Below are 110,927 nucleotides of genomic sequence, written 5' to 3'. Positions count from 1 at the left end.
CCCGCGCCGAGTTCGCCAAGCGCTTTCATCACAGATCAGAAGAATTGCGGTTCTTCCTCATGCTGGTACATCGGAGGTTCGAGGAACTGTCTGGCGGCGGTCCCGTTAAAATTGCATTCGATTTGAATGAGAAGAAGTTCGCATCACTGTCCCCGCGCGAGGCGGAGGTGCTGTCGATCGTCACGAGCGGCGTGACACAGAAGGAGTGCGCGCGCATCTGCGGGATTTCCCACTACACGGTCGCCGAATACCTCAAAAGCGCCTATCGCAAACTGGGGGTCCGCAACCGCGTGGAGGCGACCCACATGATAGCTAATCACAAACGCTAGGCCGTCGGCACCTTACGTCCAAGCTGCTTGTGGAACTCCTCGATCACCTGCTGGTCGTCGTAGAGGCGCGCAAGCTGGCGCAGGGCAAAGTGCACATGCGCCAGTTCGGTGTAGTAGCTGACGAACGCAAGGTTGGTGCCCGCACCTGCTGCGGCGCCGATGACAGGCACGGCTTGCGAGGCGAGTTTCTGGGTAATGACGGCACCGAACTTGGGCGCAACCTTGTTGATGAGGCCGTGCACCGCGGGGCCTGAAATGCTGAGGCGCGCGCCGAAGAACGCGGTATCCAATCCGTCGTCGTCCGCGCCGATATTACCCGCACCGAACACACGCAGGCACTCCATTCGGGTGACTTCGCTTTCGGGATCTTCGCCGTATTCAGCGGCGATGGACAAGACAGAGCGGAAGATGACCGTGGTCGTCACAGGGATCTCTGCCAGCGCGGTGGGCAATCCGCCGAAGCCGCCGACAGCACCCGAAACGGCAGCGGCCAGCTTGTGACTGCGGCTGGAGGAGACCTTGCCCAGCGGTCCACCACGCGACGCCTTTGCGACGTTGAAGCTCTGCTCCAGCGCGGCTTTGGCGATGTTGTCGACCTGCTTGCGGAAACCTTCGGGGAGCAGCTTCATGCCGTCCTCGACCTGATTGCCGACGAAGTTGATGGCTTTCATCAAAACGCCGCCCGCCTTGCGTTGACGCACGGCGAGGGCCGCGATCTCTGCGCGGGCCTGATCGGTCAGCGGTTGGTCAGGGTTAACGACTTTGAGCGTCGGCGTGTTCTGGTCCATGATCGTTAAGATGGGGCCGCCCGCCCGGATTGCAATCCGGCGCTTGCGTCACATCACCATGAACGCCCACCCACGCACCCGGCGCGAGGTCGTACCCCAGCACGCGGTCGGGGTTGGTCGGCGGCGGCATCAGCACCCCTTTGAGCGGGAAAAACCCGAACCGTTTGTAGTAGGGATAATCGCCCACGAGCATCACGCGGCTCCAACCCAGATCATGCGCGCGGTTCAGAACCTTGCGCATCAGGATGCCGCCCACGCCTTCGCCCTGACGGGTCGGGTGGACGGCAACAGGGCCGAGGAGGATCGCCAGACGGTCGCCGACATGCACAGGCCAGTTGCGGATCACGCCCGCCAGAATGCCGTCGTTATCACGTGCCGTGAAGCAGAGCTTTGCCACAGGATCGACACCGTCACGCAGACGGTAGGACGACAGCGCCGTCCGGCCCGGAGCAAAGCAGAGGTCGTAAAGCGCCTCGACTTCCCACCAATCGTGAGCCGTTTCCTCTGCCAATTCGATCATTAGGACAGGATTCTCCCCTTCTCTCTGGATTGCGCCGTAACATGACGCTACCTCTGCCGCAAACGACAAGAGGGCGACCGATGTTCTATAAACCGACCGAAGGCCACGGCCTGCCGCACAATCCCTTCAGTGCGATCGTATCCCCGCGCCCGATCGGGTGGATCTCGACCCGCGGGAATAACGGGCTTGATAACCTCGCGCCGTATTCCTTTTTCAACGCAGTCGCTTACGAGCCGCCGCAGGTCATGTTCGCCGCCAACGGCTCCAAGGCAGACCGTGATTTCGGCAAGGACACCCTTTCCAACATCCGCGAAACGGGCGTGTTCTGCATCAACATCGTGGATTACGCCTCGCGCGATCTGATGAACGCGACCTCCGCCAGCCACCCCGCTCATGTGAACGAATTCGAAGCGGCAGGCATCGACCATATGGAGTGCGAAACCATTCCTTGCGGCCGTGTCGCCAAGGCTCCTGCATCGCTCGAATGCCGGATGACGCAGATCGTGCAGCTCGAAGGCAAAAGCAGCCACGCTGTCTTTGGCGAAGTCATCGGCATCCACATGCGCGACGACTGCGTGATCGACGGCGTGTTCGACGTGACGACGTTCCAGCCGCTGTCCCGTCTTGGCTACCGCGATTACGCCGTGGTCAAAGAGGTGTTCTCGCTCACCCGTCCCGACGACAAAAAGTAATCTTTGCCTTGCACGGTGTCCGCGCCGTGGGCAACGTAGGTGCGGAACACAACCATAGGGTGCATCATGCAGACAAAGATCGGGATCATCGGCGGATCGGGCGTTTACGACATCGCGGGGCTTGAGAGCCGCGAATGGGTGAGCGTCGAAACTCCGTGGGGGATGCCGTCCGACGATCTACTGACCGGCACCTACAACGGCACCCCGATGGTGTTCCTGCCCCGCCACGGGCGCGGACACGTCCAGACGCCGAGCACGGTGAACTACCGCGCCAACATCGCCGCGCTCAAGATGATGGGCGTGACGGATGTGTTCAGCGTTTCCGCCTGCGGGTCGTTCCGCGAGGAAATGGCCCCCGGTGATTTCGTGATCGTCGACCAGTTCATCGACCGCACCTTCGCGCGGGAGAAAACGTTCTTCGGCCCCGGCCTTGTCGCCCACGTCTCCGTCGCCCATCCGACCTGCGCGCGCCTGATGGACGCCGCCGTAGCCGCTGCTGAAAGCGCGGGCGTGACGGTCCACAAGGGCGGCACCTACCTCGCGATGGAAGGGCCGCAGTTCAGCTCTGCCGCCGAAAGCCACATGTACCGCGAGTGGGGCTGCGCCGTGATCGGCATGACCAACATGCCTGAGGCGAAACTCGCCCGCGAAGCAGAGCTTTGCTACGCCTCGATCGCCATGGTCACCGACTACGACAGCTGGCACCCCGACCACGGCGCGGTCGATGTGTCCGACGTGATCGCCACGCTCAAAGGCAACTCGACCAAAGCCGTCGACACCGTCGCCGCCCTCCCCGCGCAGCTGCCCGCCGACCGTACGCCCTGCCCCTGCGGCTGCGACACCGCGCTCGAATACGCGATCATGACCGCGCCGGATAAGCGTGAGCCCGAGATGATCGACAAACTGCGGGTGATTGCGGGGCGGGTTCTGGGCTGATACCTCGCCTCTGTAAGGACCAAAGGATCTGGCCATGAAAAACGTCAAAGATTACATCCGCACCATTCCCGACTTCCCCCACGAAGGCATTATGTTCCGCGACGTGACCACGCTGTTCAGCGATCCGCGCGGGTTTCGCATGGCCGTGGACCAGCTTGTCTATCCCTACATGGACGTACAGATCGACAAGGTGATCGGCCTTGAGGCGCGTGGCTTCATCCTCGGCGGCGCGGTGGCGCACCAACTAGCCGTGGGGTTCGTGCCCGTTCGCAAAAAGGGCAAATTGCCGGGCAAAGTGATCTCGCAGGACTACACGCTGGAATACGGTGAAGCGACGGTCGAGATGCACGACGACGCCCTCAAAGCTGGCGAGCGCGTCCTGATCGTAGACGACCTTTTGGCCACAGGCGGCACCGCTGCGGCGGGGATCAAGCTGGTCGAACGCCTTGGCGCAGAAGTCGTCGCCTGCGCATTCGTCGTGGACCTGCCAGAGCTTGGCGGGCGCAAGGCGCTGGCTAGCATGAATATCGACGTACATACGATCTGCGAATTCGAAGGCGCCTGATCCGGAAAACAGGGTGGCTGCCAAATCTTGAGGAGACTTGATGACCACCCTGCACCGTCCCGAAGAACTTGACGCCGCGACGGCTCGCCTCGCCCGCAAGCTGGCGCCTGTTCTGATGTTGGACAGTGGCGAGCCCTTTGCCCCTGATACTGTCGGCGTGACACGGCTCTCGGTCGGGGAGCCGTCGCCCAGTTGCCCCCACATTCCCACAGCGCCGAACAGCACCACCTGCGTGCTGGAGTTCGCGATCTGGTGGGCTGGGGCTGGGAACACCCCACACAACTACAATCTTGAACACATCTGGATCGCAGTCGATGCGGACGGCAATGGCCTTTCCGTTTCGGCAAGCGCCCGCGGCGGGGTTGTCGACCTTCCTGATGCCGAATGGACCGACGGTCGGCCTGTGATCTACTGCGTACCGAGCAAGCGCATGTTTGCCTCAACGCCTGACGCCATCAAGGCCCTCAGGAGTACCAGTGCTTCGGGCGAAGGCATCTTGATGAACGACATGTTCGCCGCGCAGCTCAGCTTCGTGACGCCGTACGATCAATTTCTCGTTCGCGAAGACCTTCGCTCGCTCCGCCCTACACCAACGTTCAAATTGACCCTCGCCGCTCCCCTCAATGAGGCCCGCTTTGTGAGCTGGGACGAACTCGCGCTGGAAATCCCACACATCATCCGCGACCAATGCGAAGATCTCCGCCGCCGCAGGCGAGGTCTCAAAGCCGTCTTCCTCGACAGTGGCGATACCCTCATCAAAGAGATGACAGAAGTTTTCGACGCTCAGCTTGAGGGCCTCGTCCTCAGCGCCGAGCCGATCGACGGCACGCTCGACCTCATGGATGCTCTGAGAGGCCGCCAACGGCGCTCGTAGCCGATGGTCGGGTGCAGAGCTTCCGGAACGTCCACGGCGCGCTAGGTTTCTTCGATCACTTCGACGCTCGCGCGATTTCTGAAACGGTCGGAGTAACCAAACCCCACCCGCTCATGTTCATTGATGCCATGCGCAAACTCGGCCTCCGCGCGAGGACGCGAGCGGCATCCTGATGGTCGGCAACAACCTCCACCGCGATATTCGCGGCGCGCGGCGGCTCGGCATCGGCACGATCTGGCTGAACTGGAACGACCGCTACGACCGCACGCCGCTGGACCCGATGGATCAAGCCGACCACGAGGTCAGAACCCCGCGCGACGTGCTCGCGCTGATCGAAAACGAACTCGCCGCATCCGGTTTCAGCGACTAAAGGGGCCGCAGCACCGCACCAGGGTTCATGATGCCCTTCGGGTCAAGCGCCTGCTTGATCGCCCTCATCATCGCCAGCTTTTGCGGGTCCGCATATTTCTCAAGGTCCGCGACCTTGAAACGCCCCACGCCATGCTCTGCGCTGAACGAGCCTTCGTACTTCGCGACCAGATCGTGGATCGTGTCTTTCACGGCGGTCTTCAGATGATCGTATTCGTCACGCGTCCGCCCCTCGGCAGGGAAGACGTTGTAATGCAGATTGCCGTCGCCCAAGTGGCCGAAACAGTTGATGCTGAAATCGCCGACCTTGGCCAGAACACCCGGCGCTTCAGCGATATAATCGGGGATCAGCGACAACGGGATCGAGATGTCGTGCGACGAAATCGAGCCGATGCGGCGATTGCCCTCGGGAATGTTCTCGCGAATGCTCCAGAAGGCCGCGCGCTGCGCCTCGCTTTGGGCCACGGCACCATCGGACACCAGCCCCTGCTCCATCGCAGCCACAAACAGCCCTTCAAGTGCATCCTGCGGAGACTGCCCTTCGGCCAGCCCAAGGTCGATCAGCACCGACCACTCGGGCAGTTCCTCGAACGGTTTCGCGAATTCAACGCCAGTCTCTTCCATGAACCGCAGACCCTGACGGTTCATCAGCTCGAAGCCCGAAATCCCCTCACCAATCCGCGCCTGCGCGAGCGCGAGCAAATCCAGCGCAGCTTTCGGCGAGGGCACAACCATCACCGCCGTCCCGTTCGACACAGGTTGCGGCACCAGCTTCAGCGCAGCCGCTGTGATAATCCCAAGCGTCCCTTCCGCGCCGATCAGCAGATCGCGCAGATCATAACCGGTATTGTCCTTGCGCAGCCGCGTCAGCCCGTTCCAGATCTCGCCTGCAGCCGTCACGACCTCAAGCCCCAGAACCTGCGCCCGTGCATTGCCGTAACGCAGAACGTTCAACCCGCCCGCATTGGTGCCAAGCAGCCCGCCAATCCGTGCAGTGCCTTCCGACGCGAGCGACAGCGGAAACAGACGCCCGACATCCGCCGCAGCCGCCTGCACGTCCGCCAGAATACAGCCCGCGTCACAGACCAACACGTTCTCGGTCGGGAAAACCTCGCGGATGGAGTTCATCCGCTCTAGGCTTAGCACCACAGGCACCGCGCCCTCGCCGGAAACCTGACCGCCGACAACGCCCGTGCCGCCGCCATAGGGCACAATCCCCACGCCTGCCTCGGAACACGCCTTCACGATAGCAGCAACGGCCTCGGTGTTTCGCGGCGCCAGCACGGTTCCGCGACCCGTCCACCGACCGCGCGGCTCTTTCAGGTACTTCTCGCTATCGGCAATCACGAGGTCCTGCCCAAGTGCCTCCACCAGTCCTGCAATGAATTCAGGGGTCGCGTCGTTCAGCATCGGGGCCTCCTGCCTTTGTGCTCCAAATATCCCGGGGGTGAGGCCGCAAGGCCGAGGGGGCAGCACCCCCTTAACCGACGTCGGTGCGTCCCCGACGGTCGGCACGCAAATTGGCGTAGAGCACGTGGTTCCGCCAACGTCCGTTGATCTGCAAATAACTCTGGGCCACGCCTTCGTACTTGTACCCGCAGCTTTCCAGCAGACGGCGCGACGGCGCGTTTTCGGGCAGACATCCTGCCTCGATCCGGCTCAGGTCCAGATCGACGAAGGCGTAGTGCACGACAGCGAGGATTGCCTCGCGCATATAGCCCATCCGCGCAAACTTCTCGCCAGTCCAATAGCCGGTGGTGCCCGATTGCGCAGGTCCACGGCGAATATTGTCGAGCGTGATCGCGCCTACAAGCTGCTGGTCTTCGCGGCGGATCAGGAACAGCGGCAGCGCCGTCTGGTTAGCGATGGACCGCTGGGACCAGTAGACGCGGTTGGTGAAGGCCTTGCGCGACAGGTGATCGTCAGCCCAGGTCGGCTCCCAAGGCGTCAGGAACTCGCGGCTCTGGTGGCGCAGTTCCGACCACCCACGCCAGTCGCCATGCTCCGGCGGGCGGAGTGTCAGGCGCTCTGTTTCGAGCCGGACTTTCCGCTTGCGTGCGAGCATCAGGCAGCGAGCCTCGCGCGTAATTCTTCGAGCGTCGGAGCCTTCTGGCCCGGACCGTAGATCGCCATCGCGGTCGCGGCCTCGCTCGCCATCTGCTCTGCGAAGGCGTTGACCTTTTCGACCGTGACGTTGTCGACATGCTCGACAACTTCATCGAGCCCGATAATGCGGTTCTTGGAATGCAGCATGTGCGCAAGACGCTCGGCACGGCTCGACGGGCTTTCCAGCCCCATCAGCAGGCTCGCCTTCATCTGCGCACGCGCGCGCGCGACCTCGGTCTCGGTCAACGAGCCGACGGCGCGCTTCATCTCGTCGATGGTCAGTTCGGCAAGGTTGCCGATCTGATCCCCCGAGGTCCCCGCATAGAGCGTCATCATACCGGTGTCGGCATAGGCTCCCATCTGCGCGAAGATCGAATAGCACAGTCCGCGGTTCTCGCGGATTTCCTGGAACAGGCGGCTGGAAATGCCCCCGCCCATCGCCGACGAATAGATCTGCGCGGTGTAGATCTCGTCATCAAGGTAGTTCGGCGCTTCGAAGCCCAGCGTGAAGTGGACCTGCTCCAGCGCTTTCAACTCACGGCGCTCGCCGCCGCTGAATGCAGCGGGCGTGTAGGCCAGACGCGAGCCTTTGGGTTTCAAATCGCCGAAGATCTCTTCGGCCTGCGCGACGATCTCGTCGTGATCGACGGCACCGGCGGCGGCGAGGATCATGTTCTCTGGCAGGTACTGCTCGGACATGAAGCCCGACAGATCGACCGACTGGAACGCCGATACACGCTCGGACGGGCCGAGGATCGTGCGGCCCAGCGGCTGATCGGGATAGGCAGCCTCTTGCAGCCAATCGAACACGATGTCGTCGGGCGTGTCGTAGGACAGACCGATTTCCTGAAGGATCACCGACCGTTCGACGTCGACGTCATGCGGGTTGAACACCGGATTGATGAGGATGTCGCCGATGATATCCAGCCCCAGCCGCACGTCCTCTTCGAGCACGCGGGCATAGTAGGCCGTCATCTCGCGGCTGGTGTAGGCGTTGATATAGCCGCCTACATCCTCGATCGCCTCGGCGATTTGCAACGCAGTGCGCTTCTTGGTGCCCTTGAACGCCATGTGCTCAAGGAAGTGCGCAATACCGTTCTGCTCGATCCGCTCGTTGCGAGCGCCCGCCATGACCCATACGCCAATCGAGGCCGACTTCAGCCCCGGCATAGTTTCAGTTGCGATACGGAACCCGTTCTTCAGGGTGTGGGTGCGGATAGTCAACGCGCGCGACGCTCCCGGATGATTGCCTGTAGGGCCGCAAGGTCGTTTGGCACCTGCGTTACCCGTTCCGAACGTTCATACAGGTCGGCCATGCGCGGGGGAAGAGGCGGACGGATACCCGACGCATTTTCAACGGCATCGGGGAACTTGGCCGGATGCGCGGTGGCGAGGGTGATCATCGGCACTTCGGGGTTATGACGCTGGTGCGCATAGCCCACGTGGACGCCAACGGCGGAGTGCGGGCAGAGCAGTTCGCCGGACTCGGTCAGGGTCGATGCGATGGTGATCGAGGTGGTTTCTTCGTCAGCCTTACCGCTGTCGTAGTTCTCGCAGAGCGCAGCCATCGCGTTATCCGAGATACGGAACGAACCCGAATTTTTCAGCTCGTCCATCAGCGAAGAAACCGCCGCGCCATCCTTGTCGTGCGCCCAGAACAGGGCACGTTCGAAGTTCGACGACACTTCGATGTCCATCGAGGGAGAGATCGACGGCTTCACGCCTTTCTTGGCGTAGTCGTTCGATTCCATGCAGCGGTGCAGGATGTCGTTCTGGTTGGTCGCGATCACGAGGCGGTCGATCGGTAGGCCCATCTGCTTTGCGATGAAGCCCGCGAAAATGTCGCCGAAGTTGCCGGTCGGCACGGTGAAGGACACTTTGCGGTGCGGTGCGCCAACGCTGACAGCCGACGAGAAGTAGTAAACGACCTGCGCCAGAACGCGGCCCCAGTTGATCGAGTTCACGCCAGCGAGGTGCACTTCGTCGCGGAAATCGAAGTCGTTGAACATGTCCTTGAGCTTGCTCTGACAATCGTCAAAGTCGCCTTCGACGGCGAGCGCGTGGACGTTGTCCTCGACCGAAGTGGTCATCTGGCGGCGCTGCACTTCCGACACGCGGCCGTGCGGGTACATGATGAAGACATCGACGTTGTCGAGGCCGCGGAACGCTTCGATCGCTGCCGAGCCCGTGTCGCCCGAGGTCGCACCGACGATGGTGATGCGCTTGCCCGAACGTGCGAGGGCGGCCTGCATCATCTGACCGATGATCTGCATGGCGAAGTCTTTGAACGCCAGCGTCGGGCCGTGGAACAGCTCCAGCAGGAAATGGTTCGGGGCGAGCTGCACCAGCGGCGCGCGGGCGATATGACCGAAGCTGCCGTAGGCTTTGGCGATCAGCTCGCGGAATTCTTCGTCGGTAAAGGTGTCCGCAATGAACGGCTTCATCACCGCGAATGCGATCTCTTCATACGATTTGCCAGCCAGCGCCGCGATCTCGTCCGCCGTCATGGTCGGGACGGTCTCAGGCACATAGAGGCCGCCGTCACGGGCAAGGCCGGTCATCATGGCTTCTTCAAAGCTCAGCGAGGGGGCCTGTCCACGGGTCGAGATATAGCGCATTGGTTAAACCTTCTTGGATTCTTTGCCGGAGCGAATGAAGAAATAAACGGACATGACCGCCCAGACCAAGGCCAGACTGAACCATGTGATGACATATTCGAGGTGGTTGTTGCGGATATTCACCGTATCGACCGGCACGGGGATGACACGCGGGTCCGGTGCGCTCGATGCGCGAAGGGCCACCATCAACGGTTCGGCGTCCAGCGTGTCGCTCATACGGGTCACATCGCGGGCGAACCAGATGTTCTTTTCCAGATCGGGCGCAGGCGAGCTATCCGCCGCATCGTCAGGCCAGATCAGGTTGCCGATGATCCGCTGCTCACTCAATGCAGGCGCGGTGTCTTTGGCTTCGAGCGACAGGATCCCCTCGTCCACCATAATATTCCGCCCGTCCACATCCCAGAGCGAGATGACGCGGTAGCCGGTGCCCGCCTTGGTGCCGGATGACAGGACGTGCAGTTCCTGCCCCGTCGGCGTGCCGGTCAGCTCCACCGGTTTGTAATCGTCAGCCGCCGGATCGGGATTTTCGGGCAGCGCGACAGGTTCGGCGACCAGACGCGATTCCATCTCTTCGATGATGCCGAGCTTCCTTTCGAGCCGCTGCATCTGCCACATGCCGAGCGAAATCAGGATCACCACACCGCCGATCCCGAGGGTCAGTAGAAACAGTAAACGACGGCTCATATCCGGTCTCCTCATGCAAAACCGCGCGGAGTTGGCTCCGCGCGGTTCATTGTCCTTTCAGAGCGGAGGGTCAAGACCCGCCGGCAATGATTAGCCTGCCATGCCCCAGATGTAGACGGCGGCGAAAAGGAAGAGCCAGACAACGTCAACGAAGTGCCAGTACCAAGCAGCAGCTTCGAAACCGACGTGCTGGGTCGGCGTGAAGTGACCCTTCATCGCGCGCAGGAGGCAGACGAAGAGGAAGATGGTACCGATGATGACGTGGAAGCCGTGGAAGCCGGTTGCCATGAAGAAGGTGCCGAAGAACACGTCACCGCTGAGGGTGTAGCCTTCGTGGGCAACCAGTTCATAGTATTCGTAAGCCTGAAGAACCGAGAACAGCAGACCGAGGACGATGCCGAGGGTCAGACCGTTGACGAGGTCCTTGCGGTTGTTCTCGTGAACCAGCGCGTGGTGGGCCCAGGTGACGGCAGCGCCCGAGCACAGCAGGATCAGGGTGTTGATCAGCGGCAGGTGGAACGCGTCGACGGCCAGAATGTCTGGACGTTCGTAGCTCGTGCCCATGTAGGTCCACATCGGGTACATCTGGGTTTTGAAGAACGCCCAGAACCATGCAACGAAGAACATGATCTCCGACATGATGAACAGGATCACGCCGTAGCGCAGGCCGATGCGAACAACCGGAGTGTGGTCGCCGGTCTGGCCTTCTTTAACCACGTCAGCCCACCAGCCTGCTGCGGCGTAGACGGTCGCGATCAGACCGATGAAGAAGAGGTACGGCATGTCGTTGGCCATCCACATGACAGCGCCGAACAGCATGACGAACGCGCCGACCGACGAGATGAAGGGCCAGATCGACGGCGGAAGGATATGAAAATCGTGGTTCTTAGCGTGAGCCATTTCGGTTTTCCCTGCGGCTGGTCTTTAGTTATTTGCGGTGGCGACAGGCGCCGTGACTTCGAGAGCTGCATGAGCATCAGGCAGCGGCATCTCATAGAACGTGTAGCTGAGCGTGATCGTGTTCACGTATTTCGCGTCACGATCCTCAACCATCGCCGGATCAACGTAGAAGCTGACAGGCATCATAACCGTTTCACCAGGCTGAAGCACCTGTTCAGTAAAACAGAAACATTCGATTTTGTCGAAAAAGTTGCCGGCCTCGTAGGGCACGACATTATAGGTCGCCTGACCACCGATCGGACGGTCGGTCGGGTTATGCGCCTCGTAGTAGGCCAGAGCGTTCTGGCCGATCTTCACGGTCATCTCGCGCTGCGCGGGCTTGAAATCCCACGGCATGGCCGGATCGGTCGAGGCGTCAAAGCGGATCGTGACCTCGCGATCCAGCACGACATCGCTGCCTACTTCGGCAGTATTGGTTACGCCGCCGAAACCGGTGACGGCACAGAACCAGCTATAGAACGGAACCGACGCCCACGACAGGCCGCCCATCAGGACGACGACGCCGAGCAGCATCACGACGGTGCGCTGCGGACCTTGCAGGTTAGGAAAAAGCTTCACTGAGTACCCTCCCCTTCGGTTTCATCAGGCAGAAGCGCCGGACGCAGAACGTGGTCATTCGACTCGAACTGGCGCGCATCGCCAAGCTGCTGGACCTTGACCACGGTGAGGCCCAGAACCATCGCGGCAAACGCCAGCAGAAGGATCAGGACGCCGTAGTTACGGCCTTTGCGGCGCTGGTGGAGTTCGTGTTCGACTTTGATCATGGCTTATCCCCACAGTCCTGCGGATTGCAGCGTCGCGTCGATCATCAGCGCAGCGAAGTGCAGGAAGAGATAGGCGAGCGACACTTTGAAGGCGCGCTTCTCGGCGGCGAAGTTGTCGGCCTCCGCCTGCTCCTCATCGCGGCGCCATACTTTGTAGCACGCCTGGAGGAACCACAGGTTCAGGACGACAGCCGTCACAGCGTAGACCGGACCACCGATCTGGGTGAAACAGATCGCGAGCGAAACCGGCACCAGCGCGACCATGTAACCCATGATGTGGTTACGGGTGACGCGGCGGCCATGCGTTTCGGTGAGCATCGGCACACCGGCGCGGCCGTAGTCGGACTTCACGAAGATCGCCAGCGACCAGAAGTGCGGCGGGGTCCACATGAAGATCAGCGCGGTCATCAGAACCGATTCAATGCTGACAGTGCCGGTCACGCAGGCCCAACCGATCATCGGAGGCAGTGCGCCGGACAGACCGCCGATCACGATGTTCTGCGGCGTCGAGCGCTTCAGCCACATCGAGTAAACGACAGCGTAGAAGAAAATCGTGAAAGCGAGCAGCGCGGCAGCGAGGAAATTCGTCGCGAGGCCGAGCAGGATAACCGAGAAACCGGACAGGGCCAGACCGATCGCCAGCGCCTCTTCGGGCTGGACGCGGCCCGACGGGATCGGACGGTTCGAGGTGCGCTTCATGATGCGGTCGATGTCGGCATCCCACCACATGTTCAGCGCGCCCGATGCACCGCCGCCGACGGCGATGCAGAGGATGCTGACGAACGCGATGAAGGGATGGACATGACCCGGAGCGGTCACAAGACCGACGAGCGCAGTGAACACGACCAGCGACATCACGCGCGGCTTCAGAAGGGCGAAGTAATCACCCATACCTGCTTCGCGTGTAGCCGTATCCTGCATGCTGACGTCAGTCATTGCTTTTCCTTATCGAGTATGGGGCGGATGCGTGTCCCGCCCCAGATGCTTGAGGGAAGAGACGATTACCAAGCGACGTAGTCGCCGTCGTTCTTCACGCGGTCGAGCCACGCTGCGTATTCTTCTTCGCTAACCACTTTAAGGGTGATCGGCATGAAGGCGTGGTCCTTGCCGCACAGTTCCGAACACTGGCCGAAGTAGATGCCTTCCTGCTCGGGTGCAAACCACAGCTGCGCGAGGCGGCCCGGAACGGCGTCCTGCTTCACGCCCATGGCCGGCATGGCCCAGGAGTGGATGACGTCTGCGCCGGTAACCTGCATGACGATGGTCTTGCCAACCGGAACGACGACCGAGGTGTCGGTTGCCAGAAGGAAGTCCTTACCTTCGTAGCCGTAGCGCTCCATGACGGTGTCCATGTTCGCGCTGCGAACGAACGGGATCACGCCAGCGTCTTCGTCTTCCGAAGTCAGGGTGTTGCCGTGGCCGACCATGTAGCTGTCGAACGATACGTCTTCGTCAACGTATTCGTAGTTCCAAGCCCACTGGAAGCCGGTGACCTTGATGACGATATCGCCTTCGGGGAATTCCTGCTGCTTGAAAAGGGTCGGAAGCGAGAACGCACCGATGAAGACGAGGACGACGATCGGAACGATGGTCCACGCGATTTCCAGCGGCGAGTTGTGAGTGAAGGTAGCCGGGGTCGGGTTCGCACGCTTGTTGTAGCGAACGATAACCCAGAGCAGCAGACCAACCACGAAGATCGTGATGGCGGTGATGATCCAGAGGATCATGCCGTCCAGCCACTGCAGGTCGCGGGCCAGCTCGGACGATGCCGGCTGGAAGCCGATACCGTTGTCGTGCGGCGCACCGACGATCGGCAGATCGGCGAGAACGTCTTGTGCCTTGGCAGCTACGCCGGCGAGGGTCAGGCCGGCAGCGGCCATCAGCTTGGTGACGAGATTGGTCAGTCGCATGTCATACCCTGTCTTAGTCGGGGCCCGATATTTGCCCCGGTGCTCGGATTCCGTCAAAACACTGTGAGAACGGTTGCGGACGGAATCCCGTTGTCTCCGCCGATGCATGTCACATATCCTGCGTCACAACTCAAGAACTGCAATTGCGGCAAACGGACGCTTTTTGACCTAAATCAATGTCGCAAGGAGAAAAAACATAAATGTTGGATGACCGCTTCCGCCCCTTCGAGACCTATCTGGATCAGGATTCGGCCCAGCAGTTGCTGAATCAGGCCACAGAGGGTGCTGACGACGGCGAACTGTTCCTCGAACGTCGCCGCTCGGAAATGCTGGTGCTGGACGACGGCAATATCAAAACCGCGAGCTACGACTCTTCCGAAGGTTTCGGCTTGCGTTCGGTCCGCGGAGAGACCTGCGGCTACGCCCACTCATCTAATATAGACGAACATTCGCTGCGCCGCGCCGTGGAGACAGCCCGCCTTGCCGTGGGCGAGGGCGGCGGCACGATCGCCCTGCCCCCGCAGGCCACTAACAAGAAACTCTACAGCGACATCGACCCGATTTCCGAAGCGACTTTCCCGTCCAAGATCGACCTGCTGCGCGAGATCGACACCTTCGCCCGTGAGCTCGACAGCCGCGTGGTTCAGGTCTCCGCCGCGCTCGGTGCGTCGCTTCAGGAGGTCGTCATTCTGCGCCCCGAAGGCACGCTCGTGACCGATGTCCGCCCGATGAGCCGTTTGAACGTTTCTGTCATCATCGAAGACGCCAACGGTCGCCGCGAGTCGGGCAGCCACGGCGGCGGCGGGCGTGAAAGCCTGCTCGGCGTGATCTCCCGCGACAACTGGGAGCCCGCCGTCCGCGAGGCTCTGCGGATTGCGCTCGTGAACCTCGAAGCCGAGTCTGCACCCGCTGGCGTGATGGACGTTGTTGTCGGCCCCGGCTGGCCCGGCGTTCTGCTGCACGAAGCGGTTGGGCACGGTCTTGAGGGCGACTTCAACCGCAAAGGCACCAGCGCTTTCGCGGGCCGCATTGGTGAACAGGTCGCGGCCAAGGGCGTCACGGTGCTGGACGACGGCACGATCCCCGGTCGTCGCGGTTCGATCACCGTCGATGACGAAGGCACCCCGTCGAACGCCACCACGCTCATCGAGGACGGCATCCTCGTCGGCTACATGCAGGACCGCCAGAACGCCCGCCTTATGGGCGTGCAGTCCACCGGCAACGGTCGCCGCGAAAGCTACGCCCACCTGCCGATGCCGCGCATGACCAACACCTATATGACCAGCGGCAATGCCGACCCCAAAGACATCCTCGCGGATCTCGCTGACGGCATCTACGCCGTGGGCTTCAGCGGCGGTCAGGTCGACATCACCAACGGCAAGTTCGTTTTCTCCTGCACCGAAGCCTACCGCGTGAAAAACGGTGTCGTCGGTGCACCCGTCAAAGGCGCGACACTGATCGGCGACGGCCCCAGCGCGATGGGCAAGATCCGCGCGATCGGCAACGACATGGCGCTTGATCCGGGCGTTGGAAACTGCGGCAAGGCGGGCCAGTGGGTGCCAGTTGGCGTCGGCCAGCCGACCCTGCTGATCGGCGGCCTGACCGTCGGCGGCTCGGCCTGATTTTACGAATACCGTTTACCGCCGGTTAACCAGTCCGGCGGTAAACCCGTCCTGCAACAAACGGATCGCAGGATGACCGGAGAGTTATTTTCTTCCACTCCCCCCACACTCCCACCCACCTCGGAAGACGACAGGATCGCCGCGCTCCGTTTGTTGCGCTCGCGCCGCGTGGGCGTGTCGACCTATTACCGCTTGCTCGAAGAATACCGAACGCCGCAGGCCGCTCTTGAGGCTCTGCCCGAAATCGCCGCGACCGCTGGCGTGCGTGGCTACGAGGTTTGCCCCAATGGCGTCATCCACGCAGAGCTGAAAGCCGCCCGCGCGGCAAAGGCGCGTCTGTTAGTACGCGGTACGCCTGAATATCCTATAGCGCTCGACGACGTGGCCGATGCGCCACCGCTTCTCTGGGCGGTTGGCGACACATCTATATTACAGCGTCCGATTGTTGCGTTGGTCGGCGCGCGCAACGCTTCATCGTTAGGCACGCGCACTGCCCGCAAATTCGCGGGGGAGCTGGGGGAAGCGGGCTATGTCACCGTTTCTGGCCTCGCTCGCGGGATTGATGCTGTGGTGCATGGCGCTTCGATCGCGACCGGCACGATTGGCGTGCTGGGCGGCGGAGTGGACGTGATCTATCCGCGCGAAAACACCGATCTGTTCCATGATGTCGGCGCCAAAGGGCTGCGTCTGTCGGAGCAACCGATGGGCCTCCAGCCGCAAGCGCGACACTTCCCTGCGCGCAACCGCATCATCTCCGGCATGGCCCGCGCTGTGATCGTGATCGAAGCGGCGGTGAAGTCCGGCAGCCTGATCACAGCCGATACCGCGCTGTCACAAGGCCGCGACGTGATGGCCGTGCCGGGGCATCCGTTCGACGGGCGTGCGGGCGGCTGCAATGCACTCATCCGCGACGGCGCAGCACTGGTCAGATCGACCGACGATATCCTCGCGATCCTCGGAGAAATCGAACCGCCGAAATTGGCCGAGACCGCGCCCGCTCCCCAGCCTGTGCGGAATATCGCGGCGCTTCATTCAGAAATCCTCTCCCGCCTCGGCCCCTCTCCCGTGGCCGAAGACCAGCTGATCCGCGACCTTGGCGTGACGGCCGGACGGGTTGCTCCTGCGCTGATGGACCTCGAACTCGACGGGCGGATTTTGCGCCAGCCGGGCGGTCTGGTGTGCTTGTCGATGTGACACCAAGCCCCTAAATCAGGTCCGGTTTTCCGGTTCCTCGGAAAGGCGCATTGACAATCACCCCACACCGCACACATGTTCCGCGGCCATAGAGCCGTCGCATGTCCAAGGAGTTTTCATGCCAGTTGTTGTTGTCGAATCCCCGGCCAAAGCCAAGACAATCAACAAATATCTGGGCTCGGATTACACCGTTCTGGCCTCGTTCGGACACGTCCGCGACCTGCCTCCGAAGGACGGCTCGGTCGATCCCGACAACGAATTCGAAATGACCTGGGAGATCGCTGCGGACAGCCGCAAGCACGTCAAGGCCATCGCCGATGCGCTCAAAGACGACCCCGAACTCATTCTCGCAACTGACCCTGATCGCGAAGGCGAAGCCATCAGCTGGCACCTGCAAGAGGCGCTCACGAAGCGCCGCGCGATCAAGAAGGACACGAAGGTCAGCCGCGTGACCTTCAACGCGATCACCAAGAACGCCGTCACCGAGGCCATGCAATCGCCGCGTCAGGTCGACACCCCGCTGGTCGAAGCCTATCTGGCCCGCCGCGCGCTCGACTACCTTGTGGGCTTCAACCTTTCGCCGGTTTTGTGGCGCAAGCTGCCGGGTGCGAAATCCGCCGGCCGCGTTCAGTCGGTCTGCCTTCGCCTCATCGTCGAGCGCGAGATGGAGATCGAAGCGTTCAAGCCGCAGGAATACTGGACCATCAAGGCCCTGCTGGAGACCCCGCGCGGTCAGCAGTTCGAAGCCCGCCTGACCCATTTCGCAGGCAGCAAGCTGGACCGTTTCGACCTCGGCAATGCAACGCAGGCCGAGCTGGCCGCATCCGCCGTCAGCAAGCGTGACCTCAAGGTCGCCTCGGTCGAAGCGAAGCCCGCCAGCCGCAACCCTGCCCCGCCGTTCATGACCTCAACGCTCCAGCAGGAAGCCAGCCGCAAATTCGGCATGGGCGCCCGCCAGACAATGAGCGCGGCGCAGCGTCTCTATGAAGCAGGCCTCATCACCTACATGCGTACCGACGGTATCGACATGGCACCTGAAGCCGTCATGTCCGCCCGCGATGCGATCAAGGACAAGTTCGGCGAGGAATACCTGCCGAGCAGCCCGCGGATGTACAAGAACAAGGCCAAGAACGCGCAGGAAGCCCACGAATGTATCCGCCCGACCGATATGTTCGTGTCGACGGAAAAGGCCCGCATCGCGGATGCCGACCAGCGCAAGCTTTATGACCTGATCTACAAGCGCACCCTCGCCAGCCAGATGGCTGCCGCGAAGATGGAGCGCACCACCGTCGACATCAAATCCGATGACGGCGAGGTTGTGCTGCGCGCCACCGGTCAGGTCGTTCTGTTCGAAGGTTTCATCGCGATCTACGAAGAAGGCCGCGACGATACGGTTGTGGATGACGACGACAAGCGCCTGCCGGTGCTACACGTCGGCGACAAGACCGACAAGAAAGACATCACTCCCGAACAGCACTTCACCCAGCCGCCGCCCCGCTACACCGAAGCGACGCTGGTCAAGCGCATGGAAGAGCTCGGGATTGGCCGCCCGTCGACCTACGCGTCGATCGTGACGACCATTCAGGACCGCGATTACGTCAAGAAAGACAAAAACCGCCTGATCCCGCAGGACAAAGGCCGCCTCGTGACGGCTTTCCTGTCGAACTACTTCCACCGCTATGTGGAGTACGACTTCACGGCCAGCCTCGAAAACGAGCTGGACGAGGTGTCGGCTGGCGAAGCGGACTACAAGGAACTTCTGGCCGCGTTCTGGCGCGATTTCTCGGCTGCGGTCGCGGAAACGTCCGAACTGCGCATCACCGAGGTTCTCGACAAGATCAACGAAGTGCTGGAGCCGCACCTCTTCCCGCCGACGGAAGACGGAAGCGATCCGCGTGCTTGTCCGAACTGCGGCAACGGTCGCCTTTCGATGCGTACGGCCCGTTCGGGCGGTGCGTTCATCGGATGCTCGAACTACCCCGAGTGCCGCTTTACCCGTCCCTTCGGCCCTCCGGGAACCGAAGATTCCGGCATCGGTCCGGACGGCAAGCTGCTCGGCTACGACGGCGAGGACAAGATCACTCTGCGTGACGGTCGCTTTGGCCCCTACGTCCAGCGCGGCGACGCTACCGAGGAAAACCCGAAGCCGCCGCGTTCGAGCCTGCCCAAAGGCTGGTCGCCCGAGGCGATCGACCTCGAGAAGGCGCTGATGCTGCTGAACCTGCCGCGCGAAGTGGGTCCGCACCCCGAAGACGGCGTGATGATCGAAGCCGGTATTGGCCGCTTTGGTCCGTTCGTGAAGCACGGCACCGTCTACGCCAACATCAAGGACGTCGACGAGGTGTTCGAGATCGGCATGAACCGTGCTGTCGAAGTGCTCGCCCAGAAAGCCGCCGGTCGCGGTGGTCGTGCGACGGCCAAGGCGCTCAAGGAGCTTGGCGATCACCCCGATGGTGGCAAGATGTCGATCATGGAAGGCCGCTATGGCCCCTATGTGAAGTGGGAGAAGGTTAACGCAACGATCCCCAAGGACACCGATCCCGACAGCCTGACGGTCGAGGCAGCCATCGAACTGGTCAACGCCAAAGCGGGCGCGAAGGGCAAGAAGAAGACTGCCAAGAAGCCCGCGGCCAAGAAAACGACCGCGAAGAAGCCTGCGGCCAAGAAACCCGCCGCGAAAAAAACGACGACGGCCAAAAAGGCCGACGACGAATAAGCTCCTTACAGCGCCCCGCCAACCAGCGGGGCGTTTGCTTATGCGGCGCGCGTAATAGCGATAACATCGCAAATGCTGCTGTGCAGCGATTGACAGCTTCGCAGCGCGGGGTGACAACTATGCGCGTACGCACCCAAGGGGGACCACGATGAAAAAAGTATACGGCTCGGCGCAGGAGGCGCTGGACGGACTGCTGTTTGACGGCATGCAAATCGCGGCAGGGGGATTCGGGCTTTGCGGCATTCCGGAACTTCTGCTCGAAGCCATCAAGGAAGCAGGCACCAAAGAGCTGACCTTCGCGTCGAACAACGCGGGCGTCGATGACTTCGGCATCGGCATTTTGCTGCAAACGCGTCAGGTCAAGAAAATGATCTCGTCCTACGTGGGCGAAAACGCCGAATTCATGCGCCAGTACCTGTCGGGCGAGCTGGAGCTCGAATTCAACCCGCAAGGCACGCTCGCCGAGCGTATGCGCTCGGGCGGCTGCGGCATTCCGGGTTTCTACACCAAGACCGGTGTGGGCACCGTGATCGCCGAGGGCAAAGAGCACAAAGAATTTAACGGCGAGACCTATATCCTCGAAGAAGGCATCTTTGCCGATCTGTCGATCATCAAGGCATGGAAGGCCGACACCACCGGCAACCTGATCTTCCGCAAGACCGCGCGTAACTTCAACGTGCCCGCAGGTATGTGCGGCAAGGTCTGCGTGGCCGAGGTCGAAGAGATCGTCGAAGCCGGCTCGCTGGACCCCGACACCATTCACCTGCCCGGCATCTATGTGCACCGCATCATCGAAGGCCACCACGAGAAGCGTATCGAACAGCGCACCACCCGCGCCCGTGCAGAAAACGGTGCTGCCGCTGGGGAGGAAGTCTAATGCCTTGGGATCGTAACCAGATGGCCGCGCGCGCGGCTCAGGAACTGCAAGACGGTTGGTATGTGAACCTCGGCATCGGTATTCCGACGCTGGTGGCCAACTACATTCCCGAGGGCGTGACCGTCACGCTCCAGTCGGAAAACGGTATGCTCGGCATGGGCCCCTTCCCCTATGAGGGTGAAGAGGACGCCGACCTGATCAACGCAGGCAAGCAGACCATCACCGAACTGCCGCACACCGCCTATTTCGATAGCGCGACGTCCTTCGGCATGATCCGTGGCGGCAAAATCGCGATGGCGATCCTCGGCGCGATGGAAGTGGCCGAGAACGGCGACCTCGCCAACTGGATGATTCCGGGCAAGCTGGTCAAAGGCATGGGCGGCGCGATGGACCTCGTTGCCGGTGTAGGCCGCGTCGTCGTCGTCATGGACCACACCAACAAGCACGGCGAGTCCAAGGTTCTGAAGGCCTGCACCCTGCCGCTGACCGGTCAGGCCGTTGTCGACCGCATCATCACCAACCTCGGTGTGCTCGATGTCGTCGAAGGTGGTCTGAAGATCGTCGAATGCGCTGACGGCGTGAGCGAGGACGATATCCGCGCCGCGACCGAAGCAACCATTATCTGACGCTGAACACGCACCCGTCCGACATCAGTTCGGGCGGCGTCACGCATAGGGCCCGCGCCACGTTCCACGCTGCAAGCACCTTGGGGACATAGGCGCGGGTTTCCGCATAGTCCGGCACGCCGCCGGCATCACGGATCGACCCCGCCCCTGCGTTATAAGCCGCGAGGAACAGCACAGGGTCATCCTCGAACCGCTCCATCAGCCAATTTAGGTAAGCCACCCCGCCGCGGATATTATCCGCAGGGTCGAGGCTATCGCGCACACCGAACCGCGCTGCGGTCTCGGGCATAAGCTGCATGAGGCCCACGGCACCCACACGGCTGATGGCTTCGTGATCGCCGCTGCTCTCTACCGCGATGACAGAGAGGACCAGAGCGGGCGACACGCGCGTGCCGACGGTCTGCCGCAGGATTTCGGTGCCGTAGGTGCTGGCGATCTTCTGGAGCGCATCCAGACGCGGCTCGCGCACGCCTTTACCTTCGGGTGCCTTACGCATGGCCTCTAGGGCGAGGATCAGCCGTCCGGGCTGCGAGGCTGCGGTTTCGGGCGGGATCATCTCCCAGAACCAGTCGAGCTCACTTGCGCGCGGCGTTGCGCCCGCCACAGGGCCTGTTCCGGTCGTCGTTCCCGCCTCGGAAGGCGCATACGGCTCTGCCGGACCACGCGGCGCAATCTGCACATTGATGCGATTTGTACTGCCCGCTTGAGGAACCGTGATTCTTTTAAAGGTAAAATCGGACTGCAAACGGCTTTCCTGCGCCGGAATCGCCCCCGGAATCAGAACCGTGATTCCCAGAATCGAGAAAAATTGCCGCCACATCGGATTCTTACCTGCTCTTTAGGCTCCATTATTAACGCCAAATACAGGTTTTGCCTCCCTCAATAGGTAAACAATTCGGTCGAAACAGCCATTTTGTGCCCCGCTTCGCCGCATTAATCTCCCATTCGTATAGGGTCTGTTAATTTTTTATCCTTAAGCATCAGACGTTTAATGCCGAATTCCGCAATTTATCCGGTCGAACCAAAATTGCACGAGTCCCGTCAAAGTCTCGCCCGAATCCGACGGCTATATGTCCTCATCCAAAGCGGAACTGGACGATTGAGAGGCCGGACAGGGAAACGCCGCAAGGACCTAACAGAGTGATCCAAATACCCCTAGGAGGGACTGAAATGATTAACTTTATCAATAACTTCCGCCGCGACGAAGACGGTGCTGTGACTGTTGACTGGGTTGTCCTGACCGCCGCTATGGTCGGCATCGCAATCGCCATCATCTCCTCGGTCAACACCTCGGCTGGCACCATGAAGACCGGCCTGGTTGCCGACATGACCACCGCTTCGACCGTCGACGCTTCCGGCTCGTAATTCTGGCTGAACGCCAAACCCACTTAGATTGGATAGGATAAAGAAATGCTGAACTACATCAAAAACTTCCGCCGCGACGAAGACGGTGCTGTGACCGTTGACTGGGTTGTTCTGACCGCCGCTATGGTTGGCATCGCAATCGCCATCATCTCGTCGGTCAACACCTCGGCTGGCACCTTGAAGACCGGCCTGACCGCAGACATGACCACCGCTTCGACCGTCGACGCTTCCGGCAGCTAACGCGCCGAGAAGTTTCTGTTGAGGCAAATCATAATTGCTGAACTTCATCAAAAACTTCCGCAGCGACGAAGGCGGTGCCGTGACCGTCGACTGGGTTGTCCTGACCGCCGCCATGGTCGGTATCGCGGTCACCCTCGTCACCTCGGTCAGCTCGTCGTCGGCCACCCTGAAAACCGGCATCGTTGCCGACATGGGGACCGCATCTGCTATCAGCCCGTCTTCGGGCGGCTGATAACACGGGCCACCGTCACAAACTCATGGCTGCCTACCCAGGCGGCCATTTGTTTTTAAGGGTAACGGAATATCAACGCGTACGCCTTAGCATGAACGAGCAGAGGCCAGCAAAATGCCGCAATTGATGTCCACCTTGGAAACAATGAACAGAAAACTCACACTTTTATCGGGGGCAAGATAATGCGTGCAGTATTCGGACTGGTGCTCGTCATCGGTGTCGCACTGGCAGGCTTCGCAGCCTATCAAGTCAAACTATTCATGGATGCGCAGGAAGTGCAGCAGATGGCAGATCGCCAGGCCGCCGCCGCCGCCATCCCCACGATCACGGTAATCGCCGCAAAAGAAGACATCGCTTACGGCGATGAGCTGACGGCGGAGAAACTCCACACCATCGCCTACGCGGAACCCAACCAGCCGGAGGGCCTGTTCCTCACGATGGAAGACGTATTTCCCGAGGGCGAGGACGGCACCCGCGTTGCGTTGCGCCAGATGGTTGCGAACGAGCCGCTGCTCGCCAGCCGGGTGACGGAACCGGGCGGAGACGCAGGAATCGCATCGATCCTCTCGCCGGGCATGAGCGCCTTTGCGATCAAGGTCGACGTCGCCTCTGGCGTCTCCGGCCTTCTGCGTCCCGGCAACTTCGTCGACGTATACTGGACCGGCCAGATGGCGACCTCGCAAAGCCAATACGGCACCCGCGAAGTTACCCAGCGCATTATCTCGGGCATCAAGATCATCGCGATCGACCAGAGCACGGACGTCAATCTGTCCGAAGGCATCGTCGCCCGCACGGTCACTGTCGAAGGCACTCCGCAGCGCATCGCGTCGCTTGCTCAGGCCCAGTCGACCGGCGATCTGATGCTGTCGCTGAACGGTCTGAACGATCCGTCGAGCAACGATCCGGTCCTGATCGATCAGAACGCCCTGCTCGGCATCGTCGCAGAACCCGAGCCTGTCGCGGCAACGCCCGAACCTACACCCGTCGCGGAAAAGGTCTGCACCATCCGCCAGCGCCGTGGCTCGGATGTCGTCGAAGTACCTATTCCTTGTACGAACTAACGTGCTATCAACGCAGCCGAGAACTCGGCTGCGTTGATTTATTGCCAGTTATCCACACAAGTTATGCGCGACAATGCATTGATTATTGCAAAGAATACGAATTCCGCGCACTGTAATGTCAAAACGGGCGATAGACCCGTTATTGTGCGTGATCGAAGAGGCAGGAGCACAATGATACGCAAAGGTATGCTAGCGGCCGCCTTCATAGGTGCCGCAATCGCGATTTCCTCCATCCCGTCCACGGGCATGGCAGAAACCCTGCGTGTGATGCGCGGCTCCCCTTCCACTGCACTTCAGGTTCCGATGAACCGCGCTGTGGTCGTGGAAAGCGACACGTCATTCACTGAACTTTCGATCGCCAACCCCGGCATTGCAGACATCTCGTCTCTGTCGGATCGCACGATCTATGTTCTGGGCAAAGAGCCCGGCCGCACCACGTTGACGCTGCTCGGCGCCGATGGTCGCCTGATCACCAACGTCGAAGTGCAAGTCACTCCCGACATCGCCGAATTCAAGGAACGCCTTCAGCAGATCCTGCCGGGCGAGCCGATCGAAGTGCGTACCGCCAACGACGGTATCGTTCTGTCCGGCACCGTGTCTTCGGCTGCGCGCCTCGACCGTGCGCTGGAACTCGCACAGCGTTATGCGCCCGAACGTGTTTCGAACCTCATGAGCGTCGGCGGCACCCAGCAGGTGATGCTGCGCGTGCGCTTTGCTGAAATGCAGCGCTCTGTATCCAAATCGCTCTCGTCGTCAATTGGCGTGCAAGGCACGACCCTAAACGGCAACCTCGGCCTTCTGGGCGGCAACGGCAGCCTGAATAGCGCGAGCGCCGTTTCGAGCGCACTTGGCGCGGAATATGCCGGCAACGGCACCAGCAGCGGCGCGATGCTGTTCGGCTTTAACGCTGGCGGCCTCGAAGTCGGACTGCTGCTCGAAGCGCTGGAACAGCGCGGCGTCGTTCGTACGCTGGCCGAACCGAACCTCACGGCTCTTTCCGGTCAGGAAGCCCGCTTCCTCGCGGGCGGCGAATATCCGGTTCCGGTGAGCCAGGACAACGGCGGCGTGACGGTTGAATACAAGCCGTTTGGTGTCGAACTTAACTTTATCCCGCGCGTGGTCGATGGCGACATCATCAACCTCGAACTCGAAGCTTCTGTGTCGTCCATTGACTCCACCAACGGCTTCACCAGCGGCGGCTTCACCATTGATGCGTTCCGCAAGCGCGAAACCTCGACTACCGTGGAAATGCGCGACGGCGAGAGCTTTGCCATTGCAGGCCTTCTGTCGGACGATTTCCGCGATCTGAACAGTCAGGTGCCGTGGCTGGGCGATATTCCTGTGCTCGGCGCGCTGTTCCGCAGTGCCGAATATGAGCGCGCGCAGACCGAACTCGTGATAATCGTGACCCCGCACCTCGTAACGCCCACCCGCGGCGAAGCGCTGGCGATGCCGACCGACCGCGTGACACTGCCGACCGAACGCCAGCTGTTCCTGAACGGTCAGGTCACCGGCAATACACCGACCAGCGGCGCGGCAGGCGAAGTGGCCCGGCAGGACTTCTCGGGCTCCTACGGTTACGTCCTCGACTAAGATTTCAGGGAAACGCAGCATGACCAAATTTGTCACAGCAAGCATCATCGGCTGCGCCATCCTCGCAGGTTGCACTGACGCCCAGCGCGGCCCCGACATGTTCGATCTCGAAGCAGGTGCAATGGTCGACGGCGGCTCGTTCGGCGGCGCCACAATGCACAACGCGCTGGTCCAGACGGGCCAGCAGGACTTCGTGGTCAGCCTGAACCGCCGGTTCGAGGCCGAAGTGCCCACTACGATCAACTTCGACTTCAACTCCGCCCGCCTCGGCGCAGAAGCCCAGCGCATCCTGACCGAGCAGGCTTATTTCATCCAGCAGTTCCCGGAAGTGCATTTCCGCGTTTACGGGCACACCGACCTCGTCGGTTCGGATTCGTACAACAAGGAGCTCGGCCTCGCCCGCGCGAACGCCGCTGTTGCCTACCTCATCTCGCTTGGCGTTGACCGTTCGCGCCTCGAGGCTGTCGTGTCCTTCGGCGAAGAGCAGCCGCTGATCGTGACCGAAGGCCGCGAACGTGCGAACCGCCGCACTGTCACCGAAGTCTCGGGATTCGTTTCGGGTAACGGTATGGTTCTGAACGGAAAATATGCGCAGATCGTCTTCCGCGAATACGTGGAAAGTGCTGTTCCCCGCACCGGTCTGGTGGGAATCAGCGGCTCCGAAGTGAGCACGACGAACTAATCCCGCTTAGCGCGCAACAAAGCCGCGTCATTCACTTTATCGTTTGCGATTACCGCACAATTGCGGATTTTCGGCCCAAATCTCGTCATGTTTGACGACGAAATTCTCTCTTATGGGGCAAAACGGGATCGATTCCCGCTTTCTCCCTATCCTTCCGGATTGGCCGGTCGGTAGTTTGAGGGAAAAGGCATGGTTAGTCAGGCCGCAATTCAACCAGAACCACAGCCTATTTTGGCGTGTACCGTCAGTCGTGACGTTCAGGTTTTCGATCTACTCATCGAAGACATGGAGCACGCGATGGGGGAAGGCTGGGGCGATCTCGGATTTGAAGATGCGCTCGCCTTTCTCGGGCAGGCGGAGGCGGACTCATTACAGTTCATCGCCGTCGCACTCGATCATGAAGACGAAAGCGATCTGGGCCGTGTGACGGATGTCATCTCGGCGGCCAAGTCGCGCGGTATCAAAGTTATTCTTATCACGGAGGACCTGAGCCCCTCCGCGATCCACACACTTCTGCGGCAGGGTGGCGACGAGTTCCTCCCCTACCCGCTTCCCGAAGGCGAGCTCGGCCAGGCGATCGAGCGGGTGATGAGAGTCCCCGAGCCGGTTGCCCTCGTCGAAGAAAAGAAGCCCACGCTGGCGCCCACCAACGACCGCTCGGGCGTGGTGATCGGCGTTCAAGGCATGTCCGGCGGCGTTGGCGCGACTACGCTCGCAGTGAACCTCGCTTGGGAGCTTGCGAACGTTGATAAAAAGAGCCCGCACCGCGTGTGCCTCATCGATCTCGATCTGCAATACGGCAGCACGTCGACCTACCTCGACCTCCCCCGCCGCGATGCGGTGCTGGAGATGCTGACCGATACCGAAAACATGGACTCAGAGGTGTTCCTTCAGGCGCTCCAGCCGTTCAAGGACCAGCTTTATGTGCTGACGTCCCCGCCCGAACTGATCCCCGTCGACCTGATCGGTCCGGACGATGTGGCGCGCATTCTGGAAATGGCGCAGGCGAACTTCGACTATGTCGTCGTGGATATGCCGTCGGTGATGGTGGAATGGAGCCAGACCGTTCTGGAAGCCTCTGCCGTGTACTTTGGCGTGACCGAAATGGACATGCGCTGCGCCCAGAACATCGTGCGGCTCAAGCGCGCGCTGAGCGCCGAGGACCTGCCCGTTGAAAAGATGCGCTACGTGCTCAATCGCGCACCGAAGTTCACCGACTTGAATGGCAAGGGACGCGTAAAGCGCCTCGGTGAAAGCCTCGGCATTTCGGTCGAAGTGCAGCTGCCCGATGGCGGCAAGCAGGTCACTCAAGCGAACGACCACGGCACCCCGCTGGCCGATACGGCTGGCCGCAACCCGCTTCGCAAGGAAATTGCGAAGCTAGCGAAATCGGTTCACGACGTGAACGTCGCGGACGCCGCCGAAAGCAAAGGCTGAGGTAACTAATGTTCTCCAAGTACAAGAAGCCGGCAGCGGCTCAACCCGTTCAGGCAGCACCCATCCAGCAGGTCGCAAAGGCAGTCGCCGCTCCGGCAGCAACGCCCGCACCAAAACCCGAAGCGCCGAAAGCGTCGCTGCTTAAATCGCGCCCTGCGAAGGCCGCCGAGCCGACCCCGATCGACAAGGCCCGCCAGCGCAAGGAGCGCCTCTCCGAGATCAAGCTCGAGATGCACCGCGCATTGCTCGAGAACCTGAATCTCGCTGCGCTTGATAAAGCGACCGAAGCGGACCTTCGCGCCGAAATCACCGCCATCGTCTCCGAAACGCTCGAAGACAAGGGCATCGTGCTGAATCGCGACGAACGCCTGCAACTGAACCAGGACCTTTATGACGAGGTCACCGGCCTTGGTCCGCTCGAAGCGCTGCTCAAAGATCCGAGCGTCAACGATATTCTGGTCAACGGCCCGCAGCAGATCTTTGTCGAACGGGCCGGTAAGCTCCAGCTCACCGACATTACCTTCAAGGACGAAAAGCACCTCCTGCGGATCATCGACAAGATCGTTTCCGCCGTGGGCCGCCGCGTCGACGAATCCAACCCTTACGTTGACGCCCGTCTGTCCGATGGTTCGCGTTTCAACGCGATGGTCAGCCCGATTGCGGTAGACGGCTCGCTCGTCTCCATCCGTAAATTCAAAAAGGACAAGCTCGGGATCAGCGACCTCGTTAAATTCGGTGCCTTTACCGAAGAGATGGCCGCCTACCTCGAAGCTGCGGTTGCGACCCGCCTCAACGTGATCGTCTCCGGCGGTACGGGTTCGGGTAAAACCACGACGCTCAACGCGCTGTCGTCCTTCATCGACAACTCCGAACGCATCCTGACGATCGAGGATACGGCGGAACTCCAGCTACAGCAGACCCACGTCGGCCGCATGGAATCCCGCCCCGCCAACGTCGAAGGCAAAGGCGCCGTCACCCAGCGTGACTGTCTGCGAAACGCGCTTCGTATGCGTCCCGACCGCATCATCGTCGGCGAAACGCGCGGCGAAGAAGTGATCGACATGCTTCAGGCGATGAACACGGGCCACGACGGATCAATGACCACGATCCACGCGAACTCCGCCCGTGACGGCGTGTCCCGTCTGGAAAACATGATCGCGATGGCCGGTATCGAAATGCCGATCAAGGCCGTGCGGAGCCAGATTTCGTCGGCTGTGAACCTCATCGTGCAGGCGTCGCGTCTTCAGGACGGTTCGCGCCGCATGGTGTCGATCACCGAAATCACCGGCATGGAAGGCGACGTCATCTCCATGCAGGAGGTGTTCCGCTACCAGCGAACGGGCCTGACGCCCGACAACAAAATCATCGGTCACTTCACAGCGTCCGGCGTGCGTTCCCACTTCTCCGAACGTTTCCGCCTGTGGGGTTACGACCTTCCGCCGTCCATCTTCGAGCCATCAAACGGGTAACGCACCATGGTTATTTCCGCCGAACCACTGATCTATCTTCTGGTTTTCGTCGCCGTTCTGGTGCTCGTCGAGGGCATCTATCTGACCGTTTTCGGCAAATCGATCAGCCTCAACAGCCGCGTGAACCGTCGTCTCGACCTGCTTGATCGCGGCGGCAACCGCGAACAGGTGCTCGAACAGCTCCGCAAGGAGATGACGCAGCATCTCAAGTCGCAGCAGATTCCGATTTACTCGCTGCTCGCATCCAAGGCGCAGAAGGCGAACATCGCGTTCACCCCGTCGCAGCTCATCATGATTATGGGCCTGCTGGCGATGGGCGCGTTCGGTGCGCTGACCGTCGGCACCAGCGCGAGCGTTCCGGTGCGTGCAGCGGCGTCTGTCGTGATCGGCATCGGCGGCGTCTACATGTGGATCAACGGCAAGGCCAACAAGCGTATCGCGCTGCTTGAAGAGCAACTCCCGGACGCTGTGGAGCTGATGGTGCGAAGCCTCCGCGTGGGTCACCCGTTCAGCTCTGCCGTACAGATCGTTGCCAAAGAAGTCGCCGACCCGCTCGGCACCGAAATGGGCGTGATCTCGGACGAAACCGCATATGGCCGCGATATGGGCGAAGCGCTCAAGGCGATGGCCGAACGCATCGGCATGCAGGATTTGCGCTTCCTTGCGGTCGCCGTGACCATCCAGCAGCAGTCTGGTGGTAACCTCTCGGAAATCCTCGAGGGTCTGTCCAAGGTGATCCGTGCCCGCTTCAAGCTGTTCCGCCGCGTGAAAGCGATCACCGCAGAAGCCAAATGGTCGGGCATGTTCCTGTCCGGTTTCCCGCTGGCCGCGCTCGCCTTCATCCAGATTTCCAAGCCCGACTACTACGACACCGTGAAAGAGACGTCCGCGTTCATTCCCGCCTGTCTTGTTGTCGCGGGCTTCCTTGGCGCAAACATCTTCGTCATGCGCAACCTCACCAACATCAAGCCGTAAGCCATGATCCAAGCCATCTACGATAAATTCGGTGACGCCACGCCTCTGGTCCTGCTTTGCGGCCTCGGAGTTCTGCTGATCATCGGCGTCCTGCCCTTCCTCTTGGGCGGTAAGCCCGATCCGCTGGACAAGCTCAAAGCCAGCCAGAACGCACAGGCGACAACGTCGAAAACCGCTCGCCTGCGGACCGAGACCAAGAAGGACAAGCTGGAGAAATACTCCAACTTCCTCGAACCGCAGAACGCCGAAGAATTCTCGGCCGTCAAACTTAAGCTGGTTCAGGCGGGCTATCGTTCGCGCAACTCGGTGCGTTGGTACCACTTCTCGCAGATGGCGCTGGGTCTGATCGGCCTCGTGGTCGGCATCGCGTTCATGCTCTACAAAGGTCAGGGAGCCGAGGTTGCGCCTGAACTTAAAGACCAGCTGATGTACATCCTGATCCCCGCAGTGGCCGGCTACATGGGTCCGAAGTACTGGGTCACGAAGCGTCAGGGCGAACGTAAGCAACTGATCGAAAACGCATTCCCTGACAGCCTCGACATGATGCTCGTCTGTATCGAAGCAGGTCAGTCGCTCGATCAGGCTATTTTGCGTATTTCGAAAGAACTGCGCTCGGGTTTTCCCGAAATGGCCGAAGAATACGAAATCGTCAGTTACGAGCTCAAAGCGGGTAAGGACAAGACGCAGGTTCTGCGCGATATGGCCGAACGTTGCGGCGTGCCTGACCTGACCTCGTTCGTCACCGTGCTGATCCAGTCGCAGCAATTCGGTACGTCGATCGCCGAAGCGCTCCGCGTGTATGCCGACGAAATGCGAGACAAGCGCGTGATGCGTGCGGAAGAGCGCGCCAACAAGCTGCCGACGAAAATGACACTGGCCACGATGGGGCTTACGGTCCCTCCGCTACTAATCATTTTGATCGGACCCTCGGTCTACGGTATCGTCAACATGATGAGTGCCACCGGGAACTAACCGAATTGATTTTCAGAGTATTTGCCGCGATCGCGATCGCTATGCTGGCCGCCTGTTCATCGGGCGGCCTTAGCCGTGGTGACGGGGTCTATGCGCCTGGTCCTGCGGGCGAGCTTGATGTGGACGGATTGATCGTCGGGCATCGCCTGATGGCCGCTGGCGAATACGAACTGGCCCTGCGCGCCTATACCCGCGCGGCGGGGCAACAGGGTCTGAACGTCGACACGCTGTCGGCCATCGGATCGGCCAACCTGCACCTCGGGCGCCTCAACCAAGCCGAAGAGATCCTGCGCCGTGCCACCGAAGAAGATCCGGAATTCGTGCCTGCGTGGAACAACCTCGGCGTGGTTCTCATGGAGCGCGGCAAAGTCGGCGAGGCCGCTCAGGTATTCCGTCACGCTTATGCCACGGACAACGGCAATTCCGATCAAATCCGCGACAACCTGCGCTTGGCTCTCGCAAAGCTGGACAATCGCCAGTACGCTACACCGCAAGAGAACGAAGAATTCCGTCTGGTGAGGCGCGGAACGGGTGACTACCTGATCCTCTCCTCGATCTAGAGCAAGAGCAGTAAAGGACGCAGAATATGCGCCACCCTCTTTTCCTCTGCCTCGCAGGTGCCGTTGCGCTTGCGGGATGCCAGAAAAGCGGCGACGCCGAAGTGGCCGCCGCTCTGCGCGACGTCAATGTCGTGGACGAAACCAACCTCAACGACGTGATGCTGACGGTCGCCGACCCGAACGAAGCCGTCGCCTATTTCACCCGCGCCAATGCCAACGATCCGGGCCGTATAGATCTGATGCGCGGCCTCGCGAAATCGCTGGTCCGCGCCACCCGCCCGACCGAGGCTGTGGCCGCGTGGAAAACCGTCGTCGCCCACGAGAATGCGACTTACGATGACAGCGTGGACCTCGCGTCCGCCTACATCCGCAACAACCAGTGGGAAAACGCCGAAGCCGCGCTCGACGCCATTCCGCCAACGCACGAGACGTTCGAGCGCTACCGGCTTGAGGCGATGGTTGCCGACTCGAACGAAGAATGGGCGAACGCTGACAGCTTCTACGAGACCGCCATCGGCCTCACGACGCGCCCTGCCGGTGTTCTGAACAACTGGGGTTTCTCGAAACTGACCCGCGGCGATTACGTCGGTGCGGAGCGTCTGTTCCTCGACGCCCTGCGCAACGATCCGACGCTGTTCACGGCTAAAAACAACCTCGTTCTAGCGCGCGGCGCACAGCGGAACTACGATCTGCCTGTCGTCGACATGACCCAGATCGAACGCGCGCAGCTGCTGCACACGATGGCGCTGTCAGCGGTCAAGCAAGGTGATGTCACCATCGCCAAGGGCCTCCTGCGCGAAGCGATCGACACCCACCCGCAACACTTCGAAGCAGCGGTGCGTTCGCTGCGGGCGCTTGAAAACAACGTAACGAATTGACGATGGAACTGACCGCTGCCCAAGCCATCTGGCTTCTGCCTCCGGTATTGCCGATCTGCGTCATCGTGGCGTGGAACGACATGCGCGCGATGAAAATCCCGAACTGGACGGTCGGCGCACTGCTCGTCATCTTCGCCGTCTTCGGCCTCATCGCTTTCGGACCGCAGATCTGGGCGTGGCGCTGGCTGCATGTGGTCGTCATGCTGATCATCGGCATGGCGCTGAACGCAGGCGGCGCGATGGGCGCAGGCGATGCAAAGTTCATCATGGCCGCAGCGCCGTTCGTGGCTTTCGCTGACCTGACGAACATCCTGCTGATCCTAGCGGTCACGCTGCTGCTCGGCTGGGCGATCCACCGGATCGTCAAACACTCCCCTGCCCGCCGCCTCGTTCCCGAATGGGAAAGCTGGAAAACGGGTAAGCGTTATCCCATGGGCTTCCCGCTCGCATCTGCGCTGGTCTTCTACCTCGCGTGGCCTTTCCTGTTCTGAGGGCAAAGAGCCACCGAACGACAACCATTTGTCCATTGTTTCGCCATAATGCTTGGTCACCTTTGGTCCAACGACCATCCGGCCGTGGGGGCCGATTGACCGGATTATGACTATGAACATGCAGACCATGGCGGTGATGGCACCGCCCGCACCGCGCTCCCTTGCAGAGATGCAGCTCCCGCTGCCGATGATGCGCGACATCCTGATCAAGTCGATGTTCCGCAGCAACGTCTCCATCCCGTCAGAGATTGCGCGCCTTATTTGCCTGCCACTGAACGTCACGAACGAACTGATCGAACTTGCCCGTGGTCAGCGCCTGCTAGAGGCGATGGGTACACTCGGGCCGAACGGCTCGAACGAGATGCCGTACCAGCTGACCGAAAGCGGCCGCGCCCGTGCGCTCGATGCGCTGGCGCAGTCTGAATATTACGGCGCGGTTCCTGTGCCGATGGCCGTCTATCAGGAACAGGTCAAACGCCAGTCGATCAAGAATTTGCAGATGACCCGCGACCGCCTCACGGGCGCGATGGGCCATCTGATCCTGCCACCGAACCTGATCGGCCAGCTTGGACCTGCGATCTCAGCCGGGCGCTCCATGCTGATGTACGGCCCTCCGGGTAACGGTAAATCCTCGATTTCCAACGGCATCCGCGACGCGCTGGGTGACAAGATCTATATCCCCCGCGCCATCGAATATTCGGGCCAGATCATCTCCGTCTACGACCCCATCGTACATAGCGCTGCAGAGTCGGACAGCGACAACCCCAACAGCCTGCGACGTTCGTCGACACGATTCGACACCCGCTACGTCCGCTGCGCCCGCCCGACAGTGATCACCGGCGGCGAGCTGTCGCTCGACATGCTGGACCTGATGTACAACCCCGTCGCGCGCACCTATCAGGCCCCGCTTCAGCTCAAATCCACGGGCGGCGTATTCATCGTCGACGACCTTGGCCGTCAGGCCGATCCGCCGCAGGCGCTGGTCAACCGCTGGATCGTTCCGCTCGAAGAAGGCCGCGACATCCTTGCCCTGCAATCGGGCGAGAAGTTCGAGGTGCCCTTTGACACGCTAGTCATTTTCTCGACCAACTATCACCCGAACGAGATTTTCGACCAAGCCGCGCTGCGCCGCATCTTCTACAAGATCAAGATCGACGGCCCGAACAAAGAGGACTTCCTCAAGATCTTCGCGCTTATCGCGCGCAAGAAAGGAATGCCGCTCGATCAGGCCTCGCTCATTCACTTGCTGAAGAACAAGTACCCGACGATCGGCAACAAATACGCGAACTACCAGCCGGTGTTCCTGATCGACCAGATGATGTCGATCTGTGACTTCGAAGGTATCCCCTACCAGATGACGCCGGACCTCGTGGACCGCGCGTGGGCGAACATGTTCGTGAAGGACGAAGTCATCGTCAAATGACGCGGCCCCTTGCGCGGTGATCGGGTGAACACCTAAACACCGCGCATGACGCTGCCTATCGAAGACGCCCTCCCCGACCTGATTGACGCCCTTCGCGCCGAAGGCCGCGCCGTGCTGCAAGCTCCTCCGGGTGCGGGCAAGACCACGCGCGTGCCGCTCGCGCTGCTGGATGCAGGGCTGACGGACGGCAAGATCATCATGCTCGAACCCCGCCGCCTCGCAGCGCGGGCCGCAGCCGAACGGCTGGCAGAGCAGATCGGCGAAAAACCGGGGCAGATGGTTGGCTACCGCATGCGCGGCGATAGCAAGGCTGGCAGCCGGATCGAGGTCGTCACCGAAGGCATCCTGACCCGCATGATCCAGTCCGATCCAGAACTGACTGGCATCGGCGCGATCCTCTTCGACGAATTCCACGAACGCAGCCTGAACGCCGACCTTGGCCTCGCGCTGACGTGGGAAATCCGTCAGGCACTGCGCGATGACCTGCTGCTGGTCGTCATGTCCGCAACGCTGGACGCCGCGCCCGTGGCCGCGCTGCTGGACGATGCGCCGGTCATCACCTCCGAAGGTCGCGCCTATCCGGTGGAGGTCAAACACCTCGCCCGCCCGCTGGATCGCAAGGTTCGGATCGAGCCCGCGATTGCCGACGAAATTGTCCACTCGGTCAAGGAAACCGAAGGCGGCGTTCTGGTTTTCCTCCCCGGCGAAGGCGAAATCCGTAGGGTGGAGGCCGCGCTCGCGGGCCGCCTGCCCAAGAATGTCGAGGTCCGCCCCCTCTACGGCGCCCTCCCCTTTGCCAAGCAGCGCGCAGCCATTGCGCCGGTGGAAAGCGGACGCAAGGTCGTGCTGTCGACCTCCATCGCGGAAACTTCGCTTACCATTGAAGACATCCGCGTGGTGATCGACGGCGGCCTTGCCCGCCGTTCGCGATATGACCCGTCGTCGGGCATGGCTCGACTGGTGACCGAACGCGTAACCAAGGCCGAGATGACCCAGCGCGCAGGTCGCGCGGGCCGTGTCGCGGCTGGCGTCTGCTACCGCATGTGGACCAAGGGCGAAGAGGGCGGCCTGCAAGCCTTCCCGCCCGCTGAAATCGAAGCCGCCGACCTCGCGGGGCTCGCGCTGGAAATGGCGCTCTGGGGATCGACCGACCTGCCGTTCCTGACCCCGCCGCCCGAAGGCACACTGGCCGAAGCACAGGACCTCCTTCGCAGCCTCGGCGCGCTGGACGATAGCAACGCGATCACCGCACACGGGCGGGCCGTTGCCGCGATGCCGACGCACCCGCGCCTTGCGCATATGCTGCTGACGGCGGGCAAACAGGCGGCGACCTTGGCCGCGCTTCTGGCCGAGCGCGACCCGATGATGAACGCGCCGACGGACCTGACGCTGCGACTCCGCGCGATCCAGAATGGCGACGCCCGCGCCAATCACGGCACCATCGAACGCATCAAGACCGAGGCCAAACGCCTGTCGCAAGGGCTGGAGCAGAAGCACTCCCTCAGCGCCGCCGAGATGGCCGCCCTCGCCTACCCTGACCGCATTGGCCTGCGCCGCAAGGGCGAGGCAGCGCGTTTCGTCCTGTCGGGTGGCAAAGGGGCCGCGATGCCTGACGGCGATGGCCTCGCCAGCCAGCGGCTGATCGTAGCGACCGACCTTGATGGCGATCCGCGAGAGGCCAAGGTGCGCCAAGCGCTCGCCCTCGGCGAAAGCGAACTGCGCGGCCTTTACGCTGACCGCATCCGCTGGGAAAACCACTGCGCATGGTCCAAGCGCGACCGCCGCGTTCTGACCCGAAAATACGAGATGTTCGGCGCGCTGACGCTTGATGATCGCCGCTGGGATGATGCCGACCCCGATGCCGTGGCGCAGGCGATGCTGGACGGTATCCGCGAAATGGGCCTGCGGCTGAGTGGTGCCGCACGCCGTTTCCGTGCGCGGGTGGAACTCCTGCGCGAGGGTGGCATGGACCTGCCTGCCATGGACGACGACAGCCTGATGGCCACGCTGGACGACTGGCTGTTGCCGCATCTGGACGGCGTCCGTTCGGCCGAGGACTGGAAGAAATTCAACCCGCTCGAAGCGCTGCGGGGAATGCTCGACTGGAACCAGATGCAGATGCTGGACCGCGAGGCACCTGCGCATTTTACCACGCCGCTCGGGCGCAAACTGCCCATCGATTATGACGGCGAGCTGCCGCAGATCACGGTGCGTGTGCAGGAGATGTTCGGGGTGACCCGTCACCCGACGGTGGGCAAAACGCCGATCCGCGTGACGCTGCTGTCTCCGGGTCAGAAGCCCGTGCAGGTTACGGCGGATATTCCGGGGTTCTGGGTCAATTCCTACCCCGATGTGCGCAAGGACATGCGGGCGCAGTACCCCAAACATCCGTGGCCCGAAGATCCCCGCGAGGCCGACCCGACGCTGCGCGCCAAGCCTCGCGGTCAATGATTACGCGCGGCGGCGCTTCCACGCCCGCAGCATCGGCCAGACGATCAGACCAATGGTGGCGAGCGCGATGACAGCCGACAGCGGACGAGTGAACAGCTCGGTCGGATCACCGCGGCTGATCAGCAGCGCGCGGCGCACGCTTTGCTCTGCCATCGGGCCGAGGATCAGTCCCAGCACGATCGGCGCAAGCGGAACGTCCAGTTTTTCAAGGACATAACCCGCGATACCCGCTGCGAACATAACCCAGAGGTCGATGACGCGCCCGTTGATCACATAGACGCCGACCGCCATCAGAACGAGGATCATCGGTACCAGCATCACACCCGGCAGGCGCTGGACCTGCGCAAAGATACGGGTCGCAGCAGCGCCGCCGACAGCGAGGATCAGGAGCGAGGTCAGCAGCATCTGCACCATGAAGCCGCCCACAAGGCCGGGGTTCTGGTGGAACAGTTGCGGACCGGGCTGGAGGCCGTGGATCATCAGCGCACCAAGCACCAGCGCGGCGATGACGTTGCCCGGAATGCCGAGCGTCAGCGCTGGGATCATCGACGCAGCGTTGTCCGCGTTGTTCCCGCATTCGGCGGCAGCGACACCCAGCGGATTGCCTTTACCGAAGCTTTCGGGATCGTCACTCGTGCTCTTGGCCGCGTTGTAGCTGAGGAAGGCGGCGATGTTGCCCCCTGCCCCGGGCAGGATGCCGACGCTGATACCGATCAGCGACGACCGCAGCCACGTCGGGACCATCGAACGCACCTCGCCCCACGGAACCTTGACCGACTCCAGTTTGAGTGCGGAGGCGGAGAGGCCCTTGAGGTCGCGATCCTCTGCCAGTGCGATGACGGGCGGCAGAGCGTAGAGACCGACGAGGATCACGATGAGGTCGAGGCCACTCAGCAGCCAGACCTCACCAAAGGTGAAGCGCGGCGTGCCCGACAACTGGTCAAGGCCCACGGTGCCGAGCAGCAGACCGAAGGCGGCTGCCATCAGGCCCTTCACCGCGTCCTTGCCGACCATGACGCCGATGGAGGCCATGCCGAACATGGCGACCCAGAAGTACTCGGCGGGGCCGAAATAGAGCGTGGCGCGAGCCAGCACCGGACCGATGGTCATCAGCGCGATGGCAGACGCGGTGCCGCCGATAGCCGACGACCAGCACGCGATTTTCAGTGCGCGGGACGCCTCGCCCCGCTGCGCCATCGGGAAGCCGTCAAAGGTGGTCGCGATGGCAGCGGGCGTGCCCGGAATGCGCAGCAGGATCGCAGGGATCGCGCCGCCATACATCGAGCCGTTGTAGATGCCCGCGACCATGCCGAGAGCCACCAGAGGCTCCATCGAGTAGGTCAGCGGCAGAAGCAGCGCGATGGCCATGACGGGGTTGAGACCCGGCAAGGCGCCGATAAAGACGCCGAGGATCGATGCGCCGATCATGGCCGCTATCGGACCGAAAGCGAAGACGCCTCCGAAGATTTGGGAGATCAGTTCCATTGTCGCCTTTCGTCAGTAAGAGATCCAGACCGGCATAGGCAGCGGCTTTTCCAGAATGACCGAGAAGATCACCCAGACGATGCCGACAAAAATCGCGGCGGTGACGAACGTGAACAGAAGCCTGCGGAAGCCGAGAGCGGCAGGAAGTGTCAGCACCAGCAGCGCCGATGCGATGTAGAAACCGAGGATGGGAACAAGCGCGAGATAGATCGCTCCGATACCGACTGTCAGGAGGGCTTGCGGCGCCTTCCGGATAATCTCGCGCGGCTCGCTCGACCCGCGGAGCATCGCCTTGATGGCGACAATGGCGCCAAGGATTGCAATGACATAGCCGAGGGACATCGGATAGATCCCCGACGCCCCACGGTAACCGGCAGCGATATACGCTGCCGACAGGCCAGTGGCGGCGAAGACGCCTCCGAGGATGATGTCTTGCCGCCGTTCGGTCACTGGTTCAGACCGAGGTTCTCGGCCACGATGGCCAGCGCGTCGTATTCGTTCTGGAGGCGCTCTGCGAGGGCGTCACCGACGACCACGTTCGGCACTTCGCCCTTGGTGGCGAGGAACTCGACGTAGCTGGGATCGTTGACGGTTTTCTCTAGCGCTTCGGCCAGACGGTCGACGATAGCTTGGTCAGTACCGGCGGGTGCCAGAACCATGCGCCACAGCAGCGTTTCTTTGTCGCCCATACCGAGGCTTTCGAGGCCAGCCGCCTGCGGGAGTGCGGGAACCGCCGCCGCCGAGGTCACGATCAGACACTTGGCCTCACCGCTTTCGGTGTAGGGCAGAACCGGCGAGATCGAGCCGCCGTAGATATCGACGTGACCGCCAAGGAAGTTCTGGAGCGTCTCGCCAGCGCCGCCGAACGGGATAGCGACAGCTTCGATGCCTTCGCCCTGGAAGATACGCTCGGCAGCCAGCTGCATCGTGCCGCCGATGCCGTCGTTGCCGTAGGTGTACTTACCGGGGTTCGCAGCCAGTTCGGCAAGGAACTCTTCGCCGGTTTCAGCGGGGAATTCGGGCTTCACACACAGGGTGTAGGCGGTTTCGGAGGTCGACGCGATCGGGGTGAAGCTATCGGGCTGGTAGGCCGTCTGCTGGACCTGCGGAACGGTCGTGATCGGGCTGTTCCACGTAGCGAGCAGCGAATAGCCGTTCGGCTTCTGCATCATGAATTGGGTCACGCCGACCGAACCGCCGCCACCGGCCACGTTCAGGACCGCAATCGAGGTGCCGAGCTCTTCTTCGAGCAGAGTGCCGAGCTTGCGGGCGCTCGTGTCGGTGCCGCCGCCAGCCGGAGCCGGAATGGTGACTTCGATCGCGCGCTCGGGATATTCGGCCAGCACTGGAGTGCCGACAGCAACCGCTGCCAGAGCCAAAGCGACATATTTCATTGAGTTTCCTCCCTCAAGGATATCGTAATTAAGAAATCAGCCGATGCGGCTGCGGTAGCGGAAACTGTCCGCGCGACCGCTCGCGATACGCCATTCGATGCAATCCCCTGCCACGGTGTAGGCAGAGCGCTCGATCACAGCGACGGCGTCACCTTCGGCAATGCCGAGGCGTTGAGCAGTCGTTTTGTCGGCAGAACCGAAACGCACTTCATCTTCTGCGCGGTTCACAAACACACCGAAACGGTCAAGGTAAACGGGGTACAACAGCGGCCCGACTTCGCTGTCGGGCAGGCTCTCGAAACCCGCGAAGGTTTCGAAAGGAATGTAGAGTTCTTCGGACAGGAACGGCTGCTCCGACAGGTAGCGCAGGCGTTCGATGCGGATCACGTCGTCGGTGCCCAGCGCCGCTGCCACATGGGCGGGCGCAGTGGTGCGGACGCGTGAAATCAGGCGGCTCGTCGGGATCGACGCTTCGGAGTCGCCTTCGCGCGCTTGAAAGAACCGGAACAGGGTGGCGTCGAACGCGGGCTTGCGCAGGAACGTGCCCGTGCCCTGACGGCGCTCCAGCAGACCTTCGTCGACGAGCTGTTGGACGGCTTTGCGCACGGTGCCGACCGACAGATCGTGGTCACGTGCCAATGCATTATCCGAGGGCAACGCGTCATCGGCGGACCATTCACCGGCCGCAATACGGCTGGCAAGTTCGTCGCGCAGACGAACGTAGGCTGGGAGCCGATTATCGAAAACTTTTTGTGCCTGAGACATGATTCCGCCCTCCCTGAACCGAAACATGAACTGTTTGACCTCATCAGTCAACTGGTTCTATATAGAACCAAATAAGTGGAGGAATTCTAGGGTGATACACTTCGATTGCCATGCGCACGTCTACGAAGATGTCGTGGCGAATGGTGCCGTCCGCTATCTGCCCAAACGTCCTGCGCCCTTGCAGGATTGGCTGGATTTGCAGACGCACCACGGCATTTCGGGTGGAGTCATCGTACAGGTCAGCTTCCTCGGCACCGATAACAGCCAACTCCTCCATGCGCTGGAATCACTGCCGAAGGGACGTTTCGCAGGTGTCGCGGTCATCGCGCCCGACACCTGCGAAACCGAGATCGCCGCGCTCGCCGCGCAGGGCGTAAAGGGCATCCGCTGGAATCTGGTGGCAGGCGCCAATCTGCCCGACTTCGGGTCGGAAGAGGTCACCGCGCTGGTGAACGCCCTCGCCAAACATCGAATGCACATCGAAGTACAACTGGAGAGCAGCCGCCTCGCGTCCGTGCTGAGCGGCTTCGCCGCCTTCCCCCTGCCCGTGGTCATCGACCATATGGGCCTGCCAGAGACGCGCGCCGATCAGGAACCGTGGCTGGGTGCGTTGGAGCAGATGGAGGATCGTTCGAACCTCTACGTCAAACTCTCCGCCCCCTATCGCGGGACGGGCGGCATAGCGCACGCCGAACGGCTGATCGGGCTGCTAGGACCGGATAAGTTCATCTGGGGAAGCGACTGGCCGCATACCCGCCACGAGGACCGCGCGACCTATGCGGGCCTGAAAGCAGAGCTGGACCGGTTGATCGACGACCGCAAGGCGGTGCAGACCCTTTACGCCCTGACGCTGGCCTGAAAACGAAAGCGCCGCCCGAAGGCGGCGCTTGTTATCTTATTCCCACCAGGGGCCGTGCTGACCGGCGTCGCCGCCGATGCGTTCGAACCCGTGCATGCCGAAGAAGTCACGCTGGGCCTGAATAAGGTCCGTTGTGCCGCGCGCCATGCCGAAGGTATCGACGAACGACAGGGCCGACGACAGCGCGGGGATCGGGTGACCGCCCAGAGCCGCCGCCGAAACCACGCGGCGCAGAGCCGGCAGGGTTTCCTTCAGACGCTCGGCAAAGAACGGTGCAAAGATCAGCTGGCCGTGTGGCATGTCACCTCGGAACGCAGCCGAGATGTCGTCCAGCAGCGCCGAACGGATGATGCAGCCAGCGCGCCAGATTTCGGCGATACGCGCAAAATCGAGGTTCCAGTTGTATTCTTCCGACGCAGCCGCCAGCAGGCGGAAGCCTTGGGCGTAAGCGATGATACGGGCCGCAAGCAGCGCGTCCTTGTAGTCGGCGTCTTGCAGATCGACCGAACCGCGCGAACCACCGAGGATCTCCTCACCGGCGACGCGGGTCTCTTTTTCCGACGACCAGCTCCGCGAAGCGACGGCGGCTTCAATGGCCGAAGCGGACTGGCCGAGGCGCAGGGCTTCGATCAGGGTCCAACGGCCGGTGCCCTTTTGACCAGCGCGGTCGAGGATCACGTCCACAGCCGGAACCCCGGTCTGGGTGTCGGTCGCTTGAAGAACCTTGCCGGTGATCTCCATCAGGTACGCGGTCAGCGCGCCCGAGTCCCACTCTTCGAAACGCTTGCCGATCTCTGCCGGAGCGAGACCCTGACCGTAGCGCATCATGCCGTAGGTTTCGGCGATCATCTGCATGTCGGCGTATTCGATACCGTTGTGCACGGTCTTGACGAAGTGACCGGCACCATCAGGACCAAGATGGTCGGCGCAGGGCTCGTTTTCGAACTTCGCGGCAATCGCCATGATGACGGGACGGATGCCGGTCCAGGCCTGCGGGGTGCCGCCGACCATGATGGACGGGCCGTGACGCGCGCCTTCTTCACCGCCCGAAACGCCCATACCGATGAAGGTCAGGCCCTTGGCTTCGACGAATTCGGTGCGGCGACGGGTGTCGTGGAAGTCAGAGTTACCGGCGTCGATGATCGTGTCACCCGGCTCCAGCATATCGCAGAGCGCGATGATGGTGTCTTCGACGGGCTTACCTGCGGGGATCATCAGGATGATCGCACGGGGCGCAGGCATGTCCTTGGCCATCGCGGCCAGATCCTTGTGGGTCGTCAGTTTTTCGGCAAGCGGACCGGCTTCTTCGGCAAAGGCAGTCGTTACGGCTTCCTGACGGTTGGCCACATGCAGGGCAAAGCCGTTGTCGAGGATGTTCAGCGCAAGTGCACTGCCCATCGTACCGAGGCCGTATAGCCCGAGGTGTGCCAATTCGGTCATAGAAAATAGTCCTCTGATTTAGATCGGTTTGCCTCTCTCGCCGTCACTGATATTGGGGAGGGGCGGAAAAGGAAACGCCCTAATCACACAATGCCCACTTCATTCTTGCGACAGTTATGGCGCGAAGGCGTAGTTCCTTTGCTTAAACGCCCGCCAGCCGAACAGGTTGCAGCGTTGTGCTATCGCATGGCCGATGATCACCTAGAAGTGTTGCTCGTGACCTCTTCTGAGGGCCGCTGGATCCTGCCCAAGGGCTGGCCGATCGACGGTCTACACCACCATCAGGCGGCTCTGACCGAAGCATGGGAAGAAGCGGGCGTAAAGACCGGCATCGCGGATAGCGACGTGTTCGGCACCTACTCCGCGAAGAAAACCATGAAAAACGGCGTCGTGCAGGAATGCCAGACTATGGTTTATCCCGTCCGTGTGATGGAATTGGCGAAGTCCTACCCTGAAAAGAACAAGCGCGAACGCATTTGGGTGCCCTTCGAGAATGCGGCCCAAATGGTCCGTGAACCCGATCTGGCAGCGATTTTACGAAGATTTCCGGCAAGTCACGCGCGTGACACGCAAGCGACAGGTTGATTTGAAACGTCCGACCCGTTAACGCGCCTCCAATTGTAACAGAAGTATGACAGTACTTCGCTACACCAAAGGCCGCGTACGATGGAAAACCCGACCCCACAGGATCCGTGGAAAACGATCGATAAGGACCTCCAGCGCATTTCCGTGCTGGAACAAGGTACCATGTATGTATCCCGCCCGCTCGTCGGGATGGGCGTTGCTCTCGCATTTATGGTTATCGTCGGTTTTGCCGCTGCTGCGTTCTTTGACGCGGGCCACGGCTCTGCCATCGTCGTCGCCGCTGCCGTGTTCGGCGCGTATATGGCTCTCAACATCGGCGCGAATGACGTCGCCAACAATATGGGCCCTGCCGTTGGTGCGAACGCGCTGACGATGGGCGGCGCCATCGTGATCGCCGCGATCTGCGAAAGCGCCGGTGCACTGCTCGCGGGCGGTGACGTGGTTTCCACCATCTCCAAGGGCATTATCGACCCGTCGATGATCGAAAGCTCGCAGGTGTTCATCTGGGCGATGATGGCCGCACTGGTGTCCTCGGCGCTCTGGGTCAACCTCGCGACATGGATTGGCGCACCGGTGTCGACCACCCACTCCGTCGTCGGCGGCGTGATGGGCGCTGGTATTGCCGCTGCTGGTTTCACTGCGGTGAACTGGGAGTCGATGGGCATGATCGCGGCGAGCTGGGTCATCTCCCCTGCCCTCGGCGGCATCGTAGCCGCGGCGTTCCTCGCGTTCATCAAGAGCCGCATCATCTATCAGGAAGACAAGATCTCTGCCGCCCGCCGCTGGGTGCCCGTGCTGATCGCCATCATGGCGGGCGTCTTCGCGACTTACCTGTCGATCAAGGGCCTGAAAAAGATCGTTTCGGTCGATCTGGTGCCCGCGCTGATCATCGGCCTCGGCGTTGCTGTGGTGACCTATTTTGCGTCCAAGCCCTACATCAACAAGAAGTCGCAGGGCCTCGAGAACCGCAACAAGTCGCTGAAGATCCTCTTTGGTCTGCCGCTCGTGATTTCGGCCGCCCTGCTGTCGTTTGCCCATGGTGCGAACGATGTGGCGAACGCCGTTGGACCGCTGGCCGCGATTGTTCACACGCAGGAATTCGGAGAGATCGCGGGCAAGGTCCAGATCCCGCTCTGGGTGATGATTATCGGCGCGTTCGGTATCTCCTTCGGCCTGATTACCTTCGGTCCGAAGCTGATCAAGATGGTCGGCAGCCAGATCACCAAGCTCAACCCGATGCGCGCTTACTGCGTCGCACTCTCTGCTGCGATCACCGTGATCGTCGCGAGCTGGCTGGGTCTGCCGGTGTCGTCCACCCACATCGCGGTCGGCGGCGTCTTCGGCGTTGGCTTCTACCGCGAATGGGACCACGCACGCCGCACCCGCAAGTATGCGGAGAAGCACGGCTCGGGCAAAATCGTCGCTCCCGAAGAGCGCCGCCGCCGCAAGCTGGTGCGACGCAGCCACTTCATGACCATCGTGGCGGCGTGGATCATCACCGTTCCGGCAGCCGCGCTGCTCTCTGCGGTGGTCTTCCTCGCGCTGAACGGACTGTTCAACGTCTAAAGCAAAAGGGCGGGCCCAAGGGTCCGCCCTTCTTCATTCAGAGTGCCGTCGGCTTACTTACCGAGGCACCAGCGCATGATCGCTTTCTGCGCGTGGAGGCGGTTTTCAGCTTCGTCGAAGATCACCGAATTCGGGCCGTCCATCACCGCGCTCGTCGCCTCGTCTTCGCGGTGTGCGGGCAGGCAGTGCATGAAGAGCGCGTCGGGCTTCGCAGCCGCCATCAGACGCTCGTTCACCTGATAGGGGTGCAGCTGGTTGTGGCGACGCTCGCGGGCCGATGCCGGATCGTGCATCGACACCCACGTATCGGTGACAACGAGGTCCGCGCCTTCGACGGCCTTCATCGGGTCGCGCTCAATCTGGATGTCGACACCCTTCGCGCGGGCCTCTTCAACGAAACCGGCTTCGGGATCGAGGGTCTGCGGGCCGGTGAAGGTCAGGTCGAAACCGAACTGGCCAGCGGCGTGGATGAACGACGCGCAGACGTTGTTGCCGTCACCGCTCCAGACGACTTTCTTGCCGCTGATCGAACCGCGGTGCTCTTCGAAGGTCTGGATGTCGGCCATGATCTGGCAGGGGTGGGTGCGGTTGGTCAGACCGTTGATCACCGGAACCGTCGCGTATTCGGCCATATCGAGGAGAGTCTGCTCCTCGAACGTGCGGATCATGATCATATCGACATAACGGGACAGAACACGCGCGGTGTCGGCGATGGTCTCACCGTGACCGAGCTGCATATCAGCGCCCGACAGAACCATCGTCTGACCGCCCATCTGGCGGACGCCGACATCGAAGGACACGCGGGTACGGGTCGACGGCTTTTCGAAGATCAGAGCGACCATCTGGCCGTCGAGCGGTTTGTCTTCGTCGGTCGTACCCTTCGGCAGACCGCTGCGGGCGGCCTTCATGGCTTTGGCGCTGTCGATGATGCTCCGCAGGTCTTCGGCGGAGGTGGCGTTGATATCAAGGAAATGGTTCATGTTCTTACTTTCGATGGGGGGCGCGGGGGGCTCTGCCCCCTCTGGCCTGCGGCCATTCACCCCCGAGGTATTTGGGCCAGAGTGAATATCAGGCCTGTTCCAGTGCGGTTGCGGCAGCATCAATTCGGCTGGCTGCCTCAGCAATGTCTTCGTCGGTGATGTTCAGCGGCGGCAGGAGGCGGACGACGTTGTCGCCTGCGGGGACCAAAAGGACTGCAGCGCCATAGCCGGCCTTCACCAGATCGAGGTTGGTCGCCTTGCATTTCATGCCGAGCATCAGGCCGCTGCCGCGGACGCTTTCGAGCGTTTCGGGATGTGCGGCGACGATGCCTTCGAGCTTCTGGCGCAGGAGGGCTGCTTTGCGGTTCACTTCGGCGAGGAAGGCGTCATCGGCGATGATGTCCATGATCTTGTTGCCGACAGCGCAAGCCAGCGGGTTGCCGCCATAGGTCGAGCCGTGGGTGCCTGCGGTCATGCCGCTCGCCGCGTTTTCGGTGGCAAGGACAGCGCCGAGGGGGAAGCCGCCGCCGATGCCTTTGGCAACCATCATGATGTCAGGCGTGATGCCCGCCCATTCGTGTGCGAAGAGCTTGCCGGTCCGGCCGACACCGCACTGGACCTCGTCAAAGATCAACAGGATGCCGTGTTCGTCGCACAGATCGCGCAGGCCTTTCATGCACTGGTCGGGCAGCGGGCGGATGCCGCCTTCGCCCTGCACGGGCTCGACGATGATCGCGCCGACATCGGGCTTGGCCGCAGCTTCGCGCAGGGCATCGTGATCGCCCCAAGGCAGGTGCACGAAACCGGGCAGCAGCGGGCCAAAACCTTTGGTCATCTTTTCCGAACCCGCAGCGGCGATGCCTGCGGACGAACGGCCGTGGAAGGAGCCTTCGAACGCGACGATGGTCGTGCGCTCGGGCTGGCCCTTCTCATAGAAGTACTTGCGCGCCATCTTCACCGCGAGTTCGCAGCTTTCGGTGCCCGAGTTGGTAAAGAACACGGTATCGGCGAACGAGTTGTCCACCAATTTGTCGGCCAGCGATTGCTGCTGGTCGATGTTATAGAGGTTCGAGACGTGCCAGAGCTTGCCTGCCTGTTCGGTCAGGGCAGCGACCAGATCGGGGTTCGCGTGACCCAGAGCGTTAACCGCGATGCCCGCGCCCAGATCGAGAAAACGTCGGCCGTCAGCCTCGATCAGCCAGGAGCCTTCGCCTTTGACGAAGGAAAGCGGCGCGCGGTTATAGGTCGGCAAAACGCTGGGGATCATAGTCAAACCCTTTGGAAATAAGAAGCCCGATTGGTGCCAAGGCATTCTGGGGCTGTCAATGTGTAAGGAAGGAAGATGGGCGCGCAAAGCGGCGCACGGCGCATTTTTTCAGCGTCGGCGTCGAATCAGTGTGGTTTGCGTCGCAGTCATCATGCGGCCCCGTATAGGGCCACATGACGTAGGGTTCTACAGATTTCTGAAAGGTCAGGCTTTGAGGCGGTAGCCCTTGTTGAACCAGTACCAGCAGATGCTGATCACCAGCGCACAAGCGAGCAGTGCAACCCAGAGGCCGCGCCACGGCGAGCCGTCCGACACGCCGATCATGCCGTAGCGGACGCCGTCGATGATGTAGAAGAACGGGTTTACGTGGCTGAGTTTGTTCAGCACGGGCGGCAGCGCGTCGATCGAATAGAAGGTGCCCGACAGGAACGACAGCGGCGTCACGATGAAGTTCGAGATCGCGGCAAGCTGGTCGAACTTGTTGGCGAAGATCGCGGCGATAATGCCGAGCGCGCCCATGAAGACGGCTCCAAGGACGACGAAGACGAAGACCCACAACGGGTGCTGCATCCCGACGCCCAGCGCCAGCCAGACCCCGATGGCGATGACGACCGCGACCAGCAGGCCGCGCGCGACGGCACCTGCGATGTAACCCGCGACCAGCTCACCCGCGTTCAGCGGCGGCATCAGCGTGTCGACGATGTTGCCCTGCACCTTGGCCGAAGTCAGCGAGGACGACGAGTTGGCAAAGGCGTTCTGGATGACCGTCATGGTCAGGATACCCGGCGCGAGGAAGTGCATGAACGGCACGCCCATGACGTCACCGCGCTGCGATCCAATGGCGATGGTAAAGATGAGAAGGAACAGTCCGGCGTTGATCAGCGGTGCCATGATCGTCTGCGACCAGACATTCATGAAACGCAAAACCTCGCGCTGCATGAGCGTCCACAGCCCCAGCCAATTGACGCGGCCGAACCGACGAACTCCCATTGCGTTGTTCACGGACATGTAACCCTCCGATTCATGATTCGAGTCCTTGTATCTCGCGTTCTGGTGCTTAGAATAGGCCCCTGACCGATGATGCAAGGCCGATGACGCTCGATAGCGTCCGCCTGCGAAGCCAAAGGAACGGAAATATGTCCTGGACCGACGAACGCGTCGAGCTGCTCAAGAAGATGTGGTCGGAAGGCCAGTCGGCAAGCCAGATCGCCAAAGAGCTTGGTGGCGTGACCCGCAACGCCGTGATCGGCAAGGTCCACCGCCTTGGTCTCTCGAACCGCGCGAGCGGTGGCGGTTCCGCTGCTGCTGCTCCGGCCGCCAAAGCGAAGGAAGCCAAGCCCGCCGCACCGAAGGTCGCGAAGCCCGCAGCGAAGGAAGCGCCCGCCGCTGCCCCGAAGGCCCGTCCGGAGCCCGTCGCTGCCAAGGCCGAAGAGCCCAAGGAAGACACCCCCATCCCGATGAGCGCCGCCCGAAAGGCGATCATCCCCGCAGGCCAGCCGCTGCCGCCGCAGCCGTCGACCAATGAAATCAGCCCCGAGGCGCTGGCCCGTGTGAACGAGGTCGAGAAGACCGCGAAGAAGCTGTCGCTGATGGAACTGACCGAGCGGACCTGCAAGTGGCCTGTAGGTGACCCCGCGACCGAGCACTTCTGGTTCTGCGGTCTGCCCGTCCAACAGGGTAAGCCCTACTGCGAAGCCCACGTCGGCGTTGCCTTCCAGCCGATGAGCGCACGCCGCGACCGTCGCCGCTAAGGCTCCATAGATTTGCGTATGAGACGCCCCGCCCTCCGGCGGGGTTTTTCTTTGCCGGGACGCCGCCTCACGAGACGTCAGGTGGAACTTTCCCCCTTTCGAACCCGTTTGTTCTTCAAAGCCGCCGTGTGCGGCTCGTTTGTTTTGAAAAGGAGATTTTCATGATCAAGAAAACAGGTTCCGCAGTTTGGCAGGGTGGTCTCAAGGACGGTAAGGGCGAAGTTTCGACCCAGTCGGGCGCACTGTCCTCGCAGCCCTACGGCTTCAACACCCGCTTCGAAGACAAGCCGGGCACCAACCCCGAAGAGCTGATCGGTGCGGCCCACGCTGGCTGTTTCTCGATGGCTCTGTCGAACATCCTCGGCGACAAGGACATCGTGGCGGACAAGATCGAGACCACCTCGACCATCTTCCTCGACATGTCGGACGGCCCGAAAGTCGTCAAAGCGCACCTCGACGTCACGATCAAAGCATCGGGCGATGAGGCCGACATCCGTGCAGCCGCTGAAGATGCGGAAAAGAACTGCCCGATCTCGCAGCTTCTGAACTGCGAAATCACCATGGATGCCAAAATCAACTGATGCGGCGGGGCTTCGGCCCCTGCCCTATCTACCGTTCTCGGTCCGCGCCCAATCCCGCAGCGGGCCGAGAGCTTCCAGAAGGCTCTCGCCTTGTGGTGTCAGCGCGTATTCCACGCGCGGCGGGATTTCCGCAAAAGCAGTCCGGCTAATCAGACCGTTGCGCGTCATGTCATCGAGCGCGGCGCTCAGCACCTTGTCGGACACAGGCTTGAGGCGTTCCTTCAGATCGCCATAGCGCAGCGTTTCGTCCTTCAACACTTCAAGCAGCCGCGGCTTCCACCGGCCTGAGACCAGACCGATGGCCAGTTCATACGGACAATCCGAGCTGCGGGTGCGAAACGTATACTGTGCCATTCCTTACCATTACGTAGGTATTGGCGTTTTGTCCACCTCGGGCATTTTGTCGATGTCGATACGATGCTTGGGCAGTGCATCGGGGTAGCTCTCCTGAAGCCACGACAGAACCTTTTCACGCACCTCGCACCGCAAATCCCAGTTTAACGGCGAATTTCGGGAGCTACACAGACCGCGTAGCTGGACGGTATCTTTGTCAGTATCGATGACCTGCAGAACAACCGTTTTCCCGTCCCAGCGGGAACTGGCTTTGACAGCTTCCTCGAACTTGTCGCGGATCTGGGCGACAGGCGCGGTGTAATCGACGTAGAACATGACGGAGCCGATGATATTTGCGCTCTCACGGGTCCAGTTCTGGAACGGGTTCTCGATGAAGTACGACAGCGGCAAAACCATCCGCCGCAAATCCCAGATGCGAACGACCACGTAGGTGGAAGCGATCTCCTCGATCCAGCCCCACTCGTCCTCGACAATCACCACGTCGTCGATGCGGATCGGCTGGGTCAGCGCAATCTGGATACCCGCAATCAGGTTCTTCAGCACAGGCGTTGCCGCATACCCCGCCACGATGCCCGCCACACCGGCAGAGGCAAAGAGCGAGACACCGAAGCTCCGCACCGCGTCGAACACCGACAGCGCGAGGCCCGCGGTCAGTAGGAACAGCACGACCTTCGTGACCATCCGCAGCATCTTGATCTGGGTGGCCTGCTTGCGGGCGACGAGGTTATCCTCCGCATCCAGCCTGAGGCGCCGCGTCTCGCGGTCGGCATAGACGTCCACCGCAATCATGGTGATCCACCCGCCGATCATCACGGCCAGCGCCAGCGAAAACTGCGAGACCAGATTGCGCAGGTCCGTGCCCATATCCGCCACGCGGCTGGCAAAACCGATGGCGGCCACGATGAACATTAAGCGCAGAGGGGTCTTGAGACGGCGGATCACGCGGTAGATCAGCTCGGTCCGCCCGCCGATCACCTTGCTCACCACTTTCCACAGCAGCGAATGCAGCACGACGGCAATGACGATAGCGACAAAAATCTCGATCAGCGGCTTTGTCGCGGCAGGCACCCGCGACCACAGTTCCAATAAGGTATCCATGAATGGTCCTTGTTGTTGCCCTCCCTCTGATCAAACATAGCCCGCTTGCGTATGGTTCCACTTCCCACAGCGCCCTTGCATCGCTATATGCGCCGCATGTCCCAGAACCCGCCGAACCTCCGCCCCGACCTCGCGCCGCGCGCGCGCTTTGACGAAGCCCCCCGCCCCGGCCAGCCGACGATCGGCATGGTCTCCTTGGGCTGTCCCAAAGCGCTGGTCGACAGCGAACGCATCCTGACCCGCCTGCGGGCCGAAGGATACCAAATCAGCCCCGACTACGCGGGCGCTGACGCGGTCATCGTGAACACCTGCGGGTTTCTGGATTCTGCCAAGGCAGAGAGCCTCGATGCCATCGGCGAAGCGCTCGTGGAAAACGGCAAGGTTATCGTGACCGGCTGTCTGGGCGCAGAGCCCGACTACATCCGCGAGCACCACCCGAACATCCTCGCCGTCACCGGTCCGCACCAGTACGAACAGGTGCTCGACAGCGTGCACAAGGCCGTGCCGCCCAGCCCCGATCCGTTCGTGGACCTGCTGCCTGCGTCGGGCGTCAAACTGACCCCGCGCCACTACAGCTACCTCAAGATCTCCGAAGGCTGTAACCACAAGTGCAAGTTCTGCATCATCCCCGACATGCGCGGCAAACTCGCCTCGCGCCCCGCTCACGCCGTCATGCGCGAAGCGGAGAAGCTCGTCGATGCGGGCGTCAAGGAACTGCTGGTGATCTCTCAGGACACCTCGGCTTATGGCGTCGACATCAAACACGCCGAGGACCGCGGCCACCGTGCGCACATCACCGATCTGGCGCGTGATCTGGGCAGCCTCGGTGCGTGGGTGCGCCTGCACTACGTCTACCCCTACCCGCACGTGCGCAACCTGATCCCGCTGATGGCCGAGGGGCTGATCCTGCCCTACCTCGACATCCCGTTCCAGCACGCGCACCCCGACACGCTCAAGCGTATGGCCCGCCCCGCTGCGGCTGCCAAGACGCTGGACGAGATCGCCGCGTGGCGCGCTGACTGCCCCGATATCACCCTGCGCTCGACCTTCATCGTCGGCTACCCCGGTGAGACCGAAGAAGAATTCGAGACCCTGCTGGATTGGCTCGACGAGGCGCAGCTGGACCGTGTGGGCTGCTTCCAGTACGAGAACGTGGACGGCGCGCGGTCGAACGACCTGCCCGATCACGTCCCCACCGAGGTCAAACAGGAACGCTGGGACCGCTTCATGGAAAAGGCGCAGGCCATTTCCGAAGCCAAGCTACAGGCCAAGGTCGGCAAAACGCTCGAAGTTATCGTGGACGACATCGACGAAGACGGCATCGCCACCTGCCGCACATGGGCCGACGCCCCCGAGATCGACGGCAACCTCTTCATCGATGAAGGCACCGAAGGGCTGTCCGTCGGAGATATCGCTAAGGTTGAAGTGGATGAGGCCGGTGAGTATGATCTGTGGGGTGTTTTGAAGGGGCAGTAGGCTTATAATGAAGAGGTCGTTTTTTTCGCAATCGAGCGCAAATTTTCTACTGAATGCTCCGATTAGCGTATTGATCGGCCTTTTGTTTGGCATCGCATTTTTTCTAGTTCTCGATAGCGATCTCACCGAGCAAACTAAGAATTATTTTGTCGAAATTGTCTCTATACTTGTCGTTTTACTTAGCGCTGGGATCGCAACTTATGGCGTCCTTGTTACTTTAGATTTCCAGGATCGAAGCCGCCAATTAGACCGAAATGGACGCCTAACCGCAAATCGAATTCTTCTTTCCGCAGTTCTCAGCGAAATTTATCGGATTGCCGAGCACAATGCTAGGGTTGTACTGGCGAAAGGGCGCGCAGCTCGAGACGGGGAGGGAATAAACGACGATGAACTCACACGCTACGAACACGAGTATATTTTGCCGTTCGTTACCGGTGAAAATTTTGCAATTTTTCAAAACGTGATAGAGTTTGCAGACCCCCAAACTCGCAATTGGCTATCGGCTATTTCCAACCACTTTCAAGTTGCAAAATCTCGAACCGAAGGTACAAAAATTGAGCCCCTTGAGGAGAATGAAATAATTGGTGTTATAGGCACTTATGAAAATGTGTTAGAATGGATACTCGTTCGCAATTTGGCTGCAAACTGCTTCAAGTATGCTCGTGGGGAAGTGCCTGAGATGGAAGATCGAATAAGCACCAAATCATGGCTATTCCCGCTACTGCAAGATTTTTCGAGTAATAGGCCTATCAAAATTATACGCGAATATGATTCACTCATTAAGCGGCAAAATGTGCTCTTTGAATCGCGCACCAAGGAAAGTTCTGCGTCAGAAACGTTAAGATTTGACTATTTGGTTGAAAAACAACTGATCTACTCAAACTACCCCAGCCCCTCCAAATAAACCCTCACCGCGTCCTGTACGTGTCTGAAGCGGTCTCCTCCGAGGTGTTTGCCTCCGAACCAGCGGGTGACGCAGATGATGTGGCCCTTGAGGCCCTCGCGTTCGAGCATGCGGACGATCACCATGCCTGCGCCGCTCTCTCCGTCGTCGTTCTTGAGGGGGCCTTCGTCCAGTAGCACGGCCCATGTGTTGTGGGTCGCCTTGGCGAACTTCTTTTTGCGGCAAAGCTCTTTGATAAAGGCTTTCGCCTCTTCGGGAGAGGTACAGGGCGCGCCCGAAACGGCGTATTTCGATCCCCTGTCGGAAATCACGTTGTCGATGATCTTCATGCGCGGACCCTAGCGGCCCTAGAAGCTGAGCACCAGCGACCACCCCAGAAGAATGAATACGGCCGTGGTGCCATAGATCACCCAAGGCGACAGTTTCTGCACGCGGACGGGCTGCATGGGCGGGCTGTCGAAGATCTCGCGCGGGGGGAGCGGTTTGACCTCGTTTAGCACGTCCTCTTTCATCAACGCGGCAAGAAGCTGGTCGCCCGTCATCTGCTTGCCATAGGGAGAGTTGATGCGGACCGTCGGCCAGAGCGGGAACTGCTGCATCTTGCCGTCCGGCCCCTCGACGGTCATGGCAAGCACGGAGGTGTCGATCACGTCAAAGCCAAGAATGGTCACGGACTCGGTCGGGCTATCCGCCCGCGCCGCGTCGTAGATGACCTGCGCTGATAGTACCTTCTTGACCGTGTAACTCATTTACGTGCCTGTCGCTTACCGCGACATCACGCGCTCCAGCCTTTCGCGGTGTGCACAGCCTTCCCAGATCCCCAGCGGCGAGTCGGTGCCCAGCCAGCCGCGCGGCGTGAACTTGCGCGCACAGCCACGGCAGCGCGGGAGAAGTTCGGTCTCGCGCAGACGCGTCGTGGCCTCTTCGCCCAGAAGGTCGATCAGCTCCACCGCACAAAAGGGAAGTGGACCGGTGTGGCCCGAAGTCCTGAATACGTGATGTCTCTGGTTCGTCATGGCATATCCTTGAGCCGTGCGCAGACTGCGTTCGGATATCTGAACGGCTCCAGAGTGGGCCGTTTGAGTCTGAGGTGGTAAATTTTTTCTACTAAAGTGGTAATTTTCGTCTCGAACAGGCGGGAAATACGCCCTTAGAGGTGTGCGCTATCCTGTTTTCTTCAACTCGTGGAAGATCGCACGGTTCTCGCAGTAGTCCGGCACGGGATCGCCGTCCTGCGCCTCGGGCAGCCATTCGGCGCAGTGTCCGGGGTTGGTGCAGTGGCGGCAGCGGGTCACGCACTCGGCGTAGCCTTCGCGGGTCAGATGGCCGTCATGGATCGCCTCGCCCAGATCGACGCCCGCGTGTTTGGCCATGCCTGTGGTAAGGAAAAAATGTTTACGGATGTCGCCGAGCTTCTGCATGTGGTCCCCCAGTGGTTCGGGGCCACCATAGGGGACGGCTGGGACAGCGGCCTTGAGCGAGATCAAGTTATGCGGTCAGCAAGCGCCAGATGATCGCGCACCACGCGAGCGCCACCCCAATGGCAAAGATCGCGACTGCGGCGCTGCCCGCGTCCTTGGCCTGCCCCGCGCGGTCACGGTGATCGGTAGAGATATCGTCGACCACCCGCTCGATCGCGGTGTTGAGGCATTCGACGGCCAGTACGAAGATGCCGCCCATCAGCACCACGGCCCGCTCCCCGCCTGTAAGCGGCAGGTAGAGCGCGAAGGCAATGGACACCACATTGGCCCAGATCCACTGCTGGAGCGACGCCTCCGTCCGCCAGACGTGCGCCCAGCCCTGCCACGACCATGCGGCGCGCTGCTTGATCTTCTGCCATTCGTTCATGACATGCTCCTCCGCTCCCCGACGCCGAGGATAGGCTGGCACATAGCGCTGCTGCAATATTTACCAAGTGGTCAGTCTTGAAGAGCCTGACGGACGTTGGCGAGGCGCTCGGCTGTCGACGGGTGGGAGCCGAGGAATTCGTCACCCGGATCGGGGATGCGGTTAAAGAACGCCGCGCCGCGCAGCGCGTCATAGCCCGCGACCTTGAGGATGCGCGCGGCCATCGCGTCGGCCTCCAGTTCGAACTGCTTCGAATAGGAACGCGCGGCAATATCGGCTCCGATTTTACGGGCTTCCGCGATCTCCGCGTCACTGTCGCCCATCTGCGCGGCAATCGCGCCGAGCACTTCGGCACCGATCACCGCGTTCTGCTGTGTTGCCTGAATGTGGCCGAGGATGTGGTGCGAGGCTTCGTGCGCCAGAACGAAGGCGAATTCGTCGCGGTTCTTCATCTCCGACAGGATCGGGAGGGTGAACGCGACAATGGGACGCCCCGAACGGTCAAGCGTCTGATAGGCGTTCGAGCCGATGTCGGGCGTATCATCCACGACGATCCAGAAATCGCAGTTGCGGTAGGAATAGGCCCGCTCGCAAATCGCTTCGAGCAGCGGTTCGATATCGCCGGTCACCTGCACGAACATACGCGCGGCATCCTCGGGGGAATTCACCTCGTCAAAGACCGCGCCTTCGGGCACAGCAACAGGCGACGGTCCAAGCCGCGCCGTTTGCGTACACCCCGCGATGGAGAGTGCCGCGATCAACCCAAGGATCAAACGTTTCATACGTCCCCGCCCACCCCGCTGCCGGTTCGTCTGCAACGGGTCTGCTCGTTCCCTTGTGAACATCTTTCGCGGGGAAGGAACAAGCCCTTTCCTTCGCCATTGCAGCAAGATACCGTTATCTCATGTTTACGATTGAACACGAATTCGACGCTACCGTCGTAACCCTCGTCGACGAGGGCGAAGCCCCTCTCGAAGAGGATGTGACCGTCATCGCCTTTGAGGATTGCGTCACTGTCGAACAATACGATCCGGTGACGGACCGCGTGATGAAGATCACGATGTCCTTTGCCCAGTTGCGCGATCTCGACGCTGCGCTCGACCTTCCCGAAGGCGTCTACCGCCTGCGTCTCGAAGATGACGAGGACGAGGAAGAAGGCGAAGCCTGATCAGCCGATCCGGAACGTCTTGTCCCTGCTCGTCTGTCCGCGCACCAGTTCCAGCCGCGATTTTGGCACGCCCAGTGCCTTTGCCAGAAGTTTCTGTACGGCGGCATTCGCTTTGCCGTCCTCCGGCACGACCGTCACATAGACACGGATCGCATCATCCTCGACGGTGATGCGATTGCGGCTGGCCTTCGGCGTGACGCGCACGCTGATTTCAGCGCCTTCAGTGGCAAGGTGGGACAGATCGGACATGGTGATCCGTTTAACCCGCGAGCCGCGTCACTTCCAACGATTGATTTCCGATACCGCAGACCCGATATCGGAACCGAACAGGAGGCATAGATGTCCGATATTACGATAAAACCGCTTTCCAAGGACGACCACGTCCTCGATTTCCTTCTCACCCGCCGTTCGCGCCCTGCCAAGATGATCAAGGCCCCTGCCCCCGATCGGGACGCGCTGGACACCATCCTGACCGCCGCCGCCCGCACGCCCGACCACGGTGCGCTGGTGCCGTGGCGCTTTGTCGTGCTGGAGAAGAAGGCGCTGGAAAACTATGCGGACGCGCTTCAGGGCGCGGGCGAGCGGCTCGGCCTCGCGCAGGCGGATATCGACAAGCCCATGGGCACCTATGCGAACTCCCCGATGGCTGTGGCGGTCATCGCCTCCCCCGTCGAGGCGGCGAAGGTTCCGGAGGCCGAACAGCTCTATTCGGCGGCGGCTGTGTGCCTCAGCCTCGTGAACGCCGCGCTGGCGACCGGCTGGGCCGCGTCGTGGGTGTCGGGCTGGCATAGCCACGACCCGCAGTTCATGAACGAACAGCTTGGCGTCGCAGCGCACGAGAAATGCGTGGGCATCATCCACCTCGGCACCGAAGGCGGGACCCCGCCCGAGCGCGCGCGCCCCGACCTGTCCAAGATCGTGACGTGGAAATCCGAATGATCTTTGCCGATTTTGCCAAAGCGATCGAACAGCTCTCGGACCACCGCTTCCAGCGCGTGGTCCTGAAGGGTGTCGGCCTGAGCTTTGCGCTGCTGGCGGGGATCTATTTCCTGATCCTGACGGTCATTCAGGTCTTCGTCCCCGAAACCCTGACCCTGCCGTGGATCGGCGACATCACCTGGGCGTCGAGCGCGCTGTCCTTTGGCTCGCTGGCGCTGATGATGGTGCTGTCGGTGTTCCTGATGATCCCCGTCGCGTCGGCCATCACGTCTTTCTTCCTTGATGACGTGGCCGAAGCGGTGGAGGACAAATACTACCCCGGCCTGCCGCCCGTCCGCCCGATGGGCCTGTGGGAAGGCGCGAAGGACGGTCTGCATTTCCTCGGCATTCTGATCATCGGCAACCTTGTGGCGCTGGTGGCCTCGATCCTGCTGCCGTTCCTTGCCTTCGCGATCTTCTACGGGCTGAACGGCTATCTTCTGGGCCGCGAGTATTTCCAGCTCGCCGCCGCGCGCCGTCTGGGCCGCAAAGAGGCCGAAACGCTCCGCAAGCAGAACGCATGGCAGATCTGGATGGCGGGCTGCCTGATGGCCGTCCCGCTGAGTATTCCGCTATTGAATCTGCTGATACCGGTGCTCGGCGCGGCGACGTTCACGCACCTTTATCACCGGTTGGCGTGTCGCTGATCAGTTGTCCAGCGACACTTCCGGCGTCGACATGCGCTGGAACCAGTCGAGGTCGCGCACGGTGATCACGCCCGACAGGATCGTGCCCGCGATCAGCCCCCAGATGACGATCGCCACCACGGTGGTGATTAGCGCCTTGCGTTTGACATGCGCCGCGCCGTCCGCAGGCGCGGAGGAGTGCGTCCCTTCCACATGATCACCAACCTCGCCTTGGGTTTTCAGGCGGATCGGCAGCATGACGAAGAAGGTCATGAACCAGACCACTGCGAAGAGGACGATTGCGGATGTCGGGCCCATGGGGCGCTCCTTTCGGTAGGGGGCGCAAACCGCGCCCCGTCATTTTTCGCATAAATACCTGCCTCACCGACGTGGGCAAGCAGTCAGACGGTCACACCTGTTCGAGCTCGACCAGACAGCCGTTGAAGTCCTTGGGATGCAGGAACAACACAGGCTTTCCGTGTGCGCCGATCTTCGGCTCTCCGGTCCCCAGAACGCGCGCGCCCTTTTCCTTCAGTTGGTCACGGGCCGCGATGATGTCGTCGACCTCGTAGCAGATGTGGTGGATGCCGCCCGAGGGGTTCTTTTCCAGAAATCCGTTGATCGGAGAGTTGTCGCCCAGCGGGTACAGAAGTTCGATCTTGGTGTTCGGCAGTTCGATGAACACCACCGTCACGCCGTGATCCGGCTCGTCCTGCGGTGCGCCGACGTTGGCACCCAAGGTATCGCGGTACTGCGCCGCTGCGGCCTCAAGGTCAGGCACGGCAATGGCTACGTGGTTCAATCGTCCGATCATGGTGGTCTCCCTCTCTCTCGATGCAGTTTCTACAAGCAACAGGTTTCGAAGTCCCTAGGCAGAACGTCGCGGGCTTAACCGGCTGTAAACTATCCTGCGCTTGAATATGGCGGTCAGAGTGGAGATTCCCATGTCCGAGCCAGCCACAGTTCTCAATTCCATTCCGCCAAATGCGGAGTACCCCCTGCGCGGTCAGACGATCCTTCTGGTGGAGGATAGCCGCTTTGCCTGCGAAGCGATGCGCCTGATGAGCCAGCGGTCGGGCGCAAGGCTCAGGCGGGCGGACACGCTGGAACATGCGCGGCAACATCTGCGGACCTACCGCCCCGGTGTGGTGATCGTGGACCTCGGTCTGCCTGACGGCTGCGGGGAGACGCTGATCGCCGATCTGGCCCGCGCAACGCCCCGTGTGGATGTCCTGCTCGGCACCAGTGGCGATCCCGACGGCGACATCCGTGCGCGGATTGCGGGTGCGGATGGCTTCCTGCCGAAACCCGTCGAAAGCCTCGGCGTGTTCCAGAGCATGATCCTCAGCCATCTGCCCGCCAACCCCGCTCCAGATCATCTGCGCCATGTGCGCAACGATGTCATCGCGCCCGATCCGCTTGCCTACCGCGACGACCTCGCCCAAGCGGCAGAGGTCATGGCCTCCGACTACGACCGTGTAGCGATCCGCTACCTGACGCAGTTCCTCGGCGGTGTGGCCCATAGCGCGGACGATGTGAGCCTTGGCGAGGCTGTCGACGCCCTCGCCCGCTCGCACCACGCAGGCACGGATATCGACGCCAAACTGGCTGACCTCTCCGCGCTGGTCAAAAGCAGGCTCGAAGCCAAGGACTGGCTTTGCGATTGATGCGAAATCCTTCCAGCAACCTCGCGCTCATCCGCCTCTGCGGGACTTTGCAGATCACAAACATGTAAACTACCCAAATACTCCCCCAAGACGGCTCATTCTCGCCTTCTTTGACATTCAGAAACGTTGGAACAAAGCGCAGCCCCAAAGGCAAAGGCGAGAAAATGGTAAAAGTTATCGAGTCGGTCCCTGAAAACGACCGCTCACTTGAATTGGTAGATATGATCGTTCTTGGCGTTGGCATGGTGATGCTGATTGCTGCCGTCGTGGCTTTCGTCGGCGCAGGCCGCGATACGATTCACGCGGTCGAAGACCTCCACGCAACGAACATCACGGACTACTGACAGCAGACCGGAGCCGACATTTCACGGAACCTTGAGGCAGCGGTGACGCTTTACCCAGCAAACGAATATTTGTCTGGGTGATTACCATGTCTATTTACGATGAGATCAAAGCCGACCACGCACGCCACCGCGAGCTGCTCGACAAGATTGCCGAAACCACCGGCAACAGCGAAGACCGCCAGACCGCGTGGAAAGAGTTCTTCTACGATGTGAAATCGCACGCCGCGGCCGAGGAAGAGACCTTCTACTCCCCGCTGATGTCGAAAACCTGGGGTCAGGATTCCGCCCGCCACTCGGTCGAAGAACACGCCGAAATGGACGACCTGATGGAAGAGCTGCAAGAGATGGACATGTCGTCCTCGGCTTGGCTCACCAAGTTCAAGCAGCTCAAGCATGACTACGAACACCACATGGAAGAGGAAGAAGAGGACATCTTCTCCCGCGCCAAAGAGGTCATTCCCGATAGCGAACTGAAGGGCTACGGCGAGAAGTTCCGCACCCGCAAGGAAAAGGAACTGAAGCTCGTCGACAAGAAGCGCGAAGATCACCTCGAAGACTGATCACGCACTATAAAAACAAAGGCCGGAGCGTTGCTCCGGCCTTTTCATTTGGATCAGTCGTCCTGCGGGATGATGCGAAGGCTGAGTTCGCGGAGCTGCTCGTTGGCAGGGTCGCTCGGCGCGTTCATCATCAGGTCTTCCGCACGCTGGTTCATCGGGAACATCATGACTTCGCGGATGTTCGACTGGTCGGCCAGCAGCATCACAATACGGTCGATGCCCGCAGCGCAGCCACCGTGCGGCGGAGCGCCGTAGTGGAATGCGTTGAACAGCGCGCCGAAGCGGTTCTTCACTTCTTCTTCGCCATAGCCAGCCAGTTCGAAGGCTTTGATCATGATCTCCGGCTTGTGGTTACGGATCGCGCCCGAAACCAGTTCGTAGCCGTTACATGCGAGGTCGTACTGGTAGCCTTTGACTTCCAGCGGATCGCCGAGCAGCGCGTCCATACCGCCCTGCGGCATCGAGAACGGGTTGTGTTCGAAGTCGATAGCGCCGGTCTCTTCGTCCTTTTCGTAGATCGGGAAGTCCACGATCCAAGCGAAAGCGAAACGGTCTTTGTCAGTGAGGCCAAGCTCGTCGCCGATGACGGTACGGGCCTTGCCGGCAACCTTTTCGAACGTAGCGGGCTTACCGCCGAGGAAGAACGCAGCATCGCCGACGCCAAGGCCGAGTTGCTGACGGATGGCTTCGGTGCGCTCGGGGCCGATGTTCTTGGCGAGCGGACCTGCGGCTTCCATCTGGCCGTCGGTTTCGCGCCAGAAGATGTAACCCATGCCCGGCAGGCCCTCTTTCTGGGCGAAGGCGTTCATGCGGTCGCAGAACTTGCGGCTGCCGCCGGTCGGAGCCGGAATCGCGCGGATCTCGGTGCCTTCCTGCTCGAGCAGTTTTGCGAAGATGGCAAAGCCCGAACCAGCGAAGTGCTCGGAGACGACCTGCATTTTGATCGGGTTACGCAGGTCCGGCTTGTCGGTGCCGTACCACAGCGCGGAGTCGCGGTACGAAATCTGCGGCCACTCGTTCGGAGCGTCGACCTTGCGGCCATTGCCGAACTCTTGGAAGACGCCTGCCAAAACCGGCGAGATGGTGTCGAAGACGTCCTGCTGGGTGACGAACGACATTTCCATATCGAGCTGGTAGAAGTCGGTCGGCGAACGGTCGGCACGCGGGTCTTCATCGCGGAAGCACGGTGCGATCTGGAAATACTTGTCGTAGCCCGACACCATGATCAGCTGCTTGAACTGCTGCGGAGCCTGCGGCAGCGCGTAGAACTTGCCCGGGTGCAGACGCGACGGCACGAGGAAGTCGCGGGCGCCTTCGGGCGAGGACGCTGTGATGATCGGGGTCTGGAATTCGCGGAAACCGTTGTCCCACATGCGGGTACGCATCGAACGCACGACGTCCGAACGCATCTTCATGCTGTCCTGCATCACGTCGCGGCGCAGGTCGAGGTAGCGGTACTTCAGGCGGGTTTCTTCAGGGTATTCCTGATCGCCGAAGACCATCAGCGGCAGTTCCTTGGCAGCGCCGAGGACTTCGATGTCACGAACGAAAACCTCGATCTCACCGGTCGGGAGCTTCGGGTTCACCAGTTCGGGGTCACGGGCCTTCACTTCGCCGTCGATGCGGATACACCATTCCGAGCGGACCTTTTCGACGTCGGCAAAAGCAGCCGAGTCGGGGTCACACAGAACCTGGGTCACGCCGTAAGTGTCGCGAAGGTCGATGAACAGGATACCACCGTGGTCACGCACGCGGTGGACCCAGCCGGACAGGCGAACGGTTTCGCCGACGTTATCTTTGGTCAGTTGCGCGCAGGTATGGGAGCGGTAGGCGTGCATATCTTGTATCCCTTGGGTTACGGGGGTTCCGCGCCGATACACAGGGTTGAACGCCCGATGTCAAGCGACGGGCAGCAGAACCGCGGGAATCAAGCCACGTAAAGCGTTCCCGAAGTGGATTTCGCGCGCCTCGATGAGGTCCGAGAGGTGCAGAACCCGCTCCTCGTACCCGTTTTCGAGCAGATGCCGCCGCAGCACGCCCGGTAGGAGACCACTGGAAACGGGCGGCGTCAGGCGCTCACCCTCGGCGGTGGTGACGAAGATATTGGTGATCGTGCCCTCGCAGACCTCGTCCTTTTCATTGAGGCAGAGGTATTCGTCGACGCCCTCGGGCAGCACTTCGCGCAGGCGGGTGTAGAGCGGGCGGTTGGTCGATTTTACCCGCAACCACGGATCGCCTGACTGCAAACGCTCCGCCGCGATCATGACGCGCCATTGGTCGGGGTTGGGGTCGAGGTGCCCGCCCGTGACGGACAGATCGCCCGTCGCGCCCAGCGTCATACGGATGCGCCCGCCTTCGGGCAGCTCGGACAGCAACTCTTCGGCCAGTGCGCGGCCGAAAGGATACCCCAGCGCCTCAGCTCCGGCTGCCATACGGTCAAGGTGGAACGGCAGATAGCGGACGGCATCGCCATCGCGCCCCATCGTTTCGATCAGTCGGCAGTCATCGGGGGCAGTTCCGCGAAGCGGGCTTTCCATAGGGCTTCCTCGTATTCGGATGCAGCGGTGGAGTCCCAGACGACCCCGCCTCCTACATTTAGCTTGGCCTGCTGGCCGTCCAACATGACAGTGCGGATCGCCACGTTGAATTCCGACCGCCCGTCAGGCGCCCACCATCCGATGGTGCCGCAGTATATATCGCGCGCACCAACTTCGAGCTCGTGGATGATCTCCATCGCGCGGACCTTGGGCGCGCCCGTGATCGAGCCGCACGGGAACAGCGCCCGCAGGATATCGGCGAGCCCCATGTCCGGCATCAGCTCGGCCTTCACGCGGCTGACCATCTGGTGAACGGTGGCAAAGGTATTCACGCGGAACAGGTCGGGGACGTGCACCGACCCCGGCTTGCTGACGCGGCTGATATCGTTGCGCAGCAGGTCCACGATCATCAGGTTCTCTGCGCGGTTCTTTTCATCGTTGCGCAGCCATTCGACGATGGCCGTGTCTTCTTCAGCCGTCGCGCCGCGCGGCTGGGTGCCTTTCATCGGGACCGTTTCGATCATGCCGCCGTCCGTGCGGAAGAACAGCTCCGGCGAGCGCGAAAGGATCGCGGGGCAGTCGTCCTGAAGCACCAGCGCGCCATGCCCGACCGCCTGCCGCTGCATCAGCGAATGATACAGCCCCTCGGGCGTGCCGGCTGCCTTGGCATTGATCGGAAAGGTCAGGTTGGCCTGATAAATGTCGCCCGCGCCGATATAGTCGCGCACGTCTGATATCGCGGCGGCGTGGTCCTCTGCGCTCCAGACGGGCGTGATGTCAGCCAAATGCCCCTGCCCCTCGAACGCTTTGCCTTGGACCGGAGAATCATAAACGCCGAACCGCAAAAGCGGCAGTTTGCGACCTTCGGGCATCAGGGGGAGCAATTTCGGCTCCAGCGCGTAACCAAGCTCGTAAGAGCAGTAACCGGCCAGCCAGCCATCGACATCAGCCAGCGCATCCAGAGCAGCCGGAACCTCGTCCGGCGTATGGGCTTCGATGATTTTTCGCGGAGAATCAAAGGCTGCCGGAGCGCCATCTGGTCCACGATCAAACTGAATCCACACGTTGAGCACCTGTTGCTTGCGTTAGCGAACGGATAGAACAGCAGACAATCGGGGAACAGAGCAAAAGCGACATGTCAGATTCCCGTTTCGATCCTCTTGCACCTTGCCTCGTACTGTCTATAACGCCCAACAATTTGGGTGCTGCCTGCCCCAACGTACGCTGCCAGAAAAAATGAGGGTCCAATGCCGAAGAGAACCGACATCAAGTCGATCATGATCATCGGGGCGGGGCCCATTATCATTGGTCAGGCCTGCGAATTCGACTATTCGGGCGCCCAAGCGTGTAAAGCCCTTCGCGAAGAAGGCTACCGCGTCATCCTCGTAAACTCGAACCCCGCGACGATCATGACCGACCCCGGTCTGGCCGACGCGACCTACATCGAGCCGATCACGCCCGAAGTCGTCGCCAAGATCATCGAGAAAGAGCGCCCCGACGCGCTGCTGCCGACCATGGGCGGTCAGACCGGTCTGAACACCGCGCTGGCACTTGCCGACATGGGCGTTCTCGACCGCCTCGGCGTCGAGATGATCGGCGCCAAGCGCGACGCCATCGAAATGGCCGAAGACCGCAAACTGTTCCGCGAAGCGATGGACCGCCTCGGCATCGAAAATCCGAAGGCCACCATCGTCACCGCGCCGACCGACGCCAAAGGCAAGAAAGACCTCAAGGCCGGCCTCGCGCTCGCGATGGACGCTCTAGAAGAAATCGGTCTTCCGGCCATCATCCGCCCCGCGTTCACGCTCGGCGGTACGGGCGGCGGCGTTGCGTATAACCGCGAAGAATACGAATACTACTGCCGCTCGGGCATGGACGCATCGCCGGTGGGCCAGATCCTCGTCGATGAATCGCTGCTCGGCTGGAAAGAATACGAAATGGAAGTTGTCCGCGACAAAGCAGACAACGCGATTATCGTCTGTTCGATCGAAAACGTGGACCCGATGGGCGTTCACACCGGCGACTCGATCACCGTTGCTCCGGCACTGACCCTGACCGACAAAGAATACCAGATCATGCGCTCCGCCTCGATCGCGGTTCTGCGCGAGATAGGCGTCGAGACCGGCGGTTCGAACGTCCAGTGGGCCGTGAACCCGAAGGACGGCCGCATGGTCGTCATCGAAATGAACCCGCGCGTGTCGCGTTCGTCCGCACTGGCCTCGAAGGCGACCGGCTTCCCGATCGCGAAAATCGCGGCCAAGCTGGCTGTCGGCTACACCCTCGACGAACTGGACAACGACATCACCAAGGTGACGCCCGCTTCGTTCGAGCCGACCATCGACTACGTTGTCACCAAGATCCCGCGCTTCGCATTCGAGAAGTTCGCAGGCTCCGAGCCCTACCTGACCACCGCGATGAAGTCGGTCGGCGAAGCGATGGCCATTGGCCGTACCTTCCACGAGTCGATGCAGAAGGCCCTCGCCTCGCTCGAAACCGGTCTGACCGGCTTTGACGAAGTCGACATTCCGGGCGCACCGGAAAAGGCCGCCGTTTCGGCTGCGCTGTCCAAAGCGACCCCCGACCGTCTGCGCACCATCGCTCAGGCAATGCGTCACGGCTTCACCAACGACGAGATCATCGCGATCACCTCGTTCGATCCGTGGTTCCTCGAGCGCATCCGTGAAATCGTCGAAGCCGAAGAAGTCATTCGCAAAAACGGCCTGCCGGTTGACGAAAAGGGCCTGCGCCGCATCAAGATGATGGGCTTCACCGATGCCCGCCTCGCCAAGCTGACCGGCCGCGACGAAGACAACGTACGCCGCGCGCGCCAGAACCTCGGCGTCAAAGCCGTGTTCAAGCGTATCGACACCTGTGCCGCCGAATTCGAAGCGCAGACCCCTTACATGTATTCGACCTACGAAGCCCCCGCGATGGGCGACGTGGAATGCGAAAGCCGCCCGACCGACCGCAAAAAGGTCGTCATCCTCGGCGGTGGCCCGAACCGTATCGGTCAGGGTATCGAATTCGACTACTGCTGCTGTCATGCATGTTTCGCTCTGACCGATCAGGGTTACGAAACCATCATGATCAACTGCAACCCCGAGACCGTGTCGACCGACTATGACACCTCGGACCGTCTGTACTTCGAACCGCTGACCTTCGAACACGTGATGGAAATCCTGCGCGTCGAACAGGAAAACGGGACACTGCACGGTGTGATCGTCCAGTTCGGCGGTCAGACCCCGCTGAAGCTGGCGAATGCGCTGGACGAAGCAGGCATCCCAATCCTCGGCACCTCGCCGGACGCGATCGACCTTGCAGAAGACCGCGAGCGTTTCCAGGATCTGGTCAACCGTCTCGGCCTCAAGCAGCCGCACAACGGCATCGCGCACTCCGACGCCGAGGCGATGGAAATCGCCAAGGACATCGGCTACCCGCTGGTCATCCGCCCGTCCTACGTTCTGGGTGGCCGCGCGATGGAAATCGTCCGCGATCAGGCGCAACTCGACCGCTACATCCGCGAAGCCGTTGTGGTTTCGGGCGACAGCCCCGTCCTGCTCGACAGCTACCTTTCGGGTGCGACCGAGGTCGACGTCGATGCGCTCTGCGACGGTGAAACTGTCCACGTCACCGGCATCATGCAGCACATCGAAGAAGCAGGCGTCCACTCGGGCGACTCCGCTTGCTGCCTGCCGCCGCACACCCTGTCGCAGGACATCATCGAAGAGATCCGCAGCCAGACCGAAGCCCTCGCGCTCGCTCTTCAGGTCAAGGGCCTGATGAACGTCCAGTTCGCAGTCAAGGACGGCGACGTCTACCTCATCGAGGTCAACCCGCGCGCCTCGCGTACCGTCCCGTTTGTCGCCAAGGCAACCGACTCGGCCATCGCGTCGATCGCCGCCCGCCTCATGGCTGGCGAGCCGATGTCGAACTTCCCCAAGCGCGCGCCCTACCCGGCCGACATGGACCCGATGGCAACCATCGAACAGGGCGACCCGTTCGAACTGGCCGACCCGAACACGCCGTGGTTCTCGGTCAAGGAAGCCGTCCTGCCGTTCGCCCGCTTCCCGGGTGTCGACACCATCCTCGGCCCGGAAATGCGTTCGACCGGCGAAGTCATGGGTTGGGACCGCTCCTTCGCGCGCGCCTTCCTCAAGGCGCAGCTGGGCGCTGGCTCGCACCTGCCGGAAGAGGGCAACGTCTTCATCTCCATCCGTGATGGCGACAAGGGCGAAGAGATGCTGAACGCGGCCAAGATCGTCACCGAGCTCGGCTTCGGCATCCTCGCGACCCGCGGCACCGCAAGCTGGCTGACCGAGAACGGCGTGAAGTGCGAGATCGTCAACAAGGTCTACGAAGGTGGCCGCACCATCGTCGATCTGCTGAAAGACGGTCAGGTCCAACTGGTGTTCAACACCACCGAAGGCGCACAAGCCGTCAACGACAGCCGTGAAATCCGCTCGGTCGCGCTCTACGACAAGCTGCCGTACTTCACCACGGCGGCAGGCGCCAACGCCGCCGCGCAGGCCATGATGGCCCGCAAGGAAGGCGACATCAACGTCCGCAGCCTTCAGGCATAAGAACAACAAAGGCCGGTCACACTGACCGGCCTTTTCTTTTTGCGACCCACCGTCATTCTGGACAATCCGTACAGTTGGCCGCAGGCTTGAGGGCACTGCGCAGGAGGCCACATGTACGACGTCGTTTTGACCGCGACCGGTGTTTTCACGCCGGAGCATTCCATTTCCAATGACGAACTGGTCGAGGCGTTCAACGCCTACGCCGATCTCCAGAACGCCGAACACGCGGACGCCATCGCCGCCGGCGACAAAGAGCCCGTACCCCACTCCAGCGCCGAATTCATCGTGGCCGCCTCCGGCATCCACAGCCGATTTGTCATGACCAAGGACGGCATCCTCGACCCGACCCGCATGTACCCGCGCTACCCCGAACGCAGCGACGAAGAGCCGTCCATGATGGCCGAAATCGGTATGAAAGCCGCGAACAAAGCGCTGGACCGCGCAGGCGTCGCAGGCAGCGAAATCGACCTGATCCTCTGCGCCGCATCGAACATGGAACGCGCCTACCCCGCCATGGCCGTGGAAATCCAGCAACTCCTCGGCGCGGGCGGTATGGCCTTCGACATGAACGTCGCCTGCTCTTCCGCCACCTTCGGCATCCAGACCGCCGCCGACATGATCCGCGCGGGCTCCGTACGCCGCGCGCTGGTCATCTCGCCCGAGATCACCTCTGGCCACCTCGAATGGCGCGACCGCGATTGTCACTTCATCTTTGGTGACGTGGCCACGGCAGTGCTGCTGGAACGCGACGAAGGTCAGGACGGCTGGAAAGTCGTGTCGACCAAATGCGCGACCCAGTTTTCGAACAACATCCGCAACAATAACGGCTTCCTCCGCCCAACCCGCGATGCGATGGACGACCGCCGCGACATGCGCTTCATGCAGAACGGTCGCAAGGTGTTCAAAGAGGTCCTGCCCCTCGTCTCTGCCCACATCGCCGACCACATGGAATCGAACGGCATCACCGCAGAGGACATTGGCGTCCTATGGCTCCATCAGGCGAACAAATCGATGAACGACTACATCGGCAAGAAGGTCCTCGGCCGCACGCCAACCGCAGAGGAACAGCCGAACATCCTGCAAGACTACGCGAACACCTCGTCCGCAGGCTCGATCATCGCTTTTGACAAGTACTCGCGCGACCGCATAGCAGACACGCTAGGGGTGATTTGCTCCTTCGGCGCAGGCTATTCCGTGGGCTCGGTGATCCTCCGCCGAAAGTGACCTACGACCAAAGTCGTAGTCCGCAAAAGGCGGGATTGTGTTCATTTTGCAAAGGTTGCATTAAATGGTCACAACTGGAGAGTTAATTTTAATTTAAGGCGCTTTGAAAGCCCCGCGGGTCATTGACGGAAAACCGCAGGAGCGATTAGCACAACCTATCCACGACATAACGTCGTTACCTAACACCTTAAGGCCTGTCGAATCCACTCGGCAGTCCCAGAGATACGGAATGCGGTGCCTGTTCCCGAGCACCGCAGGACCGGAGCCGCGACCCCATCCTGCGCGTTGGCGTGTTTACACCCAGTCGCACCGCGGCTCCGGTCCACTTGCAAAAAGTCGCAAGGGGTGCCAATTCCTCCGCCATGGCCAAGCTCTATTACAATTACTCGACCATGAACGCCGGCAAGTCGACGTTGCTCCTGCAGGCAAGCTACAACTACATCGAACGCGGTATGCAGACCTACCTGCTGACCGCGCAATTCGATAATCGCGCAGGCGAGGGCCGCATCGCGAGCCGCATCGGCATCAGCTCCCCCGCCGACACTTACACCGGTGAAACGGACCTCTTTGCCAAGATCGAATCCCGCCTGAACGAAGGCCCCTGCGCCTGCGTTTTCATCGACGAGTGCCAGTTCCTGTCGAAGGATCAGGTCTGGCAACTGGCCCGCGCAGTCGATGACCTCCGCGTTCCGATCATGTGCTACGGCCTCCGCGTGGATTTTCAGGGCAACCTCTTCCCCGGCTCCGCCGCACTCCTCGCACTTGCCGACGAAATGCGCGAAGTGCGCACCATCTGCCACTGCGGGAAAAAAGCGACCATGGTCGTGCGCAAAGACGAAAACGGCAACGTCGTCACGCTCGGCGCACAGGTCTCGATCGGCGGCAACGACCGCTATGTCTCGCTCTGCCGCAAACACTGGCGCGACGCGGTCGGCGACTGCTGACCCTGCCTTTGTGCCCAAAATATCCCGGGGGAGCGGCAAAGCCGCGGGGGCAGCGCCCCTACCCCCGATACCGCAGTTTTTCCGTGAGCGCCTGAAACGCTGGCAGCGCCTGACGGCGGCTCGGGTAGTACAAGTGATACCCTAGAAACGGCGGACACCAGTCCTCAAGACACGCGACCAGCGCGCCGCTTTCCAGATGTTCGTCCAGATGGTCGTTCGGTAGGCAGGTCAGCCCTACCCCGCCTAGCGCTGCACCGATCAATGCTTCGGGATCGTTCGACGTGAACTGCCCCTTCACACGCACATTCACCTCGCGCCCATCCTTCTCGAATTCCCACGCATAAAGCCCGCCGAGCGTGGCAAAGCGCAGATTGTTACAAAGGTGGTCCATCAGATCGTGCGGGTCTTTGGGCACACCGTGCGCTTCGAAATAGGTGGGCGATCCCGCGACGACCATGCGGATGTCCGGCCCGATGCGCACCGCGATCATGTCCTGCTGGACCTCTTCGCCCAACCTGACGCCCGCATCGAAACCGTCCTTCACGATATCCACAAGCCGTTGGTCTACTTCCACCTCGATCCGCAGGTTGGGATAGTCCCGCATCAGCTCAGTTGCGGCTGGCATGATGACCCTCTGGGCGGCCCAGCGCGGCGCATTGATCCGGATCGACCCGCTCGGCTCTGCGCGTAACGCATCGAGGTCGGCCAGTCGCTCTTCGATCCCGCGAAACGCGGGTTGAAGGCTGGCGAGCAATTGCTCCCCGATATCGGTCGGCGCCACATGCCGCGTGGTACGCGTGAGCAGGCGCATGTCCATCCGCTCTTCCAGACGGCGGATCACATGGCTCAGCGCGCTTTGCGACGTTCCCAGACGGGCCGCAGCGCGGGTAAAACTGCGCTCCTCGGCAACGGCGAGGAAGGCCATCAGGTCGGGAAGGTCGTCGCGGTGAAGCGGCATAGGTGGGATCACTCATGAACAAGGGGCATGGATAGCCTGCCTATTTAATCCTCCAATACGCACAATCACTAGCAAAAACCCCCGCCGGATCAGCGGCGGGGGTTTCTCTTAATTGACCTTTTGCGGCGGCTCGCGCCCCTCGCTCCAAGCGATGATGTTGTCGAGCGCCATCTGCCCCATCGCCTGCCGCGTTTCCGTGGTGGCAGAGCCGAGGTGCGGCAGCAGCACGCAATTCTCCAGCGCGATCAGGTCGGCAGGAACATGCGGCTCGTTCTCGTAGACGTCGAGGCCCGCGCCCGTGATCGCACCGCGCTTCAGCACGTCGATCAGCGCGGCCTCGTCCACGACTTCGCCGCGCGAGATGTTGACGAAGATGCCCTCCGGCTTCATCGCCGCCAGCGCATCCGCGTCGATCAGTTTGCGCGTCTCTGCGCCGCCCGGAACAGTGACGACCACGAAGTCGGCAGCGCCCATCAGTTCGGCCAGCGTATCCATGCGCTTGGCGGGATGGCCGACCTCTTTGGCGCTGCGGTTGAAGTAGATCACGTCCATATCGAAGCCGTAGTGACACTTGCGCGCCACCGCCTGCCCGATGCGTCCCATGCCGACGATGCCAACGGTTTTACCCGTCACATGCGTGCTAAGACCCACTTTGGGGCCGAAGCCTTCCCACTGACCCGCGCGCACCATCCGCTCGCCCTCGCCAGCGCGGCGGGCGGTGGAGAGCAGCAATGTCATCCCGATATCGGCGGTCGCATCGGTCAGAACGTCAGGCGTGTTGGTGACGGCAACGCCCACTTTGGCGGCAGCATCGGTGTCGATGTGGTTATAGCCCACGCCGAAATTGCCGAGGATCTTGCAGCGTGGCTCTCCCGCAAGTTCGAACGCCTCGGCGGTGAATTCGTCGCCAAGGGTCGGCAGAATGGCATCGTAGTGACGCAGCGCATCTGCTGCCTCCTCGACCGACAGGCCGCCCTGATCGCGAACGGTGCAGTCGAACAGCTTTTCCGCCTGCGCCAGAACGGGCTCGGCGATGCGGCGGGTGATGAGAAGTTTGGTCAATGCATTTGCCCTCCGTTGGGGACCGCTTGGTCGGGGCCGATCAGGACGATGCCGCCCTCTTCGTCTGGCAGGCCAAGCACCAGCACCTCGGACATGAACTTGCCGATTTGGCGCGGCGCGAAATTCACCACGGCCATCACCTGTTTTCCGACGAGGCTTTCAGGCGTGTAGTGTTTGGTGACCTGCGCCGAGGTTTTACGCTCTCCGATCGTGCCGCCAAAGTCGATCCACATCTTGATCGCGGGCTTGCGCGCTTCGGGGAACTCTTCGGTTTTCACCACGGTGCCGACACGGATATCGACCTTCAGGAAGTCGTCAAACGCCAGTGTTTCATCAGCCACGGGACAGCTCCTTCGACCGGTTGGCAGCCGCCGCGACAGCGCGGTCCAGCAGAGACGGGAAGCCGTCGTCTTCGTTCATCAGAACCTCCAGCGCGGCCTGCGTGGTGCCGTTGGGCGAGGTCACGTTGATCCGCAGTTGGGTCGGGGTGTCGTCTGCCTCCTCGGCCAGCACACCGGCACCGGCGACGGTCGCCTTGGCCAGTTGCATCGACAGTTCGGGCGACAGGCCCTGCGCCTCGCCGGCTTTGGCCAGCGTTTCGATCAGGTGGAACACGTAGGCGGGACCGGAGCCGGAGACGGCAGTCACGCCGTCCATCTGGCTCTCGTCCTCCAGCCGCACGACCTGCCCCACGGCAGAGAGCAGTTCCTCGGCCAGACCGAGCGCATCCTCGCCAACCTTGCTGTTGCCGATGATCGCCGTGATGCCGCGACCGACTGCGGCGGGCGTGTTCGGCATGGCGCGGATGATCGGCGTGCCCGAGCCCAGCAGCTCTTCGTAAGTGGCGATCCCGATACCGGCGGCCACCGACAGGAACACGGTCGCGCCATTGCCCAGCGCCTGAAGCGACGGCAACGCACCGGCCATCATCTGCGGCTTCACCGCAATGAGCACGATAGCGGGATCGGCAGGCAGTTCGGCGTTCAGGTTCACGCCCTGACCTTGCAGCCAATCGCTCGGGTGCGGGTCATTCACCCAGACCGACGCGGCAGGCAGTCCCGACGCCAGCCAACCGGCCAGCATCGCGGAGCCCATCTTGCCGCAACCGAGCAGAACCAGCCCGCGGCGGGCCAAATCATCCATATTCATGAAAATTCCCCTGTCATTCGGGGGAACGATAGGAGCCTCGTTCCGAAGGCGCAAGCAGCCCGTCAGGCGGTGCCCGCAACCTCGGAAATGGCGACGCCCATCGCATCGCTCGGCGTGCGTTCGGCCCATGTGACCAGCTGGAACGCGGGATAGAAACGTTCGCAGGCCGCAACCGCCGCGCCCATCATCGTGTCGACCTGCTCGAAGGTCACGTCCTGATAGCCCGCGAGGTTCAGCGCATAGCGGTAGGTCATCAGACGCTGGTCCGGCCACCATGTGAAATTGCCGCTCCAGCAGCGATCATTGGCGTGGTTCAGTGCCTCGTAGAGCGCGTTTTCGCGGTGCGCGGGCGGCTCCATTTCGAACGTCAGGATCAGGCGGAGCATCCGGTCGGGCTCCGACCAAGCCATCGTGACAGCGTAGTTGCGCCACTGGCCCTCGACGGTGATGACGACGTGATCCTCGTCCATGCGGTCGGCGGGCCAGCCATGCGACAGGGCAAGCTGCTCGACCACATCGATAGGATGGTCGTCGTCTTCATAGAAATGATCCGTCAGAGCCATAACGGCTTCACCTCGCTTGCAGAATCCGTGGCAGCGGAAGTCTGCCCTTATCGGTGGCACGTCAGGTCCACCCCCATTGACCTTAGGGTGAATCATCTGGTGCGAATCTGTAAAGCGCTTTCGCGGGGATAAGCGACTCAGCGAATCAATTTCTTGTGGATAACCGAATCATTTGCAGGCGCGGCGTGATTTTCGGACTCAGAGGGGCGTGATATTGCGGTCCCGCGCGGCCCAGAGGTCACCGACATTCACATCCGCGCCGAGCGTCTGGAATGCGATTTCGGCGGTTCCCAGCACGATGGACAGCGCGAACGGGTCCTCGTATTCCCCCGCCCACAGACCAGCCAGAGCCGCCGGATCTGCGGTCTCCGCCCCCTCGGCGAGGCGCACATGTTCGTCCACCAGCGCAGGGGCTTTGCCTTCCCACGCTTCGCCGCCGCGCAGACCGAACAGCGCGGCCTCCTTCGCGGGATGACGTTCGAATTCGCCGCCGCCGCCCTTGAGCACGGTCATTGCCTCCTGCCCCAGAATACGCCCCGCATCCTGTTGCAGCTCTCGATAAGGCGGGTGGAACACGCCCTGCACCGACGCGCGAGCAGAGGCAGGGTTGAGGACGCGCAGCACCGTGTTCACGCAGGAGCGCAGGTTGAACACATCGCGCAGGCGCAGAAGGTCGAACAATTCGGGCGAAAATACCTCCAGCGGGAGGTATCCGATATTGCCGTCAAGCTCTCCGAAGTTGCGGCTTTGCAGAGTCGGGATGCCGATTTTCGGCAGCGCATCGCGGACCGAGGCAACAGGGTTCTGGTGGCTGTTCCAACCGTGCATCAGCACAGGATGCCCCGCCGAGGCGACGAGCTTGGCCGACAGCAAGAACCACGGCAGACCGCGCGTGCGCCCTGCCGCATAGCTCGGCCAATCCAGCGCGGCGAAACCGACGGCAGGCGCGACGGTCCGCGCGGCGCGGACAAAGCCCGCGATCTCCTCGGCCGTTTCGCCCTTCATCCGCATGAGCATCAGCATCGCGCCGATCGCCTCGGGCGCAGCTTCCCCGCGCAGAACGATCTCCATCGCTTCCTGCGCTTCTTCCAGCGTCATCGAGCGGCTGAGGTTGGCCCCGCGGCCAAGAATGCGAACGTAGGGAGCGAGTGCGGTCTTCATGGCGATCTCCTTTGCGGCTTTTCTTAACCTGTGGTGCGGACACGGCAATTTGCAAGCCTTTCGCTGCACTGCCGCATCGCGATGCAGGGGCGCATCTCTCATCGGTGGAGGGAAATACCCTTTGCTTTACCAAGCGCCCGTGTTCATCTGCGCGAGATATTTCCCCCAGTTCTTTGAAGAAGTCTGTTTTCCATGCCCCGCGCCACCTCGACCCCCGCGACACGCCTCGCCACCCGCATCGGTTTCTTTGTCGCCGGCTTCATGATGGCCGTCTGGGCCCCGCTTGTGCCCTACGCCAAAGAGTTCACCGGCTCCGACGACCGCCAGCTGGGTCAGCTCCTGCTGTGCCTCGGGATCGGGTCGATGATCGCGATGCCGATTACCGGCGTGGTCAGCAGCCGCACGGGCGCGAAACCGATGATCCTCGCGGGCGCGTTCGGCATCTCCATCGCGCTGCCGCTGCTGATGCTGGCGCATGATCCGCTGGTTCTGGGTGCGGGCCTGCTGCTTGTGGGCGCATCGCTGGGCACACTCGACGTGTCGATCAACGTCCACGCGGTCGAGGTCGAAAAGGGACACGCAGGCACGCTGATGTCAGGCTTCCACGGGATGTTCAGTGTCGGCGGCCTCACTGGTGCGGCGTTCACCAGCTTCCTGCTGACCCAAGGGTTCAGCCCGTTCCTCGCCGCCGCGACCGCTGCCGTGATCGCGATTGGCCTCATCATCTTCGCGATGCCCAAGTTCCTGTCCGTCGAGGGCGGCGAAGCCCCCGCGTTCGTTCTGCCCAAGGGCATCGTGCTGCTGTTCGCCCTGCTCGCCGCGATTGCATTCATGGCCGAAGGTGCGCTGCTCGACTGGGGTGCGCTGCTGCTGCTCGACCAGAACATGATCGTTCCGGCGCAGGGCGGCTATGGCTACATGGCGTTTTCGGTGACGATGTCGATCGGGCGCTTTACGGGCGACCGCATCATCGCCGCTCTCGGCTCGTTCAAGGTCCTGCTGATCGGCGGCATCCTCGCGGTTCTGGGCTTTGCCGTACTGCTGACGACCGACAGCCTGCCCTTCGCCATGCTGGGCTTTGCGCTGATCGGTCTGGGAGCGGCGAACATCGTGCCCGTCATCTTCAGCGCCGCAGGTCGCCAGACCATCATGCCGGGCGGTATGGCGATCGCAGCTGTCACGACCGTGGGCTACGCTGGCATTCTGCTGGGACCGGCAGCGATCGGCTACGTGGCCGAGGCATACAGCCTGCCGACCGCGTTCTGGCTTGTCGCCGCGCTGATGGCCGTGATCCCGCTGACCGCGCACATCACGACGCGCAAATCATCCTGATCGGGTCGACCCGCGTTCAAGAACCTGATGCGGCAACACTTGCCGCGTTGCCTCGCCCGACAGCATCCGCACGGCCTCGCGCGCCAACTCTTCGCGATCCAAAGCCACGCTGGAGAGCGAAGGCGTGGCGTATGCGCCCTCCTCCAGATCATCGAAACCCATGACGGCAACGTCCTGCGGGACGCGCAGCCCGAGCGCTTGAAGTCCCTGCATCAACCCGAGCGCCAGAAGGTCCGTAAAACAGAACACCGCGTCGGGCCGCCTGCGCATTCCGGCAATGGCAGAGGCCGCCTGAGCGCCCGCAGCGCGGTCGGGGCCGCTCACGGTGAACAGCAAATCGTCCGTGACGCTCAGCCCCACCCCTTCGAGCGCAGCGCGATAACCAGCAAGGCGCAGGTCAGCCATGCTGTCGCGATCCCGCAGTCCAACGGCAGCGATGCGAGTGGCTCCGCCTTCGATCAAATGACGGGTCGCAGCCTCGGCCGCCGCGCGGTTGTCGATGCCCACATGGGGCAGCCCGTCCTGATCCGCATAGGCCCCAAGGAACACGCATTTGGTCGACATCTGCTCCGCGATCTCTTCCGGCCGCGTCGCAACCGGAGAAATGATGACCCCGTCGAACTGCCCTTGGAAATTCGCCCGCATCAGTGCCGCCGCCTCCCCCTCCCGCGTCCCGCCGCTGTGGTCGACAAGCACGCCCAGCCCCTCGTCCCGCGCCGCGTCGATGACCGCACGAGCGAGCGCGGCAAAGTACGGGTGGCCAACGTCGGGGACGATCAGACCGATCATCCCGCTCCGCCCAGAACGCAGGTTTCGCGCGGCGATATTGGGCTGGTAGCCAAGCTTGCGGCACGAGGCGAGCACCTTGTCCTTGAGCGCCTTGGACACATGTGGCTGGTCGTTCACCACATTCGACACGCTGCGCACGGACACGCCGCAGTCCTTTGCAATGTCCATCAAAGTCGCCCGTCTGGTCATCCGAACCTCCATGCCTTCGCCCGAAGATAAAGAATCATTTTCAACGTTGCAATAATATGAAAACTTCATTTTCAACGTTGCAAATTGATGATTGGAGGGGTGATGAGCAAGCGACCGAACCTGATTTACGTGTTTGCGGACCAACTGCGCTATGACGCGCTGGGATGTACGGGCAACGCCAAGTCGCACACGCCGAACATCGACCGCTTCGCCGCCAACGCCGCCCATCTGCGGCAGTTCGTGTCCAACACGCCCGTCTGCACCGCCTATCGCGCCTCGCTGATGACGGGCAAACACACGACCTCACACGGGATGGTCATAAATGAGTTGCGCATCCACCCGAACCAGACCTGCCTCGGCCATCTGCTGACCAGCGCGGGCTATGTGACCAGCTACATCGGCAAATGGCACCTCTTCGCGAACGAGTTCGGCAATCATTTCGATCCAGTGAATTCCTTCGTGCCGCGCGGCCCGCATAGGCTGGGCTTCGATGGGGAATGGAAGGCGTATAATTTCAACCACGAAAACTACTCGCCCTCGGCCTACTACCACGAAGAAACGCCCGAGAAGATCTACTATCCGGACTTCGAAGCCACGCATCAGACCGACTTTGCCATCGACGCGATCAACCGCTACGCCGACGCGGACGATCCGTTTGCGATTGTGCTGTCCTATGGCCCGCCGCACGATCCGTGGGGGCCGGACCACGTCCCGCAGAAATACTGGGAAATGTTCAAGAACACCCCCATGCCGAACCCGCCGAACTACGCCGCCGATGACGATCCCTACAGCGACAACTGGGCCCGCTTCAAACCGGGTGAGCGGGAGGATCTGGAGAACTGGCGGCGCGGGTATTTCGCGCAGATCGCGGCCTTGGATGCGGAGTTCGGGCGCCTGATCGACGCGCTGGAGGCATCGGGCGAAGCGGACAACACCATCGTCGTTTTCACCTCCGACCATGGGGAAATGTTCGGCGCGCACGGACGGCGGGCCAAGCTGATCTTCTACGAGGAAGCCGCACACGTGCCGTTCTTTATCCGCTGGCCTGCGGGGTTGGAGCCCGCCGCCCACGATTTCGCCGCCGGTGCGGTGGACGTACTGCCGACCATCTGCGGGCTGCTCGGGATCGACGTGCCTGCGGATGTCGAAGGGCAGAACCTCGCGCCTTTCCTGAAAGGCGCGGATGGCGCGCCGGAGATGTCCCTGCTGATGGGCTGCGGCGCGACCGCGATATGGGAGGACGGCCACGAATGGCGGGCGGTGCGGGACAGCCGCTTCACCTACGCCCGTTACCGCGTGGACGGGGCGGAGGTGCTATTCGACCGCAACAACGACCCGTTCGAGCAGACGAATCTTGCGGAAGATCCGTCCTTCGCGGCGGACAAAGAGCGCCTGAAAACGTGGATGAAGACCGAAATGGCCCGCATCAACGATACCTTCGAGGCGTCGCGCTACTACGAGGCGCACTTTGCCGACGACAACCGCTGTATCGTGCGGTCGGCGACGGCGGACTTCGGACCTGCCGTGCCCGTTTAGTGGGACGGCGGGGCGACAGATTTGCGCTCCACCATGGGGCATTCGATCTTCTGCTGAAGATGCGCCCCGCCCCCGCCGGTCAGCTCGGCCAGCATGGCGACGGCCTGCTCGCCCATGTCGGAATGGGGCAGCTCCATCGTGGTGAGTGGCGGCACCATCGAGGCAGAGTAGCTTTCGTTATCGAACCCGATGACAGAGATATCCTCGGGAATGCGCAGCCCGTGCCGCGTGCACGCCTGATAGACGCCCAGCGCAGTGCGGTCAGTGTAGCAGAACACGGCGGTCGGCGGGTTATCCAGCGCCAGCAGATCGTTCATCGCAGCAAAGCCGCCCGCAATCGAATAGGCGCCGCCGCGGATCAGCACGGGATCGACGGGAATGTCCTTGGTCGCGAGCGCGGTGCGGTAACCCTTGCGGCGTTCGCGCGCGGCCATGATCGTGCTCTCACCGCCGACGCAGGCAATGCGGCTGTGCCCTGCCTCGATCAGTGCGAGCGTGGCCCGCATCGCGCCCGCCATGTCAGAAGGCAGCACGCTCGGCACGCTTTCCCCTTCGGCCCAGCAGTTCAGCATGACCGTGGGAATGTCGTTCAGAATTTCGGGCAGCGTTGCGGGCTGGGTGATCAGGCGGCCATAGATCACACCGGCGAGGCGCGATTTGCTGACGGTGGCGAGCAGTTGCTCCAGCCCGTCCCGCCCCGGCATCGCCATCATGCCGAGGTAACCACGTTCCTCCGCCGCGCTCATGACGCCTTCGATCAAACCAGGGGCCATCGGAGTCGCGGTCACGTCATCCATGACAAGCGCAACAACGGGCGGCTTGCGGTTCTTGGCAGCGGACTTCGCATAACCGACCTCTTCGGCCACCTTCAGCACGCGCTCGCGGGTGTCGGGCGAAATGCGGGTGCCGGACGCGTTGTTTAGGACGAGCGACACGGTCGCCTGCGAAACGTCGCACAACGCTGCGATCTGGGACATGGTCGGCTTTTTCGACAAACCGCTTCCTTTTCGTAAGTGTCCGCGCGGTTTATCACCCCCAGCCCCCTCCGCCAAGCTAAACCAAAGGTTGACGCTAATAATTATTAGTTATACAACGTTTTTTATAACCTAACCGAATGAGACGCGTTTGAGGAGATGCGATTCGGATTGGGAAAGCGGGTGGAGACCCGCCGTATCAGGTAAGGGGGAGGACCGACGTGAGCGGTGTATCTTTGCGCGATTTGCGCAAATCCTACGGTGCTTTGGACGTGATCCATGGCGCATCACTCGACATCAAAGAAGGTGAGTTCGTCGTGTTCGTCGGCCCGTCCGGCTGCGGAAAATCCACCATGCTACGGATGATCGCGGGCCTTGAGGAAATCTCTGGCGGCACCGTGTCCATCGGCGGCAAAGAGATGAACGCCGTCCCCGCCCGTGATCGCGGCGTGGCGATGGTGTTCCAGAACTATGCCCTCTACCCCCATATGTCGGTGCGCGAAAACATGGGCTTCGGCCTGAAAAACATGGGCTTTGCGAAGAAAGACATCGCGGAGCGCGTGAACAACGCCGCCGAGATCCTGCAACTGACTCCCTATCTGGACCGCAAGCCCAAGGCGCTTTCGGGCGGCCAGCGCCAGCGCGTTGCTATTGGCCGCGCCATTGTCCGCGAACCTGACGTGTTCCTGTTCGACGAGCCGCTGTCCAACCTCGACGCGGCGCTCCGCGTTCAGACACGTACCGAGATTTCGCAGCTTCACGCCCGCCTCGGCGCAACGATGATCTACGTGACCCACGACCAGACCGAAGCGCTGACGATGGCCGACCGGATCGTCGTGCTGCGTGATGGCGTTATCGAACAGGTCGGGGCTCCGCTCGATCTGTACGACCGCCCCGCGAACCTGTTTGTGGCGGGCTTTATCGGCGCGCCGAAGATGAATTTCCTTTCTGCCGTGCTCCAGCAGGTCGCCCCAAACGGCGCTGCGACCGCAAAAATCGAAAGCGGAGAGGTCATTCCCGTGCAGGTCTCGCCCGCCCACGCGCAGGCGGGTGACAAGGTGACGTTGGGCCTGCGTCCCGAGAACATCGCCGTCGATCCCGCAGGCCCGCTGAAGGGCAAGGTCGATCTGGTCGAGCAACTCGGCAACGTCGAACTGATCTACGCGACGCTCGATATGGGCTGCAAAATCGTGGCCGAACTGCGCACGCGGATTTCGCCGCTAATGGGCGACCGGATCGCGTTTCGCTCACTGTCCGAAACGATCCATGTGTTCGACAGCAGTGGCGACGCGATCACCGCGCACAACGTGCTGAAGGTGGCATCATGACCAACCGGACCCCGCAGCGGATGCGCCGCGACGGGCGTGCCGCTTTGATATTTCTTGCTCCTTTCCTGATAATTTACTGCGTCTTTCTGATCTTCCCGCTGTTCAAGGCCGTATTCATCTCGTTCCACGATTGGGAACTTGCGGGCGGCTATCGCGAGTGGATCGGGTTCTTCAATTACGAAGACCTCTGGTACGACGATTACTTCTGGAAAGCGCTCGGCAACACGATGCGCTTTGCCGCGATGGCCGTGCCGAGCATGACCATTCTTGCGCTCTTGCTAGCCCTCGGCCTCCACGGTCATGGCCGCGTCCGCGCGGTACTGCGGAGCGTGTTCTTCTCGTCCTCCGTCTTCTCGGTCACCGTGGTTACGCTGGTCTGGCAGATGGTTCTGTCGCCCGACCGCGGTCTGATCGCGCCGATTTTCCGGTCGATGGGGATGGAGCCGATCAACTTCCTCGGCTCTGTCGAATGGGCGATGCCGTCGTTGGTGATCGCAACGCTCTGGTGGGGTGTCGGCCTGCCGATGGCCCTGTTCCTCGCCGCGCTCGGCCAGATCCCTGACGAACTCTATGAGGCGGCAGAGCTCGACCACGCCAGCCGTTGGTCCACCCTGCGCTACATCACTTTGCCCGGTATCCGCCATACGGTGCTGCTGGTGCTGGTTCTGCAAATTGTCGGGCAGTTCCAGATTTTCGGTCAGGCCCAGCTGATGACCAAAGGCGGCCCCGCGAACACCACGCTGACGCTGGTGCAATACATCTACAACACGGGCTTCCGCGACTGGCAGGTCGGCTACGCCACGACCATCGCCCTTGCGCTGTTCGTCGTGATGGCAGGCTTCTCGATGCTGCAACTCTGGCTCGGCCGCAAAGGAGACGACCAATGAGAAACCGTTTCTCCGACCGTCTGATAGTTGTCGCCGTTGCCCTGTTCGCCGTCGTGTGGCTGATCCCCGTCGTGTGGGTGCTGGTGATGTCGTTCAAACCGGACGAAGTGCTGATGCGCTCCACCGCAGGCTTCCTGCCCGTGCCGTTCACGATCGAGAACTACGCCCGTGTCATGACGGTCGCCAAAGTGCCGAACTGGCTGATGCACTCGGTCATCGTGTCATTCCTGATGACGTTCATCGTGCTCGTGATCTCATCCATGGCCGGTTACGCCTTCGCGCGCCTCGACTTCCCGTTCAAGCGTCCGCTCTTCGTGCTGGTCGTGGCGGGGCTGATGGTGCCCGAGCAGGCGATTTTCATTCCGCTGCACACCATGTTTGCCGATTGGGGGATGCACAACACGCACACCGCGCTGATTACGCCGCGGCTGGCTGTTCCCATCGGCGTGTTCCTGATGACCCAGTTTTTCCGTTCGATCCCGCGTGAGTTGGAGGAGGCAGCCCGCCTCGATCATGCCAGCCACGCGACCATCTTCCTCCGTATCATGTTGCCCCTGTCGGTGCCCGCACTGACGACGCTGGGCCTGTTTACCTTCATCCACGGTTGGAACGATTACCTTTGGCCGCTCGTCTCTGCGACGTCCAAGGACATGTACACGGTGACCGTGGGCCTTGCCTCGATCCAGGGCAACTTCGGCCAGTCCGAAGGCTTGGGCACCCTGATGGCTTCGGCTGTCTTTGCCTCTGCCCCGATCATGCTTCTTTTCGTGATATTCCAACGCTTTATCGTCGCAGGAGTTGCGATGTCGGCGGGGAAATAAGCCGGACGGAAAACCGTCCAAATGCATCAACATGGAGGATAAGATGCAAATTACCAGAAAGACTGCACTGGCAGCTTCCGTTGCCCTGACGACCCTGACCGCAGCGATGCCCGCTGCCGCGACCGACATCACGCTCTACCGTTTCTTCGGTGACTGCGAAGGCGAATTCGGCGGCGTGACCGACCTCAACGAGGCCTACGGCGAATGCGGCATCATCACCGTGCTGACCAACAAGTTCAACGCAGAGAACGAGATCGGCGCGAACGTCATCACCCAGACCGTTGACTGGGGCGCGTACTACGACCTGCTGTCGGCCACCTACTCGACCGGCGATATGCCCGATGTGGCAGTGATGCACGCCTCGCAGCTGGTGAACTTCACCGACCGCAACCTGATGACCCCGCTCGGCAACAAGCTGATGGAAGCCGGTGTCGATGTTGACGACTGGGCCGATGCGGCACGCAACAACGTCACCAATAACGGCGAAATCTACGCGCTGCCGTTCGACATCCACGCGATCCTGTTCCACGTGAACGTCGGCCTGATGAAAGAGGCTGGCTTCGTGAACGAAGACGGCTCGGTCCGTCTGCCGTCCTCGCCCGAAGAGCTGATCTTGATGGGCAAGGAATTCGAGGAAAAGACCGGCCAGAACTACATCGCCATCGAGAGCCAGTCCTCCGAAGGCATGGCCGTGCGCATGTTCGATGCCTTCGTCTGGCAACAGGGCGGTGACGTTCTGAGCGCCGACGGCAAAGAAGCCACCATCGACTCTCCTGAGGGCCTGAACGCCGCGACGCTGATCAAGCAGATGTACGACGAAGGCCTGACTGACAGCGGCCTCGACTACGGCGGCGCAGAGCAGGCGTTCATCGGTGGCCGCGCGGGTATCCTCGTCAACGGCACGTGGGGCGTGAACAACTACGCGACCCAGGCCGAAAACGGTGCCGAGCTACAGGAATACACCGCGCTCGATTTCCCGACGCTCTATGAGCAGCCGGCAACCTTCTCGAACTCGCACAGCTGGACCATCCCGATGGATGAAAGCCGCACGCCCGAGGAAGAAGAGGCTGCCATCGCGTTCCTGAAGTTCCTCGACGACAACAACTTCGCTTGGGCCATGACCGGCCACCTTCCGGTTCATACCTCGGTCATCGAAAGCGAAGAGTTCGCGGCGCTTCCGCACCGTTCGGACTTTGCCGCGACCCCGTCGATGGCGCGCGGCATTCCTGCCGTGAAGAACGAGCGCGGCATCTATGACGCCATGATCTCGGAGTTCACCGCGATGTGGCTCGCTGGCACCAGCCCCGAAGATGCCGTCGCAGGTATGCAGTCGGGCGTAGAGCGTATCCTGCGCCGCAATAACCGCTAACGAAAACGGCGGGCGGCGGGGCTGACCCGTCTCCCACGGCCAGACTGCCGCCCGCTTTGTTCTGCTGACCACCACCTGCTCCTCGCTCCGCAGTGGGTGGCGGCAGTTCGCGGGGCCACCGTTCGGCCCCGCACCCCTTTTGATCCGATTTTCCGATAGGCTTTCCATGACCCTCGATTCCGCATCGCACGCCGTTGGCGCCGCCCGCCCCACCCTGTCGCTCGATGGCGCATGGGATTTCCATCACAGCAGCGATCCCGACACCCGCCGTGAAGCCCGCGTTCCCGCGCCGTGGCAGGCCAATTTCGAGGACCTCGCCGTATCGTTCGGCACGGGCACCTATCGCCGCGACGTGACCATTCCGACCGAATGGGCGGGCAAGTCGGTGTTCATCTGCTTCGGCGCGGTCAGTGCCCACACCATCATCCGCATCGACGGCGAGGAGGTCGCGCGCCACAGCGGCCCGTGGCTGCCGTTTGAAGTGCCCTGCCCCGACAGCGGGACTTTCACGCTGGAGGTCGAAGCAACGCTCCCAGATGCACGCTATGACCAAGGCGGCGATTTTGCCGAAATGCCCCACGGCAAAATGAGCTGGTACGGCCCGCAGGGCGGCATCTGGCAGAGCGTCCGCTTGGAAGCCCGCGCTGCCTCGCACATCGGTTCGGTACGGATTGACGCGAATCTTGCGGATAAAACCGTAACAATCTCGCCCGAAATCGTCGGAGACGCCGCGTGCTCGGTCCGTATCTCCGGCCCCGACGGCCAAACCGTGACCGAAGGCCCGCTGGACGGCCCGATCACTCTAGACGAGGTCGCCGCTTGGTCGCCCGATGCGCCGAACCTCTACACCGCGCATATCACGCTGAAAGACGGCGACATGGTCGTCGACACCTGCACCCAGACCTTCGGCTTCCGCAGCTTCACGACGAAGGACGGCAAGTTCTACCTCAACGGCGAGCCGTACTACATGCGCGGCGCGCTGGATCAGGATTACTACCCCGACGGCTTCGGCACCCCGCCCTCGCTGGAATTGCTCGAAGACCAGTTGATGAAGGCCAAGAAGCTCGGCCTCAACATGCTCCGCTGCCACATCAAGGTGCCGGACCCGCGCTACTACGAGGTCGCAGACCGCCTCGGCATGTTGATCTGGACGGAAATTCCGAACGTTGAGACCTTTGGCGATGCGTCGGCCAAAGCGCTGAAAACCACGATGGAAGGCATTCTGGAGCGTGACCGCAATCACCCCTCCATCGTCGCCTGGACCATTATCAACGAGGACTGGGGCACCCGCCTGCGTGAAAGCGGTGTGCAGCGTCAGTGGCTGTCGGACATGGTGGACTGGCTTCGTGCAGAAGATCCGCAACGTCTGGTCGTTGATAACTCGGCCTGTTTCCCGAACTATCACGTGAACACCGACATCAACGACTACCACTTCTACCGCACGGTCGTTGAGCGCCGCGCCGAGTGGGATCTGCTGTGCGAAGAGTTCGCGGGCAACGCCGACTGGACCTTTGCCGACGAGCCGGAGTGCAACAAACGCGGCGACGAGCCGCTCGTGGTGTCCGAATTCGGCGTCTGGGGCCTGCCGCATCCCGACAAACTCAAGACCGAGGACGGCGACAATCCGTGGTGGGCCGAATACGGTGCGACATGGGCCGGCGGCGCGGTCTATCCCGTGGGGATCAAAGCGCGGTTTGCCGAACTCGGCCTCGCCAATGTGTTCGGATCACTCGACAAATTCATCGACGCCGTGCAGTGGCACCAGTTCGAGAACCTGAAATACGAGATCGAGGAGATGCGCAGTCACGCCCCGATCGCGGGCTATGTCATCACCGAATTCACCGACGTCCACTGGGAAGGCAACGGCCTTATGGACATGTCCCGCAACCTGCGGCCCTTCGCGGACAAGTTCGCCGATGTGAACACCGACGTCGTGATCGCGCCGCGCTTCCGTCGTCACTGGGCCAAGGCGGGCGAGACGTATCGCACGACCGTTTCCCTGTCCGCCGGTGGCGGCACGGTGCCTGCGGGCTCTGTCCTGTCGTGGACGGCCGAAGGGCAGACGGGCAGCGCGGATGCGCCGAGCGTCGATGCGCTGGACGTTGCGACCGTCGACGCCAGCTTTGACATCGCGGCGGGAGAGACGCGTCAGGTGGAAGTGACCTTCACCCTCACCGGTCCTGACGGGCAGCAGATCGCGACCTCGGACGAACGCCTCATGGTGTTCGGCGAACGTCAGGCGGCGGATGTGACGGTCCAAGCGAGCGGCGCATGGGCGGGCCGCATGGGCGCTCTGGGCTACGCGGCGGGCGAACAGATCATTATGACCGATGTGCTGACCCCCGAGCTGATCGACGCGGTTCATGCCGGCGCGCATGTGCTGCAACTGATCGACAAGGAACCGGGCCGTCTGCGTGACGACACCGAACCGCGCGATGGTCCCACCTCGATCGAGATCGACCCCGGTGCGGGCGGGATGACTTCGGGCCATTATTTCACCTTCCCGGGATACCAGCTGCAAAACCGCCACAAGTCGATCTTCCGTGGTGACTGGGTGGGCAACTTCAGTTGGCTCGACCGCGCGGCGTTCCCCGATATTCCGGGTGGTCCGCTACTCGACCTCGCGTTTACCGAAGTCGTGCCGGAACAGGTGATGACAGGCTTCCGCCCGTGGGAATTCCAAGGCCGCGTTCATGCCGGTCTGGTCGTCGGATGGGTGCAGAACCCCGCCGCCTTCGTCATTGAAAAGCGGCTCGGCAAAGGCAAGATCGTCGCCTCGACTTTCAAGCTAGAAAGCTGCGAGGAGAACCCACTCGCGGCGGCCATTCTGGACGGGCTGCTGAAAATCGCGGCACGGGCCTGAGCCAAAATGAGACAGTAGCAACCGACTAAGGCGCTGTATTCACATATGAACAGCCGCTCCGTTCAGGTGCGGCTGTTCATTTCGTATCGAGGGCTAGGTGCATGGGGACAGGCACTTCAGAAAGGTCCGTCCCATGTCCTCCATCAACGGCATCGAACATATCGGCACCACCGTCCCCGACCATGACAGGGCCATCGCGTTCTTTGATGCGGCCTTCGGGGTGGAGACCCTGTTTTCCCAGACCGACACCAACGGCGGACCGATGCCCGCGTCACAGGTCGGGCGTAGAGTTAATTTCCGAGCCCTATGACCTCGGTGCGCCCGAGGACGGCGCGGGCAATCGCGGGGTGTTCGGGCGGACGCCTTGGGGTTGCTGATCGAGATAGAGCAGTTCAAATCCCCGATGTCCTACAAGCTCTCCGCGACCGAAGAACGCTGGCTGCCGGAAAGTTGAGCGGCCCTCCAGCGGACGGGGCGCTTTAGAAATGGTGGCCTGATGGAAATGCGCGTAGGGTCGCGGCTCGACTGAAAGGACACGCGCATGACCATTACCCAGCAAGACGAACTCGACGCGCTGAAGCACATCGGACAGATCGTGGCGGACACGCTGAAGACCATGTCGGAGTCCGTCGAGGCGGGCATGACCACGCGCGAATTGGACGACATCGGGCGTGCGCTGCTGGAGAAGGAAGGCGCCGTGTCCGCTCCCGAGTCCGAGTACGAATTCCCCGGCGCGACCTGCATCAGCATCAACGAAGAGATTGCCCATGGCGTCCCCAGTGATCGCATCATCGCGCCCGGCGACATGATCAACATCGACGTCTCGGCATCGAAAAACGAGTTCTTCGGGGACACGGGCGCGTCGTTCCGCGTGGCGCCGCTGAAGACCGAGCATGACAAGCTGTGCAAAGATGGTCGCCGCGCGATGGAGATCGGGATTGCTCAAGTGTTGGTCAACAAGCCGCTGGGCGGGATCGGCAATGCGATCGGGCGGTTTGCGAGACGGGGCGGCTATACGCTGATCCGCAACCTCGCCAGTCACGGCGTCGGGCGGTCATTGCATGAATATCCCGAAGAGATCGCGACGTGGCCCACCCGCGACAAGCGCCGCATCACCAAAGGCATGGTCCTGACGGTCGAGCCGTTCCTGTCCACCGGCGGTCACTATGCCGAAGACGGCGAAGACGGCTGGACGCTTTACAGCGAGCCAACCGCCCCTTGTGTTCAGTACGAACATACGGTGGTGGCGACCGATCGCGGACCGGTCATCCTCACCCTTCCCAGCCGTTAAGCCGTCGCCTCGTTGGCTTTGTTACGCAGTTTCTGCGCCATCGTCTGCACACCGTCGTGCGGACGGGTCGGCAGAATGCGGCAGGTCGCTTCGACCCAGCAATAAAGACCAAAGCCGATCATACCCAGCGCCAGTGCGCCCAGAAGGATACGGCCGAATGCAGCGCCGCGCACGACTTCAAACGCCTGCTGGAGGCCACCCGCTTGGTTCGGGTCGGCATTGATCGCGGCAAAGATGAAGAACACGCCGAACATCACGATGACTACGCCGTGGGCCATGACGCCGAAACGTGCGGGCTGCGAGAGTTTTTCCAGCCACGGGGTCCAACGCAGGTGTTCGCGGTACTTTTCCTTGTAGCCTTTGTAGATGTGATAAGCGCCCGCGCAGACAACGATCAGACCGACGATACCGACGAGCCACTGACCGAAAGGCATGGAGAGCAGCTTGGACACCATCGACTCCTTGCCGCTGTCACCGCTGCTACCGCCGCCCATGGCGATGCTGGCAACCGACACGCCCAGCGCGCCGTTGATCAGGCCGCTGGCCATCTGGGCGCTGCGACCGATGAGGCCCTTGGCGTCCGTGCCGCTGTCTTCGAGGTCCATGACCGAACAGATGATGCGCCAGATGGCGTAACAGAACAGGCCGAGCGCGATAGCCCATAGCATCGGGCGACCGAAGGGCTCATCCAGCAGCGTCTGCATCGCGCCGGACTGATCCTCTGCCTGACCGCCTCGCCACGCGGCGAGAAGGGCAAGAACACCTGTTAGAATGTAGACAATACCGCGCGCCGTGTAGCCGGTGCGCATAACTGGTTCGACCCATGACGGGGCACGTTCGGACATCTGGAAACCTCTCACTTGTTACAGAGAGAAGCACCCAGACGCCGTTAGGGTTCCCTTACGTCCGAAATCAGAGGATGAAGTCGCTTTCGCTGAGCGATTGAACACCCCAGACCACGATGGCCAGATCGGCAGTGCTGTCACCGTTTGTATCGGCATAGACGTAGGTGTTGCCGCTCGTCGAACTGGTCCAGACCGCGTTAGTGTGATCGTCCGTTCCGAACACCACATTGCCCCAGTCGAACGCCTCGTTCTGCTTCGTCGCGGTGTTGGCGTCGATTGCGCTGAGGTCGATTTTGTCCTCGCCGGACTCGAACTCGTAGATGCGGTCGGACGTGGTCAATCCGATTACATACGCAGAGTCAGAGGTTTTGGTGTAAACGAATGTATCGGCCACTTTGTCGTTGCCCGCGTAGAGCTCATCCCTGTCGGCGCCGCCGATGATCCGGTCGCCGCCGCCGTTGCCAGTCAGCGTGTTGTAGGCGTCATTGCCGACGATGGTGTTGTCCGCGCTATTGCCCGTTCCGTTGATGTGTTCACGGCCCTCAAGCATGAGGTTTTCGACCGTGCCTCCAACGTCACTGAGCAGGCTGAAGGACACGTCCGTGTAGACAGTGTCGGTGCCGCCCGCATCCACACCGTCCACGCGTTCGTCGACGATATCCTCGGCATCGGTCACGTAGTAGGTGTCGTCACCCGCGCCGCCGAACAGCGTGTCGGCGGCTTCCCCGCCATGCAGCACGTCGTTTCCATCGCCGCCATAGAGTGTGTCGATACCCGCATTGCCAAACAGCGAGTCATTGTCCACCCCGCCGTAGAGCATGTCATTGCCCCCATTGCCGCTGAGTGCGTCGTCGCCAGCCTCGCCTTTCAGAACGTTCACACCAGAGTTACCGTTGATCGTGTTGTTCGCGTCATTACCGGTCGCATCCAGATCCTCGGAGCCCCCGAGCGTGATGTTTTCGAGGTTGCGATATTTGCGCGTGTCGAGCAGCGAAATGTCGACATAGCTCAGTACCGTATCGGTGCCGCCGTTATCCTGATCGATCAGCTTATCCTTGGTATCGGCGAGGATGTAGTAGTCGTCCCCCGTGCCGCCGAACAGTTTGTCACGGTCACCGCCACCGCTCAGCGTGTCGTCGTCAGCCCCGCCGTAGAGCTTGTCCTTGCCGCCCATGCCGATGAGGTTGTTCTCGCCCGCGTTACCGAAAAGCTGGTTCTTGCCTTTATTGCCGGCGATCAAGTTGTCGAAGCTGCTGCCGTAGCAGTTCACATCCTTCTTGCCGGACAGGTACAGGTCTTCGATGTAGGTGAAGCTCAGCGAGAAACTGAACTTAGAATAGACTGTGTCATCACCGCCATCTTCGGCATCCGTCACGACGTCGAGTTTGTGCTCGATGCAATAGATATCGTCACCTGCGCCGCCATAGAGCGTGTTGTGCCCCTCGCCGCCTACCAGAACATCTGCGCCATCGCCGCCCATGAGGATATCGTTGCCGTCGTCGCCATAGAGAACATCATCGCCGTCGTCGCCGTACATGGTGTCATGGTGTCATGGTACGCGCCGCCGTAGATGTAGTCGTTGTGCATACCGCCGAGGAGGTCATCGCGACCCGTTCCGCCGTAGAGCACGTCCTTCCCGAGGCCGCCGTAGAGCTGGTCGTTGCCGCCCTCGCCCGAAAGCGTATCCTCGCCGCGCTGGCCGGTCAGAGAGTTGCCGACGTAGTTGCCCTTGATAAAGTCAGCGCCATCGCCGCCCGTAGCGTTTTCGATGATCGTGCCGACGGCGAGCGTCAGATTGCCCTCCACCCCACCGACCGACATGTAGACGGCGCCTGCTGATCCTTTTCATTGATGATGAGGTCGATGGTCTGGTCGTCGCTGTAGCCCGACATATCGAGATGATCGCGGCCACCACCGTCATAGATGCAGTAGACGTTCGTCAGCAGCCGGTCGGTCATCACCGCATAAAGCCACACGCGGTCGGTCGTGATCGTGGTGTTGAAGCCCCACGTCGTATCTTCGCCGAACGCCTGAGAAGGTCCATAAGCCGTGCCGTCGTCCTTGAGCTGCGAGCCGAACATCTCTTCCAGCGCAAAGAAGTCGGACGCCATCAGCGAATTGGCGTGGGCTCCGTTGAAATCGACAAAATCGCTCTCGTCCTGAAGCGTGTAGGTCATCACGGTCAGCATGATATTGTCGTTGTCCTAGTCCCAGTTTTCGAACCCGTCCCAGACAGTACTGCCGTTCTGCGGCATCGAGTGCCCAAGCCCGAGCGAGTGGCCGATTTCATGGAGAAGGAACCAGTAATTACTTCCCGGCTTCGTTTCGCGGTATGGATCGAGGTGAACCTCGCCATATTCATAGATGCCGCCCGAGATGTTGTAGGTATTCCCCCAACCGCCGCGATCCTGATCCTCGAAGAACCTCAGATCGGCGTTGGCACGGCTGACCTCCTGAAACTCGACCCCGAGGATTTCGCCGTACATCTGGAGCACAACTTCGATGTTGTGATCCCAGTCGCCGGTCATGTCGCCATCGAAGTTATAGGTAATAACCCCGTCCTTGGCGTAGGTTCCGCTCGACGTCAGATTGAAATTACGCGGATCGTAGGCGTCAGTGTCCGTGCTTTCATTCTCGGTGGCGGATGCGAACCAGTAGTGATCACGGACAAAATCGGCGAGTAATTCGATGGTACCTGCGGGCATGACGGGTCCTCCTCTGGGTAGAGACATGATGCCGCAGGCAAATGCGCTTCCCATTCTCCAAGGGTACAGGACGCTCGCACGACAGGATGCGCGAAGCGCTTTATGTCAGCGCCTGTCCCGCGATCCAGTGGATGAAGGCCAGCACTTCGGGCCGTTCGGCCGCTCCGCGCGAGGCGATGACATCATAGCCAAGGTCCGTCTGAACGCCTTCGGGGAACGGAGTCACCAGCAGGCTTGATGTGATCAGATCCTTCATCACCAGACGGCTTCCCAGCAGCACGCCCTGCCCCGCGATGGCGGCCTGCACCGCTTGGTAATAATCGCTGAAACGGGGACCGCGGCGGCTGTCGATGCCTGTGACGCCAAGCTTGCCGAGCCATTGCTCCCACCCCATCCATTGCCGCGTTTCCGCCCGGTTAATTCTATTTTCAAACCAGCTATTACTACCTCTCGGCTACAAGTTTATTGCAAATTTCAGAATCGACTGGCGCAATCGATAGGGATGTATATCGCTCACCGGCAATGTTTTCGCGTGATATGATGAGTATACCACCCATCGGGCTGCATAGCACTTCTGCTGCTAGCTCTGCGTCTTTTTCAGGGAATTCCACCGGCTCATCATGAGCCGAAATATCGAGATCAAGAACCGAGAAAATTTTATCTTCTCGAGCCAAAGATGCCTCTATGCTCACTATCGTCTTGCAAAGCACAGCTTGGCATTGAGTAACTGCCATCAAGTATTTATCGAGAACTTGTGAGCTTTGGTCTGCCCTCACTGACCAACTTGACACACTTAAGCGAGCTTCCCCCTCATTTAGGAAACCCAGGTCACTTGCGCCCTCTACAATGGAGATCTCAGTTGTTTGAGAGCAATTTCCACTTCTATATATAAAGTCTTCTTGGCTTTTCCGGAAAAAAAGCACACATGATTTATTTGTTCCAACTACATCTGTACTGGCTAATACAGCTGGGTTTGGTTCAGCCACACCGATTATAATATCAAATATAATCGCAATTGTGACTAGGATAAATCTATGCAATCTTCGCATAACTCCCCCCTATAAACTTGTATCCGATACGCTTCGCTGATCCTGCGCGCGCCGGCCTCTCCGGCAGCTGTCAGGCGCAGACCGCGCACGTCCCGCTCGACCAAGGGCTGCCCAAGGCTGTCTTCCAGTTTCCGCACCAGCTGCTTCACCGCAGAGGGGGTCACGCTCAACTCTTCCGCCGCGCGGACAAAGTTGAGGTGACGCACGGTGGCGTCAAAGGCGCGCAGGGCTGACAGAGAAGGCATCCAGTCAGACATAAAGGGAAGCTAGACTAACCTTTGAACCAAAATCAAATGCTTTGAATTCGGAAGCTGCCTCGACCAGATAGATCAAGGAATTCAAGCATCGGAGGCAGTCATGGATCAGGCCAAGACCATCAGGCTCGCGACAGTCATCGTTACCCTTACCGGCGTGCTCTGGGGCCTCTATTGGATGCCCGTCCGCGCGATGGACGGACTGGGGCTGCTGGGCGCATGGGGCACTCTGGCGATCACCTTCGCGGCGGCGATCATCCTGCTGCCTTTCGCCATGCACCACGCGGCAGAGCTATGCCGTGCGGACTTCTGGGCGCTCGCATCGCTGCTGTTCGGCGGGGCGGCATTCGCGATGTATTCGATCAGCCTCGTGGACGGCCGCGTCGCGATCATCATCCTGCTCTATTTCCTCACGCCCGTCTGGAGCACTCTGATCGCCCGCTTCCTCTTTGGCGAAGAAACTACCCTCACGCGACTCCTCGCGATCATTGCCGGCATCGCCGGCCTCGGCATATTTCTCAGCGCGGACGGCACCATTCCCTACCCGCGCAGCTGGGGCGAATGGATGGCGCTGATCTCGGGCATGATGTGGGCAGTGGCGACGACAGGCATGAAGTACCGCCCGTCCGTGAAACCGTTCCCCGCCGCGTTCGTCTTTGCCTGCGGAGCGGCGGGTACGTCGCTGTTGTTTGCTTTGGTGTCCGGCGCGCCCGATTTCAGCGGCCTGAACATCGCCCCCGTGATCGGCACCGCAATCCTCGCGGGGGGCCTATGGTGGGGCGCGTCGCTGTCGGGCCTGATGTGGGCGACGGCAAGGCTCGAACCAGCACGCGTCGGCATCCTGCTGATGACCGAAGTCATCGCGGGCACGATCTCTGCCGCCATATTTGCCGGAGAGATGCCCGCGGCGCAGGAAATCCTTGGCGGCGTTTTGGTGCTGACAGCAGGCATTCTGGAAATCTGGCCGGAACGCAAAGAACCGGCCTTCGCCTGACGCGTGCGAACTAGAGCGAGCCGGTCGCCTTGAGCGACCGCGCCATCGCGCTGAAGTCCTCGTAGAGTTTGGCATAGCGCGGCTCCCATGCGGCCAGCGCGGCCTGCTGCTCCGTCAGCACCTGCATGTCGCCTCGCGCCGCGGGTCCGGTCAGTGCCTGCTGCGGGCCGAGCAAAGCGACGTTCTCTGCCGTGGCGGTCAGAAGCGACGCGCAGAGCGACTTTGCCGTGTCCGGATCGACGCCCGCTTCGCGCCACGCGTCCAGCGCGATCTGCTGGATCACGGTCGTAAAGTTGTTCGAGAACACCGCCGCCGCGTGGTAGATCGCCTTCTTCTCCGGCAACAAATCGAATGGCACGCCCCCGATGCGCCGGATCAGGTCAGAAACCTCGGCCGCGGCCGTCCCCTCGATTGCGCAATAGGTCCCCGCAAAGGCATTCGCAGCAGCGTCAGGGTCGGCAAAGCTGCGCACCGGATGGCAACTCGCCGTTTTCCAGCCCTTGTCCGCGAGAGAGTTGAGCGCATCCGAAGACTTGAACCCGCTGCAATGAACCGCAATTGCAGGCGGCGCGGTGATCTGCGCGGCGATGTCGGAAATACAGTCATCCGGCACGGTGATCAGCCAGATGTCAGCAGGCGACGCATCGGTCAGTTCAACCGCCCGCCCCGCGCCACCAGCAGCCACTGCCGCTTGAGCATTGGCAAGGCTACCGCTCGCCACAGCACCAATTTGAACACCATCCAGCTGCCCTAAAAGTCGCAAGAAAGTCGCTCCGACGCGCCCGGCACCAATGATATTTATGGTTGTCATCCTGCCCCTCCGATTTGCCGCCAAGCTATGCGCGACAACGGAACCGAGGCAAGGCTGGGCGTTTCGAAATCGAAACGGTCAGGAAAAGCGCCACACGAAATCGATGGCTGTCGAAGAAGCATCAATTTCGTGAAATGGCGGAGACGAAGGGATTCGATGTATGGTGTTAAGTAACTGTTTTTGTATCCTTTCCACTTTTAATCTCGCCATCATACCACACTACCTACCACAACTAAGACAAGTCTGCGTCACGAAGGTTGCGCCTAAAAGTGTTGGCGAAACTCCTCGTCGTCTGCACGTCGGTGTGCCGATCTACAGAGCCTAGGCTCAGGACCCATTAATCGGCTTGCGGCGCTACTGGCGGCGTGATTCACGCTCTCCAACTATAGGAGGGTGTGGTGAGCAATCTTTTCTGGCTGAGCGACGAGCAGATGGCACGGCTCGAGCCGTTCTTTCCGAAGAGCCATGGCCGCCCACGGGTCGATGATCGTCGTGTTCTGAGCGGGATAATCTTCATCAACCGCAATGGGTTACGCTGGAGCGATGCACCGAAGGAATACGGTCCAGCCAAGACGCTCTACAACCGCTGGAAGCGTTGGAGCGAGATGGGGGTGTTCGCCCGAATATTCGAGGGGCTGGCGGCCGAAGCGGTGGAGCCGACGACTATCATGATCGATGCGACCTACCTGAAAGCACACCGCACGGCCTCAAGCCTGCGGAGTAAAAAGGGGGATGCGGACGCCTGATTGGTCGCACCAAGGGTGGGATGAACACCAAGCTCCACGCGGTGACCGACACGAAGGGACGCCCGATCAGGTTCTTCATGTCTGCCGGTCAGGTTAGTGATTACACTGGCGCGGCAGCCCTTCTGGGCGGTCTGCCAGCTGCGCAGTGGCTACTTGCTGACCGAGGCTATGATGCCGATTGGTTCCGCGAAGCCTTGCAGGACAAGGGGATCAGGGCCTGTATTCCAGGCCGCAAGGCGCGCAGGACCCCCATCAAATACGACAAGCGCCGCTACAAACGCCGCAACCGGATCGAGATCATGTTCGGCAGGCTCAAGGACTGGCGACGCGTGGCGACCCGCTACGACAGGTGCCCGAAGGTCTTCCTCTCCGCCGTCGCTCTCGCCGCAACTGTGATGTTCTGGTTATGAGTCCTGAGCCTAGACCTTTGGCCCGAAGTGAAGCAAAACTACTATAACTGAACGAAAAAGCCGAAGTTTGAGGACAGCAAAGTTGTGGATCTCTAATATCACCGTCGAAGGTGGCATCCTCGATGGTTATCGTCAGTCTTTCTCGGAGGGACTGAACGTTATCATCGGAGCACGGGGCACTGGCAAAAGTTCCGTGATAGAACTGATCAGGTTCTGTTTGGATGCTGCCCCGTACAGTGACTCTGCCGCTCGCGCCGCAAGAGAACATGCTCTCGGGATCTTAGGCGATGGCAAAGTCACGCTTGAGCTTCAGAATGAGCACAGCACTATAACAGTCTCACGCACGGCAAATGACGATACTCCCGAGCGTAACGGAGAGTATCTCAGTCCGTTCATTTTCTCCCAAGCTGAAATCGAAACTGTTGGGCTGAGAGCGAAATCACGCTTGAGGCTCCTTGATGGTTTTCTAGAGGACAACTTCGATCAACGACGGAATCTGAACTATCTGCGCTCCCAAATTACTTCAGTCACAAGCGAAATTCGTGAGTTGCAGGCTGAAATTCGCTCTCTGGAGGAGAGAACTGAAGATATAGAAGAAGTAGAAAAACGGCTTAAGAAGCTCAATCAAGAAGCTGAAGAGCACAGTCAACTGCACCTGGAATTGATATCGGAACGAGAGGAGCTTTCCGCCCTCACGCCCAGCCTTACTTCAAGTAGGGTAAAAATTGATGGCTACGAACGCTATATCGAAGACGCGAGAGATTGGATTGAAGCCGTCGAAAAGTTGGCGCAAAGTGTGCCAAGCATAGGCACATTCCCCACCGAAGCTAATGAGAATGATTTCAAAGAATTTACAAGAAATCATCTTGAATCCGCGCAGAAATTAATATCGGCAGCGCTGTCAAAAGTAGAAGAAACACGTACCGCCGCAGTAGAAAATCTCGGCTTTGCGCGCGAGAGACGAGTCCTTCTCGAGAACCATGCTCGATCTATACGTCAGCGCATCGAATCCAAGCAGCAAGGAGCGAGCGAAATTGATCGGCGTAAATCTGAGTTAGCACAACAGATTTCCGTTTTGCGGTCTGTCGTAGAACTCACCGAGGATCGCATCGCTCGCGCGAATTCACTGGCACAAAAACGAGCCGTTCTACTGCGGGAGCTCGAAGATCAAATTTCGGCTCGATCAGAGACTCGCACGGAAATAGCAGATCACCTCACTGACATGCTAGGTCCCAACATACGCGTCCAGTTGCTGCCCTTTTCTCAAACGGACGAATATGAGAGTGCACTCCTAAATGCCCTGCGTGGATCAGGAATAAGATATAACGAGCTTATTCCGAAGATCATCTCGACGTTCAGCCCACCTGAACTGGCCTCGGCCGCGGAAGCAATGGACATAGAGTTTGTTTCAAACCAATTAGGCATCAATGGCGAGCGAGCTTGGCGCCTTTGCCAGGCACTATCTGAGCCCGAAGGAGCGGAGCTTTTTGTTGTGGACGTAGATGACGATGTCAACATCGAATTGCTTGACAATACCGACTATAAGGGAATCGACTTTCTCTCGATGGGGCAGCGGTGCACCGCGATACTGCCTATTATCCTGCAGCATGCTGAAAGAACAATCGTCTTGGATCAGCCAGAGGATCATCTAGACAACGCATTCGTTGTAAATACTCTTGTTCGAAGCATTAAGGCCAGGTCTCATTCCGCCCAGACCATAGTCGCAACTCACAACCCTAACATTCCCGTAATAGGCGAAGCGGTAACGGTTAAATCTATGGAATCTGATGGGCGCCGCTGCTTTGTGGAATCTGCTGGTGCAGTATTCTCTCCCGCGATTGTATCGTCAATTACGTCTATCATGGAGGGCGGCAGAGAGGCATTTGACTTAAGGGCAAGGTTCTACTCTGAGAATAATTCAAATGACTGAAAGTAGAGCTAGGTACCTAGAGATGCTGAGATCAAGCATCCCAAGTGAGCGCCTCGAATCTGCTCGATACTTTTCTGAAAACGCAACTCAGTCTGAGCTAGCCCAGCTAAAACTTGCGCTATCCCAAGAAAAGGTCACTTGGATTGAAAATGCAATAAAGCGGGCAATCTTTCGGATCGAACCTGAACTGCCCGATCTGGGGGCGCGACAAGCCGATAATCTAACAGGCGAGACCACAGAAAGCTTACCGGAAGAGCTCTTCGCGGAGGCCTTGGAAGCGACCACAAAGCAGGTTCTTCATGAGATCGAGCCTCTCATCGGAGCGCTGAGATTGACGGCCGAAACTGAGATCGACAACTTCGAACTCTCTGAAACGTTTCAGAAGCTGGAGAGAATCGGGCTTTTTATGACTGCTCTCTCTCGCCTTCGCGAGGCTGCTAGTTCACCCGAACTGAAAGAGTTTCACCTAGATGGGGTGATTTCGGACTGCATATTAGCAGTGCGAGAAGACTTCATCGTTACCGCTGGAGACGTTCTGCCTTGTAAAATTTCAGATGCTGGCAAGCGTCCCTGCATTGCGTATGGGGACCCAGGCCTCTTGTCGCTCGCTATACGAAACGGGATTAAGAATGCTGTCGAGGCCACAGCTAGCCTGGATGTGGAAAAGAAGCCGGACGTGCTCGTGTCTTGGGGCGAGACTGAGAAAAGCTACTGGGTATCAATAGTGGATCATGGAGTAGGTTTCTCTGGAAATACACTCCGCGCTTTTGAGATGGGAAAAACCTCAAAGGTGGACCATTTGGGCATGGGGCTCACCATAAGCAAAAGGGCAATAGATTCCCTTGGGGGTACGATCACTCTGACGCCTCGCGAGAGGGGTGTGAGATTTGAGATTTCTTGGGTAAAGAGACTGTAATCCATGAGAATTCTTCTTGTTGAAGATGATGTATCGTTTTCCAAAACCCTCGAGAAATCGCTGCTAACTATTCCCAACTGCGAAATAGATACTGTAACCTCACAGAATGACGCCATTGCCCGTCTTGAGGCGGATTTTTATGATCTGATAATTCTAGATAGGGAGATTGCGCCGTCCGGTGATCGCGCTCTAGAGGCCAGCAAGGAGCACGGCTGGAGTTTGTTTCTCTATATCGAAGCAAATTCTCCGGGAATCCCGGTGCGTTTCCTGAGTGGATATTGGGATACCGGACTTGCCAGCGACCTAATGAATTACGCGAGACCTTCGCGTGCTTGCGGCATTGGGAAAACCGTTCCGCACTACCAAGGGCAAGAGAAAATAAAGGTGCATCTCCTAAGGAAGGAGATCGAGGAGATGGCCCAGAGAATTGGGTCCATTGACGGAATTCCCGTAACCATTGAAAAAAGGAATTCTCCTGCGAGACCAGAAGAAGAGCGCGTACTACGAATTTTTGCCAATTTAAGGGGTGGAGTTTCAGTGCGTGCAGTACCATTTACTGATGGGCTCTCTGGGGCGAGCGTCCACAAAGTCGAGCTTCTGAATGCTTACGGAGTTCCTATCGATGTGTGCGTGGCGAAGATCGGGCCCAGCAAAGAGATACAAACTGAACAAATTAAACATCGTGATTATTTCACAAAACTCAAAGGCCACTGCGTCCCCAATGGCACTGAGGTTATCGATGCAGGCGCAGGTGCTTGGAGTGGTGCTTTCTATTCGATAGCTGGAGCAGATACTCGAACTCTATTCGAGACTGTTGAAACCGATGTTGATGTGGCTTGCGCTATTGTGGTTGGCATCGAGGCTGCTCAAGAGCCATGGATCAATTCTGCTATAAATTTCAATAGAAGCGTGCGGCAGATCAGGCAAAGATACATCGGCAACTCAAAAATTCAAGGAATCGAAAAGTATACCGAGCAGCTTAACATGGAGGATGGAGAGGCTATCACGGTAGCCTCGAGAGAGTGCATTCAGCATCGTGATCTCCATGGCGCCAATATTTTAGTGGGTGACGGTGGGGGGTTCCATATAATTGATTATGCCGAGGCTCAGAATGAATGTGCCTGCGCAGACGGAATAATGCTTGAGCTCAGTGTGCTTTTCCATAAAGATTCCACACCTCTTAGGGAAAAATGGCCTAGCGCAAAAAATTTAGAGAATTGGTGTGATTTGGATCTCTATCTGGAGAACTGTCCGTTTCCAAGCTTTATACGAGCATGCCGAGAGTGGGCGCTGCGAAACTCCGGGTCATCGGAAGAGCTGTGGGCGACTGCATACGCTATTGCATTGAGGCAACTCCAGTACAGTGACGTCGTAAAGGAGAATGCGATATCCGTAGCGGAGTGTTGCCTGAACCAGCTCATAGCAAGTGCTGGTGTTGAAGGCTGAGGCCACAGGAGCCGCCTATGGCGGCTGCCCCCTCTTCCTCCCCTGCCTTGTGGCGGGCGATTTCGGTCGAGGGGGCGATGCGCCTGGCTCGGCCCGCTCGCATCACGACGGGCCGTAGGGCCGGGCCGGGTGCTTCGCCTTTAGCGCGAAGGTCCATATTGGTCACGCCAGTCCGACCGCTGCCGCGCGATGTGGCGCTTTGCAGCGGACAAAGCGTCACGACGCGCTTGGTCAGGGCTGGTCGAGTTGACCGGCACCTCCCTCAGCCGCCCAAGGCGATACCAGCGCGAGATTGAGCGCAGCCAGCCTTCTTCCCTGTCGAAGTCATAGTCGTATCCGAGCACTGGCGAGGTCGTGACCCAAGGATCGTCAATCGTCGGGTGGCCGTGCACGTCACCGTCGGCGCGCACGACATCACCGTCGCGCCAGATCAGGAACCAATTTTCGATGATCGGGGCGCCTTGAAGGTCATCTGGTTCGGGGCCGGCTTCTGCTTCGTCGAGTGCCGTCAGCAAGTCTACTCCGTTGATATAGCGCATTACTTGGCTCCTTTGTTCTGCGCGCCATTGACACGGTTGGGGCGTAAAGCGTCATTCGAAAATTTCCCCGAGGGGGACGTCTCCCGCTGGTCCGCAATCGTAGGCGAGCAGCTTGAGCAAGACGACGTCCTGAACCAACCCAAGCTCATCTGACTGCAGCCCCGGCTTACGGACGTGAAGGTTCCAAAGGCCATCGGGACGTGCCGACACGCGGAAGACCTTTCCTCGTGCTTCATCGGTGAATGTGATCCGCATCGCCGCCTCATCCACCTCGACCTCGGTGAAGACCTCACAGTGCTGGTGTATGGGGAGCATGGCCTGCAAGAATTTCTGCATAGTCTCTGCAGCCGTTCCGGGGGAGCCATCCTCCCACCGGGCTTGGTCCACTAGCATCAGAGTGCTGCCGAAGAGCTCGCGGTACATGTGTTCCACTTGGATGGGCTCTGCCCAGTCTGCCATGCGAGTCATAGGTCCATATCCAGTTTCGAGGTGGGGGATGAGAGCGCTTCCATGATCTGGCGATCCGCCTCTGCTTGGTGCAAGCGCGCCAGCTCGTAGTCCTTCAGCGCGAACTTGATGGTGCTGATCTCCGGGCCGCCCTGATACGTGATCTCATAGGTCGCGACGCAGTCCGGCATGATCGCATCTTCGGCGACGCGCGGCGACTTGAAGGCGTACTCGACGGAGGCGTTGAACGGTCCACCAGCTGCGCAGGTGCGAAATTGGCGCTCGCTGGTACGATTGCCGCCAAGGTCCTCAACGAATGTCTGCACCGGCTGGCCGCCGAGGTCCGTGATGAAGCCATCGGTTCCCCAAGCGTAGAGGAGGGTCATCGACTGCCCCTGCATCTCCACCATGGATGGTTGCCCGTAAAGCTCTTCCATCTGAGCTCTCAGCGCGGCAGGCTCAGGGGCCTTCTCAGTCGGTGCCTTCAGCACCCGGAAGAGTGCCAATGGACGTTTTCCGAAGGCTTCAGTGGCCAGGAACGCCGTGATGTGGTCTTGCTGCGCGTTGGAAAGACGCCCCTGCATGCCGACATCGCCGATCTCGCGGGTCGCTTCATAGCGTAGGTCAAACGCCTTTCCCTGTGGCGACTGAATGCGCAGGCGGCGCTCTGTCTGTGTCGGCGCTGCCTGCGACCGCTCAGCGAAAAGTGCAGCCAGGTCATCGACCGGATCACCCGGTCGCAGGCCGAGGAGCTTGTAAGGGTAAGGCCGCGCCTCGATGCCGCCGACCGCATGCAAGTTTTCGGCGGTAGCCGACCCGCTCGCGGCACAAAATGGCACGATGGCGGAAAGCGCTATCGACGACACGCGACAAGAACTGGACAGAACTGAATTCATCTCAACATCTCCAAATATCCCGTAATGGGATAATACCAAAACAGGATTACGCGACAAGGGTATGACCCTTTTGGAGAGCGGCGATTGGCGCGTAGTCTCAGAACACCGGGGCATCTAGCGCTGCTTGACGCACTGACGGATGCCCGCAAGGCCGCTGGAATGACCCAGCAGCAACTCGCAGACCGCATGAAACGACCCCAGTCGTTTGTCGCGAAAGTGGAAGGTGGTGAGCGGCGCCTGGACGTCGTCGAATTCGCCGAGTGGACCATCGCCCTAGGGGCCGACTATGGCGATCTGCTCGGGCCTGTCCTGCGCTCTGTTGGCGGTGAAGACGCGGCAGCTTCGCGCCGCTGAGGCGATGCTACTTGCTGCGTCTGAGGAACCCACGGACTGGCTTCTCTGGCTGGGCCTCCGTCGTTTCGAGGGAAGGCGCGTCCTGCAATGAGCTTTCCAAGCCGCTCAACGATGCGCGCAAGTCCTTTTGCAACTTCGCGAGCATATCTTCTTGTTCGGCCAATCTGGTCATGCAGTCGCTGACGCCTTTCCCGAGCTCTTCGACGCAGCTCAGCAACTCCCGCTCCAAGTTTGTCAGCGTCATCTAGTCCTCCTCGTCCTGAATGCAGATGCGACCACTCCCATTGCCGATGGGGCAGCGAGCCAAAGTCACCGTGGGGGGCAGCATCGTTACTTCGCCAAGGCCGCCCGCACCCCGTAGCGTTCGGCTGCCCTGCAGCGCTGCGGGAACTTGTTGTGCCCGCGGTTCGGTGACCTGCTGTGAATTGATCATCATCGTCACTGCCAGAAATGACCCGGCCAAGCTCATCAGCGTCGCCAGCGCTGCGCCCGACAGAAATATCGTCAGACTCCTGCCTGCGATCAGGTGGCTTAGCTTCCGAGATTGCTGTTCCAAGCTGGTGATCTGAGTTCGGATTTGATCGGTCGTCTGATTGATTTGGCCCATGGTGTCCTGCATCCGCAGTTCGACGCTGTGTTTCAGCCGGTCCATATCGCTCGACATTGTACTGAAGGCGCTTCTGACGGTGTTCCTCCACTCGTCGTTCCAGCTCTTCAAATGTGAATCCAGCAAGGCGAGCTGAGAACCCAGAAGGTTCTCCATGTTCTCCTGAATCTTGGGGTTGAGCTTGCTCTGCGGTCCAGTTTTCATGAAAAATCGCTCCTTGAAGTTTCCAGCTTTCGCCGCTTTCCGGGTCCACTACAGTCAGCATCTTCTTGCGGAGCTTCTTGGGGGCGCCGTCGGCCCTTTTCGGCAGCTCGAAGCCAACTTCAGCCAAGGCCACGATCATGGTGTTGCGATCGGAAATCACCCCCAGCTCGATCTGCGCGAGTACCCAGTCGTGTAGCTGGGTCCGAGCCTCCGCCCTCTCAGGAGCTTCGCTGACTGCCTTCGTGGATCGGGCTCGAGCGGGGTCTAGCGGATCGGCCCACCGATTGCGCTTGTTGTGAAGATCGACAAAAGCGCCGAAACCTTTCTCATGACCGGGCGGCGCGATGTTGAGGCTCTTTTGGCTGCCAAGCTCGATCCTCGGCATCAGGAAGTGGAGCTCGACGCCGTGGGCATGCGTGTGCCGCACCCACAGCATCTCAAATTGGTCCGGATCGAGCCCTGGGCACGCAAAGCCCTCGAAGGCCTCGATGATCTCGCGCTGCTGATCATCGGATGGAGCATCTTCTGCTGCGAAGCTGATGACGCCGGACTTGTATCTCCATTGATGGGGCACTGCGTCGATGAGGTCCTGCATCCGGGCAGGGTTGCCTTCGATCACTTCGGGAAGCGGATCACGGCGCACGTAGGTCGGACGCCCTTGGTCATCGAGGATGGGATCGCGATTGTCGTCGTAGGCCTTTACGTGTTCGGCCAGCAGGTAGTTGATCGCCGACGCGGCGTCGCCTCGACCGTGCTTGAAGAACTTGACCATCATCGCCGCTGCTCAAGTTCGCGAAGCGCCTCGAGCTCACGGTCAATGGCGACCAAGGCTGCGGAGACGGCTATGATGTCCAGCTGATGAAAGGCCCGCATTTTGCGCGCGGCGTTTATCGCACGGGCAACCTGGTTCAGATTGGCACCGAGGCGCGAAAGGGCAACTAGCAGCCTCGGATCGGCGGGCGGGACCGTTTTGCGATGGCCGCTGTGGACGAGCGGCAGGCGTTCTCGAAGCAACTCGGCCAGCGGACGCCGCGCTCGGGCCGCTTCTGCATCCAGCCTTGCCTTCTCGCTGGCGGAGCAACGGAACGCGATAGTGTGGGTCAAAGGTTCCGCGTATTTGGGTGTCCTGGCTCTAGCGGGGTTTGAAGGGGGCGCCGCCCCCTCACGAGGTCCCACGTTGTTAAACGTGGGTGACCTTGCTTTCCCTTTAAATGCACGCTTCTCAGCCATCGGGACACCGCCTTGCATTCATCGCACGAAGGTCCTGGCAGATTTTGCTGTTCATGGTTTCTGGCAGAGGTCTTGCCTGGAAGGCCCCGCCATCTTTTTCTCTTTCTTTATTTCTTTCTATATATGGCACCACCCTGTGGTCAGGGTGGGTGGTCAGTGAGGTCACCGTGCCATCATCGTGTGTGCTTCCCCCAGCCACGGTGGCCCGAGGCAACTGACGCCATGCTGGGCGGCGCTTCCGCATGACATCCTCATACTCGAACACAACCGCCGCACCGTGGGTGCGATATTGATCCTCAAGTATCGGTGAGAGGTCCTCGTACATCTCCCATGCGTCATCAAGGAAACGGCGCACCTCTTCGACGACACGTTCGCCATGGCTACTTGACCGTTTGAAGCGTTTCGTCCGCAGCAGGCACCCGATCACGAATTCCGCAACGGTTCGGCGAGCCATGTCGGTCACGGGCAGCTCACCCGACAGGAAATGGCGTGCAACCTGCCGGGTGTGGTCGGCGTTCTTGGGGCAATTCACGGACCTGAACCAGCCGCACATCCTGATGATCTCTGCTTGTGGATCGTACTCGAGCAAACCTGCACGGCTGAGTCTGTCCAGGGATTTCAATACGTCCTCGGGCTGAAGCCTTGTTTCATCTGCGATGAGCGAAACCGGATACCTGAACAGCCCGCAGAAATCGGCCTGAGCACTAAGATGTGCAGTAAAGTAGAGGTTCCGGTCGGAGCAGTTCGTGAGGTCACGAAACGCCCGCATGTGGAGAATTGACGTGTCCAGCATGGCAAATTCTTTCTTGGCCATCGGGCAAACCTTTCCTGTTCGGCTCCAACGTAGTTGGGCCGGAAATGCCGCTAGAGCGGCTGCATCAAGCTTGAAAAGAAGGGCGGAAAAGGCTTACAAAGATGGTGCAGATATCGATTTGCAAGGCCCCGCCCCGTGCGGGGTTTTGTGTGTTAGGCGGCTTCGGAGGTCGAGACCCGCACACTGTTCACCCAGGAATTCAGGTCGTGGCCATCATACTTGATGCGGCGTCCGAAGCAGAGATAGGCAGGGCCCACTCCCTTGTGGCGCCACTGCGCGCGTTTGGATTTGGGCGCGATCAGATCAAGCTCAACGTCATTGTCATCGTAGATACGTTCGGGGTCGAAGTACTTTCGTTCCATAACTGACTCCATGCGGTTCAACTGAAGCCAAGATGCGCGAAACCGGACCGCGCGTCACGGTCCGGCATCGTCAAAACTCCCGGTATTTTCGAGTTAGTCTTTTGTTATCAGTGCTTTGAGAGGAAATCGCCTACCATCAGAATGTCCTTGTCGTCCGCGGGGAGGGCAAGAGCTTTTTCAGCGTAGTAGGATGCAGTCACCTGAAGGCCGATAACTTCGAACATCTCGGCCAGACACCTTCGGTAGCGATAGGCGCGATCACCCGTGTCATCCCCTGAGGGCCACCGGCCGCGTTCGTAGAAATCAAGGATCGCGCGCAGCCTCGCGGCAATTCGATGTGCGCGAATGTTTCCCGGCTGTGATTTTTGCTGCCTCAGGTATTCCTCGCCTGCTGCACATAAGTTGCCAACAGCCTTGGCCAACGCAGCGGGCCCCTTCTGTATCGCGTCATTGATGACGAATGCCGCTGGCCGCTCGAGTTCGATGACCTCAAGGATCGCTTTCGCGAAGTAATCCTCGGCCATCCCGATAGAGCCCCTCCGGCGGGACGTCATGGATTTTTTAAGTAGCCTCTTCGCCTTCCGGCACCTCTTCAGTGCCTGCTCGAGATGACCGACCCCGTAGTCGTTGCCAGTGTCGCAAAAAAGGGGGTCTTCAAACCAATTGAACAGAAACACCCCTGGTGTCAGTCGGCTATCCGTGTCGAGGTCCATGTATGTCCACGTTTCCAGACAGTCCGCGATCCTCTCGAGCATCCTCATGTAATAATATTCGGGGTTGTCTTCATTGAAGTGAGACAATCGTGGATCAAGACCCGGATAGAGATATTCAGCACTGCGAGGCCACATGGGAGCACCACCTTTCCATGAGTTCACGTCGTTTCTGGAGAAGGTCTGAGCGGGCGTATGCCCGCTCGACTTCGTTCCCGACCTTGTGGCCGAGGCTCATTTCTGCCACCTCACGAGGCGCATTTGCCTCTTCAGAAGCCCAGTCCCTGAACGTCGAGCGGAAACCGTGGACGGTGATGTTGTCCGTCTGCATGCGCCGCAGCAGCATGAGCATCGACATGTTGGATAGCGGTTTGTGTCGCTTCTGCCCTTCGAAGACGCAATCCGACCGCAGCGCCTTCAGTGGCTCCACCACTGCAATCATCTGCTCAGTTAGGGGAACCCGGTGCTCAGCCCCGGTCTTGGTCCGATCCTCCGGAATCGTCCAAACGAGCTGTTCGAAATCAAACTCCTCCCAAGTTGCCTGGAGAACCTCACTGGTCCGGCAGCCGGTCAAGCAGGTCATTGCCAAAGCCTTGGCGGCAGTACCTGGCTGTTGAGTGACCGCGGCAAAGAAGGGCGGCACGTCACGCCAGTGCATGGCGCTGTGATGCTTCACCTTGGCCTTGACGCGAGGCAGGACACGCCCATCCATGACGACCGTAACGGGGTTCTCGCCTTCACGGTGACCCCGTGAGCGGGCGACATCGAGAACAGCTTTCATCCGCTGCGCCACGCGCCGAGCGGTCTCGTGCTTGACGGTCCAGATAGGGGACAGCACCTGCAGGACTTCGGGTTGCCCGATGTCCGAAACCGGCATCCTCCCTATCTTCGGGAAAGCATACTCAGCCAGCGTATTGATCCACTGCTGGGCATGCTTGGGGTTCTTCCAGGTGGGGAGCCGCTCGACGTGAACGGTGCGGGCGACTTCTTCGAAGCACGGTACCACGACATCTTGGTTGAACTTGGGGTTCAGCCCTTGCCGTGCAAGCCTGCGATACTCGAGAGCTCGATCTCTGGCGACGTTCAGCGTGACGACATCAGCGCCGCCTAGTCCGAAGTCAGTGCGCAGGGGCTTGCCCATGCGATTGCGTTGTCCCTTCACGGTCACGCGCACGATCCAACGTCGTGCGCCGGAAGGATCAACGATTAGGTAGAGTCCATTGCCGTCACCATGACGGCCTGGACCGAGCGAGCGGACGAGATTCCTCGTCAGCCGACCGGTGCTGTAGGCCATGCCTATACCTCGTTTTATACCACGGAATGAACAGCACCGAGCAAAAGCGAATTGAGGCGATCAGTATCGAAGCGAGGCGGGGTGGTGCGTAAGTTCAATACCTTAGAGGGTAGAACAGCACTGTATGCCAATCAACCAAAATGGTGGGTGGCGGAGACGAAGGGATTCGAACCCTCGAGACCCTTCCGGGCCTACTCCCTTAGCAGGGGAGCGCCTTCGACCACTCGGCCACGTCTCCGTCGACCCGTCTAATGGCGGTTTTCGGGGAAGACAAGGTGCTTGCTTGATTTTTCGACATTGTCGTTTCGCAAGCTTTCCCGCTTGCGGCTGCCGATATGGAACATATAGTGAACATACGGAGTCGCTCGATGTTCGCCATACCGCTGCCTTTCAGTTCCACCGCCCCTGCCTGGCGCCGTGCTGCACGGCATCTGCTGGCTGCCCGCGTGCCGCCGGAACAAGTGTCATGGGAGGTCCTGCCGCCTCGGGAAGAGGCCTATCTGCCCCCTCTTCCGATGGCACGTTTCAAGGTGCGCGTGCCCGAGCGGTTCCTGCATCTGGCCGATAGCGTGACGTCCCACGCGAGCGAGGACCGCTTTGTGCGGCTCTATCGTCTTGCGTGGCGTCTGAAGCTGACGCCGGGGCTACTGACCGAGGGCAAGGATCCCGACGTGACGGCGCTGCTGGGGATGGAGGAGGAGGTTCGCAAGAGCCTGCGCCGCCTGAACCGGCAGTTGCGCCTGCATGATCTCGGCTGGCGGAGCGGACGGCGGCTCTATGCCGGATGGTGCGATGTGGAGAACGATCCCGTCGAACTGGCGCTGCCTGTGTTCCGGCGCAAGTTTTCGGACCTCGACTGGGTGGTGCACACGCCCGCGCGGACCGTGCGGAATATCGCGGGGAACGAGCTCGCCTATGAGGCCCCTGCCCGTCCCGATCTGCCCAAGGATACCAGTCAGGCCGAGTGGCAGAAATGGTTGTGGGCGCAGGAAACCCGCGCCCACGTCATGCTGGCCTTGCCTGCGCCGTTACCGGCGCTGACGCATCAGGTGTTGAACAGGAAGTGCAGTACGTCGCCGTCCTTGACGATGTAGGTCTTGCCTTCCGCGCGCATCTTACCGGCTTCTTTGGCGCCGTTTTCACCTTTGTAGGTGATGTAGTCGTCGTAGCCGATGGTTTCTGCACGGATGAAGCCGCGCTCGAAGTCGCCGTGGATGACGCCAGCGGCAGCGGGAGCACCGGTGCCTTCCTTGATGGTCCATGCGCGGGCCTCTTTCGGACCGACGGTGAAGTAGGTCTGGAGGTGCAGCAGCTCGTAACCAGCGCGGATCAGACGGTCGAGACCGGCTTCGGTCAGGCCCAGTTCGGAGAGGAACATTTCCTGCTCTTCTTCGTCGAGCTGGCTGATCTCTTCTTCGATGCGGGCCGAGATGACGACGTGGCTGTTGCCTTGCGCGGCGGCCATTTCGGCAACGCGGGCCGACTGGCTGTTACCCGAACCGGCCGAGGTTTCTTCGACGTTACAGACGTAGAGAACGGGCTTCGTGGACAGAAGCTGGAGCATTTTCCACTGCTTCTGGTCCTCGTCGGCGATTTCGACGGTGCGGGCGGGCTTGCCTGCCTCGATGGCTTCTTTGGCGAGGTTCAGCAGGCGCTCCTGCTCCACGGCTTCCTTATCGCCGCCGCGCACCTTGCGGACGATGTTCTGGAGACGGCGCTCGATCGACTCGAGGTCGGCGAGCATCAGTTCCATCTCGATCGTTTCGGCATCGGCGACCGGATCGACACGGCCATCGACGTGGGTGATGTCGTCGTCTTCGAAGCAGCGCAGAACGTGGGCGATTGCGTCACATTCGCGGATGTTGGCGAGGAATTGGTTGCCCAGACCTTCGCCCTTAGATGCGCCCTTCACCAGACCGGCGATGTCCACGAAGGTCATGCGGGTCGGGATGATCTGCTTGGAGCCCGCAATCTCGGCCAGTTTGTCGAGGCGCGGGTCCGGAACGGCCACGTCACCGACATTCGGCTCGATGGTGCAGAACGGGAAATTGGCGGCCTGTGCGGCGGCGGTCTTGGTCAGTGCGTTGAAGAGGGTCGATTTACCGACGTTCGGCAGACCCACGATACCCATCTTGAATCCCATCGGACCCTCCTGAATTAGCTCGAAGGGCTTCTAGGACGGGCAGACAAGCGACGCAAGCGTCGCTGAGGGGGCGCTGCCCCCTTCCGCCGCTTTGGCGGCGACCCCCGGGATATTTCATGCACAAAGGCAAATCTGTTGCGACACCGAAACGCGAAGCACACAGTTCGGGCACAAGTTCCGGCAGAGGAGATTCGGACCGTGTTTACCCCCTACATTCATTTCAAAGGTCACTGCCGCGAAGCGATGGCGACCTACCAGAGCATTTTCGGCGGAGAGCTGACGGTTTCGACCTATGGCGACATGCCCGACATGGCCGCGCCCGAGATGGGATTGGATCGCGTGATGCATTCGGCTCTGATGTCGCCGGAGGCGGGCAACCTGATGGCCTCGGATTTTCCAGCGAATTTCGAGGGCGATGACCAGAAGGCGATGTCCGTGTCGGTCGAGGTCAAGACCACCGAGCGGGCCGAGGAAATCTACGAGGCGCTCAAGACCGAGGACGGGATCATCATGCCGTTCGGGCCGACGTTCTTTTCTCCGGGCATGGGGATGACGAAGGACCGTTTCGGTACGCACTGGATCATCATGACGACGCCTGCGGCATAGGGCGCAAAGCAGTTGCGCTGAAACCTTCGAATTGGTAAGTATTTCGCACCAATTATCAGGATAGCGCCATGCCCGTCATTACCTGCATTGATGACCTCAAGCGTCTGCACAAACTGCGGACGCCCAAGATGTTCTACGATTACTGCGAGTCCGGCTCGTGGACCGAACAGACCTTCCGCGAGAACACCAGCGACTTCGACAAGATCCGCCTGCGTCAGCGCGTGGCCGTCGATATGTCGAACCGTACGACCAAGACGACGATGATTGGGCGGGATGTGGCGATGCCGGTTGCGCTGGCGCCTGTGGGTCTGACGGGGATGCAGCGCGCGGACGGCGAAATCAAAGCGGCGCGGGCGGCGGAGAAGTTCGGCGTGCCGTTCACC

125 protein-coding genes and 1 tRNA gene (2 of these 126 running past the window's edge) are annotated in these 110,927 nt (G+C 60.8%); 62 read left to right on the top strand and 64 right to left on the bottom strand.

Annotated features, from left to right (window positions below; all coding sequences use genetic code 11):
* A protein-coding gene (locus tag HCZ30_RS06145) for a helix-turn-helix transcriptional regulator (protein WP_167637407.1) crosses the window boundary here: on the top strand, positions 1–329 show its final stretch. 397 nt of this gene lie to the left of the window's left edge; only the last 329 of its 726 coding nucleotides appear in the window; its start codon lies beyond the left edge, outside the window; the stop codon is at positions 327–329.
* Here the strand turns inward: HCZ30_RS06145 and HCZ30_RS06140 are convergent.
* Positions 326–1,117, bottom strand: coding sequence for an EcsC family protein (locus HCZ30_RS06140; protein WP_167637406.1), 792 nt, complete (start codon positions 1,115–1,117; stop codon positions 326–328). The two genes, HCZ30_RS06145 and HCZ30_RS06140, sit on opposite strands and share 4 nt — an antisense overlap.
* Positions 1,083–1,637 (bottom strand): GNAT family N-acetyltransferase, encoded by a 555-nt coding sequence (locus tag HCZ30_RS06135; protein WP_167637405.1) that lies wholly within the window; start codon positions 1,635–1,637, stop codon positions 1,083–1,085. The genes HCZ30_RS06140 and HCZ30_RS06135 overlap by 35 nt, the downstream gene beginning before the upstream one ends.
* 80 nt (positions 1,638–1,717) lie before the next feature.
* On the opposite strand from HCZ30_RS06135, the gene HCZ30_RS06130 reads away from it, so the two are divergent.
* The 6 genes from HCZ30_RS06130 (at position 1,718) to HCZ30_RS06105 (ending at position 5,074) form a co-directional block, all read left to right on the top strand.
* A complete protein-coding gene (locus HCZ30_RS06130; RefSeq protein ID WP_167637404.1) occupies positions 1,718–2,329 on the top strand; it encodes a flavin reductase family protein in 612 nt (203 codons plus the stop codon).
* A 66-nt stretch (positions 2,330–2,395) separates the two neighbouring features.
* On the top strand, positions 2,396–3,265 hold the full coding sequence (locus HCZ30_RS06125) for an S-methyl-5'-thioadenosine phosphorylase (protein ID WP_175580980.1): 870 nt from the start codon (positions 2,396–2,398) through the stop codon (positions 3,263–3,265).
* A gap of 34 nt (positions 3,266–3,299) precedes the next feature.
* Positions 3,300–3,830: an adenine phosphoribosyltransferase gene (locus tag HCZ30_RS06120; protein ID WP_167637403.1), complete on the top strand. Its 531-nt coding sequence runs from the start codon at positions 3,300–3,302 to the stop codon at positions 3,828–3,830.
* Positions 3,831–3,870: 40 nt separating this feature from the next.
* Positions 3,871–4,704 carry a hypothetical protein gene (locus HCZ30_RS06115; RefSeq protein WP_167637402.1) on the top strand — a complete coding sequence of 278 codons (834 nt, stop codon included), beginning with the start codon at positions 3,871–3,873 and terminating at the stop codon, positions 4,702–4,704.
* An 11-nt stretch (positions 4,705–4,715) separates the two neighbouring features.
* Positions 4,716–4,877 (top strand): hypothetical protein, encoded by a 162-nt coding sequence (locus HCZ30_RS16870; protein WP_167637401.1) that lies wholly within the window; start codon positions 4,716–4,718, stop codon positions 4,875–4,877.
* Entirely contained in the window at positions 4,877–5,074 is a 198-nt protein-coding gene (locus HCZ30_RS06105; RefSeq protein WP_167637400.1) for a hypothetical protein, read from the top strand. The genes HCZ30_RS16870 and HCZ30_RS06105 overlap by 1 nt, the downstream gene beginning before the upstream one ends.
* Here HCZ30_RS06105 and HCZ30_RS06100 read toward each other — a convergent pair.
* The 10 genes from HCZ30_RS06100 to coxB form a co-directional block, all read right to left on the bottom strand.
* Entirely contained in the window at positions 5,071–6,483 is a 1,413-nt protein-coding gene (locus tag HCZ30_RS06100; RefSeq protein WP_167637399.1) for an FAD-binding oxidoreductase, read from the bottom strand. The two genes, HCZ30_RS06105 and HCZ30_RS06100, sit on opposite strands and share 4 nt — an antisense overlap.
* 70 nt (positions 6,484–6,553) lie before the next feature.
* Positions 6,554–7,138, bottom strand: coding sequence for a GNAT family N-acetyltransferase (locus tag HCZ30_RS06095; RefSeq protein WP_167637398.1), 585 nt, complete (start codon positions 7,136–7,138; stop codon positions 6,554–6,556).
* Positions 7,138–8,403 (bottom strand): M16 family metallopeptidase, encoded by a 1,266-nt coding sequence (locus tag HCZ30_RS06090; RefSeq protein ID WP_167637397.1) that lies wholly within the window; start codon positions 8,401–8,403, stop codon positions 7,138–7,140. Before HCZ30_RS06090 ends, HCZ30_RS06095 begins: the two co-directional genes overlap by 1 nt.
* Positions 8,400–9,797 carry a threonine synthase gene (thrC, locus tag HCZ30_RS06085; protein ID WP_167637396.1) on the bottom strand — a complete coding sequence of 466 codons (1,398 nt, stop codon included), beginning with the start codon at positions 9,795–9,797 and terminating at the stop codon, positions 8,400–8,402. Before thrC ends, HCZ30_RS06090 begins: the two co-directional genes overlap by 4 nt.
* Before the next feature lie 3 nt (positions 9,798–9,800).
* A complete protein-coding gene (locus HCZ30_RS06080) occupies positions 9,801–10,481 on the bottom strand; it encodes an SURF1 family protein (protein WP_167637395.1) in 681 nt (226 codons plus the stop codon).
* Between the two features lie 90 nt (positions 10,482–10,571).
* On the bottom strand, positions 10,572–11,381 hold the full coding sequence (locus tag HCZ30_RS06075; protein ID WP_167637394.1) for a cytochrome c oxidase subunit 3: 810 nt from the start codon (positions 11,379–11,381) through the stop codon (positions 10,572–10,574).
* A 24-nt stretch (positions 11,382–11,405) separates the two neighbouring features.
* Entirely contained in the window at positions 11,406–11,999 is a 594-nt protein-coding gene (locus HCZ30_RS06070; RefSeq protein ID WP_167637393.1) for a cytochrome c oxidase assembly protein, read from the bottom strand.
* The gene (locus HCZ30_RS06065) at positions 11,996–12,205 is read right to left on the bottom strand and encodes a hypothetical protein (RefSeq protein WP_167637392.1); all 210 of its coding nucleotides are present in this window, start codon (positions 12,203–12,205) and stop codon (positions 11,996–11,998) included. The genes HCZ30_RS06070 and HCZ30_RS06065 overlap by 4 nt, the downstream gene beginning before the upstream one ends.
* Positions 12,206–12,208: 3 nt before the next feature.
* The gene (gene cyoE, locus HCZ30_RS06060; RefSeq protein ID WP_167637391.1) at positions 12,209–13,141 is read right to left on the bottom strand and encodes a heme o synthase; all 933 of its coding nucleotides are present in this window, start codon (positions 13,139–13,141) and stop codon (positions 12,209–12,211) included.
* A gap of 65 nt (positions 13,142–13,206) precedes the next feature.
* Positions 13,207–14,115 carry a cytochrome c oxidase subunit II gene (gene coxB, locus HCZ30_RS06055; protein ID WP_167637390.1) on the bottom strand — a complete coding sequence of 303 codons (909 nt, stop codon included), beginning with the start codon at positions 14,113–14,115 and terminating at the stop codon, positions 13,207–13,209.
* Between the two features lie 200 nt (positions 14,116–14,315).
* Here coxB and tldD point away from each other — a divergent pair, with 200 nt between their 5' ends.
* From tldD to HCZ30_RS06030, 5 genes are all read left to right on the top strand, one after another.
* Positions 14,316–15,737, top strand: coding sequence for a metalloprotease TldD (tldD, locus tag HCZ30_RS06050; protein WP_167637389.1), 1,422 nt, complete (start codon positions 14,316–14,318; stop codon positions 15,735–15,737).
* 72 nt (positions 15,738–15,809) lie between these two features.
* Positions 15,810–16,931: a DNA-processing protein DprA gene (dprA, locus tag HCZ30_RS06045; RefSeq protein WP_167637388.1), complete on the top strand. Its 1,122-nt coding sequence runs from the start codon at positions 15,810–15,812 to the stop codon at positions 16,929–16,931.
* Positions 16,932–17,049: 118 nt separating this feature from the next.
* A complete protein-coding gene (gene topA / locus HCZ30_RS06040; protein WP_167637387.1) occupies positions 17,050–19,647 on the top strand; it encodes a type I DNA topoisomerase in 2,598 nt (865 codons plus the stop codon).
* Positions 19,648–19,795: 148 nt separating this feature from the next.
* A complete protein-coding gene (locus HCZ30_RS06035; RefSeq protein ID WP_167637386.1) occupies positions 19,796–20,524 on the top strand; it encodes a CoA transferase subunit A in 729 nt (242 codons plus the stop codon).
* Positions 20,524–21,150 carry a 3-oxoacid CoA-transferase subunit B gene (locus HCZ30_RS06030; protein ID WP_167637385.1) on the top strand — a complete coding sequence of 209 codons (627 nt, stop codon included), beginning with the start codon at positions 20,524–20,526 and terminating at the stop codon, positions 21,148–21,150. Before HCZ30_RS06035 ends, HCZ30_RS06030 begins: the two co-directional genes overlap by 1 nt.
* Here HCZ30_RS06030 and HCZ30_RS06025 read toward each other — a convergent pair.
* Positions 21,143–21,829, bottom strand: coding sequence for a lytic transglycosylase domain-containing protein (locus HCZ30_RS06025; RefSeq protein ID WP_348640354.1), 687 nt, complete (start codon positions 21,827–21,829; stop codon positions 21,143–21,145). The genes HCZ30_RS06030 and HCZ30_RS06025 overlap by 8 nt on opposite strands.
* 491 nt (positions 21,830–22,320) lie before the next feature.
* On the opposite strand from HCZ30_RS06025, the gene HCZ30_RS06020 reads away from it, so the two are divergent.
* The 15 genes from HCZ30_RS06020 (at position 22,321) to hrpB (ending at position 36,979) form a co-directional block, all read left to right on the top strand.
* Positions 22,321–22,515, top strand: a complete 195-nt coding sequence (locus tag HCZ30_RS06020; protein ID WP_167637383.1) for a Flp family type IVb pilin — start codon at positions 22,321–22,323, stop codon at positions 22,513–22,515.
* A gap of 45 nt (positions 22,516–22,560) precedes the next feature.
* Complete coding sequence (locus HCZ30_RS06015) at positions 22,561–22,755, top strand: Flp family type IVb pilin (protein ID WP_167637382.1); 195 nt, start codon at positions 22,561–22,563, stop codon at positions 22,753–22,755.
* A gap of 34 nt (positions 22,756–22,789) precedes the next feature.
* On the top strand, positions 22,790–22,987 hold the full coding sequence (locus HCZ30_RS06010; protein WP_167637381.1) for a hypothetical protein: 198 nt from the start codon (positions 22,790–22,792) through the stop codon (positions 22,985–22,987).
* 182 nt (positions 22,988–23,169) lie between these two features.
* Positions 23,170–24,048, top strand: a complete 879-nt coding sequence (cpaB, locus tag HCZ30_RS06005) for a Flp pilus assembly protein CpaB (protein WP_167637380.1) — start codon at positions 23,170–23,172, stop codon at positions 24,046–24,048.
* Between the two features lie 246 nt (positions 24,049–24,294).
* Positions 24,295–25,641: a type II and III secretion system protein family protein gene (locus tag HCZ30_RS06000; RefSeq protein ID WP_432442757.1), complete on the top strand. Its 1,347-nt coding sequence runs from the start codon at positions 24,295–24,297 to the stop codon at positions 25,639–25,641.
* Between the two features lie 19 nt (positions 25,642–25,660).
* Complete coding sequence (locus HCZ30_RS05995) at positions 25,661–26,323, top strand: OmpA family protein (protein WP_167637378.1); 663 nt, start codon at positions 25,661–25,663, stop codon at positions 26,321–26,323.
* 189 nt (positions 26,324–26,512) lie between these two features.
* Positions 26,513–27,760, top strand: a complete 1,248-nt coding sequence (locus tag HCZ30_RS05990; RefSeq protein ID WP_167637377.1) for an AAA family ATPase — start codon at positions 26,513–26,515, stop codon at positions 27,758–27,760.
* Positions 27,761–27,768: 8 nt separating this feature from the next.
* Positions 27,769–29,229: a CpaF family protein gene (locus HCZ30_RS05985; protein ID WP_167637376.1), complete on the top strand. Its 1,461-nt coding sequence runs from the start codon at positions 27,769–27,771 to the stop codon at positions 29,227–29,229.
* Between the two features lie 6 nt (positions 29,230–29,235).
* Positions 29,236–30,204 carry a type II secretion system F family protein gene (locus HCZ30_RS05980; protein WP_167637375.1) on the top strand — a complete coding sequence of 323 codons (969 nt, stop codon included), beginning with the start codon at positions 29,236–29,238 and terminating at the stop codon, positions 30,202–30,204.
* A gap of 3 nt (positions 30,205–30,207) precedes the next feature.
* Positions 30,208–31,176 (top strand): type II secretion system F family protein, encoded by a 969-nt coding sequence (locus tag HCZ30_RS05975; protein WP_167637374.1) that lies wholly within the window; start codon positions 30,208–30,210, stop codon positions 31,174–31,176.
* 41 nt (positions 31,177–31,217) lie between these two features.
* Complete coding sequence (locus HCZ30_RS05970; RefSeq protein WP_167637541.1) at positions 31,218–31,736, top strand: tetratricopeptide repeat protein; 519 nt, start codon at positions 31,218–31,220, stop codon at positions 31,734–31,736.
* A 26-nt stretch (positions 31,737–31,762) separates the two neighbouring features.
* Positions 31,763–32,614, top strand: coding sequence for a tetratricopeptide repeat protein (locus HCZ30_RS05965; protein ID WP_167637373.1), 852 nt, complete (start codon positions 31,763–31,765; stop codon positions 32,612–32,614).
* A 2-nt stretch (positions 32,615–32,616) separates the two neighbouring features.
* Positions 32,617–33,105: a prepilin peptidase gene (locus HCZ30_RS05960; protein WP_167637372.1), complete on the top strand. Its 489-nt coding sequence runs from the start codon at positions 32,617–32,619 to the stop codon at positions 33,103–33,105.
* A gap of 112 nt (positions 33,106–33,217) precedes the next feature.
* Entirely contained in the window at positions 33,218–34,528 is a 1,311-nt protein-coding gene (locus tag HCZ30_RS05955; protein ID WP_167637371.1) for an ATPase, read from the top strand.
* Between the two features lie 45 nt (positions 34,529–34,573).
* Positions 34,574–36,979 (top strand): ATP-dependent helicase HrpB, encoded by a 2,406-nt coding sequence (gene hrpB / locus HCZ30_RS05950; RefSeq protein ID WP_167637370.1) that lies wholly within the window; start codon positions 34,574–34,576, stop codon positions 36,977–36,979.
* Here the strand turns inward: hrpB and HCZ30_RS05945 are convergent, their stop codons facing one another.
* From HCZ30_RS05945 to HCZ30_RS05930, 4 genes are read right to left on the bottom strand one after another with little or no spacing between them, the layout of a single operon-like run.
* Positions 36,980–38,464 carry a tripartite tricarboxylate transporter permease gene (locus HCZ30_RS05945; RefSeq protein ID WP_167637369.1) on the bottom strand — a complete coding sequence of 495 codons (1,485 nt, stop codon included), beginning with the start codon at positions 38,462–38,464 and terminating at the stop codon, positions 36,980–36,982.
* A 12-nt stretch (positions 38,465–38,476) separates the two neighbouring features.
* Complete coding sequence (locus HCZ30_RS05940; protein ID WP_167637368.1) at positions 38,477–38,914, bottom strand: tripartite tricarboxylate transporter TctB family protein; 438 nt, start codon at positions 38,912–38,914, stop codon at positions 38,477–38,479.
* A complete protein-coding gene (locus tag HCZ30_RS05935; protein WP_167637367.1) occupies positions 38,911–39,858 on the bottom strand; it encodes a tripartite tricarboxylate transporter substrate binding protein in 948 nt (315 codons plus the stop codon). Before HCZ30_RS05935 ends, HCZ30_RS05940 begins: the two co-directional genes overlap by 4 nt.
* A 36-nt stretch (positions 39,859–39,894) precedes the next feature.
* Entirely contained in the window at positions 39,895–40,623 is a 729-nt protein-coding gene (locus tag HCZ30_RS05930; RefSeq protein WP_167637366.1) for a GntR family transcriptional regulator, read from the bottom strand.
* Positions 40,624–40,714: 91 nt separating this feature from the next.
* Between HCZ30_RS05930 and HCZ30_RS05925 the strand changes: the two genes are divergently transcribed.
* On the top strand, positions 40,715–41,482 hold the full coding sequence (locus tag HCZ30_RS05925; protein ID WP_167637365.1) for an amidohydrolase family protein: 768 nt from the start codon (positions 40,715–40,717) through the stop codon (positions 41,480–41,482).
* A 36-nt stretch (positions 41,483–41,518) separates the two neighbouring features.
* Here the strand turns inward: HCZ30_RS05925 and gndA are convergent, their stop codons facing one another.
* Positions 41,519–42,922 carry an NADP-dependent phosphogluconate dehydrogenase gene (gene gndA, locus HCZ30_RS05920; RefSeq protein ID WP_167637364.1) on the bottom strand — a complete coding sequence of 468 codons (1,404 nt, stop codon included), beginning with the start codon at positions 42,920–42,922 and terminating at the stop codon, positions 41,519–41,521.
* A 90-nt stretch (positions 42,923–43,012) separates the two neighbouring features.
* On the opposite strand from gndA, the gene HCZ30_RS05915 reads away from it, so the two are divergent.
* Together HCZ30_RS05915 and HCZ30_RS05910 are read left to right on the top strand one after the other, a co-directional pair.
* Complete coding sequence (locus HCZ30_RS05915) at positions 43,013–43,507, top strand: NUDIX hydrolase (protein ID WP_167637363.1); 495 nt, start codon at positions 43,013–43,015, stop codon at positions 43,505–43,507.
* Between the two features lie 81 nt (positions 43,508–43,588).
* On the top strand, positions 43,589–45,073 hold the full coding sequence (locus HCZ30_RS05910) for an inorganic phosphate transporter (RefSeq protein WP_167637362.1): 1,485 nt from the start codon (positions 43,589–43,591) through the stop codon (positions 45,071–45,073).
* Between the two features lie 53 nt (positions 45,074–45,126).
* On the opposite strand, the gene argF is transcribed toward HCZ30_RS05910, so the two are convergent.
* The 3 genes from argF to HCZ30_RS05895 form a co-directional block, all read right to left on the bottom strand.
* A complete protein-coding gene (gene argF / locus HCZ30_RS05905; protein ID WP_167637361.1) occupies positions 45,127–46,053 on the bottom strand; it encodes an ornithine carbamoyltransferase in 927 nt (308 codons plus the stop codon).
* An 88-nt stretch (positions 46,054–46,141) separates the two neighbouring features.
* Positions 46,142–47,320 carry an aspartate aminotransferase family protein gene (locus HCZ30_RS05900; protein ID WP_167637360.1) on the bottom strand — a complete coding sequence of 393 codons (1,179 nt, stop codon included), beginning with the start codon at positions 47,318–47,320 and terminating at the stop codon, positions 46,142–46,144.
* Positions 47,321–47,524: 204 nt separating this feature from the next.
* Positions 47,525–48,328 (bottom strand): ABC transporter permease, encoded by an 804-nt coding sequence (locus HCZ30_RS05895; protein WP_246212629.1) that lies wholly within the window; start codon positions 48,326–48,328, stop codon positions 47,525–47,527.
* A 128-nt stretch (positions 48,329–48,456) separates the two neighbouring features.
* Between HCZ30_RS05895 and HCZ30_RS05890 the strand changes: the two genes are divergently transcribed.
* The gene (locus HCZ30_RS05890) at positions 48,457–49,071 is read left to right on the top strand and encodes a GcrA family cell cycle regulator (RefSeq protein ID WP_167637359.1); all 615 of its coding nucleotides are present in this window, start codon (positions 48,457–48,459) and stop codon (positions 49,069–49,071) included.
* Positions 49,072–49,232: 161 nt separating this feature from the next.
* A complete protein-coding gene (locus HCZ30_RS05885) occupies positions 49,233–49,652 on the top strand; it encodes an OsmC family protein (RefSeq protein ID WP_167637358.1) in 420 nt (139 codons plus the stop codon).
* Positions 49,653–49,676: 24 nt separating this feature from the next.
* Here HCZ30_RS05885 and HCZ30_RS05880 read toward each other — a convergent pair whose 3' ends face one another.
* Complete coding sequence (locus tag HCZ30_RS05880) at positions 49,677–50,006, bottom strand: winged helix-turn-helix transcriptional regulator (RefSeq protein WP_167637357.1); 330 nt, start codon at positions 50,004–50,006, stop codon at positions 49,677–49,679.
* Between the two features lie 9 nt (positions 50,007–50,015).
* Positions 50,016–51,104, bottom strand: a complete 1,089-nt coding sequence (locus HCZ30_RS05875) for a mechanosensitive ion channel family protein (protein WP_167637356.1) — start codon at positions 51,102–51,104, stop codon at positions 50,016–50,018.
* 96 nt (positions 51,105–51,200) lie between these two features.
* Between HCZ30_RS05875 and rimO the strand changes: the two genes are divergently transcribed.
* On the top strand, positions 51,201–52,580 hold the full coding sequence (rimO, locus tag HCZ30_RS05870; RefSeq protein ID WP_167637355.1) for a 30S ribosomal protein S12 methylthiotransferase RimO: 1,380 nt from the start codon (positions 51,201–51,203) through the stop codon (positions 52,578–52,580).
* Positions 52,581–52,587: 7 nt separating this feature from the next.
* The gene (locus tag HCZ30_RS05865; RefSeq protein ID WP_217703031.1) at positions 52,588–53,484 is read left to right on the top strand and encodes a hypothetical protein; all 897 of its coding nucleotides are present in this window, start codon (positions 52,588–52,590) and stop codon (positions 53,482–53,484) included.
* Here HCZ30_RS05865 and HCZ30_RS05860 read toward each other — a convergent pair.
* The 6 genes from HCZ30_RS05860 to HCZ30_RS05835 form a co-directional block, all read right to left on the bottom strand.
* A complete protein-coding gene (locus HCZ30_RS05860) occupies positions 53,463–53,813 on the bottom strand; it encodes a YigZ family protein (RefSeq protein WP_167637353.1) in 351 nt (116 codons plus the stop codon). The two genes, HCZ30_RS05865 and HCZ30_RS05860, sit on opposite strands and share 22 nt — an antisense overlap.
* Positions 53,814–53,831: 18 nt before the next feature.
* Positions 53,832–54,233 (bottom strand): hypothetical protein, encoded by a 402-nt coding sequence (locus tag HCZ30_RS05855; protein WP_167637352.1) that lies wholly within the window; start codon positions 54,231–54,233, stop codon positions 53,832–53,834.
* A 15-nt stretch (positions 54,234–54,248) separates the two neighbouring features.
* Complete coding sequence (locus HCZ30_RS05850) at positions 54,249–54,500, bottom strand: hypothetical protein (protein WP_167637351.1); 252 nt, start codon at positions 54,498–54,500, stop codon at positions 54,249–54,251.
* 147 nt (positions 54,501–54,647) lie between these two features.
* The gene (locus HCZ30_RS05845) at positions 54,648–54,905 is read right to left on the bottom strand and encodes a DUF6455 family protein (RefSeq protein ID WP_167637350.1); all 258 of its coding nucleotides are present in this window, start codon (positions 54,903–54,905) and stop codon (positions 54,648–54,650) included.
* A gap of 67 nt (positions 54,906–54,972) precedes the next feature.
* Positions 54,973–55,332 carry a diacylglycerol kinase gene (locus HCZ30_RS05840; protein ID WP_167637349.1) on the bottom strand — a complete coding sequence of 120 codons (360 nt, stop codon included), beginning with the start codon at positions 55,330–55,332 and terminating at the stop codon, positions 54,973–54,975.
* A gap of 71 nt (positions 55,333–55,403) precedes the next feature.
* The gene (locus HCZ30_RS05835) at positions 55,404–56,114 is read right to left on the bottom strand and encodes a M48 family metallopeptidase (RefSeq protein WP_167637348.1); all 711 of its coding nucleotides are present in this window, start codon (positions 56,112–56,114) and stop codon (positions 55,404–55,406) included.
* 122 nt (positions 56,115–56,236) lie between these two features.
* Between HCZ30_RS05835 and HCZ30_RS05830 the strand changes: the two genes are divergently transcribed.
* Positions 56,237–56,500, top strand: coding sequence for a hypothetical protein (locus HCZ30_RS05830; RefSeq protein WP_167637347.1), 264 nt, complete (start codon positions 56,237–56,239; stop codon positions 56,498–56,500).
* Here HCZ30_RS05830 and HCZ30_RS05825 read toward each other — a convergent pair whose 3' ends face one another.
* Positions 56,501–56,749: a DUF167 domain-containing protein gene (locus tag HCZ30_RS05825; RefSeq protein WP_175580978.1), complete on the bottom strand. Its 249-nt coding sequence runs from the start codon at positions 56,747–56,749 to the stop codon at positions 56,501–56,503. It abuts the gene before it with no gap.
* 90 nt (positions 56,750–56,839) lie between these two features.
* On the opposite strand from HCZ30_RS05825, the gene HCZ30_RS05820 reads away from it, so the two are divergent.
* Entirely contained in the window at positions 56,840–57,439 is a 600-nt protein-coding gene (locus HCZ30_RS05820; protein WP_167637346.1) for a nitroreductase family protein, read from the top strand.
* Positions 57,436–58,125, top strand: a complete 690-nt coding sequence (locus HCZ30_RS05815; RefSeq protein ID WP_167637345.1) for an EI24 domain-containing protein — start codon at positions 57,436–57,438, stop codon at positions 58,123–58,125. The genes HCZ30_RS05820 and HCZ30_RS05815 overlap by 4 nt, the downstream gene beginning before the upstream one ends.
* Here HCZ30_RS05815 and HCZ30_RS05810 read toward each other — a convergent pair whose 3' ends face one another.
* Together HCZ30_RS05810 and mce are read right to left on the bottom strand one after the other, a co-directional pair.
* The gene (locus HCZ30_RS05810; protein ID WP_167637344.1) at positions 58,126–58,422 is read right to left on the bottom strand and encodes a DUF1467 family protein; all 297 of its coding nucleotides are present in this window, start codon (positions 58,420–58,422) and stop codon (positions 58,126–58,128) included.
* A 91-nt stretch (positions 58,423–58,513) separates the two neighbouring features.
* Positions 58,514–58,918 (bottom strand): methylmalonyl-CoA epimerase, encoded by a 405-nt coding sequence (gene mce, locus HCZ30_RS05805; RefSeq protein ID WP_167637343.1) that lies wholly within the window; start codon positions 58,916–58,918, stop codon positions 58,514–58,516.
* A 130-nt stretch (positions 58,919–59,048) separates the two neighbouring features.
* Between mce and HCZ30_RS05800 the strand changes: the two genes are divergently transcribed.
* The 3 genes from HCZ30_RS05800 to HCZ30_RS05790 all read left to right on the top strand — a co-directional run bounded on the left by HCZ30_RS05800 (position 59,049) and on the right by HCZ30_RS05790 (position 60,675).
* Complete coding sequence (locus HCZ30_RS05800; protein WP_167637342.1) at positions 59,049–59,771, top strand: response regulator; 723 nt, start codon at positions 59,049–59,051, stop codon at positions 59,769–59,771.
* Between the two features lie 164 nt (positions 59,772–59,935).
* Positions 59,936–60,115 (top strand): hypothetical protein, encoded by a 180-nt coding sequence (locus tag HCZ30_RS05795; RefSeq protein WP_167637341.1) that lies wholly within the window; start codon positions 59,936–59,938, stop codon positions 60,113–60,115.
* An 86-nt stretch (positions 60,116–60,201) separates the two neighbouring features.
* Positions 60,202–60,675, top strand: a complete 474-nt coding sequence (locus tag HCZ30_RS05790; protein WP_167637340.1) for a hemerythrin domain-containing protein — start codon at positions 60,202–60,204, stop codon at positions 60,673–60,675.
* A 53-nt stretch (positions 60,676–60,728) separates the two neighbouring features.
* On the opposite strand, the gene aspS is transcribed toward HCZ30_RS05790, so the two are convergent.
* Genes aspS through HCZ30_RS05775 form a run of 3 tightly spaced genes read right to left on the bottom strand, consistent with a single transcriptional unit; the run spans position 60,729 to position 64,276 of the window.
* A complete protein-coding gene (gene aspS, locus HCZ30_RS05785; RefSeq protein ID WP_167637339.1) occupies positions 60,729–62,513 on the bottom strand; it encodes an aspartate--tRNA ligase in 1,785 nt (594 codons plus the stop codon).
* Positions 62,514–62,573: 60 nt separating this feature from the next.
* Entirely contained in the window at positions 62,574–63,212 is a 639-nt protein-coding gene (locus HCZ30_RS05780; protein ID WP_167637338.1) for an aminotransferase class IV, read from the bottom strand.
* Positions 63,167–64,276 (bottom strand): aminodeoxychorismate synthase component I, encoded by a 1,110-nt coding sequence (locus tag HCZ30_RS05775; protein ID WP_167637337.1) that lies wholly within the window; start codon positions 64,274–64,276, stop codon positions 63,167–63,169. The genes HCZ30_RS05780 and HCZ30_RS05775 overlap by 46 nt, the downstream gene beginning before the upstream one ends.
* Before the next feature lie 183 nt (positions 64,277–64,459).
* Here HCZ30_RS05775 and carB point away from each other — a divergent pair, with 183 nt between their 5' ends.
* The 3 genes from carB to HCZ30_RS05760 all read left to right on the top strand — a co-directional run bounded on the left by carB (position 64,460) and on the right by HCZ30_RS05760 (position 69,960).
* Positions 64,460–67,792, top strand: coding sequence for a carbamoyl-phosphate synthase large subunit (gene carB / locus HCZ30_RS05770; RefSeq protein ID WP_167637336.1), 3,333 nt, complete (start codon positions 64,460–64,462; stop codon positions 67,790–67,792).
* 111 nt (positions 67,793–67,903) lie between these two features.
* Entirely contained in the window at positions 67,904–69,016 is a 1,113-nt protein-coding gene (locus HCZ30_RS05765) for a beta-ketoacyl-ACP synthase III (RefSeq protein WP_167637335.1), read from the top strand.
* Between the two features lie 362 nt (positions 69,017–69,378).
* Positions 69,379–69,960: a thymidine kinase gene (locus tag HCZ30_RS05760; RefSeq protein ID WP_167637334.1), complete on the top strand. Its 582-nt coding sequence runs from the start codon at positions 69,379–69,381 to the stop codon at positions 69,958–69,960.
* A 58-nt stretch (positions 69,961–70,018) separates the two neighbouring features.
* Here HCZ30_RS05760 and HCZ30_RS05755 read toward each other — a convergent pair whose 3' ends face one another.
* From HCZ30_RS05755 to HCZ30_RS05730, 6 genes are all read right to left on the bottom strand, one after another.
* Positions 70,019–70,918, bottom strand: coding sequence for a LysR family transcriptional regulator (locus tag HCZ30_RS05755; protein WP_167637333.1), 900 nt, complete (start codon positions 70,916–70,918; stop codon positions 70,019–70,021).
* Between the two features lie 108 nt (positions 70,919–71,026).
* Complete coding sequence (locus tag HCZ30_RS05750) at positions 71,027–71,980, bottom strand: 2-hydroxyacid dehydrogenase (RefSeq protein WP_167637332.1); 954 nt, start codon at positions 71,978–71,980, stop codon at positions 71,027–71,029.
* Positions 71,977–72,321 carry a tRNA-binding protein gene (locus HCZ30_RS05745; RefSeq protein ID WP_348640353.1) on the bottom strand — a complete coding sequence of 115 codons (345 nt, stop codon included), beginning with the start codon at positions 72,319–72,321 and terminating at the stop codon, positions 71,977–71,979. The genes HCZ30_RS05750 and HCZ30_RS05745 overlap by 4 nt, the downstream gene beginning before the upstream one ends.
* Positions 72,314–73,129 carry a pyrroline-5-carboxylate reductase gene (gene proC, locus HCZ30_RS05740; protein ID WP_167637331.1) on the bottom strand — a complete coding sequence of 272 codons (816 nt, stop codon included), beginning with the start codon at positions 73,127–73,129 and terminating at the stop codon, positions 72,314–72,316. The genes HCZ30_RS05745 and proC overlap by 8 nt, the downstream gene beginning before the upstream one ends.
* A 62-nt stretch (positions 73,130–73,191) precedes the next feature.
* The gene (locus tag HCZ30_RS05735; protein WP_167637330.1) at positions 73,192–73,692 is read right to left on the bottom strand and encodes a YbjN domain-containing protein; all 501 of its coding nucleotides are present in this window, start codon (positions 73,690–73,692) and stop codon (positions 73,192–73,194) included.
* A 198-nt stretch (positions 73,693–73,890) separates the two neighbouring features.
* On the bottom strand, positions 73,891–74,853 hold the full coding sequence (locus HCZ30_RS05730) for a glycosyl transferase family protein (RefSeq protein WP_167637329.1): 963 nt from the start codon (positions 74,851–74,853) through the stop codon (positions 73,891–73,893).
* Between the two features lie 192 nt (positions 74,854–75,045).
* On the opposite strand from HCZ30_RS05730, the gene HCZ30_RS05725 reads away from it, so the two are divergent.
* Positions 75,046–76,185 carry an MFS transporter gene (locus HCZ30_RS05725; RefSeq protein WP_167637327.1) on the top strand — a complete coding sequence of 380 codons (1,140 nt, stop codon included), beginning with the start codon at positions 75,046–75,048 and terminating at the stop codon, positions 76,183–76,185.
* Here HCZ30_RS05725 and HCZ30_RS05720 read toward each other — a convergent pair.
* Complete coding sequence (locus HCZ30_RS05720; RefSeq protein WP_167637325.1) at positions 76,177–77,163, bottom strand: LacI family DNA-binding transcriptional regulator; 987 nt, start codon at positions 77,161–77,163, stop codon at positions 76,177–76,179. The two genes, HCZ30_RS05725 and HCZ30_RS05720, sit on opposite strands and share 9 nt — an antisense overlap.
* 102 nt (positions 77,164–77,265) lie before the next feature.
* Between HCZ30_RS05720 and HCZ30_RS05715 the strand changes: the two genes are divergently transcribed.
* On the top strand, positions 77,266–78,699 hold the full coding sequence (locus HCZ30_RS05715) for a sulfatase family protein (protein WP_167637323.1): 1,434 nt from the start codon (positions 77,266–77,268) through the stop codon (positions 78,697–78,699).
* Here the strand turns inward: HCZ30_RS05715 and HCZ30_RS05710 are convergent.
* Entirely contained in the window at positions 78,696–79,694 is a 999-nt protein-coding gene (locus HCZ30_RS05710) for a LacI family DNA-binding transcriptional regulator (protein WP_167637320.1), read from the bottom strand. The genes HCZ30_RS05715 and HCZ30_RS05710 overlap by 4 nt on opposite strands.
* A gap of 200 nt (positions 79,695–79,894) precedes the next feature.
* On the opposite strand from HCZ30_RS05710, the gene HCZ30_RS05705 reads away from it, so the two are divergent.
* From HCZ30_RS05705 to map, 7 genes are all read left to right on the top strand, one after another.
* Complete coding sequence (locus tag HCZ30_RS05705; protein ID WP_167637318.1) at positions 79,895–81,001, top strand: sn-glycerol-3-phosphate ABC transporter ATP-binding protein UgpC; 1,107 nt, start codon at positions 79,895–79,897, stop codon at positions 80,999–81,001.
* Entirely contained in the window at positions 80,998–81,888 is an 891-nt protein-coding gene (locus HCZ30_RS05700) for a carbohydrate ABC transporter permease (RefSeq protein WP_167637316.1), read from the top strand. Before HCZ30_RS05705 ends, HCZ30_RS05700 begins: the two co-directional genes overlap by 4 nt.
* Positions 81,885–82,709: a carbohydrate ABC transporter permease gene (locus tag HCZ30_RS05695; protein ID WP_167637314.1), complete on the top strand. Its 825-nt coding sequence runs from the start codon at positions 81,885–81,887 to the stop codon at positions 82,707–82,709. Before HCZ30_RS05700 ends, HCZ30_RS05695 begins: the two co-directional genes overlap by 4 nt.
* 43 nt (positions 82,710–82,752) lie before the next feature.
* Positions 82,753–84,078, top strand: coding sequence for an extracellular solute-binding protein (locus HCZ30_RS05690; protein ID WP_167637311.1), 1,326 nt, complete (start codon positions 82,753–82,755; stop codon positions 84,076–84,078).
* Positions 84,079–84,244: 166 nt separating this feature from the next.
* Positions 84,245–86,941 (top strand): glycoside hydrolase family 2 protein, encoded by a 2,697-nt coding sequence (locus tag HCZ30_RS05685; protein WP_167637309.1) that lies wholly within the window; start codon positions 84,245–84,247, stop codon positions 86,939–86,941.
* 133 nt (positions 86,942–87,074) lie between these two features.
* Positions 87,075–87,251: a hypothetical protein gene (locus HCZ30_RS05680; protein WP_167637307.1), complete on the top strand. Its 177-nt coding sequence runs from the start codon at positions 87,075–87,077 to the stop codon at positions 87,249–87,251.
* Positions 87,252–87,482: 231 nt separating this feature from the next.
* Complete coding sequence (gene map / locus HCZ30_RS05675) at positions 87,483–88,232, top strand: type I methionyl aminopeptidase (RefSeq protein WP_167637305.1); 750 nt, start codon at positions 87,483–87,485, stop codon at positions 88,230–88,232.
* Here the strand turns inward: map and HCZ30_RS05670 are convergent.
* The 8 genes from HCZ30_RS05670 to HCZ30_RS05635 form a co-directional block, all read right to left on the bottom strand.
* Positions 88,229–89,077 carry a DUF1206 domain-containing protein gene (locus HCZ30_RS05670; RefSeq protein ID WP_167637303.1) on the bottom strand — a complete coding sequence of 283 codons (849 nt, stop codon included), beginning with the start codon at positions 89,075–89,077 and terminating at the stop codon, positions 88,229–88,231. The two genes, map and HCZ30_RS05670, sit on opposite strands and share 4 nt — an antisense overlap.
* Positions 89,078–89,144: 67 nt before the next feature.
* Entirely contained in the window at positions 89,145–90,614 is a 1,470-nt protein-coding gene (locus tag HCZ30_RS05665; RefSeq protein WP_167637301.1) for a calcium-binding protein, read from the bottom strand.
* Positions 90,527–90,898 (bottom strand): M10 family metallopeptidase C-terminal domain-containing protein, encoded by a 372-nt coding sequence (locus HCZ30_RS05660; protein WP_167637299.1) that lies wholly within the window; start codon positions 90,896–90,898, stop codon positions 90,527–90,529. Before HCZ30_RS05660 ends, HCZ30_RS05665 begins: the two co-directional genes overlap by 88 nt.
* Complete coding sequence (locus HCZ30_RS05655) at positions 90,868–91,266, bottom strand: M10 family metallopeptidase C-terminal domain-containing protein (RefSeq protein ID WP_167637296.1); 399 nt, start codon at positions 91,264–91,266, stop codon at positions 90,868–90,870. Before HCZ30_RS05655 ends, HCZ30_RS05660 begins: the two co-directional genes overlap by 31 nt.
* Positions 91,267–91,281: 15 nt before the next feature.
* Positions 91,282–91,782, bottom strand: a complete 501-nt coding sequence (locus tag HCZ30_RS05650) for a hypothetical protein (RefSeq protein ID WP_167637295.1) — start codon at positions 91,780–91,782, stop codon at positions 91,282–91,284.
* 100 nt (positions 91,783–91,882) lie between these two features.
* Positions 91,883–92,176 (bottom strand): LysR substrate-binding domain-containing protein, encoded by a 294-nt coding sequence (locus tag HCZ30_RS05645; protein WP_167637293.1) that lies wholly within the window; start codon positions 92,174–92,176, stop codon positions 91,883–91,885.
* A 49-nt stretch (positions 92,177–92,225) separates the two neighbouring features.
* On the bottom strand, positions 92,226–92,822 hold the full coding sequence (locus tag HCZ30_RS05640; protein ID WP_217703030.1) for a hypothetical protein: 597 nt from the start codon (positions 92,820–92,822) through the stop codon (positions 92,226–92,228).
* Positions 92,804–93,076: a LysR family transcriptional regulator gene (locus HCZ30_RS05635; RefSeq protein ID WP_217703034.1), complete on the bottom strand. Its 273-nt coding sequence runs from the start codon at positions 93,074–93,076 to the stop codon at positions 92,804–92,806. Before HCZ30_RS05635 ends, HCZ30_RS05640 begins: the two co-directional genes overlap by 19 nt.
* 112 nt (positions 93,077–93,188) lie before the next feature.
* On the opposite strand from HCZ30_RS05635, the gene HCZ30_RS05630 reads away from it, so the two are divergent.
* Positions 93,189–94,079 (top strand): DMT family transporter, encoded by an 891-nt coding sequence (locus tag HCZ30_RS05630; RefSeq protein ID WP_167637289.1) that lies wholly within the window; start codon positions 93,189–93,191, stop codon positions 94,077–94,079.
* Between the two features lie 10 nt (positions 94,080–94,089).
* Here HCZ30_RS05630 and HCZ30_RS05625 read toward each other — a convergent pair whose 3' ends face one another.
* On the bottom strand, positions 94,090–94,842 hold the full coding sequence (locus HCZ30_RS05625) for a Rossmann-like and DUF2520 domain-containing protein (RefSeq protein WP_246212627.1): 753 nt from the start codon (positions 94,840–94,842) through the stop codon (positions 94,090–94,092).
* A 446-nt stretch (positions 94,843–95,288) separates the two neighbouring features.
* On the opposite strand from HCZ30_RS05625, the gene HCZ30_RS05620 reads away from it, so the two are divergent.
* From HCZ30_RS05620 to HCZ30_RS05605, 4 genes are all read left to right on the top strand, one after another.
* A protein-coding gene (locus HCZ30_RS05620; RefSeq protein ID WP_167637285.1) for an IS5 family transposase occupies positions 95,289–96,046 on the top strand; the annotation gives its coding sequence in 2 pieces (ribosomal slippage) (positions 95,289–95,625 and positions 95,625–96,046; 759 coding nt in all).
* An 82-nt stretch (positions 96,047–96,128) separates the two neighbouring features.
* Positions 96,129–97,976 carry an AAA family ATPase gene (locus HCZ30_RS05615; protein WP_167637283.1) on the top strand — a complete coding sequence of 616 codons (1,848 nt, stop codon included), beginning with the start codon at positions 96,129–96,131 and terminating at the stop codon, positions 97,974–97,976.
* Complete coding sequence (locus HCZ30_RS05610; RefSeq protein WP_167637281.1) at positions 97,969–98,892, top strand: sensor histidine kinase; 924 nt, start codon at positions 97,969–97,971, stop codon at positions 98,890–98,892. The genes HCZ30_RS05615 and HCZ30_RS05610 overlap by 8 nt, the downstream gene beginning before the upstream one ends.
* A gap of 3 nt (positions 98,893–98,895) precedes the next feature.
* The gene (locus HCZ30_RS05605; protein ID WP_167637279.1) at positions 98,896–100,338 is read left to right on the top strand and encodes a response regulator; all 1,443 of its coding nucleotides are present in this window, start codon (positions 98,896–98,898) and stop codon (positions 100,336–100,338) included.
* Positions 100,339–100,478: 140 nt separating this feature from the next.
* Here HCZ30_RS05605 and HCZ30_RS05600 read toward each other — a convergent pair whose 3' ends face one another.
* Genes HCZ30_RS05600 through HCZ30_RS05590 form a run of 3 tightly spaced genes read right to left on the bottom strand, consistent with a single transcriptional unit; the run spans position 100,479 to position 102,220 of the window.
* On the bottom strand, positions 100,479–100,877 hold the full coding sequence (locus HCZ30_RS05600) for a DUF6634 family protein (RefSeq protein WP_167637277.1): 399 nt from the start codon (positions 100,875–100,877) through the stop codon (positions 100,479–100,481).
* A gap of 51 nt (positions 100,878–100,928) precedes the next feature.
* Positions 100,929–101,300, bottom strand: coding sequence for a hypothetical protein (locus HCZ30_RS05595; protein ID WP_167637275.1), 372 nt, complete (start codon positions 101,298–101,300; stop codon positions 100,929–100,931).
* 41 nt (positions 101,301–101,341) lie between these two features.
* Entirely contained in the window at positions 101,342–102,220 is an 879-nt protein-coding gene (locus HCZ30_RS05590; protein ID WP_167637273.1) for a hypothetical protein, read from the bottom strand.
* An 84-nt stretch (positions 102,221–102,304) separates the two neighbouring features.
* Between HCZ30_RS05590 and HCZ30_RS05585 the strand changes: the two genes are divergently transcribed.
* Positions 102,305–102,574, top strand: a complete 270-nt coding sequence (locus HCZ30_RS05585; protein WP_167637271.1) for a helix-turn-helix domain-containing protein — start codon at positions 102,305–102,307, stop codon at positions 102,572–102,574.
* A 7-nt stretch (positions 102,575–102,581) separates the two neighbouring features.
* On the opposite strand, the gene HCZ30_RS05580 is transcribed toward HCZ30_RS05585, so the two are convergent.
* Entirely contained in the window at positions 102,582–102,818 is a 237-nt protein-coding gene (locus HCZ30_RS05580; protein WP_167637269.1) for a hypothetical protein, read from the bottom strand.
* Positions 102,819–103,385 (bottom strand): hypothetical protein, encoded by a 567-nt coding sequence (locus HCZ30_RS05575; protein ID WP_167637267.1) that lies wholly within the window; start codon positions 103,383–103,385, stop codon positions 102,819–102,821.
* 295 nt (positions 103,386–103,680) lie between these two features.
* Here HCZ30_RS05575 and HCZ30_RS05570 point away from each other — a divergent pair, with 295 nt between their 5' ends.
* Positions 103,681–104,244: a hypothetical protein gene (locus tag HCZ30_RS05570; RefSeq protein ID WP_167637265.1), complete on the top strand. Its 564-nt coding sequence runs from the start codon at positions 103,681–103,683 to the stop codon at positions 104,242–104,244.
* Here the strand turns inward: HCZ30_RS05570 and HCZ30_RS16865 are convergent.
* The 6 genes from HCZ30_RS16865 to HCZ30_RS05540 all read right to left on the bottom strand — a co-directional run bounded on the left by HCZ30_RS16865 (position 104,157) and on the right by HCZ30_RS05540 (position 108,033).
* On the bottom strand, positions 104,157–104,615 hold the full coding sequence (locus HCZ30_RS16865) for a plasmid mobilization protein (RefSeq protein WP_167637263.1): 459 nt from the start codon (positions 104,613–104,615) through the stop codon (positions 104,157–104,159). The two genes, HCZ30_RS05570 and HCZ30_RS16865, sit on opposite strands and share 88 nt — an antisense overlap.
* Positions 104,608–105,429, bottom strand: coding sequence for a hypothetical protein (locus HCZ30_RS05560; protein ID WP_167637261.1), 822 nt, complete (start codon positions 105,427–105,429; stop codon positions 104,608–104,610). Before HCZ30_RS05560 ends, HCZ30_RS16865 begins: the two co-directional genes overlap by 8 nt.
* A 152-nt stretch (positions 105,430–105,581) precedes the next feature.
* Positions 105,582–105,791 carry a MerR family transcriptional regulator gene (locus HCZ30_RS05555; RefSeq protein ID WP_167637259.1) on the bottom strand — a complete coding sequence of 70 codons (210 nt, stop codon included), beginning with the start codon at positions 105,789–105,791 and terminating at the stop codon, positions 105,582–105,584.
* Positions 105,792–105,898: 107 nt separating this feature from the next.
* The gene (locus HCZ30_RS05550; RefSeq protein WP_167637257.1) at positions 105,899–106,504 is read right to left on the bottom strand and encodes a hypothetical protein; all 606 of its coding nucleotides are present in this window, start codon (positions 106,502–106,504) and stop codon (positions 105,899–105,901) included.
* Positions 106,505–106,619: 115 nt separating this feature from the next.
* Positions 106,620–107,795, bottom strand: coding sequence for a tyrosine-type recombinase/integrase (locus HCZ30_RS05545; protein WP_167637253.1), 1,176 nt, complete (start codon positions 107,793–107,795; stop codon positions 106,620–106,622).
* Positions 107,796–107,943: 148 nt separating this feature from the next.
* Positions 107,944–108,033, bottom strand: a tRNA-Ser gene (locus tag HCZ30_RS05540).
* A gap of 130 nt (positions 108,034–108,163) precedes the next feature.
* On the opposite strand from HCZ30_RS05540, the gene HCZ30_RS05535 reads away from it, so the two are divergent.
* A complete protein-coding gene (locus tag HCZ30_RS05535; protein ID WP_167637250.1) occupies positions 108,164–108,889 on the top strand; it encodes a DUF4130 domain-containing protein in 726 nt (241 codons plus the stop codon).
* Here the strand turns inward: HCZ30_RS05535 and ychF are convergent.
* On the bottom strand, positions 108,841–109,938 hold the full coding sequence (gene ychF, locus HCZ30_RS05530; protein ID WP_167637248.1) for a redox-regulated ATPase YchF: 1,098 nt from the start codon (positions 109,936–109,938) through the stop codon (positions 108,841–108,843). The two genes, HCZ30_RS05535 and ychF, sit on opposite strands and share 49 nt — an antisense overlap.
* 198 nt (positions 109,939–110,136) lie before the next feature.
* Here ychF and HCZ30_RS05525 point away from each other — a divergent pair, with 198 nt between their 5' ends.
* Together HCZ30_RS05525 and HCZ30_RS05520 are read left to right on the top strand one after the other, a co-directional pair.
* A complete protein-coding gene (locus HCZ30_RS05525) occupies positions 110,137–110,544 on the top strand; it encodes a VOC family protein (protein WP_167637246.1) in 408 nt (135 codons plus the stop codon).
* Positions 110,545–110,612: 68 nt separating this feature from the next.
* On the top strand, positions 110,613–110,927 hold the 5' portion of the coding sequence (locus tag HCZ30_RS05520) for an alpha-hydroxy acid oxidase (protein ID WP_167637244.1). Its footprint extends 849 nt past the window's final position; the window shows 315 of its 1,164 coding nt (coding positions 1–315); it begins with the start codon at positions 110,613–110,615; the stop codon falls past the right edge of the window.

The organism is Marivivens donghaensis, assembly GCF_011806565.1.
Taxonomy (GTDB): domain Bacteria; phylum Pseudomonadota; class Alphaproteobacteria; order Rhodobacterales; family Rhodobacteraceae; genus Marivivens; species Marivivens donghaensis_A.
This window is presented reverse-complemented; position numbering and strand designations above follow the sequence as displayed.

Bases quoted from the DNA above. Each gene is read 5' to 3' on its own strand.
- HCZ30_RS05960 (WP_167637372.1), top strand. From the start codon at position 32,617: ATGGAACTGACCGCTGCCCAAGCCATCTGGCTTCTGCCTCCGGTATTG.
- HCZ30_RS05900 (WP_167637360.1), bottom strand. From the start codon at position 47,320: ATGATCCCCAGCGTTTTGCCGACCTATAACCGCGCGCCGCTTTCCTTC.
- HCZ30_RS05835 (WP_167637348.1), bottom strand. From the start codon at position 56,114: ATGAAACGTTTGATCCTTGGGTTGATCGCGGCACTCTCCATCGCGGGG.
- HCZ30_RS06035 (WP_167637386.1), top strand. From the start codon at position 19,796: ATGAAAAAAGTATACGGCTCGGCGCAGGAGGCGCTGGACGGACTGCTG.
- HCZ30_RS05720 (WP_167637325.1), bottom strand. From the start codon at position 77,163: ATGACCAGACGGGCGACTTTGATGGACATTGCAAAGGACTGCGGCGTG.
- HCZ30_RS06105 (WP_167637400.1), top strand. From the start codon at position 4,877: ATGGTCGGCAACAACCTCCACCGCGATATTCGCGGCGCGCGGCGGCTC.
- HCZ30_RS05985 (WP_167637376.1), top strand. From the start codon at position 27,769: ATGTTCTCCAAGTACAAGAAGCCGGCAGCGGCTCAACCCGTTCAGGCA.
- argF (WP_167637361.1), bottom strand. From the start codon at position 46,053: ATGAACCATTTCCTTGATATCAACGCCACCTCCGCCGAAGACCTGCGG.
- HCZ30_RS05875 (WP_167637356.1), bottom strand. From the start codon at position 51,104: ATGGATACCTTATTGGAACTGTGGTCGCGGGTGCCTGCCGCGACAAAG.
- HCZ30_RS06020 (WP_167637383.1), top strand. From the start codon at position 22,321: ATGATTAACTTTATCAATAACTTCCGCCGCGACGAAGACGGTGCTGTG.
- tldD (WP_167637389.1), top strand. From the start codon at position 14,316: ATGTTGGATGACCGCTTCCGCCCCTTCGAGACCTATCTGGATCAGGAT.
- cpaB (WP_167637380.1), top strand. From the start codon at position 23,170: ATGCGTGCAGTATTCGGACTGGTGCTCGTCATCGGTGTCGCACTGGCA.
- HCZ30_RS05760 (WP_167637334.1), top strand. From the start codon at position 69,379: ATGGCCAAGCTCTATTACAATTACTCGACCATGAACGCCGGCAAGTCG.
- HCZ30_RS05780 (WP_167637338.1), bottom strand. From the start codon at position 63,212: ATGGAAAGCCCGCTTCGCGGAACTGCCCCCGATGACTGCCGACTGATC.
- HCZ30_RS05610 (WP_167637281.1), top strand. From the start codon at position 97,969: ATGACTGAAAGTAGAGCTAGGTACCTAGAGATGCTGAGATCAAGCATC.
- HCZ30_RS05830 (WP_167637347.1), top strand. From the start codon at position 56,237: ATGTTTACGATTGAACACGAATTCGACGCTACCGTCGTAACCCTCGTC.
- HCZ30_RS05690 (WP_167637311.1), top strand. From the start codon at position 82,753: ATGCAAATTACCAGAAAGACTGCACTGGCAGCTTCCGTTGCCCTGACG.
- rimO (WP_167637355.1), top strand. From the start codon at position 51,201: ATGTCCCAGAACCCGCCGAACCTCCGCCCCGACCTCGCGCCGCGCGCG.
- HCZ30_RS05995 (WP_167637378.1), top strand. From the start codon at position 25,661: ATGACCAAATTTGTCACAGCAAGCATCATCGGCTGCGCCATCCTCGCA.
- HCZ30_RS05725 (WP_167637327.1), top strand. From the start codon at position 75,046: ATGCCCCGCGCCACCTCGACCCCCGCGACACGCCTCGCCACCCGCATC.
- gndA (WP_167637364.1), bottom strand. From the start codon at position 42,922: ATGACCGAATTGGCACACCTCGGGCTATACGGCCTCGGTACGATGGGC.
- HCZ30_RS05755 (WP_167637333.1), bottom strand. From the start codon at position 70,918: ATGCCGCTTCACCGCGACGACCTTCCCGACCTGATGGCCTTCCTCGCC.
- HCZ30_RS05910 (WP_167637362.1), top strand. From the start codon at position 43,589: ATGGAAAACCCGACCCCACAGGATCCGTGGAAAACGATCGATAAGGAC.
- HCZ30_RS05535 (WP_167637250.1), top strand. From the start codon at position 108,164: ATGTTCGCCATACCGCTGCCTTTCAGTTCCACCGCCCCTGCCTGGCGC.
- HCZ30_RS05655 (WP_167637296.1), bottom strand. From the start codon at position 91,266: ATGCTGACCGTGATGACCTACACGCTTCAGGACGAGAGCGATTTTGTC.
- HCZ30_RS05840 (WP_167637349.1), bottom strand. From the start codon at position 55,332: ATGAACGAATGGCAGAAGATCAAGCAGCGCGCCGCATGGTCGTGGCAG.
- HCZ30_RS06100 (WP_167637399.1), bottom strand. From the start codon at position 6,483: ATGCTGAACGACGCGACCCCTGAATTCATTGCAGGACTGGTGGAGGCA.
- HCZ30_RS05955 (WP_167637371.1), top strand. From the start codon at position 33,218: ATGAACATGCAGACCATGGCGGTGATGGCACCGCCCGCACCGCGCTCC.
- cyoE (WP_167637391.1), bottom strand. From the start codon at position 13,141: ATGACTGACGTCAGCATGCAGGATACGGCTACACGCGAAGCAGGTATG.
- HCZ30_RS05545 (WP_167637253.1), bottom strand. From the start codon at position 107,795: ATGGCCTACAGCACCGGTCGGCTGACGAGGAATCTCGTCCGCTCGCTC.
- HCZ30_RS05855 (WP_167637352.1), bottom strand. From the start codon at position 54,233: ATGAGTTACACGGTCAAGAAGGTACTATCAGCGCAGGTCATCTACGAC.
- HCZ30_RS05810 (WP_167637344.1), bottom strand. From the start codon at position 58,422: ATGGGCCCGACATCCGCAATCGTCCTCTTCGCAGTGGTCTGGTTCATG.
- HCZ30_RS05890 (WP_167637359.1), top strand. From the start codon at position 48,457: ATGTCCTGGACCGACGAACGCGTCGAGCTGCTCAAGAAGATGTGGTCG.
- HCZ30_RS05765 (WP_167637335.1), top strand. From the start codon at position 67,904: ATGTACGACGTCGTTTTGACCGCGACCGGTGTTTTCACGCCGGAGCAT.
- HCZ30_RS05550 (WP_167637257.1), bottom strand. From the start codon at position 106,504: ATGGACCTCGACACGGATAGCCGACTGACACCAGGGGTGTTTCTGTTC.
- HCZ30_RS05820 (WP_167637346.1), top strand. From the start codon at position 56,840: ATGTCCGATATTACGATAAAACCGCTTTCCAAGGACGACCACGTCCTC.
- HCZ30_RS05660 (WP_167637299.1), bottom strand. From the start codon at position 90,898: ATGTCGGTCGGTGGGGTGGAGGGCAATCTGACGCTCGCCGTCGGCACG.
- HCZ30_RS05990 (WP_167637377.1), top strand. From the start codon at position 26,513: ATGGTTAGTCAGGCCGCAATTCAACCAGAACCACAGCCTATTTTGGCG.
- HCZ30_RS05800 (WP_167637342.1), top strand. From the start codon at position 59,049: ATGTCCGAGCCAGCCACAGTTCTCAATTCCATTCCGCCAAATGCGGAG.
- HCZ30_RS06095 (WP_167637398.1), bottom strand. From the start codon at position 7,138: ATGCTCGCACGCAAGCGGAAAGTCCGGCTCGAAACAGAGCGCCTGACA.
- HCZ30_RS06075 (WP_167637394.1), bottom strand. From the start codon at position 11,381: ATGGCTCACGCTAAGAACCACGATTTTCATATCCTTCCGCCGTCGATC.
- HCZ30_RS05930 (WP_167637366.1), bottom strand. From the start codon at position 40,623: ATGTCTCAGGCACAAAAAGTTTTCGATAATCGGCTCCCAGCCTACGTT.
- HCZ30_RS05975 (WP_167637374.1), top strand. From the start codon at position 30,208: ATGATCCAAGCCATCTACGATAAATTCGGTGACGCCACGCCTCTGGTC.
- HCZ30_RS05965 (WP_167637373.1), top strand. From the start codon at position 31,763: ATGCGCCACCCTCTTTTCCTCTGCCTCGCAGGTGCCGTTGCGCTTGCG.
- coxB (WP_167637390.1), bottom strand. From the start codon at position 14,115: ATGCGACTGACCAATCTCGTCACCAAGCTGATGGCCGCTGCCGGCCTG.
- HCZ30_RS05880 (WP_167637357.1), bottom strand. From the start codon at position 50,006: ATGGCACAGTATACGTTTCGCACCCGCAGCTCGGATTGTCCGTATGAA.
- HCZ30_RS06140 (WP_167637406.1), bottom strand. From the start codon at position 1,117: ATGGACCAGAACACGCCGACGCTCAAAGTCGTTAACCCTGACCAACCG.
- aspS (WP_167637339.1), bottom strand. From the start codon at position 62,513: ATGCACGCCTACCGCTCCCATACCTGCGCGCAACTGACCAAAGATAAC.
- HCZ30_RS05865 (WP_217703031.1), top strand. From the start codon at position 52,588: ATGAAGAGGTCGTTTTTTTCGCAATCGAGCGCAAATTTTCTACTGAAT.
- HCZ30_RS05700 (WP_167637316.1), top strand. From the start codon at position 80,998: ATGACCAACCGGACCCCGCAGCGGATGCGCCGCGACGGGCGTGCCGCT.
- HCZ30_RS05630 (WP_167637289.1), top strand. From the start codon at position 93,189: ATGGATCAGGCCAAGACCATCAGGCTCGCGACAGTCATCGTTACCCTT.
- HCZ30_RS05730 (WP_167637329.1), bottom strand. From the start codon at position 74,853: ATGAAGACCGCACTCGCTCCCTACGTTCGCATTCTTGGCCGCGGGGCC.
- HCZ30_RS05735 (WP_167637330.1), bottom strand. From the start codon at position 73,692: ATGGCTCTGACGGATCATTTCTATGAAGACGACGACCATCCTATCGAT.
- HCZ30_RS06030 (WP_167637385.1), top strand. From the start codon at position 20,524: ATGCCTTGGGATCGTAACCAGATGGCCGCGCGCGCGGCTCAGGAACTG.
- HCZ30_RS05555 (WP_167637259.1), bottom strand. From the start codon at position 105,791: ATGGAACGAAAGTACTTCGACCCCGAACGTATCTACGATGACAATGAC.
- ychF (WP_167637248.1), bottom strand. From the start codon at position 109,938: ATGGGATTCAAGATGGGTATCGTGGGTCTGCCGAACGTCGGTAAATCG.
- HCZ30_RS05970 (WP_167637541.1), top strand. From the start codon at position 31,218: ATGCTGGCCGCCTGTTCATCGGGCGGCCTTAGCCGTGGTGACGGGGTC.
- HCZ30_RS05845 (WP_167637350.1), bottom strand. From the start codon at position 54,905: ATGCAGAAGCTCGGCGACATCCGTAAACATTTTTTCCTTACCACAGGC.
- HCZ30_RS06080 (WP_167637395.1), bottom strand. From the start codon at position 10,481: ATGAGCCGTCGTTTACTGTTTCTACTGACCCTCGGGATCGGCGGTGTG.
- HCZ30_RS05850 (WP_167637351.1), bottom strand. From the start codon at position 54,500: ATGACGAACCAGAGACATCACGTATTCAGGACTTCGGGCCACACCGGT.
- HCZ30_RS05605 (WP_167637279.1), top strand. From the start codon at position 98,896: ATGAGAATTCTTCTTGTTGAAGATGATGTATCGTTTTCCAAAACCCTC.
- HCZ30_RS05915 (WP_167637363.1), top strand. From the start codon at position 43,013: ATGCCCACTTCATTCTTGCGACAGTTATGGCGCGAAGGCGTAGTTCCT.
- carB (WP_167637336.1), top strand. From the start codon at position 64,460: ATGCCGAAGAGAACCGACATCAAGTCGATCATGATCATCGGGGCGGGG.
- map (WP_167637305.1), top strand. From the start codon at position 87,483: ATGACCATTACCCAGCAAGACGAACTCGACGCGCTGAAGCACATCGGA.
- HCZ30_RS05815 (WP_167637345.1), top strand. From the start codon at position 57,436: ATGATCTTTGCCGATTTTGCCAAAGCGATCGAACAGCTCTCGGACCAC.
- HCZ30_RS05670 (WP_167637303.1), bottom strand. From the start codon at position 89,077: ATGTCCGAACGTGCCCCGTCATGGGTCGAACCAGTTATGCGCACCGGC.
- HCZ30_RS05825 (WP_175580978.1), bottom strand. From the start codon at position 56,749: ATGTCCGATCTGTCCCACCTTGCCACTGAAGGCGCTGAAATCAGCGTG.
- HCZ30_RS05635 (WP_217703034.1), bottom strand. From the start codon at position 93,076: ATGCCTTCTCTGTCAGCCCTGCGCGCCTTTGACGCCACCGTGCGTCAC.
- HCZ30_RS05575 (WP_167637267.1), bottom strand. From the start codon at position 103,385: ATGAAAACTGGACCGCAGAGCAAGCTCAACCCCAAGATTCAGGAGAAC.
- HCZ30_RS05595 (WP_167637275.1), bottom strand. From the start codon at position 101,300: ATGTACCGCGAGCTCTTCGGCAGCACTCTGATGCTAGTGGACCAAGCC.
- thrC (WP_167637396.1), bottom strand. From the start codon at position 9,797: ATGCGCTATATCTCGACCCGTGGACAGGCCCCCTCGCTGAGCTTTGAA.
- HCZ30_RS06000 (WP_432442757.1), top strand. From the start codon at position 24,295: ATGGCAGAAACCCTGCGTGTGATGCGCGGCTCCCCTTCCACTGCACTT.
- HCZ30_RS05980 (WP_167637375.1), top strand. From the start codon at position 29,236: ATGGTTATTTCCGCCGAACCACTGATCTATCTTCTGGTTTTCGTCGCC.
- topA (WP_167637387.1), top strand. From the start codon at position 17,050: ATGCCAGTTGTTGTTGTCGAATCCCCGGCCAAAGCCAAGACAATCAAC.
- HCZ30_RS05600 (WP_167637277.1), bottom strand. From the start codon at position 100,877: ATGCGCTATATCAACGGAGTAGACTTGCTGACGGCACTCGACGAAGCA.
- HCZ30_RS06125 (WP_175580980.1), top strand. From the start codon at position 2,396: ATGCAGACAAAGATCGGGATCATCGGCGGATCGGGCGTTTACGACATC.
- HCZ30_RS05580 (WP_167637269.1), bottom strand. From the start codon at position 102,818: ATGACGCTGACAAACTTGGAGCGGGAGTTGCTGAGCTGCGTCGAAGAG.
- dprA (WP_167637388.1), top strand. From the start codon at position 15,810: ATGACCGGAGAGTTATTTTCTTCCACTCCCCCCACACTCCCACCCACC.
- HCZ30_RS05645 (WP_167637293.1), bottom strand. From the start codon at position 92,176: ATGGGGTGGGAGCAATGGCTCGGCAAGCTTGGCGTCACAGGCATCGAC.
- HCZ30_RS06065 (WP_167637392.1), bottom strand. From the start codon at position 12,205: ATGATCAAAGTCGAACACGAACTCCACCAGCGCCGCAAAGGCCGTAAC.
- hrpB (WP_167637370.1), top strand. From the start codon at position 34,574: ATGACGCTGCCTATCGAAGACGCCCTCCCCGACCTGATTGACGCCCTT.
- HCZ30_RS05895 (WP_246212629.1), bottom strand. From the start codon at position 48,328: ATGTCCGTGAACAACGCAATGGGAGTTCGTCGGTTCGGCCGCGTCAAT.
- HCZ30_RS06135 (WP_167637405.1), bottom strand. From the start codon at position 1,637: ATGATCGAATTGGCAGAGGAAACGGCTCACGATTGGTGGGAAGTCGAG.
- HCZ30_RS05715 (WP_167637323.1), top strand. From the start codon at position 77,266: ATGAGCAAGCGACCGAACCTGATTTACGTGTTTGCGGACCAACTGCGC.
- HCZ30_RS05685 (WP_167637309.1), top strand. From the start codon at position 84,245: ATGACCCTCGATTCCGCATCGCACGCCGTTGGCGCCGCCCGCCCCACC.
- HCZ30_RS05680 (WP_167637307.1), top strand. From the start codon at position 87,075: ATGTCCTCCATCAACGGCATCGAACATATCGGCACCACCGTCCCCGAC.
- HCZ30_RS06120 (WP_167637403.1), top strand. From the start codon at position 3,300: ATGAAAAACGTCAAAGATTACATCCGCACCATTCCCGACTTCCCCCAC.
- HCZ30_RS05560 (WP_167637261.1), bottom strand. From the start codon at position 105,429: ATGGCCAAGAAAGAATTTGCCATGCTGGACACGTCAATTCTCCACATG.
- HCZ30_RS05590 (WP_167637273.1), bottom strand. From the start codon at position 102,220: ATGAATTCAGTTCTGTCCAGTTCTTGTCGCGTGTCGTCGATAGCGCTT.
- HCZ30_RS05885 (WP_167637358.1), top strand. From the start codon at position 49,233: ATGATCAAGAAAACAGGTTCCGCAGTTTGGCAGGGTGGTCTCAAGGAC.
- HCZ30_RS05795 (WP_167637341.1), top strand. From the start codon at position 59,936: ATGGTAAAAGTTATCGAGTCGGTCCCTGAAAACGACCGCTCACTTGAA.
- HCZ30_RS05790 (WP_167637340.1), top strand. From the start codon at position 60,202: ATGTCTATTTACGATGAGATCAAAGCCGACCACGCACGCCACCGCGAG.
- HCZ30_RS05695 (WP_167637314.1), top strand. From the start codon at position 81,885: ATGAGAAACCGTTTCTCCGACCGTCTGATAGTTGTCGCCGTTGCCCTG.
- HCZ30_RS06130 (WP_167637404.1), top strand. From the start codon at position 1,718: ATGTTCTATAAACCGACCGAAGGCCACGGCCTGCCGCACAATCCCTTC.
- HCZ30_RS05860 (WP_167637353.1), bottom strand. From the start codon at position 53,813: ATGAAGATCATCGACAACGTGATTTCCGACAGGGGATCGAAATACGCC.
- proC (WP_167637331.1), bottom strand. From the start codon at position 73,129: ATGAATATGGATGATTTGGCCCGCCGCGGGCTGGTTCTGCTCGGTTGC.
- HCZ30_RS05935 (WP_167637367.1), bottom strand. From the start codon at position 39,858: ATGAAATATGTCGCTTTGGCTCTGGCAGCGGTTGCTGTCGGCACTCCA.
- HCZ30_RS06115 (WP_167637402.1), top strand. From the start codon at position 3,871: ATGACCACCCTGCACCGTCCCGAAGAACTTGACGCCGCGACGGCTCGC.
- HCZ30_RS05665 (WP_167637301.1), bottom strand. From the start codon at position 90,614: ATGTACGGCGACGACGGCGATGATGTTCTCTATGGCGACGACGGCAAC.
- HCZ30_RS16865 (WP_167637263.1), bottom strand. From the start codon at position 104,615: ATGGCTGAGAAGCGTGCATTTAAAGGGAAAGCAAGGTCACCCACGTTT.
- HCZ30_RS05945 (WP_167637369.1), bottom strand. From the start codon at position 38,464: ATGGAACTGATCTCCCAAATCTTCGGAGGCGTCTTCGCTTTCGGTCCG.
- mce (WP_167637343.1), bottom strand. From the start codon at position 58,918: ATGATCGGACGATTGAACCACGTAGCCATTGCCGTGCCTGACCTTGAG.
- HCZ30_RS06015 (WP_167637382.1), top strand. From the start codon at position 22,561: ATGCTGAACTACATCAAAAACTTCCGCCGCGACGAAGACGGTGCTGTG.
- HCZ30_RS05650 (WP_167637295.1), bottom strand. From the start codon at position 91,782: ATGCCCGCAGGTACCATCGAATTACTCGCCGATTTTGTCCGTGATCAC.